The sequence below is a fragment of the Thalassobaculum sp. genome, from assembly GCF_040219615.1.
GTDB lineage: Bacteria > Pseudomonadota > Alphaproteobacteria > Thalassobaculales > Thalassobaculaceae > Thalassobaculum_A.
The window spans coordinates 280397-395739 of record NZ_JAVJSE010000038.1; the positions used below are offsets into that span (position 1 = coordinate 280397).

Annotated in this window: 99 protein-coding genes (3 of these 99 only partly in view); 63 read left to right on the top strand and 36 right to left on the bottom strand. The window is 69.9% G+C overall.

Translation table 11 applies throughout. The features are described from left to right. The 3 genes in view from RIC31_RS20155 to RIC31_RS20165 are tightly spaced (each overlapping or abutting the next) and all read left to right on the top strand, a layout consistent with a single transcriptional unit that may run on beyond the window. Positions 1-380, top strand: partial view of a VOC family protein gene (locus RIC31_RS20155; RefSeq protein WP_350111920.1) — the final stretch only. The gene continues 457 nt to the left of window position 1, outside the view; only the last 380 of its 837 coding nucleotides appear in the window; its start codon lies off the left edge, out of view; the stop codon is at positions 378-380. Further along, positions 377-1648, top strand: coding sequence for an MFS transporter (locus RIC31_RS20160; protein WP_350111922.1), 1272 nt, complete (start codon positions 377-379; stop codon positions 1646-1648). The genes RIC31_RS20155 and RIC31_RS20160 overlap by 4 nt, the downstream gene beginning before the upstream one ends. Continuing rightward, positions 1645-1965, top strand: a complete 321-nt coding sequence (locus RIC31_RS20165; protein ID WP_350111924.1) for a hypothetical protein — start codon at positions 1645-1647, stop codon at positions 1963-1965. Before RIC31_RS20160 ends, RIC31_RS20165 begins: the two co-directional genes overlap by 4 nt. A 6-nt stretch (positions 1966-1971) precedes the next feature. Here the strand turns inward: RIC31_RS20165 and RIC31_RS20170 are convergent, their stop codons facing one another. After that, positions 1972-2706 (bottom strand): GNAT family N-acetyltransferase, encoded by a 735-nt coding sequence (locus RIC31_RS20170; RefSeq protein WP_350111926.1) that lies wholly within the window; start codon positions 2704-2706, stop codon positions 1972-1974. Positions 2707-2854: 148 nt separating this feature from the next. On the opposite strand from RIC31_RS20170, the gene RIC31_RS20175 reads away from it, so the two are divergent. The 4 genes from RIC31_RS20175 to RIC31_RS20190 all read left to right on the top strand — a co-directional run bounded on the left by RIC31_RS20175 (position 2855) and on the right by RIC31_RS20190 (position 8552). Further along, positions 2855-4237: an aspartate aminotransferase family protein gene (locus RIC31_RS20175; protein ID WP_350111928.1), complete on the top strand. Its 1383-nt coding sequence runs from the start codon at positions 2855-2857 to the stop codon at positions 4235-4237. Between the two features lie 76 nt (positions 4238-4313). Beyond that, positions 4314-5315, top strand: coding sequence for an amidohydrolase family protein (locus RIC31_RS20180; RefSeq protein WP_350111930.1), 1002 nt, complete (start codon positions 4314-4316; stop codon positions 5313-5315). A gap of 61 nt (positions 5316-5376) precedes the next feature. Further along, complete coding sequence (locus tag RIC31_RS20185; protein ID WP_350111932.1) at positions 5377-6213, top strand: SDR family NAD(P)-dependent oxidoreductase; 837 nt, start codon at positions 5377-5379, stop codon at positions 6211-6213. A gap of 485 nt (positions 6214-6698) precedes the next feature. Next, a complete protein-coding gene (locus RIC31_RS20190; RefSeq protein WP_350111934.1) occupies positions 6699-8552 on the top strand; it encodes an ABC transporter ATP-binding protein in 1854 nt (617 codons plus the stop codon). A 323-nt stretch (positions 8553-8875) separates the two neighbouring features. Here RIC31_RS20190 and ppdK read toward each other — a convergent pair whose 3' ends face one another. From ppdK to RIC31_RS20210, 4 genes are all read right to left on the bottom strand, one after another. After that, on the bottom strand, positions 8876-11560 hold the full coding sequence (gene ppdK, locus RIC31_RS20195; RefSeq protein ID WP_350111936.1) for a pyruvate, phosphate dikinase: 2685 nt from the start codon (positions 11558-11560) through the stop codon (positions 8876-8878). A gap of 38 nt (positions 11561-11598) precedes the next feature. Further along, positions 11599-13737, bottom strand: a complete 2139-nt coding sequence (glyS, locus tag RIC31_RS20200; RefSeq protein ID WP_350111938.1) for a glycine--tRNA ligase subunit beta — start codon at positions 13735-13737, stop codon at positions 11599-11601. Then, a complete protein-coding gene (locus tag RIC31_RS20205) occupies positions 13730-14680 on the bottom strand; it encodes a glycine--tRNA ligase subunit alpha (protein WP_350111940.1) in 951 nt (316 codons plus the stop codon). Before RIC31_RS20205 ends, glyS begins: the two co-directional genes overlap by 8 nt. 350 nt (positions 14681-15030) lie before the next feature. After that, complete coding sequence (locus tag RIC31_RS20210; RefSeq protein WP_350111942.1) at positions 15031-15969, bottom strand: AEC family transporter; 939 nt, start codon at positions 15967-15969, stop codon at positions 15031-15033. Between the two features lie 280 nt (positions 15970-16249). Here RIC31_RS20210 and RIC31_RS20215 point away from each other — a divergent pair, with 280 nt between their 5' ends. Further along, positions 16250-16882 (top strand): trimeric intracellular cation channel family protein, encoded by a 633-nt coding sequence (locus RIC31_RS20215; protein ID WP_350111945.1) that lies wholly within the window; start codon positions 16250-16252, stop codon positions 16880-16882. A gap of 150 nt (positions 16883-17032) precedes the next feature. After that, complete coding sequence (locus RIC31_RS20220) at positions 17033-17308, top strand: hypothetical protein (protein WP_350111947.1); 276 nt, start codon at positions 17033-17035, stop codon at positions 17306-17308. Positions 17309-17374: 66 nt separating this feature from the next. Here the strand turns inward: RIC31_RS20220 and RIC31_RS20225 are convergent, their stop codons facing one another. Beyond that, on the bottom strand, positions 17375-18922 hold the full coding sequence (locus RIC31_RS20225) for a peroxidase family protein (protein ID WP_350111949.1): 1548 nt from the start codon (positions 18920-18922) through the stop codon (positions 17375-17377). A 206-nt stretch (positions 18923-19128) separates the two neighbouring features. Here RIC31_RS20225 and RIC31_RS20230 point away from each other — a divergent pair, with 206 nt between their 5' ends. The 4 genes from RIC31_RS20230 (at position 19129) to RIC31_RS20245 (ending at position 23569) form a co-directional block, all read left to right on the top strand. Next, complete coding sequence (locus RIC31_RS20230) at positions 19129-19899, top strand: SDR family NAD(P)-dependent oxidoreductase (protein WP_350111951.1); 771 nt, start codon at positions 19129-19131, stop codon at positions 19897-19899. A gap of 7 nt (positions 19900-19906) precedes the next feature. After that, positions 19907-21712 (top strand): acyl-CoA dehydrogenase, encoded by a 1806-nt coding sequence (locus tag RIC31_RS20235; protein WP_350111953.1) that lies wholly within the window; start codon positions 19907-19909, stop codon positions 21710-21712. 190 nt (positions 21713-21902) lie between these two features. After that, positions 21903-22778, top strand: a complete 876-nt coding sequence (locus RIC31_RS20240; RefSeq protein WP_350111955.1) for a 3-hydroxyacyl-CoA dehydrogenase family protein — start codon at positions 21903-21905, stop codon at positions 22776-22778. Positions 22779-22963: 185 nt separating this feature from the next. Then, a complete protein-coding gene (locus tag RIC31_RS20245) occupies positions 22964-23569 on the top strand; it encodes a glutathione S-transferase family protein (RefSeq protein ID WP_350111957.1) in 606 nt (201 codons plus the stop codon). 132 nt (positions 23570-23701) lie between these two features. Here the strand turns inward: RIC31_RS20245 and RIC31_RS20250 are convergent, their stop codons facing one another. After that, positions 23702-25438 (bottom strand): IlvD/Edd family dehydratase, encoded by a 1737-nt coding sequence (locus tag RIC31_RS20250; protein WP_350111959.1) that lies wholly within the window; start codon positions 25436-25438, stop codon positions 23702-23704. 315 nt (positions 25439-25753) lie between these two features. Between RIC31_RS20250 and RIC31_RS20255 the strand changes: the two genes are divergently transcribed. Then, a complete protein-coding gene (locus RIC31_RS20255) occupies positions 25754-26689 on the top strand; it encodes a calcium/sodium antiporter (protein WP_350111961.1) in 936 nt (311 codons plus the stop codon). A 151-nt stretch (positions 26690-26840) separates the two neighbouring features. Here RIC31_RS20255 and RIC31_RS20260 read toward each other — a convergent pair whose 3' ends face one another. Continuing rightward, positions 26841-27296, bottom strand: a complete 456-nt coding sequence (locus tag RIC31_RS20260) for a GatB/YqeY domain-containing protein (protein WP_350111963.1) — start codon at positions 27294-27296, stop codon at positions 26841-26843. Positions 27297-27568: 272 nt separating this feature from the next. Between RIC31_RS20260 and carA the strand changes: the two genes are divergently transcribed. The 4 genes from carA to greA all read left to right on the top strand — a co-directional run bounded on the left by carA (position 27569) and on the right by greA (position 33352). Beyond that, positions 27569-28750, top strand: a complete 1182-nt coding sequence (gene carA / locus RIC31_RS20265; RefSeq protein ID WP_350111965.1) for a glutamine-hydrolyzing carbamoyl-phosphate synthase small subunit — start codon at positions 27569-27571, stop codon at positions 28748-28750. Position 28751: 1 nt separating this feature from the next. Next, entirely contained in the window at positions 28752-29498 is a 747-nt protein-coding gene (locus RIC31_RS20270; RefSeq protein WP_350111967.1) for a hypothetical protein, read from the top strand. Beyond that, positions 29498-32767, top strand: a complete 3270-nt coding sequence (carB, locus tag RIC31_RS20275; RefSeq protein WP_350111969.1) for a carbamoyl-phosphate synthase large subunit — start codon at positions 29498-29500, stop codon at positions 32765-32767. The genes RIC31_RS20270 and carB overlap by 1 nt, the downstream gene beginning before the upstream one ends. Before the next feature lie 111 nt (positions 32768-32878). Next, positions 32879-33352: a transcription elongation factor GreA gene (gene greA, locus RIC31_RS20280; protein ID WP_350111971.1), complete on the top strand. Its 474-nt coding sequence runs from the start codon at positions 32879-32881 to the stop codon at positions 33350-33352. A 119-nt stretch (positions 33353-33471) separates the two neighbouring features. Here greA and RIC31_RS20285 read toward each other — a convergent pair whose 3' ends face one another. Further along, entirely contained in the window at positions 33472-33981 is a 510-nt protein-coding gene (locus RIC31_RS20285) for an Lrp/AsnC family transcriptional regulator (RefSeq protein WP_350111973.1), read from the bottom strand. A 152-nt stretch (positions 33982-34133) separates the two neighbouring features. On the opposite strand from RIC31_RS20285, the gene RIC31_RS20290 reads away from it, so the two are divergent. The 10 genes from RIC31_RS20290 to RIC31_RS20335 all read left to right on the top strand — a co-directional run bounded on the left by RIC31_RS20290 (position 34134) and on the right by RIC31_RS20335 (position 45233). Next, positions 34134-35114 carry a mitochondrial fission ELM1 family protein gene (locus RIC31_RS20290; protein WP_350111976.1) on the top strand — a complete coding sequence of 327 codons (981 nt, stop codon included), beginning with the start codon at positions 34134-34136 and terminating at the stop codon, positions 35112-35114. After that, complete coding sequence (locus RIC31_RS20295) at positions 35111-35644, top strand: GNAT family N-acetyltransferase (protein WP_350111978.1); 534 nt, start codon at positions 35111-35113, stop codon at positions 35642-35644. Before RIC31_RS20290 ends, RIC31_RS20295 begins: the two co-directional genes overlap by 4 nt. An 80-nt stretch (positions 35645-35724) precedes the next feature. After that, a complete protein-coding gene (locus RIC31_RS20300) occupies positions 35725-37659 on the top strand; it encodes a hypothetical protein (RefSeq protein WP_350111980.1) in 1935 nt (644 codons plus the stop codon). A gap of 152 nt (positions 37660-37811) precedes the next feature. Further along, a complete protein-coding gene (gene trxB / locus RIC31_RS20305; RefSeq protein ID WP_350111982.1) occupies positions 37812-38783 on the top strand; it encodes a thioredoxin-disulfide reductase in 972 nt (323 codons plus the stop codon). A gap of 121 nt (positions 38784-38904) precedes the next feature. Next, complete coding sequence (locus RIC31_RS20310; RefSeq protein ID WP_350111984.1) at positions 38905-39795, top strand: LysR family transcriptional regulator; 891 nt, start codon at positions 38905-38907, stop codon at positions 39793-39795. A 377-nt stretch (positions 39796-40172) separates the two neighbouring features. After that, a complete protein-coding gene (locus RIC31_RS20315; RefSeq protein ID WP_350111986.1) occupies positions 40173-40976 on the top strand; it encodes a Crp/Fnr family transcriptional regulator in 804 nt (267 codons plus the stop codon). Between the two features lie 181 nt (positions 40977-41157). Further along, positions 41158-41730, top strand: coding sequence for a LemA family protein (locus RIC31_RS20320; RefSeq protein WP_350111988.1), 573 nt, complete (start codon positions 41158-41160; stop codon positions 41728-41730). An 18-nt stretch (positions 41731-41748) separates the two neighbouring features. Further along, positions 41749-43728, top strand: a complete 1980-nt coding sequence (locus tag RIC31_RS20325; RefSeq protein WP_350111990.1) for a DUF2207 domain-containing protein — start codon at positions 41749-41751, stop codon at positions 43726-43728. A 42-nt stretch (positions 43729-43770) separates the two neighbouring features. Further along, positions 43771-44586, top strand: coding sequence for a hypothetical protein (locus RIC31_RS20330; RefSeq protein WP_350111992.1), 816 nt, complete (start codon positions 43771-43773; stop codon positions 44584-44586). 131 nt (positions 44587-44717) lie between these two features. Beyond that, entirely contained in the window at positions 44718-45233 is a 516-nt protein-coding gene (locus RIC31_RS20335; protein ID WP_350111994.1) for a PAS domain-containing protein, read from the top strand. A 64-nt stretch (positions 45234-45297) separates the two neighbouring features. Here RIC31_RS20335 and RIC31_RS20340 read toward each other — a convergent pair whose 3' ends face one another. Next, entirely contained in the window at positions 45298-45972 is a 675-nt protein-coding gene (locus RIC31_RS20340; protein ID WP_350111996.1) for a 5-formyltetrahydrofolate cyclo-ligase, read from the bottom strand. A gap of 232 nt (positions 45973-46204) precedes the next feature. Between RIC31_RS20340 and RIC31_RS20345 the strand changes: the two genes are divergently transcribed. Together RIC31_RS20345 and RIC31_RS20350 are read left to right on the top strand one after the other, a co-directional pair. After that, positions 46205-46429: a hypothetical protein gene (locus RIC31_RS20345; protein ID WP_350111998.1), complete on the top strand. Its 225-nt coding sequence runs from the start codon at positions 46205-46207 to the stop codon at positions 46427-46429. 10 nt (positions 46430-46439) lie between these two features. Beyond that, entirely contained in the window at positions 46440-47153 is a 714-nt protein-coding gene (locus tag RIC31_RS20350; RefSeq protein ID WP_350112000.1) for a hypothetical protein, read from the top strand. Positions 47154-47177: 24 nt separating this feature from the next. On the opposite strand, the gene RIC31_RS20355 is transcribed toward RIC31_RS20350, so the two are convergent. Beyond that, the gene (locus tag RIC31_RS20355) at positions 47178-48311 is read right to left on the bottom strand and encodes a zinc-binding dehydrogenase (protein WP_350112002.1); all 1134 of its coding nucleotides are present in this window, start codon (positions 48309-48311) and stop codon (positions 47178-47180) included. A 216-nt stretch (positions 48312-48527) separates the two neighbouring features. On the opposite strand from RIC31_RS20355, the gene RIC31_RS20360 reads away from it, so the two are divergent. Further along, complete coding sequence (locus RIC31_RS20360; protein ID WP_350112005.1) at positions 48528-49322, top strand: PhzF family phenazine biosynthesis protein; 795 nt, start codon at positions 48528-48530, stop codon at positions 49320-49322. A 9-nt stretch (positions 49323-49331) separates the two neighbouring features. Here the strand turns inward: RIC31_RS20360 and RIC31_RS20365 are convergent, their stop codons facing one another. Then, positions 49332-50159: a metallophosphoesterase family protein gene (locus RIC31_RS20365; RefSeq protein WP_350112007.1), complete on the bottom strand. Its 828-nt coding sequence runs from the start codon at positions 50157-50159 to the stop codon at positions 49332-49334. Positions 50160-50175: 16 nt separating this feature from the next. Continuing rightward, on the bottom strand, positions 50176-50922 hold the full coding sequence (locus RIC31_RS20370; RefSeq protein ID WP_350112009.1) for an SDR family NAD(P)-dependent oxidoreductase: 747 nt from the start codon (positions 50920-50922) through the stop codon (positions 50176-50178). Positions 50923-51098: 176 nt separating this feature from the next. On the opposite strand from RIC31_RS20370, the gene RIC31_RS20375 reads away from it, so the two are divergent. Beyond that, positions 51099-51623, top strand: coding sequence for a PAS domain-containing protein (locus RIC31_RS20375; protein ID WP_350112011.1), 525 nt, complete (start codon positions 51099-51101; stop codon positions 51621-51623). Positions 51624-51629: 6 nt separating this feature from the next. Here RIC31_RS20375 and msrP read toward each other — a convergent pair whose 3' ends face one another. The 4 genes from msrP to RIC31_RS20395 form a co-directional block, all read right to left on the bottom strand. Then, positions 51630-52601 (bottom strand): protein-methionine-sulfoxide reductase catalytic subunit MsrP, encoded by a 972-nt coding sequence (gene msrP, locus RIC31_RS20380; protein ID WP_350112013.1) that lies wholly within the window; start codon positions 52599-52601, stop codon positions 51630-51632. A gap of 162 nt (positions 52602-52763) precedes the next feature. Further along, complete coding sequence (locus RIC31_RS20385) at positions 52764-54800, bottom strand: elongation factor G (protein ID WP_350112015.1); 2037 nt, start codon at positions 54798-54800, stop codon at positions 52764-52766. Positions 54801-55053: 253 nt separating this feature from the next. Then, positions 55054-56256 carry a pyridoxal phosphate-dependent aminotransferase gene (locus RIC31_RS20390; protein ID WP_350112017.1) on the bottom strand — a complete coding sequence of 401 codons (1203 nt, stop codon included), beginning with the start codon at positions 56254-56256 and terminating at the stop codon, positions 55054-55056. Positions 56257-56447: 191 nt separating this feature from the next. Then, entirely contained in the window at positions 56448-57032 is a 585-nt protein-coding gene (locus RIC31_RS20395; protein ID WP_350112018.1) for a hypothetical protein, read from the bottom strand. A 215-nt stretch (positions 57033-57247) separates the two neighbouring features. Here RIC31_RS20395 and RIC31_RS20400 point away from each other — a divergent pair, with 215 nt between their 5' ends. Together RIC31_RS20400 and RIC31_RS20405 are read left to right on the top strand one after the other, a co-directional pair. Further along, a complete protein-coding gene (locus tag RIC31_RS20400) occupies positions 57248-59620 on the top strand; it encodes a methyl-accepting chemotaxis protein (RefSeq protein ID WP_350112019.1) in 2373 nt (790 codons plus the stop codon). Between the two features lie 158 nt (positions 59621-59778). Continuing rightward, the gene (locus RIC31_RS20405; protein ID WP_350112021.1) at positions 59779-62142 is read left to right on the top strand and encodes a methyl-accepting chemotaxis protein; all 2364 of its coding nucleotides are present in this window, start codon (positions 59779-59781) and stop codon (positions 62140-62142) included. Positions 62143-62163: 21 nt separating this feature from the next. Here the strand turns inward: RIC31_RS20405 and RIC31_RS20410 are convergent, their stop codons facing one another. Next, positions 62164-62766, bottom strand: coding sequence for a GNAT family N-acetyltransferase (locus RIC31_RS20410; protein ID WP_350112023.1), 603 nt, complete (start codon positions 62764-62766; stop codon positions 62164-62166). A gap of 148 nt (positions 62767-62914) precedes the next feature. Between RIC31_RS20410 and RIC31_RS20415 the strand changes: the two genes are divergently transcribed. From RIC31_RS20415 to uvrB, 3 genes are all read left to right on the top strand, one after another. Beyond that, positions 62915-63562, top strand: a complete 648-nt coding sequence (locus RIC31_RS20415) for an RraA family protein (protein ID WP_350112025.1) — start codon at positions 62915-62917, stop codon at positions 63560-63562. Between the two features lie 31 nt (positions 63563-63593). Then, complete coding sequence (locus tag RIC31_RS20420; protein WP_350112027.1) at positions 63594-64058, top strand: PilZ domain-containing protein; 465 nt, start codon at positions 63594-63596, stop codon at positions 64056-64058. 76 nt (positions 64059-64134) lie between these two features. Continuing rightward, a complete protein-coding gene (gene uvrB, locus RIC31_RS20425) occupies positions 64135-66342 on the top strand; it encodes an excinuclease ABC subunit UvrB (protein ID WP_350112029.1) in 2208 nt (735 codons plus the stop codon). 37 nt (positions 66343-66379) lie between these two features. Here uvrB and RIC31_RS20430 read toward each other — a convergent pair whose 3' ends face one another. Continuing rightward, complete coding sequence (locus tag RIC31_RS20430) at positions 66380-68485, bottom strand: monovalent cation:proton antiporter-2 (CPA2) family protein (protein ID WP_350112031.1); 2106 nt, start codon at positions 68483-68485, stop codon at positions 66380-66382. Between the two features lie 250 nt (positions 68486-68735). Here RIC31_RS20430 and RIC31_RS20435 point away from each other — a divergent pair, with 250 nt between their 5' ends. The 3 genes from RIC31_RS20435 to uvrC all read left to right on the top strand — a co-directional run bounded on the left by RIC31_RS20435 (position 68736) and on the right by uvrC (position 72919). Then, complete coding sequence (locus tag RIC31_RS20435) at positions 68736-69722, top strand: calcium/sodium antiporter (RefSeq protein WP_350112033.1); 987 nt, start codon at positions 68736-68738, stop codon at positions 69720-69722. Between the two features lie 65 nt (positions 69723-69787). Continuing rightward, positions 69788-70567, top strand: a complete 780-nt coding sequence (locus RIC31_RS20440; protein ID WP_350112035.1) for an SDR family oxidoreductase — start codon at positions 69788-69790, stop codon at positions 70565-70567. Positions 70568-70969: 402 nt separating this feature from the next. After that, positions 70970-72919, top strand: a complete 1950-nt coding sequence (uvrC, locus tag RIC31_RS20445; RefSeq protein WP_350112037.1) for an excinuclease ABC subunit UvrC — start codon at positions 70970-70972, stop codon at positions 72917-72919. Positions 72920-72955: 36 nt separating this feature from the next. Here the strand turns inward: uvrC and pgsA are convergent, their stop codons facing one another. Together pgsA and RIC31_RS20455 are read right to left on the bottom strand one after the other, a co-directional pair. Next, entirely contained in the window at positions 72956-73558 is a 603-nt protein-coding gene (gene pgsA / locus RIC31_RS20450) for a CDP-diacylglycerol--glycerol-3-phosphate 3-phosphatidyltransferase (RefSeq protein ID WP_350112039.1), read from the bottom strand. Between the two features lie 223 nt (positions 73559-73781). After that, positions 73782-74327, bottom strand: coding sequence for a DUF2062 domain-containing protein (locus RIC31_RS20455; protein ID WP_350112041.1), 546 nt, complete (start codon positions 74325-74327; stop codon positions 73782-73784). A 113-nt stretch (positions 74328-74440) separates the two neighbouring features. Here RIC31_RS20455 and mobB point away from each other — a divergent pair, with 113 nt between their 5' ends. From mobB to RIC31_RS20500, 9 genes are all read left to right on the top strand, one after another. Next, complete coding sequence (mobB, locus tag RIC31_RS20460) at positions 74441-74953, top strand: molybdopterin-guanine dinucleotide biosynthesis protein B (protein ID WP_350112043.1); 513 nt, start codon at positions 74441-74443, stop codon at positions 74951-74953. Positions 74954-74957: 4 nt separating this feature from the next. Beyond that, on the top strand, positions 74958-76232 hold the full coding sequence (locus RIC31_RS20465) for a molybdopterin molybdotransferase MoeA (RefSeq protein ID WP_350112045.1): 1275 nt from the start codon (positions 74958-74960) through the stop codon (positions 76230-76232). Beyond that, positions 76229-76480, top strand: a complete 252-nt coding sequence (moaD, locus tag RIC31_RS20470; RefSeq protein WP_350112047.1) for a molybdopterin converting factor subunit 1 — start codon at positions 76229-76231, stop codon at positions 76478-76480. Before RIC31_RS20465 ends, moaD begins: the two co-directional genes overlap by 4 nt. A gap of 3 nt (positions 76481-76483) precedes the next feature. Beyond that, positions 76484-76936, top strand: a complete 453-nt coding sequence (locus RIC31_RS20475) for a molybdenum cofactor biosynthesis protein MoaE (RefSeq protein WP_350112049.1) — start codon at positions 76484-76486, stop codon at positions 76934-76936. 112 nt (positions 76937-77048) lie between these two features. Beyond that, positions 77049-77855 carry an outer membrane protein assembly factor BamD gene (locus tag RIC31_RS20480; RefSeq protein ID WP_350112051.1) on the top strand — a complete coding sequence of 269 codons (807 nt, stop codon included), beginning with the start codon at positions 77049-77051 and terminating at the stop codon, positions 77853-77855. A gap of 3 nt (positions 77856-77858) precedes the next feature. Continuing rightward, on the top strand, positions 77859-79574 hold the full coding sequence (recN, locus tag RIC31_RS20485) for a DNA repair protein RecN (protein WP_350112053.1): 1716 nt from the start codon (positions 77859-77861) through the stop codon (positions 79572-79574). A gap of 31 nt (positions 79575-79605) precedes the next feature. Further along, positions 79606-81696, top strand: a complete 2091-nt coding sequence (gene ligA, locus RIC31_RS20490; RefSeq protein ID WP_350112055.1) for an NAD-dependent DNA ligase LigA — start codon at positions 79606-79608, stop codon at positions 81694-81696. Positions 81697-81910: 214 nt separating this feature from the next. Further along, on the top strand, positions 81911-82249 hold the full coding sequence (locus tag RIC31_RS20495) for a hypothetical protein (RefSeq protein WP_350112057.1): 339 nt from the start codon (positions 81911-81913) through the stop codon (positions 82247-82249). A gap of 280 nt (positions 82250-82529) precedes the next feature. Next, positions 82530-82943 (top strand): YjiS-like domain-containing protein, encoded by a 414-nt coding sequence (locus RIC31_RS20500; protein WP_350112059.1) that lies wholly within the window; start codon positions 82530-82532, stop codon positions 82941-82943. Positions 82944-83049: 106 nt separating this feature from the next. Here RIC31_RS20500 and RIC31_RS20505 read toward each other — a convergent pair whose 3' ends face one another. Continuing rightward, positions 83050-83922: a 50S ribosomal protein L11 methyltransferase gene (locus tag RIC31_RS20505; protein ID WP_350112062.1), complete on the bottom strand. Its 873-nt coding sequence runs from the start codon at positions 83920-83922 to the stop codon at positions 83050-83052. Between the two features lie 25 nt (positions 83923-83947). Then, positions 83948-86389 (bottom strand): ATP-dependent helicase, encoded by a 2442-nt coding sequence (locus RIC31_RS20510; protein WP_350112066.1) that lies wholly within the window; start codon positions 86387-86389, stop codon positions 83948-83950. Positions 86390-86951: 562 nt separating this feature from the next. Between RIC31_RS20510 and RIC31_RS20515 the strand changes: the two genes are divergently transcribed. Then, positions 86952-87374 carry a hypothetical protein gene (locus RIC31_RS20515; RefSeq protein ID WP_350112068.1) on the top strand — a complete coding sequence of 141 codons (423 nt, stop codon included), beginning with the start codon at positions 86952-86954 and terminating at the stop codon, positions 87372-87374. A 205-nt stretch (positions 87375-87579) separates the two neighbouring features. Here RIC31_RS20515 and RIC31_RS20520 read toward each other — a convergent pair whose 3' ends face one another. Then, the gene (locus RIC31_RS20520) at positions 87580-89355 is read right to left on the bottom strand and encodes a chloride channel protein (protein WP_350112071.1); all 1776 of its coding nucleotides are present in this window, start codon (positions 89353-89355) and stop codon (positions 87580-87582) included. Between the two features lie 112 nt (positions 89356-89467). On the opposite strand from RIC31_RS20520, the gene RIC31_RS20525 reads away from it, so the two are divergent. After that, a complete protein-coding gene (locus RIC31_RS20525; RefSeq protein ID WP_350112073.1) occupies positions 89468-89974 on the top strand; it encodes a GNAT family N-acetyltransferase in 507 nt (168 codons plus the stop codon). A 6-nt stretch (positions 89975-89980) separates the two neighbouring features. On the opposite strand, the gene RIC31_RS20530 is transcribed toward RIC31_RS20525, so the two are convergent. Further along, positions 89981-91036: a GGDEF domain-containing protein gene (locus RIC31_RS20530; RefSeq protein ID WP_350112075.1), complete on the bottom strand. Its 1056-nt coding sequence runs from the start codon at positions 91034-91036 to the stop codon at positions 89981-89983. An 85-nt stretch (positions 91037-91121) separates the two neighbouring features. After that, positions 91122-91613, bottom strand: a complete 492-nt coding sequence (locus RIC31_RS20535) for a thioesterase family protein (RefSeq protein WP_350112078.1) — start codon at positions 91611-91613, stop codon at positions 91122-91124. A 54-nt stretch (positions 91614-91667) separates the two neighbouring features. Here RIC31_RS20535 and RIC31_RS20540 point away from each other — a divergent pair, with 54 nt between their 5' ends. The 4 genes from RIC31_RS20540 to RIC31_RS20555 all read left to right on the top strand — a co-directional run bounded on the left by RIC31_RS20540 (position 91668) and on the right by RIC31_RS20555 (position 96118). Beyond that, complete coding sequence (locus RIC31_RS20540; RefSeq protein WP_350112081.1) at positions 91668-92621, top strand: hypothetical protein; 954 nt, start codon at positions 91668-91670, stop codon at positions 92619-92621. Positions 92622-92689: 68 nt separating this feature from the next. Beyond that, complete coding sequence (locus RIC31_RS20545) at positions 92690-94438, top strand: tetratricopeptide repeat protein (RefSeq protein WP_350112084.1); 1749 nt, start codon at positions 92690-92692, stop codon at positions 94436-94438. A 227-nt stretch (positions 94439-94665) separates the two neighbouring features. Then, positions 94666-95478 (top strand): MlaA family lipoprotein, encoded by an 813-nt coding sequence (locus tag RIC31_RS20550; RefSeq protein ID WP_350112087.1) that lies wholly within the window; start codon positions 94666-94668, stop codon positions 95476-95478. Between the two features lie 28 nt (positions 95479-95506). Continuing rightward, positions 95507-96118 carry an MlaC/ttg2D family ABC transporter substrate-binding protein gene (locus tag RIC31_RS20555; RefSeq protein ID WP_350112090.1) on the top strand — a complete coding sequence of 204 codons (612 nt, stop codon included), beginning with the start codon at positions 95507-95509 and terminating at the stop codon, positions 96116-96118. A 110-nt stretch (positions 96119-96228) separates the two neighbouring features. Here the strand turns inward: RIC31_RS20555 and ettA are convergent, their stop codons facing one another. Beyond that, a complete protein-coding gene (ettA, locus tag RIC31_RS20560) occupies positions 96229-97911 on the bottom strand; it encodes an energy-dependent translational throttle protein EttA (protein WP_350112093.1) in 1683 nt (560 codons plus the stop codon). A 192-nt stretch (positions 97912-98103) separates the two neighbouring features. Here ettA and RIC31_RS20565 point away from each other — a divergent pair, with 192 nt between their 5' ends. Continuing rightward, the gene (locus RIC31_RS20565) at positions 98104-100215 is read left to right on the top strand and encodes a DUF294 nucleotidyltransferase-like domain-containing protein (protein WP_350112097.1); all 2112 of its coding nucleotides are present in this window, start codon (positions 98104-98106) and stop codon (positions 100213-100215) included. A gap of 49 nt (positions 100216-100264) precedes the next feature. Here the strand turns inward: RIC31_RS20565 and RIC31_RS20570 are convergent, their stop codons facing one another. The 3 genes from RIC31_RS20570 to RIC31_RS20580 form a co-directional block, all read right to left on the bottom strand. Beyond that, complete coding sequence (locus RIC31_RS20570; protein ID WP_350112100.1) at positions 100265-101017, bottom strand: calcium-binding protein; 753 nt, start codon at positions 101015-101017, stop codon at positions 100265-100267. A gap of 86 nt (positions 101018-101103) precedes the next feature. Beyond that, on the bottom strand, positions 101104-102444 hold the full coding sequence (locus RIC31_RS20575; RefSeq protein WP_350112103.1) for a HAMP domain-containing sensor histidine kinase: 1341 nt from the start codon (positions 102442-102444) through the stop codon (positions 101104-101106). Then, positions 102441-103100, bottom strand: coding sequence for a response regulator (locus tag RIC31_RS20580; RefSeq protein WP_350112106.1), 660 nt, complete (start codon positions 103098-103100; stop codon positions 102441-102443). Before RIC31_RS20580 ends, RIC31_RS20575 begins: the two co-directional genes overlap by 4 nt. A gap of 140 nt (positions 103101-103240) precedes the next feature. Here RIC31_RS20580 and RIC31_RS20585 point away from each other — a divergent pair, with 140 nt between their 5' ends. The 5 genes from RIC31_RS20585 to RIC31_RS20605 all read left to right on the top strand — a co-directional run bounded on the left by RIC31_RS20585 (position 103241) and on the right by RIC31_RS20605 (position 107225). Continuing rightward, complete coding sequence (locus tag RIC31_RS20585; RefSeq protein WP_350112109.1) at positions 103241-103513, top strand: PepSY domain-containing protein; 273 nt, start codon at positions 103241-103243, stop codon at positions 103511-103513. 3 nt (positions 103514-103516) lie between these two features. Then, complete coding sequence (locus RIC31_RS20590; protein ID WP_350112112.1) at positions 103517-104050, top strand: cytochrome b/b6 domain-containing protein; 534 nt, start codon at positions 103517-103519, stop codon at positions 104048-104050. Between the two features lie 611 nt (positions 104051-104661). Further along, positions 104662-104928 carry a DUF4212 domain-containing protein gene (locus tag RIC31_RS20595; RefSeq protein ID WP_350112115.1) on the top strand — a complete coding sequence of 89 codons (267 nt, stop codon included), beginning with the start codon at positions 104662-104664 and terminating at the stop codon, positions 104926-104928. A 16-nt stretch (positions 104929-104944) separates the two neighbouring features. After that, a complete protein-coding gene (locus RIC31_RS20600; protein WP_350112118.1) occupies positions 104945-106774 on the top strand; it encodes a sodium:solute symporter family protein in 1830 nt (609 codons plus the stop codon). A gap of 97 nt (positions 106775-106871) precedes the next feature. Further along, complete coding sequence (locus RIC31_RS20605) at positions 106872-107225, top strand: YggT family protein (protein WP_350112121.1); 354 nt, start codon at positions 106872-106874, stop codon at positions 107223-107225. Positions 107226-107356: 131 nt separating this feature from the next. Here RIC31_RS20605 and RIC31_RS20610 read toward each other — a convergent pair whose 3' ends face one another. From RIC31_RS20610 to RIC31_RS20635, 6 genes are read right to left on the bottom strand one after another with little or no spacing between them, the layout of a single operon-like run. Next, the gene (locus RIC31_RS20610; RefSeq protein WP_350112124.1) at positions 107357-107683 is read right to left on the bottom strand and encodes a Na+/H+ antiporter subunit G; all 327 of its coding nucleotides are present in this window, start codon (positions 107681-107683) and stop codon (positions 107357-107359) included. Between the two features lie 19 nt (positions 107684-107702). After that, positions 107703-107972: a K+/H+ antiporter subunit F gene (locus tag RIC31_RS20615; RefSeq protein WP_350112127.1), complete on the bottom strand. Its 270-nt coding sequence runs from the start codon at positions 107970-107972 to the stop codon at positions 107703-107705. Beyond that, positions 107969-108460: a Na+/H+ antiporter subunit E gene (locus RIC31_RS20620; protein ID WP_350112130.1), complete on the bottom strand. Its 492-nt coding sequence runs from the start codon at positions 108458-108460 to the stop codon at positions 107969-107971. The genes RIC31_RS20615 and RIC31_RS20620 overlap by 4 nt, the downstream gene beginning before the upstream one ends. A 1-nt stretch (position 108461) precedes the next feature. Further along, positions 108462-109985 (bottom strand): monovalent cation/H+ antiporter subunit D, encoded by a 1524-nt coding sequence (locus tag RIC31_RS20625; RefSeq protein ID WP_350112133.1) that lies wholly within the window; start codon positions 109983-109985, stop codon positions 108462-108464. Beyond that, positions 109985-110365, bottom strand: a complete 381-nt coding sequence (locus RIC31_RS20630) for a Na+/H+ antiporter subunit C (RefSeq protein ID WP_350112135.1) — start codon at positions 110363-110365, stop codon at positions 109985-109987. The genes RIC31_RS20625 and RIC31_RS20630 overlap by 1 nt, the downstream gene beginning before the upstream one ends. Continuing rightward, positions 110365-113229 (bottom strand): monovalent cation/H+ antiporter subunit A, encoded by a 2865-nt coding sequence (locus tag RIC31_RS20635; RefSeq protein WP_350112138.1) that lies wholly within the window; start codon positions 113227-113229, stop codon positions 110365-110367. Before RIC31_RS20635 ends, RIC31_RS20630 begins: the two co-directional genes overlap by 1 nt. Before the next feature lie 558 nt (positions 113230-113787). On the opposite strand from RIC31_RS20635, the gene RIC31_RS20640 reads away from it, so the two are divergent. Beyond that, positions 113788-115343: the 5' portion of an ATP-binding protein gene (locus RIC31_RS20640; RefSeq protein WP_350112141.1), read on the top strand. Its footprint extends 16 nt past the window's final position; 1556 of the gene's 1572 nt are visible here — the first part of the coding sequence; its start codon is at positions 113788-113790; its stop codon lies beyond the right edge, outside the window. Beyond that, positions 115337-115343, top strand: partial view of a response regulator transcription factor gene (locus RIC31_RS20645; RefSeq protein WP_350112143.1) — the start only. Its footprint extends 611 nt past the window's final position; 7 of the gene's 618 nt are visible here — the first part of the coding sequence; the start codon lies at positions 115337-115339; the stop codon falls past the right edge of the window. The genes RIC31_RS20640 and RIC31_RS20645 overlap by 23 nt, the downstream gene beginning before the upstream one ends.

The window sequence follows — 115343 nt, forward strand, 5'->3', positions numbered from 1 at the left end:
AGCAGCACACGCCCGAGGCATTCTGGAAGCCCTACTACCAGCGCCACCGCAACGGCGCCCGGCGGATCGCCGCCGTGACCCTGGCGAGCGCCGAGCCGGAGGCGGCCCGACCGTTCCTGGAGGGCTTCTCCGGGGGCGTCGCCGGCCCGGCCGGCGACGACGGCTGCTACGCCGTGGCGCTCGCGCAGGACCGGCTGGACGTGGTGCCCGGCGGGCCGCCGGCGATCCCGGCCATCGAGATCGCGGTCGACGACGTCGAGGCCGCCGCCGCGCTGATCCCCGGCGCCTGGCGCGACGGCCCGGCCATCGTGCTGCCGTCCGAGATCGCCAACGGCGTGTCGATCCGGCTGGTCCCGGCGCAGCCGCAGGCCCGGCGATGAGCGTCACGGCCCGGACGGCGGACGCGCCGGCGCCCGGAATGGCGCGGCTGATCGCGGTGGTGTTCCTGCCGTTCGCCGGCGGCTACTTCCTGTCCTACCTGTTCCGCTCGACCAACGCGGTGATCGCCCCGCAACTGACCGCCCAGATCGGGTTGACCGCCGCCGACCTCGGGCTGCTGACCAGCTGCTACTTCCTGGCCTTCGCCAGCTTCCAGCTGCCGCTCGGCCTGCTGCTCGACCGCTTCGGGCCGCGCCGGGTGCAGTCGGCGCTGCTGCTGTCGGCGGCACTCGGCGCCGGGCTGTTCGCGCTCGGCGACGACATGGTCGACCTGGCGATCGCCCGCGCCCTGATCGGCCTCGGCGTGTCCGGCGGCCTGATGTCGTCGTTCAAGGCGATCACGCTCTGGTTCCCGAAGGACCGCTGGCCGCTGGTGAACGGCTGCTTCCTGGCGATGGGCGGGCTCGGCGCGATCTCCGCGACCGCGCCGCTGGAGGCGGTGCTGGAGTTCACCGACTGGCGCGGCGTGTTCCTGGCGCTCGCCGCGGTCACGGTGGTGGTGGCCGCGATCATCCGGGTGGCGGTGCCGGAGCGTCCGGCGACCGGGGTCGGCCACGGCACCCTGTACGAGCAGATCGCCGGCTACCGGGTGGTGTTCGGCGACCGGCTTTTCTGGCGGGTCGCCCCGCTGACCGTCACCACCATGACCGCCAACCTGGCGATCCAGGGGTTGTGGGCCGGGCCCTGGCTGCGCGACGTCGCCGGCTTCGACCGCCCGGGCGTGGCCGGCTACCTGTTCGCGATCGCCGCGGCGATGACCGTCGGCTTCGTGGCGACCGGCGCGCTGGCCGACTGGTGCGGGCGACGCGGGATCGGGCTGATCCCGGTGATCGGCGGCCTGGCCGCGGCATTCCTGCTGACCCAGGCGGCGATCGCCTTCGAGCTGGCGCCGACCGCGATGCTGCCCTGGCTGGCCTTCGGCCTGATGGCCAACGGCGCCGCCCTGGTCTACCCCCTGCTCAACCGGCACTTCCCGATCGCGCTCGCCGGCCGGGCCGCGACCGGACTCAACACCCTGGCGTTCTTCGGTGCGTTCGCGGGACAATACCTGCTGGGAGAGGCCATCGACCTGTGGCCGCCGGTCGAGGGCGGCGGCTACCGGCCCGAGGCCTATCGCTGGGCGTTCGGCGGGCTGTTGGGGCTGCAGGCGGCCAGCCTGGCGTGGTACCTGCTGCCCGGTGGCACCCGCGAACCGGAGTCCGCTCGTTGAGTCGCGACGTCAAGACCGAGGCCTTCGCCATGGCCTCCTTCGTCCTGCTGGTGAACACCCTGCGCACGCTGGTGCGCAAGGGCCTGCTGGAGCGTTCCGAAGCGGTGGAGATGGTCGACGAGGCGCGCCGCCAGCTCGACCAGCTGATCGCCGCCAACCGGACCGACCGCACGGCGATGCTGGAGCGGGAGCTGCTCGACTACGAGGCGATCTTCCGCGACATCGACGACCGCGCCGCCGAGGACCTGCTGCGCACCCTGCGCGACGCCCTCGACCGGATCATGGGCGACGAGCCGGACGAGCCCATGGACCTGTAGGGCGGCCTACGACGGCCCGACCACCAGCTCGGCGCGCTCGTCGAGCGGCGCGAACCCGACCGCCTCGTAGCTGCGGCAGGCCGCGACGTTCCCGGCGGTGGCGCCGAGCACGGCGAGGCCGATGCCGTCGGCCGCCAGCGACGACAGCACCGTCCCCATGACGACGCGGGCGAGGCCCTGGCCGCGGCGCGCCGGGACCGTCACGAAATTGCCGAGGTTGGCGGTCGAAAGCCCGGCATGGCGCACCACCACGCCGCCGCAGGCGACCAGCTCGCCTGCCTCGAACAGCCCGACCAGGGTCTCGTCCAGCATCCAGCGCGAGAAGATCGTGGCCGGATGGTGGGCCCGGAAGAAGGCGGCGGCCATCGCATAGTCGTCGGCCGCCAGCCGCCGGCAGCGCGGATCGGCCGGCGGCTCGGCGCCGACCGGCCGGCGGTAGTAGCGGATGGTCTGGTCGGCCAGCACCCCGCCGCCGCACAGCCGGAGCACGGTGGCCCGCAGGTCCGGCTCCACATGCAGTTCGGTCCGCCGACGGACGGCGCAGGCGCCCGCCAGCTCGTCGTCGTCCAGCCGGCCGATCACGGTGCGGACCGTCACGTCGTCGAACTCGATCGCCAGCACGACGCCGGCCCCGGCGCCGCCGATCAGGACCGAGCGGCTCCGGTCCCCGTCCGCCGCGGCCGCCAGCCCGGACTCCAGATACAGGCGGAACACCGGGTGCGACCCGACGACCGTGCGCACCCGACGGATTTCGGCGTCGGCCAGCGCCCATAGCGGCCTGAACCTGTCAGCAATGTCCCGCGTCACGCGATCACGCCCCCTTTCGCACGGCAATCGGCGTGATAAGGTCGTCGACAAGTCACATCGTACCCCGTCTCGGGAGAACACCATGAGCTTCCAGCCGAACTCGCCGGCGGCGCGCGACGTCGCCTATTTCCTGCATCCCTACACCAACGCCAAGGCCCATGAAGAGCATGGCCCGATGATCATCGAGCGCGGCGAGGGCGTGTACGTCTACGACGACTCGGGCAAGGCCTATATCGAGGCGATGGCCGGCCTCTGGTGCGCCTCCCTCGGCTTCAACGAGAAGCGCCTGGTGAAGGCCGCGACCGCCCAGATGGAGAAGCTGCCCTACTACCACACCTTCGCCCACAAGGCGCACCTGCCGGGGATCGACCTGGCCGAGAAGCTGGTCAAGCTGGCGCCGGTGCCGATGTCGAAGGTGTTCTTCTGCTCCTCGGGCTCCGAGGCCAACGACACCGTGGTCAAGCTGGTCTGGTACTACAACAACGCCCGCGGCCGTCATGCCAAGAAGAAGTTCATCAGCCGGATCAAGGGCTATCACGGCGTCACCGTGGCGTCGGCCAGCCTGACCGGCACCCCGGTCAACCACCCGGGCTTCGACCTGCCGCTGCCGGGCTTCAAGCACACCTCGAACCCGCACTACTACCGCTTCGGCCAGGCCGGCGAGAGCGAGGAGCAGTTCGCCACCCGGATGGCCGACGACCTGGAGAAGATGATCCTCGAGGAAGGCCCGGAGACGGTCGCGGCGTTCATCGCCGAGCCGATCCAGGGTGCCGGCGGCGTGATCGTGCCGCCGAAGACCTATTTCGAGAAGATCCAGGCGGTCCTGAAGAAGTACGACGTGCTGATGGTCGCCGACGAGGTGATCTGCGGCTTCGGGCGCACCGGCAACTTCTGGGGCTCCCAGACCGTCGGCATCCAGCCCGACATCCTGAGCTGCGCCAAGGCGCTGTCGTCCAGCTACCTGCCGATCTCGGCGGTGCTGATGACCGACGAGGTCTACCAGCCGATCGCCCAGGGCAGCGCCGACCTCGGCGTGCTCGGCCACGGCTACACCTACTCGGCGCACCCGGTCTGTGCCGCGGTCGCGCTCGAGACCCTGAAGATCTACGAGGAGCGCGACATCGTCGGCCATGTCCGGACCGTGGCGCCGCGCTTCCTGGAGCGGCTGCACGCGCTCGGCGACCATCCGCTGGTCGGCGAGACCCGTGGCCGCGGCCTGATGGGTGCGCTCGAGATCGTCGCCGACAAGGCCACCAAGGCACCGTTCGACCCGAAGGCCGGCGCCGGCGCGCTGGCCTACAAGGCGGCGGCCGAGCACGGCCTGATCGTGCGCTCGATCGGCGACACCATCGCCTTCACCCCGCCGTTGATCATCAACAACAGCCAGATCGACGAGATGTTCGACAAGATGGGCAAGGCCCTCGACGACGCCCTCGCCGCACTGAAGAAGGCGCAGGCCGCCTGACCGGCCGACCACCGCTGGAAGCCGGAAAGGGGTCGCTTCGGCGACCCCTTTTCGTTCCCGCCCGGAGACCGCTCCCATGCCGCCCGTCATCGACGCCCACGCCCATTTCCTGCCCGAGAAGATCGTGGCAGCCCTGCGCGCCCGCGCCGAGGCGCCGGACATCCGCGCCGAGCCGGGCGGCGGCGAGAGCTTCGGCATCTACCGCACCCGCATGCCCTACGGCCGCGCCTATGACGACCTCGACGCCCGGCTGGCGCGCATGGAGGCGCTCGGGGTCGACCGCGAGGTCCTTTCGCTGCCGGGCCTGTTCGGCATCGACTCGCGGCCGGCAGACCAGGCCCTGCCGCTGGTCCGCGCCTTCAACGACGGGGTCGCCGACCTGGTTCGCCGGCATCCCGACCGGTTCTCGGGTATCGCCGCCCTGCCGCTCGCCGACCCGGGCGCCGCCGCCGAGGAGTATCGCCGGGCCCGCGGCCTCGGCCTCAGCGGCATGATCCTGCCGGGCGACGCCTTCGTCTGCGTCGCCGCCGCCGAGCGGATGCGCCCGCTGTTCGACCTGGCGGCCGGGATCGGCGGCCTCGTGTTCGTCCACCCCGGGCCGCTGCCGGATGCGGCCGCCGGGGCCGTCGACGCCCCGGCCCCGCACTCCGACAGCATCGTGCACCGCCGGGTCACCGTGGATATCCAGAACCGCATGACCGAGGTGATGGTGACCCTGGCGCTCACCGACTTCCTGGCGCCCTACCCCTCGGTGCCGGTCCAGGTCGCCAACCTCGGCGGCACCCTGCCCTTCGTGATCGAGCGCATGGACCACGTCTACGCGCTGCGCCATCCGGACGCGCCGGTCCCGTCCCGCAGCCTGCGGCCGCTCTATGTCGACGCCGCGTCGCTCGGCCCGCGGGCGATCGCGCTGGCCGCCGAGGTCTACGGCGCGGACCGGGTGCTGTTCGGCAGCGACAGCCCGGTGTTCGACGACGCCCGCTGCCTGGACGCGGTGCGCGAGGCCCGGCTGTCGGCCGCCGAGCGCGGCCAGGTGGCCGGCGGCAACGCGGAACGGATGCTGGCCGCCGCCGGTTGACCGGGCAGGCCGGGCCGCCGACCATCGGGCCCGGGATCCACGCGAGCCTGGAGATCGCATCATGAGCCACCCCGTCCTCGACTCCCGCCGCGCCGCCGTGGTCACCGGGGCGGCCAGCGGCATCGGCCTCGCTGCCTGCCTGCGGTTCGCCGAGCTCGGCATGCCGGTCTGCCTGGTCGACGTCTCCGACGAGGCACTGAAGCCGGCGCTGGACCGGGTCGCCGAGCGGACGACCGCGCACGGGGCCCAGGCCGTGGCGATCGCCGCCGACGTGTCGAACGCCGCCGAGATGGATGCCGCCGCCGCCACCGTCGAGGACCGGCTCGGCCCGGTCGGCGTGCTGATGAACAACGCGGTCACCCGCACCGGCGGCGGCGTATGGGCCAGACCCGAGGACTGGCGACAGGCCCTGGCGGTCAACTTCTGGGGCGTCCTGCACGGCGTGAACGCCTTCGTGCCGCGGATGATCGAGCAAGGCGAGCCGGCCTTGGTGATCAACTGCGGCTCCAAGCAGGGCATCACCAACCCGCCCGGCAACGCCGCCTACAACGTCACCAAGTCGGCGGTGAAGACCTACACCGAGGCGCTGCAGCACGAGCTGCGCAACACCGAGGGCTGCCGGGTCAGCGCGCATCTGCTGGTGCCGGGCTGGACCACCACCGGCGACCGCCCGCACGCGCCGGGCGCCTGGCTGCCCGACCAGGTGGTCGAGCGCATGGAGGCGTCGCTGCGCGCCGGCGACTTCTACATCGTCTGCCCGGACAACGAGGTGACGCCGGAGATGGACCGCGCCCGCATCCTGTGGGGTGCGGGGGACATCACCGAGAACCGCCCGCCGCTGTCACGCTGGCACCCGGACTGGAAGGACGCGTTCGCGGCGTTCGTGCCGCCGGAATAACCACCTTCGAGGGCCGGAGCGGCGGGTGGGTCCCGGGTCGCGCTCCGCTTGCCCGGGATGACGGCGGGGTGGAGAGGTGCGCTACCGCTTCCCTCCTCTGTCGTCATCCCGGACTGGATCGCCATGGGCGAGACAGATCCGGGACCCACACCACGACGGGCGCCCCCACACCCCACTGCGGCATTTCCGCCACACCCCGCGCCGATGTGCGTCATCCGGTCGCGGTTCGAGTCGACGGCCCGCATGGGTTGTGCCAGAAGGATCGTCCCGCCGGATGTGGCCCCGCCGCGCCGGCGACAACCGAAAGGATCCACGATGTCTTACGTCCGGATTCCGTTTCTCGGCCGAATGGCCTGAGGCGCCGGCGCCTGACATGCGACGCGGATCGCGGGACCTGATCCCCGCCTGACCGCTTCGCCCGAGCACGCGACCGGCGATGCCCCGCAAGGGCACTTCCCGTCTTCCTGCGTGCGTGGAGCGAAGCGATGATCCGCTGGATCGAGCGATACATAGACCCCTTCGGTTCGGACCGGCTGGACCAGCCCCCGAACCAACTCGGCGCGTTCTTCCGGCACTACCTGGTGCAGGCCTGGGGTCTGTTCGCCGTCACCCTGGTGACCGCCGCCCTGGTCGCGGTGCTGGGTGCCGCGCTGTACGCCTATGTGGGCGTGCTGATCGACCGGATCGAGACGGCGGCCGACGCGCGCAGCTTCTTCGCCGAGAATCTCTGGCTGCTGATCGGCGTCACCGTGCTGGTGACCGTGCTGACGCCCGGTGTGGACGCGATCCACATCCTGGTGATGAACCAAGGAATCGTGCCGTCCTTCACCAACCTGGTGCGCTGGCAGACCCACCGCTACGTCCTGCGGCAGTCCATGGGATTCTTCCAGGACGACTTCGCCGGCCGGATCGCCAACAAGGTGCTGCAGACCTCGCTCGGCCTGCGCCGGGCAGTCGCCGAGTTCATCAACGCGGTCTGGTACGTCTCGGTGTTCGTGGTCAGCGCGCTGGCGATCCTGGCCGACAACGACTGGCGGCTGGCGATGCCACTGCTGCTGTGGGTCGTGCTGTACGCGGCCGCCCTGCGGCGCTGGGTGCCGGAGATCAAGCAGCGCTCGACAATCTCCTCGGAGGCGTACTCGCGGCTGACCGGCCGGGTGGTGGACAGCTACACCAACATCCTGACGGTGAAGCTGTTCAGCCACGCCAACCGCGAGGACGACTACGCCCGGGCCGGCATCGACGAGCAGAACCGCAAGACCGCCGACCTGCTGCGGTCGCTGAGCGCGATCAACATCGTGGTCGGCGCCCTGCATTCCTTCCTGATCGTCTCGGTCGGCGGCATGGCGCTGTGGCTGTGGTCCGAGCAGCAGCTCAGCGTCGGCGCGGTCGCGGCCAGCCTGGGGCTCGCCATGCGGATCTCGATGATGTCGCACTGGATCATGAACGTCGCCACCGGCATCGCCGAGAACATCGGCGTGGTGCAGGAGGGCATCGGCACGATCTCGCGGCCGCATGCGGTGGTCGACCGGCCGGACGCGCGCCGCCTGCGGGTCGCGCGGGGCGAGGTGCGCTACGAGCGCATCGACTTCCGCTACGGCCAGGCGGCAGCGGTGATCGAGGACCTGTCGCTGACCGTCGCCGCCGGCGAGAAGGTCGGGCTGGTCGGACGCTCCGGTGCCGGCAAGTCGACGCTGGTGCAGCTGCTGCTGCGGTTCCATGACCTGTCGGGCGGCCGCATCACGATCGACGGCCAGGACGTGGCCGGGGTGACCCAGGAAAGCCTGCGCCACGCCATCGGCATGGTGACCCAGGACACCTCGCTGCTGCACCGCTCGGTCGCCGACAACATCCGCTACGGGCATCCCGAGGCGACGATGGAGCAGGTGGTCGAGGCGGCCCGCCAGGCCCACGCCCACGACTTCATCCTCGGGCTCGAGGACCGCAACGGCCGGCGCGGCTACGACGCCCATGTCGGCGAGCGCGGGGTGAAGCTGTCGGGCGGTCAGCGCCAGCGGGTGGCGATCGCGCGGGTTCTGCTGAAGAACGCGCCGATCCTGATCCTGGACGAGGCGACCTCGGCGCTCGACAGCGAGGTCGAGGCGGCGATCCAGGAGCAGCTGTTCAACCTGATGGCCGGCAAGACCGTGATCGCCATCGCCCACCGGCTGTCGACCATCGCGGCCATGGACCGGCTGGTGATCATGGACCGCGGCCGGATCGTCGAGCAGGGCAGCCACGGCGAACTGCTGCGGCGCGGCGGCCTGTACGCCGACATGTGGAGCCGCCAGGCCGGCGGCTTCCTGCCGGACGCCGGCACGGTGACGGCGGCGGAGTGAGGGGGAGCGCGCGGGGCATCGCTCCGGCCCTCCACTCTCCAGACGTCATCCCGGACGGAGGCGCATCTGCGCGGCCGATCCGGGACCCACGAGCCGCTCCGTGGGTCCCGGCTCCGCTCCACCTCCGGCGGACCGGTCCGGGATGACGTCAAGGAGAGGGTGGCCGTTTCGCATCTAGCACGGATCAACCCGGACTGGCGGGACCTCTATCCGGACCTGGGCACGGTTTGACGGGCGCCCACCCCTCAGACGACGTCATCCCGGACGGACGCCTATTCGCGGCCGATCCGGGAACCACGAAGCGACGGGCGGCGCGGCCGCCCCTACTCCGCCGCCGCCCGCTGGGCCTGCTCGGCGATGGTGGCCTGGGCCGCCGCCAGGCGGGCGATCGGCACCCGGAACGGCGAGCAGCTGACGTAGTCCAGGCCGACGCTCTCGCAGAACCCGATCGAGGCCGGGTCGCCGCCGTGCTCGCCGCAGATCCCGAGCTTCAGGCCCGGGCGGGCCGCCCGGCCGCGCTCGACGGCGATGCGGACCAGCTCGCCGACACCCTCCTGGTCGAGGCTGACGAACGGGTCGGTGTCGACGATGCCCTTGTCGACATACTCGCCGAGGAACGAGCCGGCGTCGTCGCGCGACAGCCCGAAGGTGGTCTGGGTCAGGTCGTTGGTGCCGAAGCTGAAGAACTCGGCGACGCCGGCGATCTTGCCGGCCTGCAGGGCGGCCCGCGGCAGCTCGATCATGGTGCCGACCATGTACTCCAGGTCGACGTCGCTGGACGCCTTCACCTCGCCGGCGACCCGGTCGATGATCGCCTTCAGCAGCGCGATCTCCTTGTCGGTCGCTGCCAGCGGGATCATCACCTCCGGCACCGGCGCGTCGCCGCCGGTCTTGGCGACCTCGGCCACCGCCTCGAAGATCGCCCGCGCCTGCATCTCGCAGATCTCCGGGAAGGTGACGGCCAGCCGGCAGCCGCGGTGGCCGAGCATCGGGTTCGACTCCTTCAGCTCGAGCGCACGCCGCCGCACGGTCTCGACCGAGATCCCGGCGGCATCGGCCACCTGCTTCATCTCGTCGTCGGTGTGCGGCAGGAACTCGTGCAGCGGCGGATCCAGCAGGCGGATGGTCACCGGCAGCCCGGCCATGATCCGGAACAGCTCGACGAAGTCCTGGCGCTGATAGGGCAGCAGCTTGGCCAGCGCCGCCCGCCGGCCCTTCTCGTCGGAGGCGACGATCATCTCGCGCATGGCGACGATGCGGTCGCCCTCGAAGAACATGTGCTCGGTCCGGCACAGGCCGATGCCCTCGGCCCCGAACTCGCGCGCCGCCTGGGCGTCGGCCGGGGTCTCGGCGTTGGTGCGCACCCGCATGCGCCGGACCTTGTCGGCCCAGGTCATGATGGTCGCAAAGTTGCCGGACAGCTCCGGCTGCACGGTCGGCACCTCGCCCAGCATCACCTCGCCGGTGCCGCCGTCGATGGTGATGCGGTCGCCGACCTTCACGGTGGTCGCGCCGACGAAGAACGTGCCGTTGGCGTAGTCGACCCGGATCTGCCCGGCACCCGACACGCAGGGCCGGCCCATGCCGCGGGCGACCACCGCCGCGTGGCTGGTCATGCCGCCGCGGGTGGTCAGGATGCCCTCGGCGGCGTGCATGCCGTGGATGTCCTCGGGGCTGGTCTCGACCCGCACCAGGATCACCCGCTCGCCCTTGCGGGCCTCGGCCTCGGCGGCGTCGGCCGAGAACACCACCTTGCCCGAGGCCGCGCCCGGCGACGCCGGCAGGCCCTTGGCGACGACCTTGCGCTCGGCCTTCGGGTCGAGGGTCGGGTGCAGCAGCTGGTCGAGGCCGCGCGGCTCGATCCGGCTGACCGCCTCGTCCTCGCCGATCAGCCCCTCGGAGGCCATGTCGACGGCGATCTTCAGGGCGGCGTGCACGGTGCGCTTCCCGTTGCGGGTCTGCAGCATATAGAGCTTCTGCTGCTGGACCGTGAACTCGATGTCCTGCATGTCGCGGTAGTGCCGCTCCAGCTTCTCGCGGACGTCGCAGAGCTGGCCGAACACCTCCGGCATGACCTCCTCCATGGCCGGCAGGTCCGAGCCCTGGGCGCGCTTGGAGGCGACGGTGAGCTGCTGCGGCGTGCGGATGCCGGCGACCACGTCCTCGCCCTGGGCGTTCACCAGGAACTCGCCGTAGAACACGTTCTCGCCGGTCGACGGGTCGCGGGTGAAGGCGACGCCGGTGGCGCAGTCGCTGCCCATGTTGCCGAACACCATGGCCTGCACGTTGACCGCGGTGCCCCAGCTCTCCGGGATCGAGTTCAGCTTGCGATACACGATGGCGCGCTGGTTCATCCAGGAACCGAATACCGCCCCGACCGCGCCCCACAGCTGGTCGCGCGGATCCTCGGGGAACGGCGTGCCGGTCTCCTCGCGGACCTTGTCCTTGTACTGGGCGGTCAGCGCGGCGAGGTCGTCGGCGTCGAGGTCGGTGTCGAGCTCGACCCCCTTCTCCTGCTTCGCCAGCTCCATCAGCTCCTCGAAGTGGTAGTGGTCGACCCCCAGCACCACGTCGGAATACATCTGGATGAAGCGGCGGTAGCTGTCATAGGCGAAGCGCCGGTCGCCGGACCGCTTGATCAGGCCCACGACCGTGGTGTCGTTCAGGCCGAGGTTCAGCACCGTGTCCATCATGCCCGGCATCGAGGCGCGGGCGCCGGAGCGGACCGACACCAGCAGCGGGTTCTCGGCATCGCCGAACGCCATGCCGACCTCGGCCTCGACCGACCGCAGGGCGGCCTCGACCTGCGCCGTCAGCTCGTCCGGATACTTGCGGCCGTTGGCGTAGTAGTGGGTGCAGACCTCGGTGGTGACGGTGAAGCCCGGCGGGACCGGCAGGCCGATCGAGCTCATCTCGGCCAGGTTGGCACCTTTGCCGCCCAGCAGGTTCTTCATGTCGGCGCGGCCGTCCGCCGACCCGCCGCCGAAGCCGTATACCCACTTGGTCATCGCCTCACTCCTTTCCGGTCGCCACGCGACCGAAACACTCAGCCTTCGACCCGGGCGAAGTCCGCCACCCGGCCCATCTCACCGCGCACCCGGGCCAGCAGCCGCAGGCGGTTGACCCGCAGGTCCGCGTCATCGGCGTTCACCGTGACCTTCTCGAAGAACGCGTCGATCGGTGCGCGCAGGGTCGCCAGCGCCGCCATCGCGCGGGCGAAGTCCTCGACCTTCAGCGCCGACTCGATCTCCGGCTCGACCGCCTCCAGGGCGGCGTTGAGCGCCGACTCCTCGGGCTGAACCAAGCGGTGCGCCTCGGGTTCCGCCACGTGCGACACCCCGTCCTTCTTCTCCTCGGCCCGCAGGATGTTGGAGGCGCGCCGGAATCCGGTCAGCAGGTTGGCGCCGTCCTCGGTGCCGAGGAAGTCGGCCAGCGCATGGACCCGGGCCAGCAGCCGGACCAGATCGTCCTCGCCGCCCCCGGTCGAGCGGTCCAGCTCGAACACCGCGGCGATCAGGTCGTGCCGCACGCCCTGCTCGCGCAGATGCACCTTCAGGCGGTCGGCGAAGAACGCCAGCAGGTCCGCCGCCACCGACAGCTTGCCGGCACTCGCGGCGACCTCGGCGGGCAGCCGGCCGAGCGCCGACTCGAACAGCTCCACCAGCGGCAGCCGCAGGTCGTTCTCGATGATCAGGCGGATCACGCCGAGGGCGGCCCGGCGCAGCGCGAACGGATCCTTGGACCCGGTCGGCTTCTCGTCGATCGCGAAGAACCCGACCAGCGTGTCGATCTTGTCGGCCAGCGACACCGCCACCGAGACCGGCGCGGTCGGGCAGCGGTCGGACGGGCCGAGCGGCGAGTAGTGCTCGGCGATCGCCTCCGCCACCGCGGCGTCCTCGCCGGCATCCAGGGCGTAGTAGCGGCCCATGACGCCCTGCAGCTCCGGGAACTCGCCGACCATGCCGGTGGTCAGGTCCGCCTTGCACAGCGTCGCCGCGCGCCGCACCTGGTCGCCGTCGGCGCCGATCCGGCGGGCGATCTCGACCGCCAGCTGGGCGAAGCGCTGGACCTTGTCGGCCATGCTGCCCAGGCGCTCGTAGAACTTGACGTCGCGCAGGGCCTCGCGGCGGTCCGCCAGCGGGGTGCGCCGGTCCTGGTCCCAGAAGAACTTGGCGTCCGACAGGCGGGCCCGCAGCACCTTCTCGTTGCCGGCCACGATGGTGGCGTCGCGCTTCGGCTCGCTCGCCATGTTGGCGACCACCGCGAACCGGTCGGCCAGCGCACCGTCCGGGGTCTCCAGTGCGAAATACTTCTGGTGGCTGCGCATCGAGGTGACCAGCACCTCCTTCGGCACGCCCATGAACTGGTCGTCGATGCGGCCCAGCATCGGCACCGGCCACTCCACGAGGCCGCACACCTCCTCCAGCAGGCCCGGGTCGCCCTTGAACACCAGCCCGGCCTGCTTCGCCAGCGCGGCGACGCCGTCGGCGATGACCCGCTTGCGCTCATCGCGGTCGAGGATCACGTAGGCGTCCTTCAGTTTCGCCTTGTAGTCGGCGAAGGACTCCACGGCGAAGGCGTCCGGCGCCAGGAAGCGGTGCCCGCGCGTGGTGTTCGACGCGTGGATCGTGCCCTCGGGCGTCGGCGCGTGGACTTCCTCCTTCGTGCGAATCAATTGGAAGTCCAGAGCCAGCGGCTTGCCGTCGACGATCGCGAGAATTCCGTGCAACGGCCGCACCCAGCGGAAGTCGTTGCGCCCCCAGCGCATCGACTTCGGCCACGGCATGTCCGAGATCGCCTCGAACAGCAGGTAGGGCAGATAGGTTTCGAGCGCCGAGCCGGCGACATGACGCACTGCAAAGTAGAAATCGCCCTTGTCGGTCGAGCGGACCTCGGCCTGCTCCACCGAATTCAGCCCGGCGGCGTTCAGGAACCCCTGCACCGCCTTCCCCGGCGAGCCGACCTTCGGTCCCTTGCGCTCCTCCGTCTGGTCCGGCTGGCGGGCCGGCAGGCCGCCGACCGCCAGCGCCAGGCGGCGCGGCGTGACGTGGGCCTCGGCCGACTCGAAACCCAGGCCGCCGGCCTTCAGCTTGGCGGTCACCAGCCCCTTAAGGTCCTCGGCGGCGCGCGCCTGCATGCGCGCCGGGATCTCCTCGGAGAACAGTTCGACGAGCAGGTCAGCCATTGTTGCGGCGCTCCCGCTTCGTCCGTTCCCAGTCGGCCTTCCAGGCCGTGCTGGTCTCCACCCACTTCTCGCAGCACGCCTTGGCCAGCGCCCGCACCCGGCCGATATAGGCCTGGCGCTCGGTCACGCTGATCACGCCGCGGGCGTCCAGCAGGTTGAAGCTGTGGCTGGCCTTCATGCACTGGTCGTAGGCCGGCAGCGGCATCGGCTTGTCGGCCGCCAGCAGCATCTGGCAGGTCCGCTCGGCGTCCTGGAAATGCCGGAACAGGGTCTCGGTGTCGGAGAACTCGAAGTTGAAGGTCGAGAACTCCAGTTCGGCCTGCTTGTAGACGTCGCCGTAGATCTTGCCGCCCTGGTCCTTCGGCACCCCGTCCCAGTCCAGGTCGTAGATGTCGTCGACGCCCTGGATGTACATGGCCAGCCGTTCCAGGCCGTAAGTCAGCTCCAGGCTGACCGGCGCGCAGTCGATGCCGCCGACCTGCTGGAAGTAGGTGTACTGCGACACCTCCATGCCGTCGCACCAGACCTCCCAGCCGAGGCCCCAGGCGCCGAGCGTCGGGCTCTCCCAGTCGTCCTCGACGAACCGGATGTCGTGCTCCATCGGGTCCAGCCCGAGGGCGCGCAGCGAGCCGAGATAGAGCTCCTGGCTGTCGATCGGCGACGGCTTGATGAGCACCTGGAACTGGTAGTAGTGCTGCAGCCGGTTCGGGTTCTCGCCGTAGCGGCCGTCGGTCGGCCGGCGCGACGGCTGAACGTAGGCGGCCTTCCAGATGTCGTCCGGCCCCAGCGACCGCAGGGTGGTCGCCGGATGGAAGGTGCCCGCCCCGACCTCCATGTCGTAGGGCTGCAGGATCACGCAGCCCTTGCTCGCCCAATAGGTCTGGAGCGTCAGGATCAGGTTCTGAAAGGCGAACCGGCTGTCCGGTCTGTCGCCGTCGGGCATGTCACGACTCGCACGTCACGATTCATGGCGCTTTCGCGGGTGCGAGAAACTAGACGCCGGGGTCGCTCGAATCAAGCGGACTCACGGCCGCACGCAGGGCAATCGGGTGAACGGTGTCGAGGTCGGCAGCCCGTCGCTTCGTGGCTCCCGGAGCCGTCCGCTGACGCGGACTCTCCGGGATGACGATGGAAAGGGCGGAGCAAGTCACTGCAGTCGGCGGGTTCGCTCCCACTCTCGTCATTCCGGAGGGAGCGCGACAGCGCCCGGCTCCGGAACCCACCCGCCGCTCCTATGCTTCACCCGATTGCCCTGCGGCCGCACGCCTTGGCCGGTATCCGGCGGGGCCCGGCCTATCCGGCGAGGCTACTGAGCAGCCACACCGTCAGCGGCAGGGTGACGAACGCAACTGCGGTCTGGACGGTGATGATCGTCGCCATCAGCGGGGCGTCGCCACCCATCGCCCGGGCCAGGGTGTAGCCGGACGCCGCCGTCGGCACCGCGCCGAACAGCCCGGCGACCACCGCCGCCATCGGCGACAGCTCCATCCACAGCGCCAGCGCGACCAGCACCGCCGGGAACACCACCATCTTGCCGGCGATCGACAGCAGCGCCGGGCCGACCGAGGCAGTCATCTCGCGCACCCGGATGTTGGCGCCGACGCACAGCAGCACCACCGGCAGCGCCGCCTGGCCGAGGATCTCGGCGACGTCGTGCAGCACCGGGATGGTGCCGACCCCGGACAGGTTCACCGCGATGCCGGCGAACACCGACACCAGCAGCGGGTTGCGCGCCAGGTCGCGGGCGATCGCCCGGGCCAGCCCGATCCCGCCGGCGGCCGGGCCGCGGGTCATGGCGACCATCAGCGAGACCACGACGATGTTGGTCACCGGGATCAGCAGCGCGGTCGCCAGCGCGGCCATCGCCAGCCCCTCGGCGCCGAACAGCCGCTCGGCGGCGGCCAGCGCGATGAAGGTGTTGTGCCGGGCCGCGCCCTGCAGCACCGAGGTCGCGGTCGGCCCGGGCAGCCGGAACACCGCGCTCGACAGCAGCGCGAAGCCGACCGCCGCCGCGAAGCCGCCGAGGATCACCACCGCATAGCCCTCGATCAGGTCGCCCGACAGGGTGATCGTCGAGGTCTTGAAGAACAGCAGGCTCGGGAACAGCACCCAGTAGACCAGCTTGTCGTTCAGGTTCCAGAACTCGACCGACGGGATGCCGCCGCGCCGCAGCCCGTGGCCGAGAACGATCAGCAGGAAGATCGGGGCGATCGACAGCAGGATCGCGACCATGGCGGCTCCGGGATGCGGCGGCGGTCAGCGCGGCCGGTGGCGCTGCAATACCGCCCGAAGCCGGTGCCGGTCGATCCCCGACACGCGCGCCGCGCACTCGATTTCCGGCGGCGGCGGGCCGACCGCGCGGCGCAGGCTGTCGACTATTCCAGCTTCGAGGATGTTGGAAGAGCGTGCCATCATGATGTACCCCCTGGCCGTCAGTTTAGCGCCATCGCCCGGACCGGGCACCTGTCGCTAGTGCCGCCGACGGCATCCGGGACCGATAAGGGAGGCGCGAATGGCCGGGTGGATGGGCTGGCTCGACCTGCTGGGCGTGGCGGTGTTCGCCGCGACCGGCGCCCTGGTGGCGTCCCGCAAGCAGATGGACCTGATCGGTTTCGGCCTGATGGCGACCGCCACCGGAATCGGCGGCGGAACCCTGCGCGACGTGCTGCTGGGCCGCCCGGTGTTCTGGATCGCCGACGGCCGCTACCTGGCGGTCTGCCTCGGCATCGCCGTGCTGGTCTTCGTCGGCGCCCATGTCGTGCAGCGCCGCTTCGTGGTCCTGCTGTGGGCCGACGCCGTCGGCATCGCGGCCTATGCCGTGATGGGGGCCGAGCTCGGCCTGCGGGCCGGTGCGGTCGCCCCGGTCGCAGTGGTGCTGGGCGTCATGACCGCGACCTTCGGCGGGCTGATCCGTGACGTGCTGTGCCAGGAGACCCCGCTGATCCTGCGGCGCGAGGTCTACGCCACGGCGGTCGCCGCCGGCGCCGGCACCTATGTCGCGATGCTCGCCCTCGGCGCCGACAAGCCGGCTGCCGCGGCAGCCGGCTTCCTGGTCGGCTTCGCGATCCGGGCCGGCGGCATCGCCCGCGGCTGGTCGCTCCCGACCTACCGGCCCAGGCCGGGGCGGGACTACCCGGTCGAGTAGCGGGTGGCGCACGACCGCGTGAGCCGGTGCTGCCAGGCGCCCGCACCGCCACCATATATCTCCGAGAGCCGGAGCCGCCCGGACGCGTAGATCCGGATCCGTAGGGCACCGAGAGCGGCTTCAGGCATTGGTCTCAGGAGAGGCCATGCGATGACGACCGTGCTGATATTCCTGACCCTGCTCGGCTGCGACGACGCCATCCGGGCCTGCGACGTGCTCGCGATGCCGTCGGAGCACTGGGAGTCCCGCGCCGACTGCCAGCAGGCCGCCGAAGCGCTGCTCGAACGGTCCCTGGACCGGCCCTATCCCAGCCTGGTCACGCAGTGCGGGACGGTCGAGGAGACCGTATCGTTCCTGGAGTCCGTCAGCCCGCCCGAGCACCGTGCGACGGCGGTCCGGGCGTTCCTGTCTTCGGCCGGGCAATAGGCCGGGCAGTCCGGCGCGGGGTGCCGGGACCGCCGCTCCCACGGCGGCCCCGACGGCCGATCTCCGCTACTTCCGGACATCGGCGAACCGGATGATGTCGGCCAGCGACGACACCACGGCCGTGCTGTCGCCGGCGGTGATGGCGATGCCGATGCCGGTCACCGCCGGGTGGTGCTGGTTGCGCAGGTAGCTGTTCGGATCGGCCTTCAGCAGGCCGACGACGGTCTCTGCGACCAGGCGGCTGCCGACTGCGCCGAGCGTCCTGCCGCCAGCCTGCACCTTGGCTTCCTGCAGGATGTAGTACCAGAGCGGCGTCCGCTTCTCGAAGCCCCCGGTACGGATCGCCTGGGCGATGTTGTCGTCGTCGCCGAGCACCTCCGGCTCGGACAGCGGCTGGATGCCCATCTGCTCGGCGACCGCCTGCCCGGTCGGAATGCTGAACAGGTGGCCGCGCAGAAGGTTTCGCTGGGTCAGGTGCGACATCATCGCGGTGTCCGGCAGGCCGTCGAAGCCGAGCCGGAACAGCCCGAGTGCCAGCCGCGGGTCGATCAGCCGGGTGGACTGCGGCCCCCCGAACACGTCGGCGCGCAGGTCGACGAAGTTCCGCCAGGCGACCACGTTCTTCGGCTTCAGCCGGCGGTCGACCCCGAGCAGGCTGTCGTCGCCGCGGTCGCGCCTCGGCTCCAGGATGTCGTTGATGTCGCGGGTGACGTCGTCGTTCAACTTGTAGAACGGCCGGATCATGGAGTGCGCGAAGCGGAAGCCCGCCACCGAGAACTCCAGCGGCATGAACACCGCGCCGCCGTTGGCCGCCGGGCTGTAGAACCGCGGCCCGTTCATGACCGTGTCTTCGACGATCGAGGGATCGCAGACCCGCATCAGGAAGTCGTTGACCACGGCATACTGGTAGGCCCAGCGCACCAGACGTCGGGCCTGGCTGTAGCGGCCCTGGACGGTGCTGCCGTGCAGGCCGTCGAACACCCTGTTGTTGAACGCCAGCATGGTGGCGTGCAGTTGGCTGACGATCAGGTTCTCGTCGTTGCGCTCGTCGGCGATCTGGGCGACGCCGTCCCGCCGCGGCAGGTCCAGGTAGCGCCCGGGGCCGCGCTCCACCAGCAGCCGCAGGTCCTTGTAGAAATGGTCGGAGCGGGTGACCACGCCGTCCTGCGCCGCGCCGGCGTCGATCAGGCTCGGCCCGTCGCCGTAGACGCTGTCCAGGTCGAGTTGCGGGCGGCGGGCGTTGAACACCCTGGTCACCACCTCGGCCGGCGGCAGCGGCGCGAGGCCGGGGTTGATGTTGCCACGGCCGTCGGAGATCGACAGCCCGCCGTCGCCGGCCTCGCGGTCGGTCCGGGCGGTCAGGTCGTGGTCGATGAACTGCCCGAAATAGGTGAACCCGGCCGGGATATCGGAGTCGAACTCGGTCGTCGGGTGATCCTGGGTGCCCGGATCCGCCATCGCGGTGCCGAGCGCCAGCAGCCCGTCGATCGTCCGCTGGGTCGCCGGCAGCAGGCATCCGGGCGAACCGGCCGCATCTCGGAACATGTAGCCGAAGGGTGTGCAGAACAGCACCTGGCCCTCGCCGGTCACCCCGGTCGCGTGGCTGGTCTTCATGGCTCTCGCCTCCTCGCTCGGGTGAGCCCGCCATCGGCGCGCCGCCCACCGCCGTTAACCATGTTCGGACGGTGCGGCCCGGTTCGTGATTCCAGCGTGAGCGCAGCGTTGCCGGGCGGCGGTTCCCGGCGCGGCGACCACGGTTTGCGCGGGCCACCGCACCCGGCTATGACTCGCCGCACGCTGCGACCGATGGAGACCGCGCCATGACCGACGCCCCCGCCCGCTTCGGCGACCTCACCGGCAAGACGGTTTTGGTGACCGGCGCCAGCCAGGGGCTCGGCGCCGGGTTCGCGACGACATTGGCCGCGGCCGGGGCGAAGGTCGCCCTGGCGGCCCGCCAGACCGGCAAGCTGGCCGACCTGCAGACACGCATCGAGAACGCCGGCGGCACCGCCCACGCGGTCGCCATGGACGTCACCGACGCCGGCTCGGTCCGCGCCGGCTTCGACGCCGCCGAGGCCGCGCTCGGCCCGGTCGACGTGCTGGTCAACAACGCCGGGATCGCGATCCCGAAGCCGTTCCTGGAGGTCACCGAGGCCGACTGGGACGCGGTGCTGGACACCAACCTGAAGGGCTGCTTCCTGGCCGGCCAGGAGGCGGCGCGGCGCATGGCCAAGAGGGACGGCGGCTCGATCATCAACATCGCCAGCGTGCTGGGCCAGCAGGTGATCGGCCAGCTCGCCAGCTACTGCGCGTCCAAGGCCGGGCTGATCCACCTGACCAAGGCGATGGGGCTGGAGCTGGCGCGGGTCGGGGTACGGGTGAACGCCATCGCCCCCGGCTACATCGAGACGCCGATCAACGCCGAGTTCTTCCACAGCCCGGCCGGCGAGAAGCTGGTCAAGGGCATTCCGCAGCGGCGGCTCGGCCGGGAGAACGACCTGGACGGCGCCCTGCTGCTGCTGGCGTCCGACGCCTCGCGCTACATGACCGGGACGGTGGTAACCGTCGACGGCGGCTTCCTGCTGGGGTGACACAACGATGGCCGTGCCGCTGATCGACCGCGACGACCTCGCCTTCACCCTGTGGCGTGTGCTCGACGCCGCGGCGCTGACCCGCTACCCGCGCTTCGCCGACCACGACCGCGGCACCTTCGAGCAGGTCATCGAGACCGCCCGGCAGATCGCCGAGGACAGGTTCCGCCCGCACGCCGCCAAGTCGGACGCCAACGAGCCGCGCATCGAGAACGGCAAGGTGGTGCTGATCCCGGAGATCGGCGAGGCGCTGGCGGCGTTCGCCGAGGCCGGCTTCCTGGCCGCCCACCACGACGCCGAGCTCGGCGGGCTGCAGCTGCCCTGGACCATCCAGCAGGCCGCCTTCGCGCACTTCAAGGCGGCCAACACCCCGACCGTCGGCTACGCGTTCCTGACGATCGCCGCCGCCAACCTGATCCACGCCCACGGCTCGGCCGAGCAGAAGCGGCTGTGGATGGAGCCGATGCTGGACGGCCGCTACTTCGGGACCATGGCGCTGTCCGAACCCCATGCCGGCTCGTCGCTGTCGGACGTGCGCACCGCCGCCCGGCACATCGACGGCGACCGCTATGCCGTCAAGGGGTCCAAGATGTGGACCTCGGCCGGCGAGCACGAGCTGACCCGCAACATCGTGCACATGACGCTGGCGCGCATCGAAGGCGCGCCGCCCGGCGTGAAGGGCCTGTCGCTGTTCGTCGTGCCGCGCTACCGCCTGGACGCGGCCGGCGAGCCGACGGTGCCGAACGACGTCACCCTGGTCGGCCTGAACCACAAGATGGGCTATCGCGGCACCGTCAACACCGCTTTGAACTTCGGCGACGGCGGCGACTGCGTCGGATACCTGGTCGGCGAGCCGGGCCGCGGCCTCGCCAACATGTTCCACATGATGAACGAGGCCCGGGTCGGCGTCGCCTTCGGCGCCATCATGCTGGCCTATGCCGGCTTCCAGGAGAGCCTGGAATACGCCCGCACCCGCGCCCAGGGCCGGCATCCCGGCGACAAGGACCCGGCGACCCCGCAGCTGGCGCTGGTCGAGCACGCCGACATCCGCCGCATGCTGCTGCAGCAGAAGGCGGTGGCCGAGGGCGGACTGATGCTGGCGCTCGACCTCGCCATCCGCATCGACCGCCAGAAGCAGGACCCGGACCCCGATGTGCGCCGGCACGAGGCGCTGCTGCTCGACTTCCTGACGCCGATCATCAAGGCCTGGTTCTCGGACCGGGCGCTGGAGGCCAACCACAACGCCATCCAGATCCTCGGCGGCTACGGCTACACCCGCGACTACCCGGTGGAACGGATCTACCGCGACAACCGGCTGAACCCGATCCACGAGGGCACCAACGCGATTCAGGCGATCGACCTGCTGGGCCGCAAGGCCGGGATCGCCGACGGGGCTGCCTTCGCCGCCGTGGTCGACGAGATCCGCGCGACCCTGGCGGCGGCCGAGGGCAGGAGCGAGCTCGACGCCATCCGGCACGAGACCGCCGCCGCCCTCGACCGGCTGGTCGCGACGACGGCAACGCTGCTGACGGCCGCACCCGACATCGGCGCGGTCCGCCTGCTGGCCAACGCGGCCGCCTACATGGACCTGGCGGGCCTCGTGGTGTTCGGCTGGGTGTGGCTGCGCCAGGGGCTGGCGGCGCTCGACGAACTGCCGGACGCGGCCGAGGGAAGGCCGCGCGATTTCCTGCTGGGCAAGCTGCAGACGGCGCGCTACGTCGCCGCCTGGGAGCTGCCGCGCACTGCCCAGCATGCGGCGTTGCTGGGCAGCCTCGACGACACGCTGACGACCATGGAGGGCGACTGGCTGTGAGCGCCCGTCGCTTCGTGGGTCCCGGATGCGTTCCGCCTGCGGCGGCCCGCGCCGGGATGACGAGGAGGGAAGCGGAAGGTCCGGCGCCAGCCTTTCCCTCTTCGTCATACCGGAGACGCGAAGCGGGCTCCGGGATCCACCCACCGCCTGAGCGGCACTTACTACGACACGACCAACACGGAGAACCATAATGACCATCCAGAAGATCGGCGTGTGCGGCGCCGGCATGATGGGCTCGGAGATCGCGCTGGTGTTCGCGCTCGCCGACCACAAGGTACGCCTGATGGACATGGACAAGGCGTTCGTCGACAAGGCGATGAAGAAGCTCGAGGCGACCCTCGACGCCGGCATCGGCCGCGGCTTCTTCGCCGAGGCGGACAAGCCGCGCGCGCTCGCCAACATCGAGCCCGCGACCGACGTGTCGGCCTATGGCGACGTCGACCTGGTGATCGAGGCGATCACCGAGGACCAGGAGGCCAAGGGCGCGCTATACAAGCAACTGGACGCGGTGCTGAAGCCGGGCGCCATCGTCGCGTCCAACACCTCGTCGATCTCGATCTCGGTGCTGGCCTCCTACCTGTCCGAGCCACGTCAGAAGAACTTTCTCGGCCTGCACTTCTTCTCGCCGGTCAGCCGCATGAAGCTGGTCGAGGTGATCTCCGGCTTCGACAGCGACCCCGAGGTCGTCAAGGCCGCCACCGCCGCCTGCGAGGCGATCGGCAAGAGCCCGATCCAGGTCAAGGACGTGGTCGGCTTCGCGGTCAACCGCATCCTGTTCGCCATGTGGGACGAGGCGATCCGGCTGGTTGAGGAAGGCGCCTGCACGCCCGAGGACATCGACACCGGCTGCCGGCTCGGCCTCGGCCATCCGGTCGGGCCGTTCGAGTTGATGGACAACATCACCATCGACCTGGCGCTGAAGGTCTCGAACATCCTGGAGGACGCCTACGGCGACCGCATGCATGTCCGCCCGACCATCAAGCAGCTGCACGCCGCCGGCCGCCTCGGGCGGCGCTACGGCCGCGGCTGGTACCGCTACGACGAGAAGGGCAAGCGGGTCGGCTGACGGCCGTCGCTCCGTGGGTCCCGGAGCAGGCCGTCGCCGACGGAACGCATCCGGGATTCAGGAGCGGCTTGCGCCGACCCCCTACACGCCGACACCGGCTTCGCGGTAGTGTGCGGCGCCGGATCCAGGGCGGCCGTCCGGCCCGCCCGTCCCCGGCACCTCAGTCAACCCGGAGTTCCGCTCCCATGATCGACTTCTACACCGCCGGCACCGGCAACGGCCGCCGCCCGGCCCTCATGCTCGAGGAATGCGGTCTCGCCTACACCACCCACAAGCTCGACCTGATGAAGGGCGAGGGCAAGAGCCCGGAGTTTCTCAAGATCAACCCGGTCGGGGCGATCCCGGCGATCGTCGACCGCGACGGCCCGGGCGGCAAGACCGTCACCCTGGCGCAGTCCGGCGCGATCCTGCTGTACCTGGCCGAGAAGACCGGCCGGTTCTGGCCGGCCGACCCGGTCGAGCGGGCCACCCAGCTGCAGTGGCTGATGTACGCGCTGACCGATGCGGCGCCGACCAGCAGCGCCGTGTTCTACAGCTCGCGGCTGGAGGACAAGGCCGCCCAGGGGATGTTCGAGGACCGGCTGGTCGCCATGTTCGGCCATGTCGACAAGCGGCTGGCGGACACCGAATACCTGGCCGGCGGCTTCGGCCTCGCCGACATGGCGCTGTACCCGGTCTACGACGCCCGCAAGACGCTGCTCGAGGCCAAGGGCAACCTGCCGAACGTGGCCCGCTGGGCCGCCTCGGTCGGCGGCCGCCCGGCCGTGCAGAAGGGCATGGCGGTGGCGTGACGCACGTCGCGCCGTGGGTCCCGGAGCCGTCCGCTCGCGCGGACTCTCCGGGATGACGATCCATTGAACTCGTCATCCCGGAGGGGGCGTGTCAGCGCCCGGCTCCGGGACCCACCCGCTGTCTCGGCGCCTTCAATGGCTCTCGCGCATCACCGGGGTGCCGGACTTGCCGACCAGGAAGTCGAGGTCGGCGCCCTTGTCGGCCTGGTTGACGGTCTCGACGTACAGCTTGGTGTAGCCTCGGTCGTAGGGGCTCGCGAACGCCGCGCGGGCGGCCCGGCGGCGGTCCAGCTCGGCGTCGGAGACGTCGAGATGGATGCGCCGGCCCGGCACGTCGACCTCGATGATGTCGCCGCTCTCGACCAGTGCCAGCGGCCCGCCGGCCGCCGCCTCGGGCGCGCCGTGCAGGATCACCGTGCCGTAGGCGGTACCGGACATGCGGGCGTCGGACACCCGGATCATGTCGGTGATGCCCTTGCGCAGCACCTTCGGCGGCAGGCCCATGTTGCCGACCTCGGCCATCCCCGGATAGCCCTTCGGGCCGCAGTTCTTCAGGACCATGATGCAGGTCTCGTCGACGTCGAGGCTCTCGTCGTCGATCCGCGCCTTGTAGTCGTCGATGTCCTCGAACACGACCGCCCGGCCGGTGTGCACCATCAGCTCCGGGGTCGCTGCCGACGGCTTCACCACCGCGCCGTCCGGGAACAGGTTGCCGCGCAGCACCGCGATGCCGCCGTTCGGCTTGAACGGCTTGTTCATCTCGAAGATGACGTCGCGGTTCCAGCACGGCGCGTCCTTGACGTTCTCCCAGATGGTCTTGCCGTTGGCGGTGATGGCGTCCTTGTGCAGGTGATCGCCGATCTCGCGCAGGATCGCCGGCAGCCCGCCGGCGTAGAAGAAGTCCTCCATAAGATGCTCGCCCGAGGGCATCAGGTTCAGCAGGCAGGGGATCTCGCGGCCCAGCCGGTCCCAGTCGTTCAGGTCGAGTTCGACCCCGACCCGCCCGGCCATCGCCTGCAGGTGCACCACCGCGTTGGTCGAGCCGCCGATCGCGCCGTTGGTGACGATGGCGTTCTCGAAGGCCTGCTTGGTCAGGATCTTCGACAGCCGCAGGTCCTCGATCACCATCTCGACGATGCGCTTGCCGGACATGTGCGCCAGCACGTAGCGCCGGCTGTCGACCGCCGGGATCGCGGCGTTCGCCGGCAGCGACACCCCCAGGGACTCGACCATCGACGCCATCGTCGAGGCGGTACCCATGGTCATGCAGTGGCCGGCCGAACGGGCGTTGTCGGCCTCGGCGCTCATGAACGCCTCGATCGACATCTCGCCGGCCCGCACCGCCTCGGAGAACTTCCAGACATGGGTGCCGGAGCCGATCTTCTCGCCCTTGTAGTAGCCGTTCAGCATCGGCCCGCCGGACACGCAGATCGCCGGCAGGTCGGTGCTGGCCGCGCCCATCAGCAGCGCCGGCGTGGTCTTGTCGCAGCCGACCAGCAGCACCACCCCGTCCATCGGCAGGCCGCGGATCGACTCCTCGACATCCATCGACGCGAGGTTGCGGTACAGCATCGAGGTCGGCCGCAGCTGGCTCTCGGAGTTCGAGAACACCGGGAACTCGAGCGGGAAGCCGCCGGCCTCCCATACCCCGCGCTTCACGTGGTCGCAGATCTTGCGAAAATGCGTGTGGCAGGGATTGAACTCGCTGAAGGTATTGGCGATGCCGATCACCGGGCGGCCGTCGAACACCTCGGCCGGAAAGCCCTGGTTCTTCATCCAGGAGCGGTGCGCGTAGCCGTCCTTGTCTACCTTGCCCCACCACTGCGAGGAGCGGCGCTTGCCCTTCATGGGATCGTGGCGGTCGGTCATCGGTGTGTCTCCTCCGGGAAGCGGTGGCCGTCGAGGCTTCGTGGCTTGGGGCGCGCGAGAGATAGTATGAATCGCAGCCCGCAGCCTGCCCCCGCCGCCGCACGCCGGTCAAGGCACCGTGGCGTCCGGGACCGGCCGGCGAAGCGTTTCGCCGCCGTCGGATGGCAGCCATGCGCCGCACGCAGGTGCGGGTATGCTGGATCGCCCGTGGCGGACGGCCGTGCGAACCCCATCTACAGCCGCTGACCCCCGAACTCGTGGCCCCGCAATCGGCGGGCGGCGCGGCCGCCCGTCCCCCTTGGAGTGGATCGACCCATGACGACGCTGATGCTGCTGGCCGGCCTCGTACTCCTGTTGCTCGGCGGCGAGGTGCTGGTGCGCGGGGCCGCCGCGTTGGCCGAGCGCTTCGGCGTGCCGTCCTTCGTGATCGGCGTGGTGGTCGTGGGCTTCGGCACCTCGGCACCCGAGCTGGTGACCAGCGTCGAGGCGGCGTTGATCGGCGCGCCCGGCATCGCGGTCGGCAACATCGTCGGTTCCAACATCGCCAACATCCTGCTGATCCTCGGCCTGACCGCCGCGCTGATGCCGATCGCGGTCGACCGCGCGGTGCTCCGGCGCGACGGCTCGGTGGCGCTGGCGGTCGCGGTCGCCTGCCTGGGCCTGGCGATGCTCGACATCGTCGACCGGCTGACCGGCGCGCTGCTGGTGGCCGGGCTGGTCGCCTATGTCTACGTCACGATCCGGCATCCGACCTGCCCCGACTGCCCGGCCCCGCAGGACGCCGGGGCCGGCGCCGCGCCGACCCGGCTGCCGGTGGCGGTGCTGCTGTCGCTGGCCGGGCTGGTGATGGTGGTGTTCGGCGCCGACCTGCTGGTGTCGGCGGCGGTGATCCTGGCCCGCAGCACCGGGATCTCGGAGTCGGTCATCGGGCTGACCGTGGTGGCGGTCGGCACCTCGCTGCCGGAACTCGCCACCTCGCTGGTCGCGGCGATGCGGCGCCAGGCCGACATCGCGCTCGGCAACATCCTCGGCAGCAACATCTACAACGTGCTGGGGATTCTCGGCGTCACGGCCATCGTGGAGCCGATCGACATCCCGGACGACATCGCCGGGACGGACATCTGGGTGATGGTCGCGGCGACCCTGCTGCTGATGGTGTTCGCCGCCACCGGGCGGCGGATCTGCCGGCTGGAGGGATTCGGTTTCCTGGCGCTGTACGGCGGCTATATCGGCTGGCTGACGGTCGGCTGAGAAGCGGTCGGCACCGTAGCGGCGGGTGGGTTCCGGGTCGCGCTGCGCTTGCCCGGAATGACGACCTCAGCAATTCGTCATTCCGGAGCGGATCGCCGCAGGCGGGACGCATCCGGAACCCACGAAGCGACGGGCGCCCGGCGCCCCGCCGTCAGACCAGCGAGGCGCGCACGATGCCCGAGACCTTCGAGAAGTCCATGCGGCCCGGATAGCGTTCCTTCAGGGCGGCCATGGTGCGGCCCATGTCCTTCAGGTTGGAGGCGCCGATCTCCTTGATCGTCGTCTTGACCGCGGTCTCCATCTCGTCGCCCTCGATGGGCGTCGGCATGAAGCGCCGGATGACGTCGATCTCCTCCTGCTCCTGCTCGGCCAGCTCGCAGCGCCCGCCCTGCTCGTAGAGCCGGATCGACTCCTGGCGCTGCTTGATCATGGTCTGCAGCATGGCGAGGACCTCGTCCTCGCCGACGCCGTCCATGACGCCCTTCTCGCGCACGGCGATGTCGCGGTCCTTCAGGGCCGCGAGAATCAACCGAACGGTGGCGACGGCGCGGGTGTCCTTCGCGCGCATCGCATCCTTCAAGGCTGTAGTCAGTTGTTCGCGCAACATTGTCGGTTCTCCCCAAGGACCGAGACCGTCGCCCGTCGTCCGCCGGCGAAAAGGCGGAAGCCGGACATTACAGGATCGGCCCGCACCATGCAAACGGGGCCCGGAATTGCAAGACATTGATTTTACTGCATTCTCGCAGATTCTTCCGGCTTGACGCCGGGCGGCCTTTCGCCTATCAACCCGCCAATTTGCCCGTTCGCAACCGGTTTTCAACCCCAGCGCCGTCGCTGGGTTCCCGGGCGCGCGGGCACCCGCCCGACCGGAGCCCGCCCATGTCCGACCCCACCGCGCCCGCCCCTCCCCCGCCCGGCGCCACCGGCGCCCTCGTGCTCGCCGACGGCACGGTGTTCTGGGGGCGAGGGCTCGGCGCCGCGGTCTCGAAGGTCGGCGAGGTCTGCTTCAACACCTCGATGAGCGGCTACCAGGAGATCCTCACGGACCCCTCCTACGCCGGCCAGATCATCACCTTCACCTTCCCGCATATCGGCAATGTCGGGGCCAACCCGAACGACCTGGAGAGCACCACGCCGGCCTCGCTCGGCTGCGTGCTGCGGGCCGACGTCACCGACCCGTCGAACTACCGGGCCACCCGGCACCTGGACGACTGGCTGAAGTCGGTCGACCTGCCCGGCCTCGCCGGCGTCGACACCCGCCGCCTGACCCGCCGGATCCGCGACCTGGGGGCGCCGCACGGCGTGCTGTGCCATGCCCCCGACGGCGACATCGACGTGGCGGCGCTGCGCAAGCTGGCGGCCGAATGGCCGGGCCTGGAGGGCATGGACCTGGCGAAGCAGGTGTCGTGCACCCAGACCTACGGCTGGACCGAGACGCTCTGGGGCTTCGCCGACGACGGCCGCGGCGACGCCTTCGGCACGCTCGCCGAGCCGCGCTTCCACGTGGTCGCGGTCGACTACGGTGCGAAGCGCAACATCCTGCGCAACCTGGCCTCCCAGGGCTGCCGGGTGACCGTGGTGCCGGCCGGCACCACCGCCGACGAGATCCTCGGCCACGCGCCGGACGGGGTGTTCCTGGCGAACGGCCCGGGCGACCCGGCGGCGACCGGGATCTACGCGGTGCCGGAGCTGCGCCGGCTGATCGACAGCGGCAAGCCGGTGTTCGGCATCTGCCTCGGCCACCAGATGCTGGCCCTGGCGCTGGGGGCCAGGACCGAGAAGATGCACATGGGCCACCGGGGTGCGAACCACCCGGTCAAGGACCTGGAGACCGGCAAGGTCGAGATCACCAGCCAGAACCACGGCTTCGTCGTCGCCGAGGGCTCGCTGCCCGACGGGGTGACGGTCACCCACCGCTCGCTGTTCGACGGCACCATCGAGGGCCTGAAGGTCGACGGCCGGCCGGTGTTCTCCGTGCAGTATCACCCGGAGGCCTCGCCGGGGCCGATGGACAGCCACTACCTGTTCGCCCGTTTCCGGGAGTTGATGGAGAACGCGTAAGATGGCGAAGCGATTTCCATTTCGGGTTGACGTCGAAGCTTATATTTTGAGTCAACTGTACGAAGATACCCACCTTTCTCAGAATTCATTTATGGTCGAGCCATCCGATGAGCCGCTCAATTATCTATTCGCCGAGAAATTCTCCGATGAAATCGGACGTGAATTTTGCGCAATTTGTATTCAAGGATTGTTTTCCAGAGGTTATGTCCGGAAGATTAACTTGGTTTCAGGGCCAGAACCAGATGCCGATATAGTTAGATATATTTTTCAGATAACAGAAAAAGGAATATCATTCATTGAAAATAAACTGAAAGACAACAAAGAACCATACACGTCGGCAGTTGATAATATTGAAAAATTCAAAGCGGATAACGGAATATCATCAACTGAGTCTACGGTGCATGAATACCAAGCACCACCGGGCGTCGGACACAACAGTGGAACTATTCTAGACCTGGATGACAGGCCAGAAGATGTGGCCCGCGGAATTGAGAAGATTGAGTTGGCGATCGAGACTATTCGATCAGACAATAAACTCGATACCTCCGTTCGCGACGTATCAATAGCTGCCCTGGATGTTGGAAAACAAACATTCTTAAGAAAAGGCAAAGTTCTTATGGGCGCATTGCTGGATCCAATATTCCTAGGAATCAAAATAGCAATCGAAAAAACAACGACGGAAATTGTAAAAGTGAAACTCGCAGATATCTGGGATTGGTTCTCAAAGCTGTTTGACGGTGGTTCCTAATGCCTAAGCGCACCGACATCCAGAGCATCCTGATCGTCGGCGCCGGGCCGATCGTCATCGGCCAGGCCTGCGAGTTCGACTACTCCGGGACCCAGGCCTGCAAGGCGCTGCGCGAGGAGGGCTACCGGGTGATCCTGGTGAACTCCAACCCGGCGACCATCATGACCGACCCGGGCACCGCCGACGCCACCTACATCGAGCCGATCACGCCGGAGATGGTCCGCAAGGTGATCGAGCGCGAGCGCCCGGACGCCATGCTGCCGACCATGGGCGGGCAGACCGCGCTGAACATCGCCCGCTCGCTGGCGCGCGACGGCACCCTCGCCGAGTTCGGAGTCGAGCTGATCGGCGCCGACCTGGAGGCCATCGAGAAGGCCGAGGACCGCCAGCAGTTCCAGGCGGCGATGACGGCGATCGGCCTCGACACCCCGCGCTCGCGCCAGATCGGCAAGTTCGAGGATGCCGCCGACGCGCTCGAGCATGTCGGGTTGCCGGCGATCATCCGCCCCAGCTACACGCTCGGCGGCCAGGGCGGCGGCATCGCCTACAACCGCGAGGAATACGAGCAGATCGTCCAGAACGGCCTGCGGCTGTCGCCCTCCCACGAGGTGCTGATCGAGGAATCGGTGCTCGGCTGGAAGGAATACGAGATGGAGGTGATCCGCGACCGCGCGGACAACTGCATCATCGTCTGCTCGATCGAGAACGTCGACCCGATGGGGGTGCACACCGGCGACTCGATCACCGTGGCGCCGGCGCTGACCCTGACCGACAAGGAATACCAGCGCATGCGGAACGCCTCGATCGCGGTGCTGCGCGAGATCGGGGTGGATACCGGCGGCTCGAACGTGCAGTTCGCCCTCGACCCGGCGACCGGCCGGCAGATCGTCATCGAGATGAACCCGCGGGTGTCGCGGTCGTCGGCGCTGGCCTCCAAGGCGACCGGCTTCCCGATCGCCAAGATCGCCGCCAAGCTGGCGGTCGGCTACACCCTGGACGAGCTCGACAACGACATCACCAAGGTGACGCCGGCCAGCTTCGAGCCGACCATAGACTACGTGGTCACCAAGATCCCGCGCTTCACCTTCGAGAAGTTCCCGGGCGCCGACGCCCGGCTGACCACCTCGATGAAGTCGGTCGGCGAGGTCATGGCGATCGGCCGGACCTTCGCGGAGTCGCTGCAGAAGGCGCTGCGCGGCCTGGAGACCGGGCTGTGCGGCCTGGACCCGGTCGAGCTGCCGGGCACCGAGGGCGGCGAGATCGACCGCCAGCAGGTGACCGCGGCACTCAGCGTGCCGACCTCCGAGCGGCTGCTGAACGTCGCCCAGGCGCTCCGCGCCGGCATGACGGTCGAGGAGGTGCACGCCGCCTGCCACATCGATCCGTGGTTCCTGGCCCGCATCAAGGAGATCGTCGAGGCCGAGGCGAAGCTGGCGGCCGACGGCCTGCCGGACGACTCGGCCGGCTGGGTGCAGGTCAAGGCCATGGGCTTCTCCGACGCCCGGCTCGGCCAGCTCACCGCCCATGAGGAAGAGGTGGTGGCGGCCCGCCGCCGCTCCGCCGGGGTGCGGCCGGTGTTCAAGCGCATCGACACCTGCGCCGGCGAGATCCCGTCGGACACGCCCTACATGTACTCGACCTACGAGACCGGCATGGTCGGTCCGGACGGCGCGCTGGCGGCCGAGAACGAGGCCGACCCGACCGACCGCCGCAAGATCGTGATCCTGGGCGGCGGCCCGAACCGGATCGGCCAGGGCATCGAGTTCGACTACTGCTGCGTCCACGCCGCCTACGCGCTGTCGGAGGCCGGGTTCGAGACCATCATGGTCAACTGCAACCCGGAGACCGTCTCGACCGACTACGACACCTCGGACCGGCTGTATTTCGAGCCGCTGACCGCCGAGGACGTGACCGAGATCGTCGAGATCGAGCGCTCCAGGGGCGAGGTGCTGGGCGTCATCGTGCAGTTCGGCGGCCAGACCCCGCTGAAGCTCGCCGCCGCGCTTGAGAAGGCGCAGATCCCGATCCTCGGGACCTCGCCCGACGCCATCGACCTGGCCGAGGACCGCGAGCGCTTCCAGAAGCTGCTGCACAAGCTCGAGCTGCGCCAGCCGGAGAACGGGACGGCGACGTCCACCGAGCAGGCCGAGAAGGTCGCCGAGACCATCGGCTACCCGGTGGTGATCCGCCCGTCCTACGTGCTCGGCGGCCGGGCCATGGAGATCGTGCACGACGTCGAGGGCCTGCGCCGCTACATGCGCACCGCCGTCGTGGTGTCGGGCAGGAACCCGGTGCTGATCGACAGCTTCCTGCGCAACGCCACCGAGATCGACGTCGACGCGGTGGCCGACGGCACCGACGTGTTCATCGCCGGCGTGATGGAGCACATCGAGGAGGCCGGCATCCACTCCGGCGACAGCGCCTGCTCGCTGCCGCCGGTATCGCTCTCGGCGGCGATCGTCGACGAGGTCAAGCGCCAGACCGGCATGCTGGCCCGCGGCCTGGGCGTGGTCGGCCTGATGAACGTGCAGTTCGCGGTCAAGGACGACGAGGTGTTCATCCTCGAGGTCAACCCGCGCGCCAGCCGGACCGTGCCGTTCGTCGCCAAGGCGACCGGCGTGCCGATCGCCAAGATCGCCTCGCGGGTGATGGCCGGCGAGAAGCTGGCCGGCTTCGCGCTGTCGGAGCGTCCGCTCGGCCACATCGCGGTCAAGGAGGCGGTGTTCCCGTTCGCCCGCTTCCCCGGCACCGACATCATCCTCGGCCCGGAGATGCGCTCGACCGGCGAGGTCATGGGCATCGACCGCAGCTTCGACCGGGCGTTCGCCAAGTCGCAGCTCGGGGCCGGGGTGGTGCTGCCGGAGACCGGCACGGTGTTCGTGTCGGTGCGCGACGCCGACAAGGCGGCCCTGGTGAGGATCGCCGGCGACCTGCATCGCCTGGGCTTCCAGCTGATGGCGACGGCCGGCACGGCGGATGCTCTGGAGGCCGAGGATATTCCCGCGCACCGTGTGAAGAAGGTGCTGGAGGGGCGGCCGCACATCGTCGACAACATGCTGTCCGGACACGTCGACCTGGTGATCAATACCACCGAGGGAGCCCAGGCCATCCGGGACAGTTTCAGCTTGCGCCACACCGCCCTCACCCACAATATTCCCTATTACACGACCGTCGAGGGCGCCCGCGCGGCGGTTCGAGCGATCGCGGCGATGAAGGCCGGGCGCCTTGAAGTGGCTCCCCTGCAGTCCTACTTGACCGGGTCGTTCTGACGGTCGCGGCGTGCGCGGGGGGCCGGTCCGGTAACCCGACATCGCCGGGACACGACAACGGCGCCTCCGACGGGCGGCATGGATATGTAGGGCAACGGACAGCGTGGGCCGATGGACAAGGTTCCGATCACAGCAAGTGGCTTTCAGCGGCTGCAGGAAGAACTGAGGCAGCTGAAGACCGTCGAGCGTCCCGCGGTGATCAAGGCGATCGCCGAGGCACGCGAGCATGGCGACCTTTCGGAGAACGCCGAGTACCACGCTGCGCGTGAACGCCAGTCCTTCATCGAGGGCCGGGTCGCCGAGCTCGAGGACGTCACCAGCCGGTGCGAGGTGATCGACGTCAAGAAACTGTCGGGCGACACCGTGACCTTCGGCGTCACCGTCGAGGTCGCGGACGAGGATACCGACGAGGAAACCAAGTACACGATCGTCGGGCCCTACGAGGCCGACCTGTCCAAGGGCATGATCTCCACCGCCTCGCCGATCGCCCGCGCGCTGATCGGCAAGCGGGTCGGCGATTCCGTCGAGGTCGCCACACCGCGCGGCGCCAAGAGCCTGGAAATCCTGTCGATCGCGATCCAGTAGCCCTTCGAGGCGCGCCGCCACACGGCGCGCTCCTCAGGATGAGGAGGCTAACGGTGAGGCTCCCGTGCGCGGGCGCCTCGTCCTGAGGTGCCCTCCGCGGAGCGGAGGGCCACGAAGGGTTACGCCCCCTCGTGCTCCTCGTCGTGATCCTCGGGCTCTTCCTCGATCGGCACCCCCGGCAGGCGCTTGCGGGTGCGGATCACCAGGGCGGTCTTGACGTTGGAGACCAGCGGCGCCGGCGTCACCTTTGACGTCAGGAACTTCTGGAACGCGTCCCAGTCCTTGGCGACGATCTTGAGCAGGAAGTCCGCCTCGCCCATCAGCATGTGGCACTCGCGGACCTCGGGCCACTCGCCGACCATCTGCTCGAACCGGGCGAGGTCGGCCTCGGCCTGGCTGGTCAGGCCGACATGGGCGTAGATGGTGACCGTGAAGCCGAGCATTTCGGGCGAGACGTCGGCATGGTAACCCCTGATGTACCCGGCCTCCTCCAGGGCGCGCACGCGCCGCAGGCAGGGCGGGGCGGATATCCCGGCCCGGCTCGCCAGGTCCACATTGGTCATGCGGCCGTCGTCCTGGAGATCGCGCAGAATGCGGCGATCGATCCGGTCAAGTTTCACGCGACGCATCGCGCGGCTCCCATTTGAGTGAAGATGTCGGAGTGAACGAAGGAGATCGGCGCCGGAAGCGCCACAGCAATCAACATAGGCATACCCGTCATGTCGCGCAAGATTATTACACAAACGTGATATAAATGTCCAAGAATCCCGCCGAATCACCGATGCCCAACGCTCAGCAGCCGCTGACCTGGATTCTGACCGACGGCACTGTCGGCATGCGGATCCAGTGCCTGGGCCTCGCCAAGGCGGCCGGCCTGACGCCAATCGTCAAGCGCATCCACCCCAGCCTGCTGCTGCGCGCGCTGCCGGTGCTCGGCCGGGTTCCCGGCGTGCCGGCCACGGCCGGCGGCGACCCGCTGGTCGCGCCCTGGCCCGACGTGGTGATCTCCTGCGGCCGGCGCACCGCCGGGGCGGCGCTGGCGGTCAAGCGGCTGTCGGGCGGCCGGGCCTTCGTGGCGCATATCCAGGACCCGCGCCTGAACCCCCGGCACTTCGACCTGCTGGTGGTGCCCGAGCACGACCCGACCCGCGGCCGCAACGTGGTCACCACCCTCGGCGCCCTCAACCCGCACGATCCCGAAATCCTGGCGCAGGCCGCCCGGCAGTGGGAGGTCGAGGCCGAGGGCCTGCGGCGCCCGCTGGTGGCGGTCATGGTCGGCGGCAGCAACAAGCGCTACGACTTCTCGCCCGACGCGGTCGCCCGGTTCGTCGCCCAGTTGCGGGACGTCGCCGACGCCGGCGCCGGGCTGCTGGTCGCGACCTCGCGCCGCACCGACGAGGCGACCCGGGCGGCGTTGCGCGACGGCTTGGCCGGTCGCGCCGCGATCGTGTGGACCGGCGACGGCGAGAACCCGTATCTCGGCTTCCTGGCGCTCGCCGACGCGCTGGTGGTCACCTCGGACTCGGTGAACATGGCGTCCGAGGCCTGCGCCACCGGCAAACCGGTCCACATCGCCTCGGTCGAGCCGGAGAGCGGACGGCTCGCGGCCTTCCACGAGCGGCTGCGGGCCGCCGGCCACAGCCGGCCGTTCGCCGGCCGCATCGAGACCTGGTCGCACCCGCCGCTCGACGAGACCCCGCGGGTCGGCGAGATCCTGCGCCGTCGGCTGGCGGACGCCGGCCTGCTGCCCGGCCGGGAATGATCGAGACGCCGCGCCTCCGGCTCCGGCCCTGGCGGGACGCCGATCGCACGGCCTTCGCCGCGATGCTCGCCGACCCTGCGGTCATGCAGGACCTGGGCGGGACGGTCGACCGGGCGGCCGCCGACGCCAAGCTGGACCGCTACGTCGCGACCCTGGCGCAGGCCGGCACCGCCCGGCTGGCGGTGACCGGCCACGACGACGGGTTCCTCGGCTATGCCGGCGTCATGCCGCTCGAGCCCGGCCATCCTGCCGGCGCCGCCTTCGACGTCGGCTGGCGACTGGTTCGCGCCGCCTGGGGCTGGGGCTTCGCGACCGAGGCCGCGGCGGCGGCATTGCACGATGCCTTCGACCGGCTGGGCCTGCCGGAAGTCGTCGCCTTCACCGCGCCGGACAACTTGCGCTCGCAGGCGGTGATGCAGCGGCTGGGCATGCACAGGGATCCGGGCCGCGACTTCACGGCCGCATGGGGCGGCGGCGACTGGCACGGGCTGGTCTGGACGGCTCGCCCGACCCCGGCGACCGGCGCCTGAGCCATCCGGCCGCGTTGCCCGAAGCGTCCCGGTCGGGTATGCATCCGGGCGACTTCGCACCGACCGCACCCGGACGTGCCATGGCCCTCAAGATCGATACCTTCTCGAACCAGGTCGGCGGCTTCAGCTTCTTCAAGGCCGTCGGCCACCCGCTGACCGCCGACGCGCTGGACAACCTGCTGTCCCGCCTCGCCGACGCCGGCCCGGTGGCGCTGTACGACCCGATGGGCCATCTCGGCACCCTGGCGGAGCTGCACGACCTCACCCGCCTGACGGTCGCCGGCGTGTTCGTCCAGGCGGTGGAGCGGATCGGCGAGGACGTCCTGGGTCATGCCGCGCAACCGGTGACCGCGCTGCCGGACTGCGCGGCGCGGACCGTGCTGATCGCCGGCTTCGATGCCGCGCGGGCCGCCGACCACATCCGGCACCTGCTGCCGGCCGGCGCCGAGCTGGTCACCCTGGACGCGGCGCGCCTGCCGGACGGCATGCTGAGCAACCCGCGCAAATACCTGGACCCGCTGAACTTCGCCACCAACCTCGGCTTCCTGCGCGACGAGGCCGGCCGCCACACCCGGCTGGTCACCGCCAACTACTGGACCGGCTACGGCGCCCGCGACCTGCGGCTGTGGCTGCGGCTGTTCGACGCCGACGGCGGCGTGCTCGCGACCTGGGAGCAGCCGCTCGCGGACGGCGTCTCCGGCATCGTGATCGACAGCGCCGAGGTGCGCCGGCGCTTCGGCCTCGGCAACTTCGCCGGCACCCTGTTCATCCACGCCATCGGCGCCCGCGGCCACGACGTCGTCAAATACGCCGTCGACACCTATGGCGACGCCGACGACGAGTTGTCCTGCACCCACGACGCCAACGCATGGCCGGCCGACCTCTATGCCGGGCTGCCGGCCCCGAAGGACGGCGAGCGCGTCACCCTGTGGCTGCAGAACGCCCATCCGACGCCGGTCCCGGCCGGGGCCATCGGCCTCAACCTGATGGGCCGCCACGACATCCGCGCCTTCGACCAGGCGATCCCGGGCTTCGGCTGCCGGCCACTCGACCCGGCGGCGCTGTTCCCGGAGCAGCGCTGGCCGGCCCAGTTCGAGCTGCAGGCCGGCAAGCACGTGGTGCGACCGCGCTACGAGATCCGCGCCGGCAACCGCCGCAACCGCATCGCCCACGTCAACGTCGAGCGGGTCGACCTGAAGCCGGACCCGCGGATCGCCGAGGCCGCCCGGTATCTCGGCAAGGGCTGGATCCTGCCGGCGCCGGTCCTGCCGCTCGACCGCTACCGGTCGTTCGCGCTGCCGACCCCGATGTCGACCGCGCAGGACCGGCTGCCGATCCAGGCGGTGCTGTACGACGCCGACGGCAGCGAGGCGGCGCGCCACCGCTTCGGGATGCTGTCGCGCTCCGACAGCGTGGCGATCGAGGCCGGCGAACTGCTGAACGGCGGCGGCCTGGACTCCGGTTACGGTCACATCGAGCTGATCTACGACTTCGAGGCCGGCGCCCCCGGCGATGCCCCTGGGGACGCTCCCGACGGCTGGCTGCACGGCCTGTTCCGCTATGAGGACCGGCAGACCGGCCATGCCGCCGACACCAGCTTCGGCGCCCATGTCTTCAACGGCGTGCTGACCTTCAAGGGCGAGCCGCAGAGCTATGGCGGGCCGCCGCCGGGGCTCTCGACCCGGCTGTTCCTGCGGCTCGGCCACGACCTGGACCGGGTCGACACGCTGTGCCACCTGATCTACCCGGCCTCCACGCCCTGGCACGAGGCGTCGGCGACCGAGCTGGTGCTGACCGCGGCCGACGGCGCCGAGATCGCCCGCGCGCCGCTGGCCATCGCCTGTGGCGGCTCGCGGCTGTGGCGGGCCTCGGAGATGTTCGGGCCGGCCGACCTCGCGAAGGCGGCCGGCGGCGGCTACGTGCTGATCCGCGACACCACCTGCCGGCTGTTCGGCTATCACGGCCTGATCCGCGACGGCGCGGCGTTCTCGCTGGACCACATGTTCGGGTTCTGAGCCGAGTCGCCGGCCGCGGACCCGGCGAACCGGCCTCCCCCGCGGCCGGCGACTCGGCGCGGTTGCGGCACGGATGAATGTCACGGGAAGCCCGGTTGAGAGCGCCCGGCGGCGCCACTATGTTGGGCGGGTTCCCACGGACGGAGGAGTCGATGGCCGAGCATCGCGTGAAGGTTCTGATCATCGGCGCAGGAGCCGCCGGCCTGACCGCCGGCATCTACACGGCGCGCGCCAACCTCTCGCCGATGCTGGTGGCCGGGCTGCAGCCGGGCGGCCAGATGACCATCACCTCCGAGGTCGAGAACTACCCGGGCTTCGCCGACGTGATCCAGGGCCCCTGGCTCATGGAGCAGATGCAGAAGCAGGCCGAGCATGTCGGCACCACCATCGTCAGCGACGTGATCGTCGAGGTCGACTTCTCGACCCGGCCGCTGCGCTGCATCGGCGACAACGGTGACGTCTACCTCGCCGACTCGGTGATCGTGGCGACCGGCGCCCAGGCGCGCTGGCTCGGGCTGCCGAGCGAGCGGCACTTCAACGGCCGCGGCGTCTCGGCCTGCGCGACCTGCGACGGCTTCTTCTACCGCGACAAGGACGTGGTGGTGGTCGGCGGCGGCAACACCGCCGTCGAGGAGGCGCTGTATCTCGCCAACATCTGCAACTCGGTGACGCTGGTGCATCGGCGCGACAGCCTGCGCGCCGAGAAGATCATGCAGGACCGGCTGTTCCGGAACCCCAAGGCGCGGGTGATCTGGGACCACGTGGTCGACGAGGTGATCGGCGGCGACGGCCCGTTCGCCGGCGTCGAGGCGGTGCGCATCAAGAACGTGAACAGCGGCGACACCACCGTGATCCCGGCCGAGGGGCTGTTCGTGGCGATCGGCCACGACCCGGCGACCAAGCCGTTCCGCGGCCACCTGCCGGTCGACGAAGAAGGCTACCTGATCGCCGAGCCGGGCTCGACCCGCACCACGGTGCCGGGCGTCTTCGCAGCCGGCGACTGCGTCGACAAGGTGTTCCGCCAAGCGGTTACCGCCGCCGGCATGGGCTGCATGGCGGCGCTCGAGTCCGAGCGCTATCTGTCCGAACTGGAGGACTCCACCCAGGCCGCCGCCGCCGAGTAACCGCCCCGCACGCGCGGACGTGCGGAATCGGGTCGCCGGACGAAGGGGTTAACCCGACGACCGGTCTCGTGTAGAGATAGAGGAGCGCGGTCGTGGCCGCGCCACTGTCGGCGGGCGGGTCATGGACTGGGACAAGCTGCGTGTCTTTCATGCGGTCGCGGAGGCCGGCAGCTTCACCCATGCCGGTGACACGCTGAACCTCAGCCAGTCCGCGGTCAGCCGCCAGATCAGCCATCTCGAGGAGAGCCTGCGGGTGCCGCTGTTCCACCGGCACGCCCGCGGCCTGATCCTGACCGAGCAGGGCGAGATCCTGTACCAGACGGCCCGCGACGTGTTCGCCAAGCTGGCGACCACCGAGGCGATCCTCTCGGAGGGCAAGGACCGCCCGAAGGGTCCGCTGCGCCTCACCACCACCGTGGCGCTCGGCTCGAACTGGCTGACCCCGCGCATCGGGGCGTTCCTGGAGCTGTATCCGGAGATCAGCCTGACGCTGATCCTGAACGACAGCGAGCTCGACCTGTCGATGCGCCAGGCCGACGTGGCGCTGCGCCTGACCCCGCCGCGCCAGCCCGACCTGATCCAGCGCCACCTGAAGACCATCAAGTTCCACCTGTACGCCGCGCCGTCCTACCTGAAGGCCGCCGGCGTGCCGCGCACCCCGGCCGACCTCGCCGACCACCGGCTGGTGATCTACGGCGAGACCGCGCATCCGCCGTTCCCGAACGTGAACTGGCTGCTGGACGTGGCGTCCGGGCCGCGCGGCCGGCCGACCTCGGTGCTCCGGGTCAACAACTACTTCGCCATGTACCGCGCCGTGCAGACCGGCATCGGCATCGCCGCCCTGCCCGACTACATGGCGCGCGAGGACGTCAACCTGATCCGCGTGGTGCCCGACCTTGAAGGCCCGCAGGTCCCGGCCTATTTCGTGTACCCGGAGGAGCTCAGGCATTCCAAGCGCATCACGGTGCTGCGGGACTTCCTGATCCAGGAGGTCGCGAAGTCGCAGTTCTGAGCCGAACCGGCGCCCTGCGTGGATGAACGATTCGGCATCGCCAGCCATGCACGCAGCGCATAGCGGAACTGTTGTTTTGCGAATGGTCGTTAAGCGTTCGGCAACCTATTTCTCATACTGTGTGGATGTTGCGTTGCAACATCCCCTCTGAGCCCCCCGCTCAGAGCAGGGCCCTTCGGGGTCCTACGTCTCCCAGACGTGAAGCCTCCCTGTTCAACTTGCCCGGCAGCCCCCGCTGCCGGGCATTTTTCTTTCCCCGGTCACGCCGCCGGCACCGCCTGGGTGCAAGACGTGTCATGTCTGTGCTCTGAGGAACACATCGAACCGCCAGGTGTTCCGCCACTCCGAAGACAAATGTCAGACGGAGCGCCCGAGCGATGAATGACCAGCTGGCCGACACCAACAGAGATATCCGCGATCGTCAGGACGCCAGCAATCTTCTTCAGGCCCTGACCGGGGATGATATGGCGATACTGGCGCGCATCCTGAGCCGCTGGGACGGCGACAGCAACGAAGTGCTGTACGACCCGGGCGACGAGGTCGATCACGTCTATTTTCCTTGTGGACCCAGCATGGTGTCGTTCCGGGTCGCGCTGGCCGACGGCCCCGACGTCGAGACCGTGCTCGTCGGACGCGAGGGCGCGGTCGGCGGGATCGTCAGCCAGGGCCGCCTGCCGGCCTATGCGCGGGCCGTCGTGCAGTACCCCGGGCCGTTCCTACGCGCCGAGACCGCCGCGCTGGAGGCGGCCAAGCACCAGTCCGCGACCCTGCGCCACTTCTTCGCCCGCTACGCCGACTGCCTGCTGGCGCAGGTCTTCCAGTCGGTGGCCTGCAACGCCGCGCATTCGATCGAGCAGCGCACCGCCAAATGGCTGCTCTATGCGGTCGAGCGGACCGGCGACGACCTGATCGCCCTGACCCAGGAGCAGCTCGCCGGCATGCTGGGGGTGGGCCGGACCTACGTGAACCGCGTCATCCAGTCGATGAAGGCGCGCGGCATGCTGCAGACCGGGCGCGGGCGCATGCGGATCCTGGACCGCCCCCGGCTCGACCGGATCGCCTGCCGCTGCGAGCACGACGTCAGGCGGCACTTCGAGGAGGTACTGCGCGGGGTCTACCCCGGCGATCGGGCCGGCCCGACTCTCGACGTCGAAGTCGGCCCCCAGCCCGAACCCGCCTGACCGCCCGGTCGCGCCGCGGCTCTGCTGCAGCCGGCGTCGAAGGATCGAAACGGAAAAATCGATTCCAGTATGTGATTGGAAAACGCTACCCTCGTATCGCCTGTCGAGCGTAACGGACATTGCGGGATTCGGCACGGACGGCGCCCGGCTGAGGGCGCCCGGCCGCGAGGGGAAATGAAACATGGCGGACCTGTCGACGAGCTCCTGGGTGCTGCTGGCCGCCGCGGCCGCGATCCTGGGCTGGGGTGTCGTGATCTACAACCGGCTGGTCGCGCTGCGGCAGCGCTGCCGCGAGGGCTGGAGCGGCATCGACGTTCAGCTCAAGCGCCGCAGCAACCTGATCCCGAACCTGATCAATACGGTGAAGGGCTACGTCCAGCACGAGCGCGGGACACTGGAAGCGGTCACCGAGATGCGGGCCCGCGTGCAGGCCGCCGGCGGCGCCGGCCCGGCCGAGCGTCAGCAGGCGGAGGGCGAACTGTCGACCGCGCTGATGCGGCTGTTCGCGGTCGCCGAGAACTATCCCGAGCTCAGGGCCGACGGGAACTTCGTCGAGCTGCAGACCACGCTCGGGGAACTCGAGAACCAGATCCAGATGGCGCGCCGGTACTACAACGGCACGGTGCGCGACCTGAACACGCTGATCGAATCGTTTCCGAGCAACCTGATCGCCGGCTGGTTCCGATTCCAGCCGCAGGAGTACTACGAGGTCGAGCATGCCGCCGACCGGGCGCTGCCCCAGGTGGCGTTCTAGCCGGCCGGGGCGACCGTCGTGCTTCCGCTCCATCGCCTCTGGCCGGCGCTGCTCGCCGGTATCGCGCTGCTGCTGGCCGCCATGCCCCCGGCGGCAGCCCAGCGCGAGCGCATCCTGTCCTTCGACTCCGCGATCACCGTGCAGTCCGACGGCCGGCTGCGGGTGGTGGAGATCATCGAGGTCGAGGCGGCGGGCCTGGAGATCAGGCGCGGGATCTTCCGGGACTTCCCGACCCGCAGCCTCACCGGATGGGGCTTCAACCGCATCGCCGGCTTCGAGGTCCTCGGGATCGAGCGCGACGGCAAGCCCGAGCCGTATTTCATCCAGGAACTGAACGCCGGCCAGCGGATCTACATCGGCGACCGCAACGTGATGCTGCCCTACGGCCGGCACCGCTACGCCATCACCTACGAGACCAGCCGCCAGCTGTTCCACCGACCGGAGCAGGACGAGCTGTACTGGAACGTCACCGGCGACGCCTGGGCGTTCCCAATCGACCGCGCCTCGGTCACCGTGCGGCTGCCGGACGGCGCGGCCCTCGCGGGAATCGACGCCTATACCGGCCCCCGCGGCGCGCAGGGCGACGACTTCGAGATCCTGTCGCGATCCCCGGACCGCCTGGCGATCGCCACCACCCGGCCGCTCGCTCCCGGCGAGGGGTTCACCATCGCCGCGTCATGGCCGGCCGGCCTGGTCGACCGGGAGAGTCCATGGCAGGAATTCCGGTACTGGGCCGCAGACAACACCGGCGTGGCCCTCGGCGGCGTCCTGCTCCTGGCCCTGATCGGATATTTCGGGGTCGCCTGGTTCCGGGTCGGCCGCGATCCCGCCAAGGGCACGATCGTGCCGCTGTTCGAGGCCCCGAACGGCCTGTCGCCGGTCGCCGTCGGCTACATCTGGAACGCCGGCTTCGGGAGCGGGTTCGAAACCGGCAAGGCGCTGTCGGTCGCCCTGACCAGCCTCGCCACCAAGCGGGTGATCCTCCTCGGGGACGAGGGTGGCGGCAAGTTCTCGGCATGGAAGCAGCAGGCCCCGGAACACCCGCTGCCGCCCGGCGAGCAGGCGGTGTTCGACGCGATGTTCGGCGGCGGCGAGGACGACATCACCTTCGGGGGCAAGTTCTCGGAGCGCATGGGCAAGGCGAAGGAAGGCCTGCTGCAGGCCTTCGGCAGCGAATACGGGCTCGCCTACTTCCGCGGAAACCGCGGGCTGTGGGCACTGGGGGCGCTGCTCGCCCTGGCGACCGTGCTGGTCAGCGTGAGCGCCGACGCGATGGGCGAGGACGCGACCGTCGAGGCCGCCGTCCTGGCGGTGTTCGCCGCCGCCTTCGCGACGCCTGCCCTCGCCGTGGCCGGCAACCTGGCGTCACGTTGGCTCGGCTCGGCTCCCGCGCCGTTCGCCTCGATATTCGGCGGCGGCATCTCCCTGCTGATCATCGGGGTCTGCGCACTGCCGGCGGTCGGTGTCGGACTGCTGATCGGCCAGATGGTTCCACCCGCGGCACTGGTGATCGCCGGTGCCGCGATCGTCGTGACCGTGATGTTCTGGCACCTGCTGACCGCCCCGACCCGGCTCGGCCAGGAGACGCGGGACGGAATCGAGGGCTACCGGCTCTACCTCTCGGTCGCCGAGGGCGACCGGCTGAACACGGCCGGGCGCGAGCCGGAGATCACCGAAGCGCTGTATGAGGCGCACCTGCCCTATGCGATGGCGCTCGGCGTCGAGCGCCAGTGGACCGACCGGCTGATGGCCCGGCTGGCGGTGCGGGATGCCGCGACCGGCGGGTCTGTCCGATACGCACCGGCATGGCTGGTGACCGGCGACGGCCAGCCGGCCCCATTGGACGGCCTGTCGAAGACCCTGGGGCGAAGCCTCGGCGGCGCTGCGGTGCATGCCGCGACCCGACCGTCCAGCAGCGGGGGCTCCTCCGGTGGATTTTCGTCCGGCGGCGGCTCGTCCGGCGGCGGGGGCGGCGGTGGTGGCGGCGGGGGCTGGTAGATGGCCACCGGCTGGGCAACGCAACGGCTGCGGAGGGACGCGGTGACCCTGCTGTACATCACCGTGCCGTTCGTCGCCCTGGCGCTCGCCTTCCTGGCGATCGGCAAGCTGTCCAGCGGTGGCTGGGACGCCCTCGACTATCTGGTCTACGCCATGGCGACCGGCGTGCTGTGGGCCGTGGTCGTGGTCTGCTATCTGGTCTGGGTGGTGCTGCGCGACGGCTGGCAGCCCTCCAGCTTCCCGGCCATCGCGGTACTGGTGCTTCTGGCGGCGGTCGCGGCCGGCTGGGGGTACCGGGAATTTGCCCGGGACGCCGGCTGCCGGGCCGCACAGGCGTTCTTCGTCGGGCTGCCCGCCATGCCGGCGGCCGAGCGGGCGGCCGCGATCCGGCAGGGTGGCGCGCATGTCCGCAGCGGCAGCGACTGTGCGATCGACGGGCTCCGGCTGGCCCTCGGCCGGCACGTCCTGGATCCCGAGCCGTCGACGCCGGCCCAGGACGCGAAGCGACGCGCGATTCTGGAGGAGCTGCTGGAAGCCGGCCTGCCGCCGACCCACCGCGTGCTTTACGAGTTCGCGGCGTCCGACGCCGACCCGGTGGCGACCCGGATGCTGCTGCGCCGGCGCAAGCTGCTGGCCGCCGGTACCGGCGAGTCCTGGGACCTGTTTCCCGACGACATCGTGCGGACCCTGATCACCTACTCCCGCACCGCCCCGGGCGACACGCCGGACCCGAACGCCGAGCGCTACCGTGCCACGCTGGCGGTGTTCGTCGACGAAGGCCTGGCCGATCCCGGGGCCCTGCCGCCGTGGCTCCGGGAGACGCTCATCGCGCTCGGTCTGCTGGCGAAGGGCGACTGAGCCGACAGCCCGTTCTGCGAAGTTTCTGGACGACCTTCGCCGCCTCGGCTCTGATACGGCCCGCATTGCTGTGGGAACGCCAGACGGCCGGGGACGCCTTGCTCAACCGGGGACTCAACACGGACCGGCGGTTGCAGGTCGGCCAGACCGTCGTCCAGGCCGTGTCGCGCGTCGTCGACGGGGCCGATGCCCTGACGTCGCAGATCTGCCGCGACGGGCTGGCCTACTGGCAGGGCCTGCGCGGCGACGCCCCGCTGCCCTGGCGCGAAGCGATCGATCCGGCGGCGATCCGGAGCCTCCTGCCCTACACCTTCCTGGTCGACGTCGTGGACCGGGGTCGCGACTTCCGGTATCGCCTGGTCGGGACCGACATCGTCGCGCACACCCCGCACGACAATACCGGCCTGCTGCTGTCCGAGATCGACGCCCAGGGCACCCAGAGCCAGCTGGCCGCGCTCTACGCCGCGGTGACCGCCGACCCGTCGCCACGGTTCCAGCGCATCGCCTACCGCACCCGGCTCGGCCTGCGATCCTGGTACGAGACCGTGGTCTGTCCGATGTCCGCGCCGGATTCGACGGGCACGGTCACGACGCTCGTCGGATGGGCGGAGCATTTCCACCAGCCGATCGGCAGCGCCGACGAGTGACGGCCGGCCGAACGCGCCGGCCGAGCCCGTGACCGACGACCCGCCACGGCACCCGGCCCTGCGCCTACCGCCAGGGACCGGGGTCGGCCGGATCGAGCTCCGCCAGCAGGCATGCCGGCGAGGCGAAGCCAGCGGTCGGCGCGTCGGATCCAGGCTCGCCCCGCGGATGGCGGGTCGCGCCGCTCTCGGTGACGATCCCGTCCATCGGGATGTCGTGGTCGAACGGGTGGATGCTGTCGAGCCGCCCGAGGTCGAAGCCGAGCCCGATCGCCCAGGGGTGGGGCCGCCGCGCCGCCAGCGTACGGTCGTAATAGCCGCCACCGTAGCCGAGGCGGTAGCCGCGTGCGTCGAAGCCCACCAACGGCACCACCAGAGCGGCCGGATGCACGACCGGCGTGCCGTCCGGGATCGGGATGTTCCAGACCCCGCGCGTCATCGGCGCATCCGGGTGCCACTCCCGGAACTCGACCGGCGCGTCCTTGGCCACCACCACCGGCAGCCCGATCCGGGTGCCGGTGTCGATCAGCCTGCGGGCCAGCGGCCGCAGGTCGATCTCGCCGCGGAACGGCCAGTACAGGCCGAGCACGGCAAATCGCGACAGGTCGGCGGCGGCTTCCAGGGCGGCGACCGCCCGTTCGGCCAGCCGGTCCCGCTCGGCGACCGGCAGCGCCAGCCGGGCATCGATCAGCCGGCGCCGGGTTTCCCGCCGCCACGCCATGACATCGGCTCGTCCCTGCATTCGACCGGTCTCCCGCAGTGATCGCCGCACCCTGCCATGTGGGGACCGGTGTTCGACACCCCCGAAACGTCGCCCGATGTCGCAGCCCCGACCGTCCCGACCCATCGAACGCCGCCGCCACCGATGCCGGCTTGCAACGGTCGGCCGGGAACCGACGCGGAACGCGCGCTGCCCGATGAAACCGCCTCGCGCCCCTGCTACTGTGGCGCTCTCCGATTCCGGGAGGCGGGAAATGAAGCTGGTTTGGATGCTGGTGACGATCATCGGCAACCAGGTGATCGAGAGCGGGGTGACATTCACCACCGCCAAGGCCTGCTTTGAGCAGGCCGCGAGCCTGCAGGTCGAGGCCTTCAAGGCCGTCGACCTCGCGTTCATCCTGAACCATCAGCAGAATCTGTCGGCCGAGCCGGTCCGGCCGATGTTCTCCTGCATCGTCGCCGAATCGATCGGCGAGTAGGGCGCGGGCGATGCGACACCTCCACCGGCTGACGCTCGGCGTCCTGGCGGTCGGCGGTGCATTGGCGGCCCTGGGACCGGCGCCGGCGGTGGCCCGTGAGCAGCGGATCGTCGCGATCGGCGGTCACGAGCTGACGATCGCGCTGGCCGACGGCGACTGCTTCTTCGATGCCGACCAGCCGGCCGACCGTCGCCTGATCGACGAGCTGTCGGTCGCGACCGGCGAGGCGTTCATTCCCCTGCTCGCCTTCGGCGGCTGCGACACCATCGCGGGCTGGCGGGCCGGCAAGCCGCCGACCCTGCCGCGCTTCGGCTACGTCATGATCGCCGAGAAGCACCTGGAGCCGGTGTTCGCGTTCGACCAGCCGGCCTTCGCCACCGCGATCGCCCAGGCGCTGGCGGACAGCGGCACGGCCGACTACCGCGCCGACATCGCCAGGCTCGCGGCCGAGATCGACCGGGTCTGGCCGACCTTGCCGGCAGGCGGCAGGCAGGAGATCGGCATCGTCCACCGCGACCGCTACGGGCCGGTGCTGGCGACCGTGCTGAGCGTCCCCGGCGGCGCCAGGCCCGCCCCCCGGGTGATGCTGCACCAGTCGATCCTGGTCGCCGGAAAGGTGCTGAGCGTGGTCGCGGCCCGCGACTACCGCGACTCCGAGAGCATCTTCGAAGCCTATGGCGACCTGTCGGCGGTGGTCGAGGCGACCGCGGCGCGCAACCCGTAGCGAAACCAGGGCCGCCGCGCCGGATCAGCCGTGCGGCACCAGGATCTGCCGCACCACCTCGCCGTCGGCCAGCCGGTCGAAGCCCCGGTTCATGTCGTCGAAGCCGATATGCTCGCCGATCAGCCGGTCGATCGGCAGCTTGCCCTGGCGGTACGCCTCGATGAAGCGCGGGATGTCGCGCACCGGCACGCAGGACCCCATGTAGCTGCCCTTCACGGTGATCTCCCGGGTCACCAGGTCGGCGGCGTGAATCGGGAATGCCGCCCCGGCCGGCGACAGGCCGGCGGTCACAAGGGTGCCGCCGGTGCGCAGGATGCCGTAGCCGGTCTCGAGCGCCTTGATGCTGCCCGCCAGCTCGACCGCCACGTCGACGCCGCCGCCGGTCAGGTCCCTGATCTGCTCGAGATGGTCGGGCTCGCGCGCGTCGATGGCATGGTCGGCGCCGAGCTGGCGGGCCAGCCCGAGCTTGGCCGGGTTGACGTCGACCGCGATCAGCACCGACGGACCGGCCATCTTGGCGCCCAGCAGGCCGGACAGCCCGACGCCGCCGAGACCGATGATCGCCACCTTCTGCCCCGGCCGGATATTGGCGGTGTTCAGGGCCGCGCCGACCCCGGTCATCACCGCGCAGCCGAACACCGCCGCCATCGCCAGCGGCACATCCTTGTCGACCCGCACCACCGAGCCGCGGTCCACCACCGCGTACTCGGCAAAGCACGAAACCCCGGACTGGTGGTTGACCGGCTCGCCCTTGGTGTCGCGCAGCCGCTTGCCGCCGCCCATCAGCTCGCCCTTGGCGCGGGCGGCGCCGTGGGCGATGCAGATCTGCGGCCGGCCCTCCAGGCAGCGCTCGCAGCGCCCGCAGCTGGCCGAGAACTGGAACACCACCGGATCGCCCGCCGCGATGTCGCGCACGCCGACCCCGACCTCGACGACCGTGCCGGCCCCCTCGTGGCCGAGCGCCACCGGCAGCGGGCGCGGCCGCGAGCCGTCGATCACCGACAGGTCGGAATGGCAGAGCCCGGCGCCGGCGATCTTGACCAGTACCTCGCCGGCCTGCGGCGCCTGCAGCTCGACCTCCTCGATCCGGATCGGCCGGCTGGTCGCATAGGGTCGGTCGGGGGCGATAGTCCTCAGGACCGCGGCGCGCATCTTCATCGGCTTCCTCCTGCTTTGGCGCGAGCTTAGCGCGCTTGCCGCAGCCGCCGACACCCCGCGAAACGCGCCGACATTGCGGACCGACGGGAAGCACCGCGGCCGGGCTTCGCCTCGTCGCCGCCCGCCGGAATCTTGTATCAGGCACAATGTCCGGCTTGCGGTTCCCCGGGTCCGCTCGACAATTCAAGAACTCGTCGCCGTCTTTCGAGAGTCCCCATGCGCGTTCCCATCTATCAGGTCGACGCCTTCACGGACCGTCTTTTTGCGGGAAACCCGGCCGCCGTTGTAGTTCTCGATACCTATCCCGACGATGCCCGGCTGCAGGACATCGCGGCCGAGAACAACCTGGCCGAGACCGCATTCCTGTGCCCGGACGGTGACGACTGGTCGATCCGCTGGTTCACGCCCACAATCGAGGTGCCGCTCTGTGGACACGCGACCCTCGCAAGTTCGTGGGTGGTCCTGACGGTCCTGCAACCGGACCGGCCGGATGTGCGCTTCCGGACCCGACAGAGCGGCGACCTGGTGGTCCGGCGTGACGGCGCCGGCTTCGTCATGGACTTTCCGGCGAACCCGCCGGTGCCGGCCGAAGCGCCGAGCGGCCTGGCGCGGGCTCTCGGGATCGACCCGGTCGCGGTGCTGGCGACGCCGCGGCAGTACATAGCCGTACTCGAATCGGCCGGGCAGGTTCGGTCGCTCCGTCCCGACCCGGAGGCGATCGCCGAGCTGGACCGGCGGGGCGTAGTCGTTACCGCGCCCGGCGACCGCGGCTACGACTGCGTCAGCCGCTACTTCGCGCCGCGCGACGGCATCCCGGAGGATCCGGTGACCGGTGGCGTGCATTGCGCCCTCGCGCCGTACTGGTGTGACCGTCTCGGCAAGACCGAGATCCTGGCAAATCAGGCCTCGGCGCGCGGCGGCGAGATCCTGTGCCGCCTGCGGGACGGCCGGGTCGAACTGCAGGGGCGTTGCACGCCGTATCTGGAGGGTCGGATCGAGATCGACCGATAGCGCCGGCGGTCAGAGGATCGTCCTGAGATAGCCCGCACAGCCGCGCGAATGGTCCCACTGCCGCGGGTAGCCGAGCGACACCTCCTCGAAGCGGGTGCCGTCCACCAGGTCGGTGCGCCGGGTATGGAGATGGCCGCTGACCACCGCATGGGCCCGGTAGCGACGGTGCCAGTCCTCGGTCTCGGTGGTCCCGCACCACGGGGTGAAGCGCGGCACCCGCGGGATCCGCACCAGGTCGCGGCGCAGCGGCCAGTGGTTCACCAGGACGGTGTGGGCGTCGGCCGGCAATTCGCGCGCCAGCCGATGCCGGGTCTCGTCCAGCCGGGCCCGGCACCAGTCCGGCCGGCTGCTGAACGGGTCCGGCAGCAGGTGCAGCTCGTCGGCACAGACGTTGTGGGCCTCGTCGGCCCAGGCGACCACGTCGGCCAGCGCCACGTCGGCCGGCCGGAAGCTGTAGTCGTAGAGCAGGAACAGCGGCACGATCAGCAACCGCGAGACCCCCGCCGGCATCGGGCCCGGCCACTCCGGATAGCCGTCCTCGGGCGAGACCACGCCGTGCGACCGGGCGATCGCGGTCAGCCGGTCGTAACGCGCCATCCCGCGCGCCGCGTCCGGGCCTTCCCGCGCCACCGTCCAGAGCTCGTGGTTGCCCGGGACCCAGAACACCCGCTCGAAACGCGCCGCCAGCAGGCCGAGCGCCCAGTCCACCAGGTCGAGGCGCTCGGCGACGTCGCCGGCGACGATCAGCCAGTCACCCGGATGGGCCGGCAGCGCCTCCAGCGCCTCGCGGTTCTGGGCGGCCGCGAGGTGCAGGTCCGAGATCGCGAGCAGGCGCATCCCCGGGCCCCGGGCCTCAGAACGCGCTGGCGCCGCTTTCCGCCGGCAGGATCGCGCCGGTGATCCGCCGCGACTCGTCGGACGCCAGGTAGAGCGCCAGGTAGGCGATGTCGTCCGGTTCCAGGACGCCCATCAGCGACTTGGCGACCAGCGGGTCGTCCGGCTTCAGCATCGCCTTCACCCGCTCGGTGGCGACCACGCCCGGGCCGATGGCGTTCACCCGGATCTTCGCGGTGTGCCACTGCATGGCCAGCGACTTGGTCAGGGTCAGCACGCCGCCCTTGGCCGCCGAGTAGGCATCGGCCCCGGCGGTGCCGATCAGCGCCCGGATCGACGTGGTGTTGATGATCGACCCGCCGCCGCCGGCCGCCATGTGCGGAATCGCGAAACGGCAGCCCAGGAAGGTGCCGAACAGGTCGACCGACATGGTGCGCCAGAACTCGTCCAGCGGCATGTCGGTGACCTTGCCGTCCTTGCCGGTGGCGCCGCCGGCATTGTTGTACAGCACATCCAGCCGGCCGTGGCGCTGCACGGCCCCGTCGATCAGCGCCCGGACGTCCTCCTCCTTGGAGACGTCGGCGGTCACGAATTCCACCCGGCCGCCGGCGGCGACGATCTCGGCGGCGGCGGCGTCGCCCGCCTCGCGCTTGACGTCGGCCATCACCACCACCGCGCCCTCGCGCGCGAACAGCGCCGACGACGCCCGCCCGATGCCCGATGCGGCGCCCGTGATCACCGCGACCTTGTCCTGCAGCCTTGCCATGCCGTTCCTCCCGAACCGAACCGGATCCTGTTGCTGACGGGGACTCTAACGGACCGCCCGGGTGGGCGCACCCGGGCCGTACCGCGGCAACGGATAATGAGCAGTGACAGATTGTTAACGGTGGCCGGCAAGAATGGCGCGTGCCCGCCGGGCCGGACAACGACGAGAGAGTTCGATTGGCTCCGCCATCCCCGCTGCACGGCGACCTCGAGCAGGAACTGGGTGCACCGGCAGAGACGCTGCTGGACCGTCCGCTGCATCCGAAGGTCCGCCGGCTGACCGAGTACTGGATCGCGATCCGACCGCCCGGCAGGTTGCCGGGCCGCGACCATTTCGAGCCGATGGACGTCCCGACGCTGCTGCCCAATCTCTGGCTGGTCGACGTCCACCGCGCGCCCGCGCTCCGGTTCCGCTACCGGCTGGTCGGGACCAGCATCGCCCGCGCCTTCGACGGCGACCCGACCGGGACCTATCTCGACGAGTTGAAGCCCGGCTCGCGCGACGACCGGGTCGAGAGCTCGCTCGGCTCGGTGGTGCGGACCGGCGAGGCATCCTGGCGCGCCGGCCGTCCCAGGTTGTGGCGCCTGCACGACTACGTCAGGGTCGAGCGGATCTACCTGCCGCTCGCCCGCGACGGCTCCACCGTCGACATGATCCTCGCGGCGACCCTGTTCCTGGACCGCTTCGGCCAGGAGCTCTGACGCCGGTCACATGAACAGCCGCTCGCCGTTCATGCCCTTGTAGAGGTCGGCCACATACTCGCCATAGCCGTTGTAGAGCAGGGTCGGGATGCGGTCGGATTCGCCGAGTGGCTGCTCGGTCGCCTGCGACCAGCGCGGATGCGAGACCTCCGGGTTCACATTCGCCCAGAAGCCGTACTCGCTGCCCTGGATGCGCTCCCAGAACGACACCGGCCGCTCTTCGGAGAAGGTGAAGCGGACGATCGACTTGATGCACTTGAAGCCGTATTTCCACGGCGTCACCAACCGGATCGGCGCGCCGTTCTGCGGCGGCATCGGCTTGCCGTAGATGCCGGTCGCCATGAACGCCAGCTCGTTGGTCGCCTCGGCGATCGTCAGCCCCTCGACATAGGGCCAGGGATACCAGTGCTGCTTCTGGCCCGAAGCGATCTCCGGGTTCTGGAAGGTCTGCATGGTCACGTATTTCGCCGAGCCGAGCGGCTTGGCGTACTCGACCAGCCGCTTCATCGGGAAGCCGGCCCACGGCACGGTCATCGACCACGCCTCGACGCAGCGATGGCGATACACCCGCTGCTCCAGCGGCCCCATGGCGGTCAGCAGGTCGTCGATCGCCACCGAGCCGGGCTTCTCGACCATGCCGTCGAAGGTGACGGTCCAGGGCCGGATCGGCAGGACCTGGGCGGCCCGCCAGATGTTCTTGTGGCTGCCGAACTCATAGAAGTTGTTGTAGGTGGTGGCGAGGTCCTCCGGCGTCATCGAGCGCTCGCCGCGGAACCGCATGTTGGTCTTCGGCGGGTACAGGCCGGCCGACGGATCGGTCGTCTCGGCCGCGGCGGCACCGGCGGACAGGGCGGCGGCGCCGGTCAGCATCGAGCCGGCCGCCAGCCCCTTGAGCAGGCGGCGCCTGTCGAGCCATACGCCTTCCGGCGTCGCCCGGTTGTCGGGAATCTCCCACCCCCGGGTGCGCTTGATCAGCATGGCGGATCTCCTCGCTTGGCATTCACCGTTCCGAGCTAGGCCGTTCCGCGCGATACGCCAAATCAACTCGGGGTGAGGAACGGCCGGCCCCGGACGAACAATGCCGCCCGGGAGCCTTCCGTTACTGTACGGACACCGGTCGGATCCGGATGCCCGTCCCCGTCAGCGGGCATCCACCTCCTCGCGGTGCTGCACGACCTGGTCGGCCAGCCGTCCGGTCAGCTCGGACAGATGGTCGAACCGCCACTCGAAGCTGGCGAGGCCCTGGCTCTGCGCCCGCAGCTCCAGGATCAGGTCGTGGATCTCGGCCTCCGGCAGGTAGGCCGTCACCGCGTCCCAGCCGGGCCAGCCGTCCTTGGCGTCGAATCCGAGGATCTGCCCGCGGCGGCTCGACAGGATTCCATGCACCCGGCTGGTGGCGTCCGACGGCACCGAGATGGTGACCTCGTGGATCGGCTCCAGCAGGACCGGATCGCATTTCGGCATGGCCTCGGAAAGCGCCAGCCGCGCGGCGATCTTGAAGGCCATGTCCGAGCTGTCGACCGAGTGGAAGCCGCCGTCGTACAGCGTGACCTTGATGTCGACCACCGGGAAGCCCAGCGGCCCGCGCTTGACGTAGTCGCGGGCCCCCTCCTCGACCGCCGGGATGTACTGCTTCGGCACCGACCCGCCGACGATCTTCTCCTCGAACTGGAAGCCGCTGCCGCGCGGCACCGCCTCGACCTTGACCTTGATGTCGGCGTACTGGCCGTGGCCGCCGGACTGCTTCTTGTGACGGGCATGCTGGTCGGCCGAGCGGCGGATGGTCTCGCGGTAGGCGACCGCCGGCCGGCCGGTCTCGACCGCCAGCTTGAAGCGGTTGCGCAGCCGCTCGACCACCACCTTCAGGTGGGTATCGCCCTGGCCCCACAGCACCAGTTCGCCGAGCTCGGCATCCTGCCGGACCAGCAGGGCGGTATCCTCCTCGCACAGCTTGGCCAGCGCCCCCGACACCTTGACCTCGTCGTTGCGGTCCGGCACCCGGACGGCCAGCGCATAGACCGGCTGCGGCGGCGCCGGCCAGGCCAGGCCGGGCTCCGGCACGCCACCCGACGGGGTCAGCACGTCGCCGGTCTGGATCGGGTCCATGCGGCCGAACGCGACCACCTCGCCCTCGGCGGCGGCAGCCACCTTGTCGAGCTTGCCGCCCAGGACGCGGTAGACGCCGGAGACCTTGGCGCCGTTCAGCACGTCGCCGTCCTTGATGGTTCCGCGCCACATGCGGACGTAGGACAGCTTGCCCATATGCGCGGCGTGGACGGTGCGGAACACCTGCGCCAGCGGCTCGCCCTCGACTGCGATCCCGCGGCGCGCCACCGAGGCGGTATGGCTCGGCCCCTCGTGGCGGATCAGCTTCAGCAGGCGCTGCACGCCGTTGTCGCGCTCGGCCGCGCCCAGCACCACCGGCACCAGCAGATCGGCCTGCATGGTCTCGGTCAGATGCGCATAGACCTGCTTCTTGTCGGGATCGATCTCCTCCAGCAACTGCTCGAGCAGGCCGTCGTCATAGTCGGCCAGGGTCTCCAGCAGCTGGGTGCGGGCCTCGACCTCGCGGTCGGCGACGTCGCCCGGCAGTTCGATCAGCGCCGACGGCTCGCCGTTGCGGTAGCGGTAGGCGCGCTCGCTGACCAGGTCGACATAGCCGGTCACCGTCTCGTCGTCGCGGATCGGGATCTGCCGCAGCACCAGCGGCCGCGTCGAGTAGCTCTGCAGCGCCGCCAGGACGTCCCGCACCCGCTCGTTGTCGCTGTCCATCTTGTTGACCATGACGACATGCGGCACGTCGTGGTCGTCGAGGAACTTCAGGATCGGCCCGGCCGCCGCGGCCTTGCCGGCCTCGGGCTCGACCACCACGATCGCCAGGTCGGCGATCATGCAGGCACTGCGGGACTCCGGCGCGAACTCGATGCTGCCGGGGGTGTCGATGAAGGTCCAGGAGTCGCCGAGAAACTGTCCGTAGCCCACCGTCAGCTCGGTGCTGGCACTCCGGGCGCGCGCCTCCGGCGCCGTGTCGCCGACCGTGGTTCCGTCCTTGACCGAGCCCTTGCGCGGGATGGTCCCGCAGGCCGCGAGCAGCGCTTCGAACAGGCTGGTCTTGCCGGACTGATACGGTCCAACGATCACGGCGCAACGTGTGGCGCCGTTGGGTTCTCCTGCCATGTGGCTCTCCCTCGGTTCGCCCGGGTGCAGCCACCCGTGTCGAGGTTCGAGCGGGGGCGTCCCGGGTCGCATGATCCCGTGGTCGCCCCTGGTCCGAGGGCCTTGATCGTCGGAACGCCGGGACGACCGGCGTCGGTACCGTCATCTTCGACCGGTCCGAACGGCCGGCGCAAGCCGATTCGGTGGGCGTCGCGCGCAACCAAAAAGGGCGCCGCGTCGGCGGCGCCCTTCGTGGTCCCGATCCTCGGAACGCTCAGCGCAGCGAACCGCAGAAGCGCTGGATGCGGGTGCAGGCCTCCTCCAGCAGTTCCGTCGCCGTGGCGTAGGAGATCCGGAAATGCGGCGACAGGCCGAACGCCTCGCCCTGCACCGCCGCCACGCCCTCGGCCTCGAGCAGCGCCGCGACGAAGTCGCTGTCGCTCTCGATCACCTTGCCGTCCGGGGTCTTCTTGCCGATCACGCCCTTGCAGGACGGATAGACGTAGAACGCCCCCTCCGGTGTCGGGCAGTTCAGGCCGTTGGCCTGGTTCAGCATCGACACGACCAGGTCGCGGCGCTGCTTGAACACCTCGTTGTTGGCCTTGATGAAGTCGTGCGGTCCGTTCAGCGCCGCCACCGACGCCGCCTGGCTGATCGACGACGGGTTCGAGGTCGACTGCGACTGGATGTCGGTCATCGCCTTGATCAGGTGCGCCGGGCCGCCGGCGAAGCCGATGCGCCAGCCGGTCATGCAGTACGCCTTGGACACGCCGTTGACGGTCAGCGTGCGGTCGTACAGGCCGGGCTCGACCTCGGCCGGGGTGCAGAACTCGAAGTCGTCGTAGACCAGGTGCTCGTACATGTCGTCGGTCATCACCCAGACATGCGGATGCTTCATCAGCACGTCGGTGATCTTCTTCATGTCGGCACGGGTGTAGCCGGCCCCGGTCGGGTTCGACGGCGAGTTCAGGATCAGCCACTTGGTCTTCGGCGTGATCGCCTTCTCCAGGTCGGCCGGCTGCAGCTTGAAGCCGGTCTCCTGCGGGCAGTCGACGAACACCGGCTTGCCCTCGGCCAGGATCGCCATGTCCGGGTAGCTGACCCAGTACGGCGCCGGGACGATGACCTCGTCGCCCGGGTCCAGGGTCGCCATGAACGCGTTGTACAGCACCTGCTTGCCGCCGGTGCCGACGATGATCTGGTTCGGCTTGTAGTCGAGGTTGTTGTCGCGCTTGAACTTGGCGCAGATCGCGTCCTTCAGTTCCGGCGTGCCGCCGACCGCGGTGTACTTGGTCTCGCCGCGGTCGATCGCGGACTTGGCGGCGTCCTTGATGTGCTGCGGCGTGTCGAAGTCCGGTTCGCCGGCACCGAGGCCGATCACGTCATGACCGGCGGCCTTCAGCTCGCGGGCCTTGTTGGTGACGGCGATGGTGGGCGACGGCTTCACGCGGCTGAGCCGTTCGGCAAGTATGCCCATGACGTGGATCCCCGTGGACTGGCGGATTGCAGACGGGCTGCAAACTACGCCCGCCCCAGGGCCTGTGCAAGGCTGCGGGCGCCCCGGCCGGCGGCTATTTCTCCCGATGTTCCGGCGCACCGGAGGGACAGTCCACGACGCGCCGGCGCGGGGGCGACCGCCACGGTCACCCCCGCTCGCTTCCGGCCGCGTCAGAGCTTCTCGACGTTGATGCCGATGGTGATGGCGCCGATCGGCTTGCCGGTCGCCGGATCGACGACCGTGGCGCTGACCTGTGACTGGAAGGCCTTGCTGGACTCGTCGAACTCGACATCGTCGATGAACACGGCGTCCGGGCCGACCGGGTAGGTCTTCTGCCACTTGCCTTCGTCGCCCTGCATGTAGTCCGAGGTGACGTCGCTGGTGCCGACGTTCAGGCCCTTGGCGTCCATCACGAAGATCTCGGAATACAGGCCGCCCGAGGCCTCCTTCTTGCCCTTCAGGAAGCTCGACAGGGCGTTGCCGGTGACCTCGTTGACCAGCGGCCCGCCGCCGCCCTTCGCCTCGGCCCGCCACTGCTTGTCGAGCTTGTCGATGTCGGCGTCGCTGAGACCGCCGGTCTTGGCGTTCTGCGCCTTGACCGCGTCGACCACGGCCGGGTCGCTCAGCCACGGCCTGATCTTCTCCGCGACCTCCTTGCTGATCTGCGGCGCGAAGTCGTTGGCCAGAGCCGCCGTCGTCAGTGCGCCGAGAACGATCAGGGTCGTCGACGCCGTCCTGAGTACACTTCGGATCATTCCGCTCTCCTTGTGGTGTGTTTCTTCGAGCACCCCGCCTCGCGGGCCGGGCTCCAACTGCACCAACAGGATTTCCGACAAATACTTAAGGAATGGTTGCTGACAAACATTCTAATTGTGATTGAATTACCGAAATATGGCTTTTGATAGGAATTTGTTAACTCTGCCTTGTGTCAAATCCCTGAAATTCGAACGGTGTTCCATTGGGGGAAACGATGCGGATCGGCACCAAGATCAGCGCCGGCTTTGCGGCAATGGTCGCCCTGACGATCGTTCTGGGCGTGGCCGGATGGATGGGCCTGGATCGCTATGCCGGGTCGGTGGAGGGAGCGGACGGCGTCGCCGCGATCGCCGAGAAGGTCGCCGCCGCCAACGTCGACGCCCTGCGGTTCCGCGTCAGCGGCGACCAGGAAGCCGTCTCGCGTGCCAATACAGACCTGGGCGCTGCCGGTCAGGCCGCAGGAGAGATCGGGGCGGAAGAGCTGTCCGCGGCGATCCGGCGTTTCGAAACGGCGTTCGCCGACCTGGTGCGCCTCAGTGCGGAAGCCGACACCCTCACCGTGGAGATGCGCGCCAACACCGAAGGGCTGGAGCGCTTCGCCGGCATGATCCAGAAGCTCGAGCGCGCCCGCCACGCCCGGGTCGCCCAGGAGCGACAGGACGCGCTCGCCGAGCAGGAGAACAAGCTGAAGGGCGCCCAGGGCGCCGAGAAGCTGATGCGCGTCACCCTCACCGCCAGCCGGGAGCTCGCGCGATTTCGCCTCACGGGCGACGAAACCGCCGCCGACGCCACGAAGGACGCCATCAGGAGCATGTTCCTGTCCGCGCTGTCGCTGAAGAAGGTGGCCGGCGACGGCTCGGGTGCGGCGTTGGCCGGCAAGCTGGCGTCGGCGGTCAATGATTACCGGCAGGCGTTCGACACGATGAGCAAGGCGGAGGCGAATACCGCTGCAGCCGACGCGGCAGCCGCCGACCTCGACGCCGTCTCGACCGAGATCGGCAAGCTCGCCGCCGAGCTCGCCGCTATCGAGATCGACAGCTACAACGCCGCCCGGACCGTCGCCGACGCCGCGAACGAAGCCACGGAAAAAGCGGTCGCCGCCATGACCGGGGCGCTCGAAATGGTGGTCGACGTGCAGCGCGTCTCACTGGCCCGGGACGAGTTCGCGCGCAGCAGGAAGGAAGAGGCGGTCGCCGCCGTGCAATCGGCGATCGACAAGCTGGCCGTCGCGATCGACAAGCTGGCCGCCGAAGCCACGGAGAAGGCGACCCAGTCGGCGCTGGTGGCCGCGAAGCAGGAGGTCGCGACCTACCGTGCGTCGTTCGAGGCGATGGTCGCCGCATTCGGACAGCAGGCAGAAGCCGCCGCCGTCATGACCGCGGCCGCCCAGGAGGTGAACGCCACGGTCGAAAGTTCGATCGGGTCGTTCGCGGCGGCCCGCGACGCCGACGGCACGCTTGCCCGCACCGTCATCGCCATCAGTACGGGCGGCGGCGCGATCCTGGCGATCCTGGTGGCGCTGGCCCTGGTCCGGGGAATCACCCGGCCGATCCGATCGATGACCGAAGCGATGGACCGGCTGGCCGCCGACGACCTCGACGTCGAGGTGCCGGGTCGCGACCGCAGGGACGAAATCGCCGACATGGCCAAGGCCGTGCAGGTGTTCAAGGACAACGCCGAGCGCATGCGCAGGCTGGAGGCCGAGAAGACCGAGGCCGACCGCCGGGCCGCCGACGAGAAACGGCGGACCATGGAGGAACTGGCCGGCAGCTTCGAGCGCTCGGTCGGTGGGGTCGTGCAGAGCCTCTCTGGGTTCGTGGGCGACGTGCGCGAGCGGGCCGAGGCCATGACCGAGACCTCGGAACAGGCCCGGCAGCGGGCGACCAGCGTGGCCAGCTCGTCCGAGGAAGCGAGCGCCAACGTCCAGGCGGTCTCGGCCGCCGCCGAGGAACTGGCGGCTTCGGTGACCGAGATCGGCAGCCAGGTGGCGCGCGCCGCGGAAATGGCCCGGCGGGCCAGCGAGGAGGCCCGCCGCGGCGACGCGCGCGTGCAGGCCCTCGCCGAGACCGCCACCCGGATCGGCGACGTGATAACCCTGATCCAGGACATCGCCGAGCAGACCAACCTGCTGGCCCTGAACGCGACAATCGAGGCCGCCCGGGCGGGCGATGCCGGCAAGGGCTTCGCGGTCGTGGCCTCGGAGGTGAAGTCACTGGCCGGCCAGACCGCCAAGGCGACCGAGAACATCCGCGCCCAGATCGAGGAGATCCAGGGAAGCAGCCGCGACGCGGTCGCCGCGATCCAGTCGATCGGCGAAGCGGTCAGCGAACTCGACGCCATGAATGGCGCCGTCGCGGCGGCAGTGGAGGAGCAGAGCGCGACCACCAACGAGATCGCCCGAAACACCCAGGAAGCCGCCGCCGGCAGCAGCCTGGTGTCGAACGCGATCATCGACGTGTCGAGCGCCTCCGAGCGCACCGGCGAGAGCGCCACCGCCGTGCTCAACATGTGCGGTGAGCTTTCCGGCGCCGCCGACACCCTGAGCCGCGAGGTGCACGACTTCCTCGACCGCATCCGCAGCGGATGACCGCGGAACAGGTGATCATATCGCCGGATTTTCTGCAGTTTTGAGATAATGTTGCACCGCAAAACAAATTGACCTCGGGCGACCGGAAATTAACCGATCGTTAACCGCCGGCTTCTCCAATTCCCGCATTGGGTGATGGAGACCGGAGGATTTCGGATATGCGGATCGCCACCAGGATCGGTATCGGCTTCGCCGCGGTGGTCGTCGTCACCGGGGTGCTCGGCACCGCCGGCTGGGTCGAGCTTCAGCGCTATTCCGCATCCGTCGACGACGCCGACCGGATGGCGGCGATCGCCGACGCCGCCCGGTCCGCGGGCAACGACATCGACGCCTATCAGAGCAGCCGGGCCCCGGACCGGATCGCAGCCGCCCGCGGCAAGCTGGCAGCCGCGCGCGAGACGGCCGCGAACGAAGAGCTCGGGCAGGTGGTCGCCGGGGTCGAACGGGTGGAAGCGGCATTCGACCGGCTGGTCGGCCTGACCGAGACTTCCGCGGCGAGCCTGAGCGACCTGTCCGATCGGGTGACCGCGATGGCGGCGGTGGCCGAGGCGATCGAGCGCCACGAGGACAAGCACTTCGCCGACCTGACCGCGAGGCGCGACGAGGCGACCGCGGAGCAGCTGCGCCGCGTCGGTGCTGCCAGCCTGGCCGACGAACTCGGCCGGGCCACCCTGGAGGCGCAGTTCGCCACCTACAAGCTGCGCGCCGGCGAGGCCGACGCCGGCGCGAACGTCCGCAAGGCGCTGGCCACCATGACCAAGGCGGCGGCTGGGCTGCGCGAGCTGATCAGCACCGGCGCCGAGGCGCCGATCCTGGTCCAGCTCGGCCAGATCGTCGACGACTACCGGAAGGCCTTCGACAGCTGGAGCGAAGGCGGCGGCGCCGATGCGGATGTCGGCAAGACGCTCGACAAGGCGTCGCGCCGGATCAGCATGACCTCCGCCATCACCGCCCGCGCCCAGACGGACCACCGGCGGACCGCACAGGCCAGCCTGGCCGACGTGTCCTCGCAGCTGACCAGCGCCTCCGGGACCATCGCCTCGGCCACCCGGACCACGGCCGACATCCGGCAGCTGCGCCAGTCGGTCAACGCGGTGTTCGAGACCGGCGGCAGTGCCGCGGCGGTCGCCGACGCCCGCCATGGGATCGAGGAGGTGCGGGCCGACCTCACCAGGCTCGGCGCCTCGGCCACCGAGCCGTCGACCCACGAGTCCCTGGCCAAGCTCGGCGGGCTGCTGGAGGAATACCGCGCCGGCCTCGACGCGGCGCTGGAGACCCTGACCGGCCGGGCCACCGCCGTCGAGACGATCAGGCTGGCCACCGCCGAGGTGCTGGCGGCCGTGCACGCCGCGGTCGAGCAGGTCGCCGCGGCGCGCAGCGCCGAGGGCGAGTTCGCGCGGACGGTTATCCTCGGGGCCACCGGCGGTGCCGTCGTGCTGGCGCTGATCGTCGCCATCGTGCTCGGGCGCGGGCTCACCGGGCCGATCCGGGAGATGACCGGGTCGATGCGCCGGCTGGCCGACAACGACCTCGAGGTCGAGGTTCCCGGTCTGCGGCGCCGCGACGAGATCGCCGACATCGCCCAGGCGGTGCAGGTCTTCAAGGACAATGCGCTGCGCATGCGCGAGATGGAGTCCCGGCAGGCCGAGGCCGGCCGCCGGGCCGAGGATGAGAAACGCCGGCTGATGGACGAGCTGGCCGGCAGCTTCGAGGCGACGGTCGGCGCCATCGTCCAGGGCCTGGCCGGCTACGTCTCCGACGTGCGGGCCCGGGCCGAGGCCATGAGCCAGGCGACCGACGAGGCCCGGTCGCAGGCGACCGTGGTGGCCGGCTCGTCGGAACGGTCCAGCACGAACGTGCAGGCGGTGTCGGCGGCGGCCGAGCAACTGGCCGCGACCGTCACCGAGATCGGTCAGCAGGTCGGGCGCGCCGCGGCGATGTCGCGGCAGGCGACCGAGGAAGCCAGGCGCGGCGACGGCCGGGTGCAGGCGCTGGCGGCGACGGCCCAGCAGATCGGCGAGGTTCTGACCCTGATCACCGACATCGCCGAGCAGACCAACCTGCTGGCGCTCAACGCCACCATCGAGGCGGCCCGTGCGGGCGAAGCCGGCCGGGGCTTCGCGGTCGTGGCCTCGGAAGTGAAGTCGCTGGCCGGCCAGACCGCCAAGGCGACCGAGAACATCCGCGCCCAGATCGAGGAGATCCAGGCGGCCAGCCGCGATGCCGTCGACACCATCAAGTCGATCGCCGAAGTGGTTCAGTCGCTGGAGCAGATGAACTCCGCGGTCGCCTCGGCAGTCGAGCAACAGGGCGCCACCACCCAGGAGATCGCCCGCAACACCCAGGAAGCCGCGTCCGGCGCCAGCCTGGTCTCGTCGGGGATCGCCGACGTGTCGGCGGCATCCGAGCGCACCGGCGAGGGTGCCGCCGAGGTGCTGCACATGTGCGGCGAACTGGCGGCCTCCACCGGCACCCTGGAGCGCGAGGTCGGCGAGTTCGTCCGGCGGATCCGGACCGGCTGACCGGGCCCGGGTGGCGGTGCCTCAGGGCCGCTCGATGATCGGCACCTGGGGTGCCGCGTCCCTGGGCAGGGCCCCGGTCAGGCGCGGGTCGTCGGCGATCTCGATCTGCTGGCGGAACGGCACGAAGCCGGAGCGCCGGTAGAACGACAGCGCCGCCGGATGGTCGAAGGTGCAGGTATGCACCCACAGCCGCGTGATCGGATGCGCCCATGCCCGTTCGAGCGCCCGGTTCATCAGCCAGCGCCCCGCCCCAGTCCCCTGCGCCGCCGCCGTCAGCCCGAAGAACGCCAGTTCGCATTCCCCCGGCTCGCGGAAATCGAGCTCCAGCAGTCCCTCCGGCATTCCGTCGACCTCGAGCGCGTACACCTCTACCGCCGGGGCGTGCAGGATCGCGGCGAGCGCGTCGTCGGGCATCGACATCCGCGAGAACCACAGCCAGTCCTGGCCGACCCGGCGATACAGGTCGCGGTACCAGTCCAGGTCGGGCCGCTCGACCCGGCGCAGCGTCCAGCCGTCCGCCGGTCGCTCGGGCCGGGCCTCGGGCCGTGCCGTCATCTGCAGCGAGGTCACCACCGCGGCCTGCTTGCCGGGCGGCACGTCGATATACCCGTCGGGAAGGTTCATGGGGGGTCCTGCATCGGTCCTGTCATTGCCGGGCGAGCTATAGACCGCCTCGCGGTCCCGGAAAACCGGGATCGCGCCCGGCGCGCCGTGCTGGACGCAGCCCCCCTGCCGCGAGCTATGCTCCGGCAGACCCTGGAGGAGACGACCCTTGGACCTGAACAGCCTGCGCCGCGGCTTTGCCGACATCGCCACCAGCACCATCGCCAACGCCCTCGACGACCTGGGCGTCCACGGCGTCATCGTCGGCCTGCGGGCCGTGGTGCCGGGCACCAAGGCGATCGGCCCGGCGGTCACCGTGCGCGAGCAGACCGCGGCCTACGGCACCTTCCCGGTCGAGGACTTCAAGGTCGGCCACATGATCGAGGCGGCCGCCCCCGGCTCGGTCATCGTGGTCGACAACGGCGGCAACCCGGTCTCGACCTGGGGCGGGATGGCCAGCCGGGCGGCCCAGGTCAAGGGCGTGGCCGGCCTGATCGTCGAGGGCGGCGTGCGCGACTGGGAGGAGCAGCAGCAGTTCCGATTCCCGCTGTTCGCCCGCCACGTCGTGCCGACCCCCGGCAAGACCCGCATCAAGGTCGAGGCGATCGGCGAGCCCGTCACCATCGAGGGCGTGCTGATCCGGCCGGGCGACCTGATCGTCGCCGACGGCTCCGGCATCTGCGTGCTGCCGATCGAGAAGGCCGAGACGATCCTGCAGCTGGCGTCGAAGTTCGCCGCCGACGACCGGCAGGCCGAGGACGAGATCGCCAAGGGGCTGTCCTTCCGCGAAGCGCTCGCCAAGTTCGCGAAGATCTGAGAAGAAGGCGCGTCACTGGGTGGAGGGCAGCATGACCGAGGACGTCGCCGAGCAGTCGCTGTCGGACCGGCTCGCCCGGGTGCAGGAGAACCTGCGCGGCCTCCTCGACCGTGCGGCCGACCCGGCCGCCGTGGACGCGCTGGAAGCCGCCGCCCACGAGATCGGCCTGGTCCGCCTGATCCTCGACACCCCGCGCCCCGGTTCCCGCCGCGTCCACATGCGGGTGCCCGAGACCATCGGGACCGCCCTGCTGGTCGGCGGGCGCGAGGTCGATGCGGCGATCGTCGACATCTCGGTCGGCGGCGTCGGGCTTGTCACCGACGAACGGCTGCCCACCGGGACCCGGCTGAAGGTGGCGGTCCCGCCGGTCGGCTGGATCGAGGCCGAGGTGGTCGCCGGCGAAGGCGACCGGCTGCACCTGCGGTTTCACGCCGGCCTGGCCGACACCGACCAGCAGCGCGCCCTGCTCGACCTGGTGCTGCGGCACTACGAGTAGCCGGACCGCGGGCGAATTTCCGGCGTCGCCCGCTCGGGGCTTCCACCGCCGCTCCGTTCGCCCTATGTTCCCGTCCATGAGCAGTCAGATCGCCGAGCGTGAACGGCCGGGGCCGCTGCATGGCGCGGTCGCCCCGGACCTCAAGTCCGACGTGGCGCGCCAGGATGCCGGCGTGCCGTTCCAGGTGGTGTCCGAGTTCGCGCCGGCCGGCGACCAGCCGCAGGCCATCGAGGCGCTGATCGCCGGCGTGCGGGCGAACGAGCTCGACCAGGTTCTGCTCGGGGTCACCGGCTCCGGCAAGACCTTCACCATTGCCCACGTGATCCAGGAGATCAAACGGCCGACCCTGATCCTGGCCCCCAACAAGACCCTGGCGGCCCAGCTCTACGGCGAGATGAAGAGCTTCTTCCCGCACAACGCGGTGGAGTATTTCGTCTCCTACTACGACTACTACCAGCCGGAAGCCTACGTCCCGCGCACCGACACTTTCGTCGAGAAGGAGGCGTCGGTGAACGAGCAGATCGACCGGATGCGGCACTCGGCGACCCGCGCGCTGCTGGAGCGCGACGACGTCATCATCGTCGCCTCGGTGTCCTGCATCTACGGCATCGGCGCGGTCGAGACCTACGGCAACATGATCGTCACCCTCAAGGTCGGCGCGACGGTCGACCGCAACCAGGTGATGCGCCGGCTGGTCGAGCTGCAGTACAAGCGCAACGACGCCAGCTTCCACCGCGGCACCTTCCGGGTGCGCGGCGACAGCCTGGAGATCTTCCCGGCCCACCTGGAAGACCGCGCCTGGCGGCTGTCGCTGTTCGGCGACGAACTCGAGGCGATCCACGAGTTCGACCCGCTGACCGGCGAGAAGACCGCCAGCCTGGAGCAGGTCCGGGTGTTCGCGAACTCGCACTACGTCACCCCGAAGCCGACGCTGCAGCAGGCCGCCCGGTCGATCAAGGAGGAGCTCAAGCAGCGCCTCGACGAGATGCACCGGGCCGGCAAGCTGCTGGAGGCGCAGCGCCTGGAGCAGCGCACCACCTTCGACATGGAGATGATCGAGGCCACCGGCTCCTGCGCCGGCATCGAGAACTACTCGCGCTACCTCTCCGGCCGCGCGCCGGGCGAGCCGCCGCCGACCCTGTTCGAGTACCTGCCGCGGAACGCCATGCTGATCGTCGACGAGAGCCACGTGACGGTTCCGCAGATCGGCGGCATGTACAAGGGCGACTACGCCCGCAAGTACACGCTGTCGGAATACGGCTTCCGGCTGCCGTCCTGCATGGACAACCGACCGCTCAAGTTCGAGGAGTGGGAGGACATGCGGCCGCAGACCGTGTTCGTGTCGGCGACCCCGGGACCTTGGGAGATGGAGCGCACCGGCGGCGTATTCGTCGAGCAGGTGGTGCGGCCGACCGGGCTGATCGACCCGGTCTGCGAGATCCGGCCGACCAAGAACCAGGTCGACGACGTGATCGCCGAGTGCCAGGACGCGGCGGCGCGCGGCCACCGGGTGCTGATCACGGTGCTGACCAAGAAGATGGCCGAGGCGCTGACCGAGTACATGAACGAGGCCGGCATCAAGGTCCGCTACATCCACTCCGACGTGGAGACCCTGGAGCGCATCGAGATCATCCGGGATCTCAGGCTCGGGATCTTCGACGTGCTGATCGGCATCAACCTGCTGCGCGAGGGCCTGGACATCCCGGAATGCGCGCTGGTCTGCATCCTGGACGCCGACAAGGAGGGCTACCTGCGCTCCAAGACCTCGCTGGTGCAGACCATCGGCCGGGCGGCCCGCAACATCGACGGCCGGGTGCTGCTGTACGCCGACCAGATGACCGCCAGCCTGGACTACGCGCTCGGCGAGACCCAGCGCCGGCGCGAGCGGCAGATGGAGTACAACGCGAAACACGGCATCACGCCGGAGAGCGTGAAGAAGAACATCGGCGACATCCTCTCCAGCGTCTACGAGCGCGGCGACCACGTCACCGTCGACACCGGCTCCGAGGAAGGCGATCTGGTCGACAAGCCGATCCGCCAGATCATCGAGGAGCTGGAGGTCCGCATGAAGGCGGCCGCCGCCGACCTGGAGTTCGAGGAGGCGGCCCGCATCCGCGACGAGCTGAAGCGCCTGGAGGCGGCCGAGCTCGGCATGACCCTGGAGGGCAAGCCGCTGCCGAAGGGCGCTGTCGTCAGGCTGAAGGTGCCGATCCAGCCGCCCAGCGGCCGCCCGCCCGAGAAGGGTCGCGGCAGCGGCCGGCGGCCGCCGCGCCGGGGGCGGTAGGCGGGCCAGGCCGGCGGGGCAGACGCCAGGCGGCCCTTCAGCCCGAGCCGGACGAAGCCGTCCGCGACGTATCGCCTTCGCCGGGATCGCCGGCGTCCGGCTCCGGCCGGTCGCCGCCGGGCGCGGCCTCACCCGGATCCTTCGACCCGGCCGCGGGTTCTTCCCGGGCCGTGTCGGCGGGCGGCGCCGGCTCGGCGGGGACCGGTCGAGCATCCCGTATCGCCCCGGCCTTCTCCCCGACGGCCGCCGAGACTTCCGCCTCCGCCTCCGCCTCTGCCCCCTCTTCCGCTCCCGCCCGCTCCGCCTCCTCGGCCCGTTCGGCCAGCTCCAGGCGTTCCGCCTCCTCGCCGATCATGGCCGCCGCCAGGAGCTTGTCGGTCGGCTCGCCGGCCGCCTCGGATTCTCCGGCAGGCCGCACGCCGATCGGGTCGGTGATGCCGTCGACGAAGCGCAGCTGGCGGATCAGTTCCTCGATGTCCCGCCAGTCGGTGCCGGCCCGTCGCAGCACCTCGCCGCCGAGCTGCAGGCTGGCCTCCAGGGTCTCCAGCACCGTGCCCTCGACCCCAAGTTCCTCCAGCCGGCGGGCGTGAATCGGGTCGCGGGCCCGGGCGTAGATGGGCAGCGCCGGGAAGTTGGCGCGCAGATGCGAGACCGTGCGGTCGACCGCCGGCCCGGCAGTGGTCAGGGTGACAACCACCGCCCGGGCCCGCTCGCCGCCCAGGCGGCGCAGCACCTCGTGCCGGCTGGCGTCGCCGTAGAATGCCGGCTGGCCGGCCCGACGGGCCTCGCGCACCCGGTGGGCGTCGGTGTCGAGCGCCACATAGGGCACCAGCTTGGCGTCGAGCAGCCGGGCCACGGTCCGCCCGACCCGGCCGAAGCCGGCGATGATGATGTGGTCCTCGAACCCGTCGGCGCCGTGGTCGCCGGCCCCCAGGGTCTGGTTCTGGCGATGCTCGAGCAGGTTGCCGATCCGCCCCGCCACCGCGACCAGCAGCGGGGTGGTCGCCATGCTGATGGCGATCACCAGGAAAAGCAGGTCGCTCAGCCCGTCGGTGATGAGCGTGTGCGAGTCGGCGAGACCGAGGATGACGAAGGCGAACTCGCCGCCCTGGGCCAGCAGCGCGCCGGTCCGCAGTGCCGCTGCGAACGGCATCCGGAATGCCAGGGTCAGCGCGACCACCACGACCAGCTTGAGCGCGACGAACCCGGCCAGGAAGGCCAGCACCGTGAGCGACTCGCGGAACGCCAGGCCGAGGTCGACGGTCATCCCGACGGTCATGAAGAACAGGCCGAGCAGGATCCCGCGGAACGGCTCGATGTCCGCCTCGACCTGGTGGCGGAACTCGCTCTCCGACAGCAGCAGGCCGGCCAGGAACGCCCCCAGCGCCATCGACAGCCCGACCAGCTGGGTCGCCCAGCCGATCCCGAGAACCACCAGCAGGGTCATCGCCGTGAACACCTCCGGCGCCTTCGCCGCGGCGATCACGTGGTACAGCGGCCGCAGCAGCTGGCGGCCGGCGATCACGATCACCGCGAGCGCGGCGAGCGCCTTCAGCAGCGCCACCGCGAGCGCCAGCGCGATCGACTCGCCGTCGCCGCCGCCGGCGATCAGCGGCACCACCACCAGGATCGGCACCACCGCCAGGTCCTGGAACAGCAGGATCGCGAAGGCCGCCCGGCCGTGCCGGGTGGCCATCTCGCCACTTTCGTTCATCAGCTGCAGCACGAAGGCGGTCGACGACAACGCCAGCGCGGCGCCGACCACCGCGCTGGTCGCCGGGCCGTAGCCGAGGGCGATCACGGCGCCGGCGACCAGCAGGCCGGTGACCACGACCTGGGCGGCCCCCAGCCCGAACACCAGCCTGCGCATCACCTTGAGGCGCTCGAACGACAGCTCCAGGCCGATCGAGAACAGCAGGAACACGACGCCGATATCGGCGAGTTCGCGGGTCTCCTCGACGTCGTCGACCATGCCCAGCGCATGCGGGCCGATCACCGCGCCGGCGGCCAGATAGCCGAGCACCAGACTGAACTTGAGGCGGCGCAGCAGGGGTGCCACCAGGACGGCGGCGGCCAGGAACACCAGCGCGTCGCCGATGGTGCCGCCATGACCGTCGGCCGGCATGCCCCCGAACGCGCTCAACAGGGTTTCCAAGACCTTCCTCCGGTCACCGCGCGACTCCGGGACGGTAGCCCGCGTACCGCCCGGCGGCCAGACATCAGACAAATATCCAGGACTGGCGCATTGAAATATGGCAAAGAATCACCACAACTTGAGCCATGCGGCGCCGGCTGGGGCCGCCCCTCCGACAGCGGCCCGTGATGATCCTCGAGAACCGACGCCATGTGACGAAGTTCTGGAGCGCTCGGGGTGCCGGGGACCGGCCGCAGCGATGATCTCAGCAGCCTGGATATTCGCCGGCCTGGTACTCCTGCTCCTCGGGGCGGAAGTGATGATCCGCGGCGCCGTCGCCATGGCGCGGCGGGCCCGCATCAGCCCGCATGTCATCGGGCTCACGGTGATCGCGTTCGGGACCTCTGCGCCGGAGCTGTTCGTCAGCCTGAAGGCCGCCCTGCACGGGTCGCCAGGCATCGCCATCGGCAACGTCGTCGGCTCGAACATCGCGAACATCCTGCTGATGATCGGGACGGTCGGCGTGGTCACGCCGTTCGTCTGCCGGGGCGCGCCCCTGAAGCGCGACGGCCTGGTCCTGATACTCGCCACCGTGCTGTTCGTGGCCGCCGGCCTCAACGGCATCATCGAGCGCTGGCATGCCGGGCTCATGCTGGCGCTGCTGATCGGCTACCTGATCTACTGCTACCGCGAGGAACGCCGGGCCGGGGCCGAGAGCCTGCACGCCAAGGAGGTGGCCGAGTTCGACCAGCTGCCGACCAGCATGTGGCGCAGCGTCCTGTACACGATCGGCGGGCTGATCGCCGTGCTGGCCGGGGCCCGGCTGCTGGTCGACGGCGCGATCGCCGTGGCCCAGGTGGCCGGCATCTCCGAGACCGTCATCGGCGTCACCGTGGTAGCCGTCGGCACCTCGCTGCCGGAGCTGGCGACCACCGTGGTGGCCGCGATGCGGCGGCATTCGGACGTCGCGCTGGGCAATATCATCGGCTCCAACATCTTCAACACGCTCGGCATCCTGGGCGTCGTATCGCTGGTGCACCCGCTCGAGATTCCGGCCGAGGTGCTGTCCGCCGACCTGTGGATCATGGCGGCGATCACGGTCGCGTTCGTCGCCCTGGCGATTCGCCTGCCGGCGTTCAACCGGCCCTGGGCGATCCTGTTCTTCCTGGGCTATGCCCTGTTCATCACCGAGCAGTTCCTGCCGGCGGGCGCCTGGGCCTCGGCCTTCGAGATTGCCGCCAACTGACATGCGCCGGCATGCCGGCCCGCGCGCACGCTTGACGTCGCGCGCGCGTTCGACAGGCTAGAGCCATGACGCAGCGCGCGCCCTGCCCGATCCCCCGTTCCGCCCTGATCACCGGCGCCGGCAAGCGCGTCGGCCGGGCGATCGCCCTGCGGCTCGCCGAGGCCGGCTGGAACATCGCCGTACACTACGGCCGCTCGCGCGACGATGCCGAGGCGACCGTGGCGGCGATCCGCGAGCACGGGGTCGAAGCGGCGGCGCTGGACGCCGATCTCGCCGTCGAGCAACAGGTCGACGGGCTGGTCGGCCGGGCGGCGGCGGCGCTCGGTCCGATCGGGCTGCTGGTGAACAACGCCTCGGTGTTCGAACCCGACCGGCTGGCGACCGTGACCCGGGCCGGCTGGGACCGCCACATGGCGACCAACCTGCGGGCTCCGGTGGTGCTGATGCAGCAGTTCGCGGCCCGGCTGCCCGCCCGCAACGACGGTGTGATCGTGAACATCCTGGACCAGCGGGTCCTCAATCCGACCGAGGAGTTCCTGTCCTACACGGTCACCAAGATGGCGCTGCACGGCCTGACCCGGACGCTGGCGCTGGACCTGGCGCCGCGCATCCGGGTCTGCGGCGTCGGTCCCGGCCCGACCATGGCGAACACCCGCCAGCAGTCCGACACCTTCGATGCGCAGGCGGAATCGGTACCGCTGCAGCGCGCGGTGGACCCGTCGGAGATCGCCGAGGCGGTCGCCTACCTGGCCGGAGCCCGCTCGATCACCGGACAGATGATCGCCGTGGATGGCGGCCAGCATCTGTGGTGGGCGCCGCCGTCGGACAGCACGCCGCGCGACTGAGGCGCCACCGGTGCCACATCCTGCAGGCGACCTGGACCCTGGAATTCTGCCAGGATTCCGGAGGCTTGAACGGACCGGGAAGGCCGCGGCGCGCCCGCGCGGAGGCCGAGTTGTTCACACCCCACCCGGGATCGCGATACCGCAACGCCTCTGTCAAGGAATTATCGTTTTGTAAAAGTATCTTAACATTGAACACAAAGCATTTTCTTGAATATCAACACGTTACAGAAAATGCTCAAAAATTAGGCAATGTCATGAATCCCCATGGAGTCCTAGGCCTCTGCGATTGCCTCCAAGGGTTATCCACACGGTTTTCCACGATTCCCGTGGATTACCCTTGCAACCGACAGGCCGCGCCAGACGGCGCTTGACGCCAGGGCGGCGGATGCCCATCACGGAACCATGAGCGACAGCGCCTTCGCCGACCCGCCGACCGGAACCGAGCGTGCACGACGACGCCGGCGGACCGTACCCGACATCGAGCGCGGTGTCGCGGCGATCCGCGAACACCTGCGGACCATGCCGGCCGGCCCGGGCGTGTACCGCATGCTCGACGACGACGGCGACGTGCTCTACGTCGGCAAGGCGCGCAGCCTGAAGAAGCGGGTGGTCAACTACACCCACGCCGCCAAGCTGCCGCACCGGATCTTCCGGATGGTGAGCGAGACCGCCCGGATGGAGGTGGTCACGACCCACACCGAGGTCGAGGCCCTGCTGCTCGAAAGCAACCTCATCAAGCGCCTCAAGCCGCGCTACAACGTGCTGCTGCGCGACGACAAGTCGTTCCCGCACATCCTGATGACCGGCGACGGCGCCTACCCGCAGATCACCAAGCACCGCGGCGCCCGCACCCGCAAGGGCGACTATTTCGGTCCGTTCGCCTCGGCCGGCGCGGTCAACCGCACGATCGCCGCGCTACAGCGCGCCTTCCTGCTGCGCAACTGCAGCGACTCGATGTTCTCGGCGCGGACCAGACCCTGCCTGCAGTACCAGATCAAGCGCTGCAGCGCGCCCTGCGTGGGGTTCGTCTCCGAGGCCGAATACGCCGAACTGGTGGACGAGGCGCGGCGCTTCCTGACCGGCCGCAGTCACGACGTGCAGCAGGAACTCGCGACCCACATGCAGGAGGCGTCCGACGCCCTGGAGTTCGAGACCGCGGCGATCTACCGCAACCGCATCCGGGCGCTGACCGCCATCCAGGCGCACCAGGACATCAACGTCGAGGGCATCGAGGAAGCCGACGTGATCGCGATGCATGCCGAGGGCGGGCATTCCTGCATCCAGGTGTTCTTCTTCCGGGCCGGCAGCAACTTCGGCAACCGTGCCTATTTCCCGAGCCACGACAAGGACACCGAGGATGCCGACGTGCTGGCCGCGTTCATCGGCCAGTTCTACGACGACAAGCCGCCGCCCCGGCTGATCCTGCTGTCGCATGCGGTGCCCGAGGCCGCGCTGATCGCCGAGGCGCTGTCGACCCGGGCCGACCGCAAGGTCGAGCTGCTGGTCCCGCAACGCGGCTCCAAGCGCAAGCTGGTCGAGCACGCCACCCTGAACGCGCGCGAGGCGCTCGGGCGCCGGATGGCGGAGAGCGCATCGCAGCGCCGGCTGCTGGACGGCGTGGCGCAGGCGTTCGGGCTGGACACCACCCTGGAGCGGGTCGAGGTCTACGACAACTCGCACACCCGCGGCACCAACTCGGTCGGCGGCATGATCGTCGCCGGGCCCGAGGGCTTCGTGAAGAGCGCCTACCGCAAGTTCAACATCCGCAACGTCGCCGACGGCGAGCGCGACGAGCGGGTCGACGAACTGGAGGCCGGCGACGACTACGCGATGATGCGGCAGGTCCTGACCCGCCGGTTCGCGCGCGCCCTGAAGGAGGACCCGGAGCGGACCGCCGGCACATGGCCGGACCTGGTGCTGATCGACGGCGGCGCCAACCACCTGACCGTCGCGGTCGAGGTGTTCGCCGAACTCGGCATCGCCGACATTCCCGTGGTGTCGATCGCCAAGGGCCCCGACCGCGACGCCGGGCGCGAGCGGTTCTTCATCCCCGGCCGCGAGCCGTTCGTGCTGGAGCGCCGCGACCCGGTCCTGTACTTCCTGCAACGGCTGCGCGACGAGGCCCACCGGTTCGCGATCGAGACCCACCGGGCCCGCCGCACCAAGGCGCTGGGCAGCAACCCGCTCGACGAGATTTCCGGCATCGGCGCGCGTCGCAAGAAGGCGCTGCTGCACCATTTCGGCTCGGCCCGCGGGGTCGCGCGCGCCGGCCTGGCCGACCTGGAGGCCGTGGACGGGATCAGCAGCACTGTTGCGAAGCGGCTCTACGACTTCTTCCACGAGGACGGCTGAGGGAGGACGGCTGAGGCCGGCCCTGCCGCCCTTCGGCTACGACGCGGTACCGGCCGGCTTGGCGCCCGACTTCACGCGTCGCTCTTCGCCCGCCAGATGGCTGAGGCCCGATCGCACGTAGTCCCAGCCGGTGACAAGGGTGAACCCCGCCGCCACCCAGAGCCCGACCTCACCGACCTGCTGGGAATGCGTCCAGGCCGGGGCGGACTCGCCGATGATCAGGAACCCGATCGCCACCAGTTGCACAGTGGTCTTCCACTTGGCGAGCCGGCTCGACGGGAGGCCGATACGCAGTTCCGCCAGAAACTCCCGGAGCCCGGACACCAGGATCTCGCGCAGCAAGATCACCAGCGCCGCCAGCACCGTCCATCCGGACACATAGTCCTTCGAACAGAGAATCAGAAGACAGGCGCCGACCAGGAGCTTGTCGGCAATCGGATCCAGCAGTCGGCCAAGCGCCGACTGGGCTTCCAGGACGCGCGCCAGGTATCCGTCGAGATAGTCGGTGATGCTGGCAAGCGCGTACAGCCCCAGCGCGACCCAGCGCAGGGTGTCGCCGCCGATCCACAGGCACGCGATGAGCGGCGGCAGGACCAGGATCCGCGAAAGCGTCAGCAGGTTCGGAAGCTGGGCGAGCATCGCGCTCGTTTCTCCGTGGCCGGATCCGAATTGACGCGAACCATATTGCAATTACGCCCGGGTGCGAAACCGGTCGAGAGCGGGTTGCGCGGGTTTGCCGCGACGGCGCGCGAAACCGGCATTTTCCGATCCGGCCGCCTGTCCCCGCTTCGACCCGGCGCCGCGCCGCGCCGCCGCGACTCGCGGGCCGTCCCGGCGGCCCGCCGTCGCGTTGCCGGCTGCCTCAACCGTTCTCGTGGACGACCTGCGGGCGGGCTTCCCGGCGACGCCGGGCCATCGCGACCTGACGCGCCTGGCGCCGCGCCACCCGGCGCTCCAGGAACCGCTCGATCAGCACGCCGAGCCAGTAGCCCAGCGGCCACCCGACCAGCATGAACGGCAGGCTGCCGACGACGATGGCCACGGCGCCGTCGCCGAGCGTGGTGAGCATCTGGTGAACCTGATGCTCGGACTCGAACTCGACCGCCGCAGCGCACGACAGCGCCCGGCAGCCGATCAGGTAGTAGAGGGTATAGGTCGGAACCATGGTCAGCGGATTGACCACCAGGGTCCCCACCACGGCAATCACCATGTCGAACAGGTAGCGCCCGGCGAGCCGGTTCACGATCAGGACGATGATCAGGCAGATGACCATCTGCAGGCCGACGGTCGGCGAGAAGCCGACGACCATCCCCATCGCCATGGAACGCGCGATGACTCCCTTCGACAGGGCCATCCGCCTGCCCTGGCGCATGATTTTGGTAACGATCCGCTTCAGCAGTGCCTTCAACTAACGCTCCGGGGTTTCGGGCTCGGGCCCGAGCGTATATTTGCGCTAGATACGGAACAACCGTATCCGGTAGCGCCGATGAATATGGCGTAAAGATGGGTCGAGGAAATGCCATGCGCGTGTTCGGACTTGCGGGTTGGTCGGGGAGCGGCAAGACGACGCTGATGTGCCGGCTGATCCCGGCCCTGGTCGGGCGCGGCCACCGGGTGTCGACGATCAAGCACGCCCACCATGCATTCGACGTCGACCAGCCGGGCAAGGACAGCTACGAGCACCGGGCCGCCGGGGCGACCGAGGTGCTGATCGGATCGGCCGCGCGGTTCGCGCTGATGCATGAACTCCGGGGCGCCCCGGAGCCGGAGCTCGGCGACCTCCTGGCCCGCATGGCGCCGGTCGACTTCGTTCTCATCGAGGGCTTCAAGCGGACCCATCATCCGAAGCTGGAGGTTTATCGCAGCGTGGTCGGCAAACCCCCGCTATGGCCATCCGACGAGGCGGTGGTGGCGGTCGCCAGCGATGAGACCCAGCCCGACTGTCCGCGCCCGGTCCTGGCCCTGGACGACATCGAGGCGATCGCCGATCTGATCGAGGCGCGTGCCGTCGACCCGGCCACGCTGCTACGGTGAGCCGATGGTGCAGCTGACAGACGACTGTTTCGCGTTCGACGGCGGGCTGATGCCGGTCGACCAGGCGCTCGCGCGGGTGCGGGAACGCCTGGTGCCGGTCACCGCGGTCGAGACGGCGCCGCTGGACGCGACGCTCGGGCGCATCCTGGCAGCCGACGTCACGGCCGACATGGACGTGCCGCCGCACGACAACTCCGCGGTCGACGGCTGGGCGGTCTACGCCGCCGACCTCGCCGCCGACGGCGAGACCCGCCTGCCGGCCGGCGGGCGGGTGGCGGCCGGCGAGCGCCTGGACCGCCCCCAGCGACGCGGCGAGACGGTCCGGATCTTCACCGGTGCCCCGATGCCGCTCGGCCCCGACGGTGCCCCGGGTCCGGACACCGTGTTCATGCAGGAGGACTGCCGGCTCGACGGTGCGACCGTGGTGTTCCCGGCCGGAATCAGGCGCGGCGCCAACCGGCGGTTCGCCGGCGAGGACGTCAGGACCGGGACCACCGTGCTGCGTGCCGGCCGCCGGCTCGGCCCTCCGGACATCGGCCTGGCGGCGTCGATCGGACTGCGCGCGCTGCCGGTGCGGACCGGGCTGCGGGTCGCGGTGTTCTCGACCGGCGACGAGGTCCGCGAGCCGGGCTCGGAGCGCGGCGCCGCAACGATCTACGACTCCAACCGCTACACCCTGAAGGCGCTGCTGCGGGCGCTCGGCTGCGCGGTCACCGACCTCGGCATCCTGGCCGACGACCGCGAGACCATCCGCGCCGCCCTGGTCGACGCCGCGGCCGGGCACGACGTCCTGATCACCTCGGGCGGGGTGTCGACCGGCGAGGAGGACCACGTGCGCGCCGCGGTCGAGGCCGAAGGCCGGCTCGATGCCTGGCGGCTGGCGATCAAGCCGGGCCGGCCGGTCGCGCTCGGCGTGGTGCGCGGCAAGGCCTTCCTCGGCCTGCCGGGCAACCCGGTGGCGGTCGTGGTCACCTTCCTGCACGTCGCCCGGCCGGTGCTGCTGGCGCTCGCCGGCGCCGAGGTGCGCGACCCGCCGCGGTTCCCGGTGCGGGCCGCCTTCGACTACCGCAAGAAGCCCGGGCGCCGGGAGTACGTCCGGGTTCGGCTCGAGCCGGTCCCGGGCGGCCTGCCGGTCGCGCGACGCGCCGGCAGCGAGGGTGCCGGCGTGCTGTCGTCGCTGGTCGCCGCCGACGGGCTGGTGGAGCTGGCCGACGACGCCCTGGGCCTTTCGGAGGGCGACACCGCCGCCTATCTGCCGTTCAGCGAGGTGATGCGATGAAGGTTCTGTATTTCGCCTGGGTCCGGCAGCGGATCGGGTTCGGCCACGAGACGGTGAGCCCGCCGGACGGGGTGGCGACCGTCGCCGGGCTGGTCGACTGGCTGCGGACCCGCGGGCCCGGCTACGCCGAGGCGTTCAAGGACACCCGTGCGATTCGCTGCGCGGTGAACCAGGAATACGTCGAGCCGGACCATCCGATTGCAGACGGCGACGAGGTCGCGTTCTTCCCGCCGGTCACCGGAGGCTGAGCCATGACGGTCCGGGTCCAGGAGGCGGATTTCGACCTCGGCGCCGAGTTGGCGGCGCTGACCGCCGGGAACCGCCGGATCGGCGGGCTCGGCGTATTCGTCGGGCTGGTGCGCGACGTCGCCGGCGATGCCGCGGTCGCCGGCATGACGCTCGAGCACTATCCCGGCATGACCGAGCGCCAGCTCGAAGCGATCGAAGCCGAGGCGCGGTCGCGCTGGCCGCTGGAGGCCAGCCTGATTGTGCACCGGGTCGGACGGCTGGAGCCCGGCGACAATATCGTGCTGGTGGCGTGCGCCTCGGCCCATCGCCAGGCGGCGCTGGACGCCACGGCCTTCCTGATCGACTGGCTGAAGACCAAGGCGCCGTTCTGGAAGCTGGAAGAGACCCCGGACGGCGCGAACTGGGTCGACGCCCGCGAATCCGACGATGCCGCCGCCGCCCGCTGGAACCGCTGACACGCGTGTCGCGCCGAGGCCCGGGGCCTGCGCCCGGCTCTTCCCTCGGGCGGCCGCTGGCCGTATGTTCCGGTCAGCCGCTCGTCCCGACCGGAACACCGCCCGGATGCCGATGCCCAGGTTACGTCTTTCCGCCCTCGTCCTGACCCTCGTCGCGCTTGCCGGCTGCGGCTCGACCGACGAGACGCCCTATGTGGAGCGTCCGGTCGAGGAGATCTACAACGAGGCCTACGACGCCGCGCTGACCGGCGACTTCAAGAAGGCGGCGCCGCTGTTCGACGAGGTCGAACGGCAGCACCCCTATTCGGTCTGGGCGACCCAGGCGCAGCTGATGGCGGCCTATGCGCTGTACCAGGCCAACAACTACACCGAGTCGGTGAACGCGCTGGACCGCTTCATCCAGCTGAACCCGTCCAATCCCAACGTCGACTACGCCTACTACCTCAAGGGCCTCTGCTACTACGAGCAGATCGTGGACGTCGGCCGCGACCAGAAGCTGACCCGCCGGTCCCTGGACAGTTTCGAGGAGGTGGTCAAGCGCTTCCCGACCTCGAAATACGCGCGCGACGCCCGCCTGAAGATCGACCTGACCCGCAACCACCTGGCCGGCAAGGAGATGTCGATCGGCCGCTGGTACCTGACCCGGGGCCAGTATCTGGCGGCGATCAACCGGTTCCAGCGGGTCGTCGAGCAGTACGACACCACCGAACAGGTGCCGGAGGCGCTGCTGCGCCTGACCGAGGCCTATGTCGCCCTCGGCCTCCAGGACGAGGCCAAACGGACCGCGTCCGTCCTCGGCTACAACTACCCCGGCACGGACTGGTACGAGGATGCCTACGCGCTGGCCACCACCGGTGAGGCCCGCTCCCAGGCCGAAGGCGACACCGGCTGGTTCGGCTGGGGCCTCGGCCCGTTCTGATCAATGCTCGCCGCGCTCGCGATCCGGGACGTGGTGCTGATCGACCGGCTCGATCTCGCCTTCGCGCCGGCGCTCTCCGTCCTCACCGGCGAAACCGGGGCCGGAAAGTCGATCCTGCTCGACGCGCTCGGTCTCGCCCTCGGCGCGCGGGCTGATTCCGGCCTGGTCCGGCACGGCCGCGAGCAGGCCAGCGTCACCGCCGAGTTCGACCCGCCGCCCGGGCACGCGGTCGACGCCATACTCGCGGAGGCCGATCTCGAACCACGCGACGGCCCGCTGATCCTGCGCCGGGTGGTCACCGCCGACGGGCGGTCGCGCGCCTATGTCAACGACCAGCCGACCAGCGTCGCCCTGCTGCGCCGGCTGGGCGACGCCCTGGTCGAGATCCAGGGTCAGTTCGATCAGCGCGGCCTGATGGATCCCGCGACCCACCGCGAGACCCTGGATGCCTTCGCCGGACTCGGGACCCAGGCCGGGACGGTCCGGACCGCCTGGGGCGCCTGGCGGGACGCGGTGTCGCGGCACGCCGAGGCGCGCGCCGCCCTCGAGAAGGCCCGGGCCGACGAGGACTGGCTGCGCCACGCCGTGGACGAGTTGGACCGTCTGGCGCCGAGCGAGGGCGAGGAGCAGCGGCTGAGCGACACCCGCGCGGTGCTGGCGAATGCCGAGGCCGTGCTGTCGGCCATGAACGCCGCGGCCGACGCGCTGGCCGGCGAGGACGCCGGAGCCGACAGCGCCGTGGCCCAGGCCCAGCGGGCCCTGGACCGGGTCGCCGACCGGGCCGGCGGCCGGCTGGCGGCGGCCGCCGCCGCCCTCGACCGGGCCGCCGCCGAGATCCAGGAAGCGGTCGCCGAACTGCAGTCGGCCGCCGACGACATCGAGGCGGACTCCGGCCGGCTGGTCGAGATCGACGATCGCCTGCATGCGCTCCGCGACCTGGCCCGCAAGCACGGGATCGAGCCGGACGACCTGCCGGCGCTGCACCGGGCCCTGGTCGACCGCCTCGCCTCGCTCGATGCCGAGGGTGGCGGCCTGTCGGCCCTGGCCGAGGCCGAGCGGCGTTCCCGCGCCGCCTACCTGGCGGCCGCCGAGGCGCTGTCGGCAGGCCGCGGCAAGGCGGCCGGCCGGCTCGACAAGGCGATCGCCGTCGAACTGCCGCCGCTCAAGCTGGAGAAGGCCCGCTTCGAGACCGCCGTCGAGCGTCTCGACGAGGCGCGCTGGGGGCCGGACGGCCTGGACGCGGTCGGGTTCCGGGTCGCGACCAATCCCGGGACTCCGCCGGGCGCGCTGAACCGGATCGCCTCGGGCGGCGAGCTGTCGCGCTTCCTGCTGGCCCTGAAGGTGGTGCTGGCGGAGTCCAGCACGGTCCCGACATTGGTGTTCGACGAGGTCGACTCCGGGGTCGGCGGTGCGGTCGCGGCGGCGGTCGGCGACCGCCTGGCGCGGCTCGCCGGCCGCCTGCAGGTCCTGGTCGTCACGCACTCCCCGCAGGTCGCGGCGCAGGGCGTGCACCACTGGCATGTCGAGAAGCGGGTCGCCGGCGAGGCCGTGACCACCTCGGTGGCGGCGCTCGACAGCGCCGCCCGTCGCGAGGAGATCGCCCGCATGCTGTCGGGGGCGGCGGTCACCGCCGAGGCGCGCGCCGCCGCCGACAGCCTGCTGGCGCAATCGAGCGGAAGCCGGGCCGGCGGCGACCGCGCGGTCGGGGCCGGGCCGTGAAGCGGATCCGGGTGGAGACGGGAAGCCGACGATGACCACCGATGCCGACATCGCCGACAAGCCGGTCGAGGCCCTGGGCGATGCCGAGGCCAAGGCCGAACTGCGCCGCCTCGCCGACGCCATCGCCGACGCCGACCGGCAATACCACGTCGAGGACGCCCCGGTCCTGACCGACGCCGAATACGACGCCCTGCGGCGGCGCAACGAGGCGATCGAGGCCCGGTTCCCCGACCTCAAGCTGGAGGACAGCCCGAGCGAGCGGGTGGCGCCCGGTCCGGCCGAGGGCTTCGCCAAGGTCCGCCACGCCAGGCCGATGCTGTCGCTGTCGAATGCCTTCGACGACGAGGACGTGCGCGAGTTCGAGCGCCGCGTGCGCCGGTTCCTGAGCCTCGGCGAAGCCGACGAGGTGGCGCTGGTCGCCGAGCCCAAGATCGACGGGCTGTCGGCGTCGATCCGCTATGTCGACGGCAGGCTGGCCGTCGGCGCCACCCGCGGCGACGGCACCGAGGGCGAGAACATCACCCGCAACCTGGAGACCCTCGACGACGTCCCGACCGAACTGCCGGCCGGGGTGCCGGCGGTGCTGGAGGTCCGCGGCGAGGTCTACATGACCAAGGACGACTTCGTCGCCCTCAACGACCGCCAGGCCAAGGCCGGCAGCAAGATCTTCGCGAACCCGCGCAATGCCGCCGCCGGCTCGCTGCGCCAGCTCGACCCGGCGATCACCGCATCCCGCCCGTTGCGGTTCTTCGCCTATTCCTGGGGCGAGGTCAGCGAGGATTTCGCCGACACCCACTGGGGGTTCCTGCAGAGGCTGGAGGCCTGGGGCTTCACCACCAACCCGCTGTCGAAGCTCTGCGGTTCGGTCGACGAGGCGCTGGCGGTGTATGCCGACATCGGCGCCCGCCGGTCGGCCCTGCCCTATGACATCGACGGCGTGGTCTACAAGGTCAACCGGCTCGACTGGCAGCAACGGCTCGGCATGGTCAGCCGGGCGCCGCGCTGGGCGATCGCCCACAAGTTCAAGGCCGAGCAGGCCGAGACCGAGTTGAAGGCCATCGAGATCCAGGTCGGCCGCACCGGCGCCCTGACCCCGGTCGCCCGGCTGGAGCCGGTCAAGGTCGGCGGCGTGACCGTGTCGAACGCGACGCTGCACAACGAGGACGAGATCCGGCGCAAGGACATCCGGGTCGGCGACACCGTGGTGATCCAGCGCGCCGGCGACGTCATCCCGCAGGTCGTGCGGGTCCTGACCGAGAAGCGTCCCGCCGGCAGCGTCGAGTATGTGTTCCCCGAGACCTGCCCGGAATGCGGTTCCGACGCCGTGCGCCCCGAGGGCGAGGCGATCCGGCGCTGCACAGGCGGGCTGATCTGCCCGGCCCAGGCGGTCGAACGGCTGAAGCACTTCGTCAGCCGCGACGCCTTCGACATCGAGGGCCTGGGCTCGAAGCAGATCGAGGCGTTCTGGCGCGACGGCCTGATCAGGCGGCCCGGCGACATCTTCCGCCTGAAGGCCCACCGGAACCTGCTGATCGGCGAGAAGGGGACGAAGACCCTCTCCACCGACAACCTGCTGGCGGCGATCGAGAACCGCCGGGTCATCGGGCTCGATCGCTTCGTCTACGCCCTCGGCATCCGCCAGGTCGGGCAGGCGACCGCCCGGCTGCTGGCCATCAACTACGGGACGCTCGACGCCCTGCGCGCCGCGCTCGCCGCGGCGCACGACCCGGAGAGCGAGGCCTACGCCGACCTGGTCAACATCGACCAGATCGGCTCGGCGGTCGCCAAGGATCTCACCGACTTCTTCGCCGAGGCGCACAACCGGGAGGTTCTCGACGACCTGGCCGGCGAGCTGACCATCGAGCCGTTCGCGGCCCCGGTCGCCGCCGACTCGCCGGTCGCCGGCAAGACCGTGGTGTTCACCGGCACCCTGGCCCGGGTCGGCCGCAACGAGGCCAAGGCGCGGGCCGAAAGCCTGGGCGCCAAGGTCGCAGGTTCGGTCTCGAAGAAGACCGACTATGTGGTGGTCGGCGCCGACGCCGGCTCGAAGGCCGCCAAGGCCGAGGCGCTGGGGGTCCGGACGCTGACCGAGGACGACTGGTTCGCGCTGATCGGCGAATAGCTCGTCCCGACGAGTATCGTCGAAATATCAACCACCTAACCAAAGGCTAGGCGCAGCCCCGCGCGCAGCGTCGCAGAGCCATGCAAAAACGTCATACGCCACGGCCGCATTTGCTCTTTCCAGGCGCGATAGGCGCTCTTATGTGGGGTTTCGTAGTGACATCAATGGTGCCCGGCGAAGGAACTGCGACGGCGCCCGCGATACGGAGCAGGCCATGATGAACCCGACGACCAGCGGCTGGCTCGATCGCTACGTCGCCTCCCGCGAGGCCTCCCTGGAATCCGTGACCGACCTCGACCGCGCCGGACAGGGCGTGGTCGACCGTGACGTCCGGTTGGGAACCCTGACCCGCGCCATTCGTTCCTTCTTCGCTGTCCACCGTCCGCGCCGGCGTTCCCTGGTCGACGTGGACGACCGCGTGCTCGCCGATCTCGGCATCGCGCGTCGGCAGGTCGTGGAACTGGCCGCCCGTGCCACCGAGGCGCGCTGGTCCGCCCACGATCCATCCCTGCCGTCGGTCGCGAACGCCAATTCGAGGTTCCGGGCCGCCTGAGGCGGTTCGGTTCAGCCGGATCCTCCCGCCAGACGGACCGGCTTCATTCCCTAGACTCCTACCTACGGATGCGCCCCTCCCCGGAGGGGCGCATCTTTTCGGGGCAAGCGTCCCGCCAGACACATGGCAGGGGACGCTATCCATGCATCGGGCGCAATGCTGCGCTGCAAAACCGCTGCTGGGCGCGCGCGCCGGCAGGTCCCAATTATCCCGTCAACATGACGGACCCTAGACGACAGACTTCGCCCAAGGTCCGAGACCCATTCTCGGAGAGACTGAAATGACGACCGACACTTTCCTGACCGACAGAGCGCTGAACGGCGCCCCGGTCGATGCGCTGGCCCTCTTCATCGAGGCGCGCCGCGCCCGTGACGCCTACGTCGCCCGGGCCCTGTCCCGCGGCACGCGCAGCGTGACGTCCCGCCTGTTCGCCGGCCTCGGCGCCTGGCTGCGCAAGCGCCGGGCCCTGGCCGAGCTGAGCGAGCTCGACGCGCGGCTGATGGCCGACATCGGCCTCGACCGCGCCGCCTTCGCCGCCGGCATCATCCGCCGGATCGATACCGACCGGGCGCAGGCGATCGCGACCACTTCACTGGCACTGGGGGATCGCCCGACGACCCGTCATGCCGCGGAACCGCATCTGGCCCCGGCCGTTGTGCCGGCAGCCGCCAACGACTCGCGCTGGGCCGCCTGACCTCCTCCCCTCCCCCCAGTTAGGTATTCCGGCGCGTGGAACGGCCGGCGACCGCAAGGTCGCCGGCCGATTTCTTTCGGGGACGACTTCCTTCGAGGATGGGGCGCTATCCGAGAACCAGCGCGCTCCAGCCGTCCCGGCGGTACCGCCGTATCAGCCGCAGGCCCTGGGCCCGGTGCGCGGCGATCACCCGGGCCTCCTGGTCGGTCATGAGCCCCGACAGGATCGCCCGCCCGCCCGCCGCCAGCCCGCGGGCGAGTTCGGGCGCCATGGCGCACAGCGGTCCTGCCAGTATGTTGGCCAGCACCAGGTCGTAGGGTGCGGCGCCCTGCACCAGCCGCGAGCGCCAGCCGCGCGAGGTGCCGGTGCGGATGCGGGTGGCGGTGCGGTTCAGCCTGGCGTTCTCCGCCGCCGTGGCCACCGAAACCGGATCCAGGTCGACCGCCACCACGCGCGCCGTCGGCAGCAGCTTGGCGGCCGCCATCGCCAGGATTCCGGAGCCGCAGCCCAGGTCCAGGATCCGCCGCGGCCGGCTGCGGCGAAGCTCGTCCTGCAGCGCGCGCAGGCACAGCGCCGTGGTCGCGTGGCTGCCGGAGCCGAAGGCGCGCGCCGCGTCGACGACCAGCTCGATCGACGCCGCCGGCCGCTTCTCGCTCACATGGCTGCCGCGCACCCAGACCCGGCCCTCGCGGATCGGCGGGAAGGACTGCCGGTTCAGGGCCAGCCAGTCGACCTCGGGCAGCGGCTCGATCACCGTGTCCGGCGGCGGCGTGCCGACGGTGGCGGCGGCGATCGCCAGGGCCGCGACGATCGCCGGCCGCTCCGGCTCGCCCTCGCTCAACCCCTCGATCGACCAGGTGCCGCCGGGCGCATCCTCCATGGCGGTCAGCGCGCTCACATAAGGCTCGAGCGCGGCCGAAAGCGCATCGGCGGCGCGGGCGGGCGCGGTCAGGGCGATCCGCCACAGCGGCGTGGTCATGCGCAGGGTCTCCGCGTTGCCGGCATCACGGGGTCGACACGAAGGTCTCGACCACCTTCTTCACCCCGGCGTGGTCGAACTCGATCTCCAGCTTGTCGCCGTCAACGGCCTTGACCGTGCCCATGCCGAATTTCTGGTGGAACACCCGGTCGTCGACGGCGTAGCGCGACGGCTTCGAGCGGTCGACGGTGTAGCCCTCGCCGTCGATGGTCGGCGCGCGGCTGCGGATGCTGCCGCCGCCGCGCCGCATGTAGCCGGGCCCGCGGCCGGCGACCCCGCCGGCGGAATCCCACCGGCTGCCGCGCGCCGCCCCGAAGCTGCCGGCGCCCTCGTCGCGGTCGAAGGTCAAGCCGTCGCGCCGCCCGCCATAGCTGCCACCCCCGTAGCCACCCGAGCCGTAGCCGCCGCCCCCATAGGCTCCCGAGCCGTGACCGCCGGTGGCGCCGTACAGGCCGGCCTCGGAGATGATCTCCACATGCTCGCCCGGCAGCTCGGAGACGAAGCGCGACGGAATCGCGCTCTGCCACAGCCCGTGCACCCGGCGGTTGGCGGCGAACACGATCTCCACCGACCTGCGGGCCCGGGTCAGTCCGACATAGGCCAGCCGCCGCTCCTCCTCCAGGCCGGCGGCGCCGTTCTCGTCGAGCGCGCGCTGGTTCGGGAACAGCCCCTCCTCCCAGCCCGGCAGGAACACCACGTCGAACTCCAGCCCCTTGGCGGCGTGCAGGGTCATCAGGCTGATCTTGGCCTCGGCCGGGTCGTCGGCGTTCTCCATCACCAGGCTGATGTGCTCCAGGAAGCCGCCCAGGGTCTCGTACTCCTCGAGCGCGGTGACCAGTTCCTTGAGGTTCTCCAGCCGGCCCGGCGCCTCCGGCGAGCGGTCCCTCTGCAGCGCCTCGGTGTAGCCCGACTCGTCCAGCACCATGCGCACCAGGTCGGGCAGCGCCTCGACCTGCGCCGCCTCGCGCCAGCGCCCGAACGCCTCCATCAGCGCCCGGATATTGCGGCGCGCCGCCGCCGGCAGCTCGTCGGTCTGCACCAGGGCGTCGACCGCCCGGGTCAGCGACAGGCCCTGGGCCCGGGCATAGCCGTGCACGGCCCGGATCGTGGTGTCGCCGATGCCGCGGCGCGGGGTGTTGACGATGCGCTCGAACGCCATGTCGTCGTCCGGCTGGTGGATGACCCGCAGATAGGCGACCGCGTCGCGGATCTCCTTGCGCTCGTAGAACCGGGCGCCGCCGACCACCCGGTACGGGATGCCCAGCGTGATCAGCCGCTCCTCGAACTCGCGGGTCTGGAAGCCCGCCCGCACCAGCACCGCCATCTGGTTCAGCACCACGCCCCTGCGCTGGAAGTCCTCGACCCGGTCGCAGACGACGCGGGCCTCCTCCTCGCCGTCCCAGACGCCGCGGACCACCACCTTGTCGCCGTGGTCGCCCTCGGTCCACAGGGTCTTGCCGAGCCGGCCCTCGTTGTTGGCGATCACGCCGGAGGCGGCGGCCAGGATGCGCGAGGTCGAGCGGTAGTTCTGCTCGAGCCGGACCACGGTGGCGCCCGGGAAGTCGGTCTCGAACTTCAGGATGTTGCCGACCTCGGCGCCGCGCCAGCCGTAGATCGACTGGTCGTCGTCGCCGACGCAGCAGATGTTGCGGTGGCCCTGGGCCAGCAGCCGCAGCCACAGGTACTGGCAGACGTTGGTGTCCTGGTATTCGTCGACCAGCAGGTAGCGGAACCGCTCCTGGTAGTCCTTGAGGATCTCCGGCCGGGTCTGGAACAGGGTCAGGTTGTGCAGCATCAGGTCGCCGAAATCGGCGGCGTTTTGCGTGATCAGCCGCTCCTGGTACTGCCGGTAGACCTCCTGCAGCCGGCCGCCGGCCATGTCGCCGGCCTCGGCGACGCCGACCTTGTCGGGCCCCTGGCCGCGATCCTTCCAGCGCTGGATGACGCCCATCACCACGCGGGCCGGCCAGCGCTTGTCGTCGATGCTCTCGGCCTGCAGCACCTGCTTGAGCAGGCGGACCTGGTCGTCGGCGTCGAGGATGGTGAAGTTTGAGCGCAGGCCGACCACTTCGGCGTGCCGGCGCAGGATGCGGGCGGCCAGCGCGTGGAAGGTGCCGAGCCAGACCTGCTCGGCGGCCGGTCCGACGATCCGGGCGACCCGCTCCTTCATCTCGCGCGAGGCCTTGTTGGTGAAGGTCACCGCGAGCACGTTCCACGGTCGCGCCTTGCCCATGGCCAGCAGGTGGGCGAGCCGGGTGGTCAGCACCCGGGTCTTGCCGGTGCCGGCGCCGGCCAGCACCAGCACCGGCCCGTCGAGCGCCTCGACCGCCTTGCGCTGGGCCGGGTTGAGCCCGGAGAGGTAGCTGTCGGGCCGCGGCGCGTGGATCGGCGGTGCCGGCGGCAGCGCCGCGGGATCGCGGGGATCCGGGTCGCGCGGGTCGGAACGATTGGAGAACAGATCGGCCATGCCCCGGATATAACATGCGGGCGGCGACGGCCCAGGGGCAAAATCGGCCTGCATCCCGCATCGCCGCCAGCCGCGACGCGCGGCCGGCCGGGTGACGGACGCCGTTACGTGCCGCGCTGCATAGCGGGGCATCCACCCCAACCGGCCGACGGCATGACAGAGACTAGTAATGCTACAGAAACAATATAGTCAATCGTACTTTTCATGAGCATTATACGTGGCAAATATTTGCGATATCGTCATTTGAAATGTGGCAGCAATGTGTTTTAAACATCACATTGTCACCCCGTTTATTATATCCCCTGTACTCATAAGAGCTGAAATCTGATCAGCCAGGGACGGCAGACAGCAAGGACGGCCGGCATTGCCGAAACAGGGGTGCTCCTGGAAACGCTCAGAAGCACTTGCCTGCTGCAACGACCTAAGCCGGGCCTGAGCAGCGATGACAGGGCGCGCGCCGGTGGTATTCCCGCCTCCGGACCGAGTGGCACCTACGTGTCGCGATTGGGGTGCTCGATCAGCTGCCGGGGTGACAACAAGGACAAAAGCCAGGAGGCATACGATGGCGGACAACAACATCACCACTCGCTGGAGCAACTTCCAGCCTTCGAAAGCCCTGTGGTTCTGGTCGTGCGCCGGCACCGCCGTGGTCGTCATGATTCTCGGCTTTACCGCCGGCGGCTGGGTCACCGGCGGTTCCGCTCGGCAGATGGCGGAGACCGCCGCGGAAGAGGCACGGACGGAGCTGGCCGCCTCCGTATGCGTCGAGAAGTTCATGAGCGGCCCGAATGCGGGCGCCCAACTGGCCGAGCTCAAGGAGGCCGATTCCTGGAGCCGGGACGACTTCGTCGCCGACGGCGGCTGGGTGACGTTGGCCGGCATGGAAGAACCCGTGGACGGCTCTGCCGAGCTCTGCGCCGACAAGCTCGCCGAGATGGAGGCGCCGACAACGACTGCCGATGGCTCAGGCACGGCGGGAGGCTGACCGCGCCGCAGGTGCGGCGGTCCAACATCGGCGGTCGGGCATGGCCCGCGGTGGCGCGGCGGATGTCGCTTCAGCCCCGGACACATCCGGCTCATCGACTGCCGAGCTGTCGCTCCGGATCGATTGGAGCCATGTCCATCCGCCACCGGAAACGTCGCGCCTGCGGCCCTCGCCGCCTCCGCGCTCAGGGCGGGGCGCCGCCCCCTCACATCGTCTCCCCGTGCTCCTCCTTCCGCAGGTTCACCAGCGCCGTGTTGTAGGCCCGCATCACGTCGCGCTCGTGCAGGCAGCCCATCAGGCGGGAGCCGTCGCCGTCGTCGACCACGCCGAGCAGGCCCTCGTCGACCTCGGCGAACCGGCGGATCGCCTTCTGCAGGTCGTCGGACATCGCCAGCACCGGCGGCGAGCGGCGGGCCAGATTGTCGGCGCACAGTTCGCGGTCGTGGCTGACGTCGAACGCCACCTCGCCGAGCTCGGCGAGCGTGATGGTCCCGACCAGCCGGTCGTCGCCGTCGACCACGAACAGCTCGTTCAGCGGCGCCTGGCGCAGCCGGTCGCGCAGGGTGTCGAGAGTGGCCTCGGGCGACACCGTGACGTGGTCCTGGCGCATCAGGTCGTGCACCTTCAAGCTGCGCAGCGCCGCCATGTCGTGGCCGCCCTGCAGATCGAGCCCGCGGCGCTTGAGCTGGTCGGCGAAGAACGACGGGCCGTGCCAGACCCGGGTGATCAGCGACGCGATCACCACCGCGACCATCACCGCGATGGTCAGGCGGTAGTCGTTGGTCAGCTCGAAGACGATCAGGATTGTGGAGATCGGCGCGCCCAGCACGGCGCCGGCGACCGCCCCCATGCCGATCATCGTGTAGGCGCCGTGGCCGGACGACAGCTCCGGAAACGGGTGGGTGGCGACCACGCCGAAGGCGCCGCCGACCATCGCACCGATGAACAGCGACGGCGAGAACACGCCGCCGCCGAAGCCGGCCCCCAGGCACAGCGCCGTCATCAGGATCTTCAGCACCGCCAGGGTGACCAGCAGCTGGAAGCCGTACTGCTCCTTCAGCGCGGTATCCATGGCCTCGTAGCCGACCCCCAGGATCTCCGGGTACCACAGCGCCACGATGCCGACGACCACGCCGGCGGCGGCGGGATGCAGCCAGCGCGGGCCCGGCAGCTCGACCGACTGGCGCTCGACCATGGCGGTCAGCCGCATCAGCGCAATCGCCGCGACCGCGCAGACCACGCCGAGCAACGCGAAGGCCGGGAACTGCAGGAACGAGACGATCTCGTGATGCCCGAGCCGGAACGCCGGGAAGTCGCCGAACCACATGCGCGACACGATGGTGCCGGTCACCGAGGCGATGACGATCGGCGCGAAGGCCGACAGGGCGTAGTGGCCGATCACCACCTCGAGCGCGAAAAACGCCCCGGCGATCGGGGCGTTGAACGAGGCCGCGACCGCGCTCGCCACCCCGCAGCCCAGCAGGGTGCGCGACTGCGAGCGGGTCAGGTGCAGGGGACGGCCGATGAAGCTGGCCATCGCCGCGCCCAGATGCACGGCCGGGCCCTCGCGGCCGACCGAGGCGCCGGATCCGATCGACACGGCACTCATGGCGGCTGCCCCGGCCGCCTGCCGGCCCGACATCCGGCCGGCGCGCAGGGCGCTCGCCTCGATCACATTGGCCACGCCCTGCGGTCGCCCGCCGGGCATGAACCACCGCATGATCAGCCCGACCACCAGACCGCCCGCCACCGGCGCCAGCAGGATCCGCCAGCGATCGGTCTCGCGGGCACCGCTGGCGACCAGCTCGTGCTCGAAGCCGAGGAACAGCCACTGCACCAGGGCGATCGACTCGCGGAATCCGACCGCGCCGGCGGCGGCCGCGAGCCCGACCACCAGCGCAGCCACGCTGATGACGAGCTGGTCGTTGCGGACCAGCCGCTTCAATCCCGCGATGGGACGGCCGACAAGTGACTTCAGCATGGCGGTCGGAGGCTCCGGACCGGCGAGGTAAGCCATTGCAGCATAACGACTCTTCTTGAGGGTTGAAAGCGGCCTTGCAGGCCAAGGCAGCAACTCTCTACCGTGCGCCGCCATGACCATCGAACTGCGGCCGGCCGAAGCCGGCGACGTCGCCACTCTGCTGGACCTGATCCGGCGTCTCGCCGAGGTGCAGGACGCCGCCGGATATGTGCGGTCGAGCCCGGAGGACCTGCTGCGGGACGGCTTCGGCCCGGCCCCGCGCTTCCACGCGCTGCTGGCCGAGTCGGTCGACCCGGCGTCGCACCGCCGCGAGGCGGTCGGGCTGGCGCTGTACTACTTCACCTATTCGACCTGGGCCGGCCGCCCGAACCTGTATATCGAGGATCTCTACGTGGATCCCGACCGCCAGGGCGCCGGCATCGGCCGGCGGCTGATGGCGGCGCTGGCCGGCAAGGCGGTCGAGGCCGGCTGCTCCCGGCTCGAGCTGGCGGTCAAGACCGACAACCGGGCGCGCGCGTTCTACGAGCGGCTCGGCCTGGTCCGCAAGGGAAGCTGGCTGCCCTACGCGGTCGAGGGCGAAGGGCTGCGGATGCTCGCCGACGCCGCCGGCCGGCCCTAGCCGAGCTCAGTTTCCGGCGGCCGCCGTCGGCGGATCGTCGATCGCGACCACCCGGTTGCGCCCGCCCTGCTTGGCCCGGTAGAGGGCGGTGTCGGCCCGCTCGACCGCCTGGGCGATCGGCTCCCCGAAGCGGTAGGCGGCGACCCCGAGCGACAGCGTGACCGCCCCCAAGTCGGCGCCGCTGCTGCGCCGGACCACATGCTTGTGGCCGATCCGATCGCGGATCCGCTCGGCGATCCGGCCGGCCTCCTCCAGCTCGCAATCCGGCAGGACCACCGCGAACTCCTCGCCGCCGTAGCGCGCCACCAGGTCGCCGGGGCGCACGGCATCGCTCAGCACCCGGGCGACCAGCCGCAGCACCTGGTCGCCGACCGCGTGGCCGTGGGTGTCGTTGAAGACCTTGAAGTGGTCGATGTCGGCCATCAGCACGCACAGCGTGGCGCCGCGCTCCATGGCGGCCGCGGCGGCCGTCCGCAGCTCGCGCTCGAAGCGCATCCGGTTGGCGATCCCGGTGAGACCGTCGGTTGACGCCTCGCGGCGGGTCTCCTCGAGGGTCTCGCGCAGGTGCGCGATCTCGCTCGACGACTGCTCGAGACGTTCGCGCAGCTGCGCGTTGCTGGCCTCCATGACCCGGGTTTCCTGCATCAGGCCGCTGACCAGCGTGCGGACCTCCAGGTCCTCGGCCTCCGACCGGACCAGCGCGTCGGAGGCGTCGGACAGGGCGTCACCGTAGCGCCGGGCGCCGGCACCGGCATGCCCGACCGTGTGCGAGAGCCGTCCGGCCACGGCGTGCAGGTCGTCGGCCACTGTGTCGACCGCGCTGGTGCGGTAGGTCGGCAGCACGAAGCGGGCGTGCAGTTCGGCGTTGCGGATCTCGTCGAACTCCTGGCCGTTGTCCATCAGGATGTCGATGGTCCGCCGGAGATGCGGGTCGCCGCCGCCGGCATAGGCGAACCAGACCGCGAAGTTGTCGGGCGTGGGCGGGATCCCCAGAACAGCCATGTGGCGAAGCGCGCTCTCGGCCTTCTCTCGCGCGTCGTCGAGCTCTGGACCGGACTCCATGCAGGCGCCTCCGTGGACGCCTCGCCCCACCGACTCCGCCGGGCGTCCCGTTCAGGGGAACCTTAACCGAAATCCGACCGCGCGGTCATCGCCGGCGTATGCCGATGGCGCGGCCGACCCCGCCGGTCGGCGCGAACCGGGCATGGTCCTCGCCGAGTTGGCGGACCTTCGCCATCGCATCGTCGGGAAACGGCGCCGACCGGCGCTGCCCGAGATCGACATGCAGGCACATCAGCTCGTTGGTCGCGGCCAGGAAGCCCTGGTCGGCGTGGAACATGCGGTGCAGCAGGTGGAACCGCTTGGCGTCGAAGTCGACGATCCTCGACCGGAACGCCAGCGGCGCGCCCTCCACCACCTCGCGATCGTAGGTCAGATGGGCCTCCACGACGAACATCGACGCGTCCGCCCGGCGCCGATAGTCTTCGCCCACGCCGAGACGGACGCACACCGCCTCGGTCGCCAGATCGAACGCCACGAGGTAGTAACCGACGTTCATGTGGCCGTTGTAGTCGATCCAGTCCGGCCGAACGACCGCCCGCCCCGAGTCGAACCAGCCCTCGTCGTCGATGCCCGCCACGCCGCCACCTCCCGTCCTGGCCATTCCGCGCCCGCCCTCCGCGGAGCGCCGCCCATGATGGCCATCCTGTCCTGGTTCGGCAAACGCGGGACCGAGTGCCTGGCGGCCGGCGTGTTCCTCGGTCTCGCCATACCGGACATGGCGGCCGCCGCGCGACCGCTGCTGGTGCCGGCGATCGCCGCGATGCTGACGCTGTCGCTGCTGCGACTCGACCCGGCCGGCGTCGTCGGCGCCCTGCGCAGACCGCAGCTTGTGGTGCCGGCGGTCGGCTTCGTGCTGCTGGCGTCGCCGCTGCTCGGATTCACCGCCGCGTCGATGCTCGACCTGGCGCCCGGCATCGCGGTCGCGCTCGTGGTGTGGTCGGCGTCGCCGCCGCTGATCTCGGTGCCGGCGATCGCCACGCTGGTGGGTCTGGACGGCGCCCTCGCCCTGACGGTCACCACGGCGGCCGGCCTGCTGGTGCCGGTGACGTTGCCGCCGCTGGTGTTCGCGCTGCTCGGCCTGGAACTCGACATCGGCCCGACCGCCCTGATGATCCGGCTCGCCCTGTTGCTGGCCGGCACGGGCGCGGCGGCGGCCGCGATCCGCCGGCTGGCCGGACCGGCGCGCCTGCAGCGTCACGCCCCGGCGATCGACGGCGGATTCGTGCTGGTCATGCTGCTGTTCGCGGTCGCCGTGCTGGACGGCGTCACCGCGGCTGCGCTCACCGAACCGGTCCGCGTGGCCGGACTGCTGGCCCTGGTGTTCGGTGCCAGCCTCGGCATGCAGGCCCTGGGATGGCTGGTGTTCAACCTTGCCGGCGCGCGCGCCGCGACCACGCTGGCGCTGGCCTGCGGCAACCGGAACATGGCGTTGGTCCTGGGTTCGGCGCCAGCGGCTTTCGACCCGGACAGCTTCCTTTTCCTGGCGCTGCTGCAGTTTCCGATCTATCTGCTACCCGTACTGCTGCGACCGATCTACCGTCGCGCGAGCGGCCAGGGTTGGAGCCCCCCGGCAAATCGCGGATAATCCCGCAGTGCCGACCGAGTCGGGGCGATTTCCCCGAAGGCGACGAAAATCACGTTAGGGCGCGAATCGTGAAAGCGATCCGGAGTGCACGGCGACGGGGCCGCCTCGGGACCTGGCAGCGCCGCTTCACGATTCTGCTGCTGACGGCGGCCGCGGTGGGGGTGAGCTACATCTTCTCGATCGGCAAACCGGCGAACTACCAGGCGCTGCTGGCCGGTGTCGTCGGGATCGTCGGCCTCTGCGCCCTGATTCTGGACTGGTGGATCAGCCGGGGGATCAAGCGCAGCGGCGGCGTCCAGGCCATGCGGTCCGGCGGCATCCTGTCGACCGGTCCCGCGGCCATGGCCGGTCGGCTGTGGGCGCAGGGCGAGGGCTTCCGGATCTGCGGCCTGCCCGACGATGCCCGCAAGAACTTCGGCGAGGCGGCATCGCTCGCCCGCGAGGCCAAGCAGGAACTGCTCGAGGCGACCGTGAAACTCAGCCAGGGCAATCTGGCGGCCGAGCGCGGCGAGTTCGACGATGCCGCCCGGCTCTACGAGGAGTCGCTGAGCCGCTTCACGTCCGGCAAGGACAACCGCGGCGCGGCGAACGCGACCCTGGCGCTCGGCCATCTGGCGCTTTCGCGCCGCGGTTACGAGGCCGCGCGGCAGGCTTTCGAGGAATCCCGCGGCATGTTCGGCCGCGAGAACGACCGATTCGGCGAAGGCTCGGCCTATCTCGGGCTCGGCGAGGCCAGCGCCCGGCTCAGCCGGAACGAGGACGCGGCGGGCAATTTCGACCAGGCACGGTTCCTGCTGACCCAGGTCGGCGACCGGATCGGCGAGGCGCATGCGCTGTACGGCCGCGGCGAGATGTACCGGCTGGAACGCAATGCGGCCGAGGCCCAGAACCGGTTCGAGCGTTCCCTGACCCTGTACCGCCGGACCGGCGACTACGTCGGCGAGGGTCTGGTGCGCCTGGTGATGTCGGACGGGTACCGCAAGATGCAGCGTCCGACCGAGGCTCGCGAAATGGCGTTGGAGGCCGCCCAGCGCTTCAAGCAGGCCGGCCGGCGGGTCGGCAGCAGCGGGCTGATCGCCGGCCGCGGCGATTCGCGGCGCTGCCATATCCGCTTCGATTGGGGCCGGGCCAACGGCAACACCGCGCGCAATCTGTTCGTGGAGTCCGGCGACAAGGACAACGAATCGCGGCTGATGATCGGCCTCGGCGAGATGGAGCGGATCGCCGGGAACATCGAGGAGGCGCGCCTGGTGTTCGACCGGGTGATCGCCCAGAGCAAGAGTTCGGAGGATCTGCTGATCACCGCCGACGCCCAGAAGGGCCGGGGCCATGTCGATATCGCCCGCGGCCAGAAACGCAGCGCCCGCGAGATCCTGAAGGAGGCCTACGGCCACTATCAGAACGCCGGCGGCGCCCGCGACGCCGCCCAGGCCCTGATGGACCTCGGCCAGGTCGACATGCTGATGGAGAACCACGACCGGGCCCGGGTGAACTTCGCCCAGGTGCGCAGCATGTACCAGACGCTGAAGGACGCGCACGGCGAAGCCTCGGCCCTGCGGGCCATCGGCGACCTGGAATCGTCGCTCGGGCGGCTGCCCCAGGCCCAGCAGGCCTATGCCGAGGCGCGCATCCAGTTCCAGAGCGTCGGCGACCGGCTCTCCGAGGCCGACGCGGCCCTGCTGATCGGCCTGCTGGCGGTCAACGTCGACAATGCCACGGCGACCGCCCTGCTGGTCCAGGCCGGCCGGCTCTATCGCGCCGTCGGGGCCGTCGAATGGCAGCGCAAGGCGCACGCCATGGCGCAGCGGGTCCGCTGATCCCGCAACGCCCGAAACCGCGGCAAATCGCGATATTTTTGCAACACCCGCGCCGAAGCACGACCCCGTGGCGTGGCGTCGACTGGCATCCGCGGCGGCACTGTGCTACCTCAAATCGGCGCCTGAGGTGATCAGCAGCAAGCGGAAATCTGTGCTCTGCTGATCTCCGCCTCTGGCGTCAGAGCGTAGAAACGCGGCTCGCGCAGGCGAAAATGGGGCTTTGTCGGATGCGTCGTTCGGTCACGGCAGCGGTAGTCGCGACGGGTCTGCTTGCCGGCTGTGCCGGTCAGGGCGAACTTGAGCCGGGGGAGGTCTACGACCCTATCGAGCCGGCGAACCGGATGGTGTTCGCGGTCAACGATACCGTCGACATCTTCGTCCTGCAGCCTACCGCTTACCTCTACAAGGAGGCGGTGCCGGATCCCGTGCGGGACATGGTGCGCAGCTTCCTGGATTGGCTGAAGACCCCGGTGATCCTGGCCAACGACATGTTCCAGGGCGATTGGGACGCAGCCGGCGTGACGGCTTCCCGTTTCGTCGCGAATTCTCCCTTCTTCGGCTTCGTCGACAATGCCACCGGGCTCGGGCTCGAGCACCGCGACGAGGATTTCGGGCAGACCCTGGCGGTCTACGGGGCCGGCGACGGCCCGTATATCGTCCTGCCGCTGCTCGGGCCGTCCAACGCGCGCGACACCGTCGGCCTGGTGGTCGACCACTTCCTCGACCCGATCAACTACATCGGCGACGGCCCGCTCGACCGCGACTCCGACAAGACCAGGATCCAGGTCTCCCGGCGTGTCGCCGGTGCGGTCGATTTCAGGGCGCGGAATTTCGCGGCCATCAACGAGATCAAGCAGACGTCGGTGGACTACTACGCCCGCGTCCGCACGATATACAAGCAGCGCCGCGACGCGCTGATCAGCAATGGGACTCCGCCGCTCGGCGCGGGACGGCCGAACGGCACGTCCGGGGAGTTCGAGCAGTACGTCCCGGGCGGTCAGCCGGCTGAGAACGCGCGGCCGAAGTCGCCGTCGAGCTGAGCAGGGCATCACGAACGGGGGTTGTCACATGGCGTTCGCGCGTATTCTCGCGATCGTGCTGGTGGTGGTGACCGTGCCCGTGTTCGCACGGGCCGAGGCGCCGGCACCTGAGAAGTTCATCCACACGCTGGCGGATCGGGCCCTCGGCTTGGTCACCGACAAGTCCAGCGACGCGAGCTCGAAGCGGGCCCGGTTCGACGAGTTGCTGAGCGAGACCTTCGACATGGAGGGGATCGGTCGGTTCCTGCTCGGGCGCTACTGGCCGCTGGCCACGCCGGAGGAGCGCGAGGCCTACCTGACGGCCTTCAGGGAAAGCATCGTCTACACCTACACGGCGCGTTTCGACGATTATTCCGGCCAGAAGCTGGTGGTCGACGGCAGCCGCGAGGACGGCCAGTTCATCCTGGTCCCCAGCCGCATCGTCGACCCGCAGGGCGGCCCCGATGTGAAGGTCGAATGGCGGCTGATCCGCCAGGGCGACACCTTCAAGGTCGTCGACGTGGTGATCGAGGGGGTGAGCATGAGCGTCACCCAGCGCCAGGAATACGCCTCGGTCATCCAAAGCAACGGCGGCAAGGTCAAGGCGCTGATCAAGGCGCTGAACGAGCGCATGGCGCGGCTGAAGTCGTCGGAGTCCTGATCCTTCGAGGCCCGTCGCCTTGCGACGGGCACCTCAGGATGACAGAACAACAATCGTTTCCGACATTTAGTTCATCATCCTGAGGGGCTCGCGCAGCGAGCCACGAAGGGCTAGCTGCGGCGGATCGGCTTGTACTTGATGCGGTGCGGCTGCGACGCCTCCTCGCCCAGGCGCCGCTTGCGGTCGGCCTCGTAGGCCTCGTAGTTGCCCTCGAACCATTCCACGTGGCTGTCGCCCTCGAACGACAGGATATGGGTCGCCACACGGTCCAGGAACCAGCGGTCGTGGCTGATCACCACCGCGCAGCCGGCGAACTCCAGCAGCCCCTCCTCCAGCGCCCGCAGGGTGTCGACGTCGAGGTCGTTGGTCGGCTCGTCGAGCATCAGCAGGTTGGCGCCGGACTTCAGCATCTTCGCGAGGTGCACCCGGTTGCGCTCGCCGCCGGACAGCTGGCCGACCTTCTTCTGCTGATCGCTGCCCTTGAAGTTGAACAGCCCGACATAGGCCCGGCTGGCCATCTTGCGGCGGCCGAGGTCGATCTCGTCCTGACCGTCCGAGATCTCCTCGAACACGGTCTTGTTGGCCCGCAGGGTGTCACGACTCTGGTCGACATAGCCGAGCTTCACGGTCTCGCCGACCCGGAAGCTGCCGCCGTCCGGCTTCTCCTGGCCGGTGATGATCCGGAACAGCGTGGTCTTGCCGGCTCCGTTCGGGCCGATGACGCCGACGATGCCGCCCGGCGGCAGCTTGAACGAAAGGTCGTCGATCAGCAGCCGGTCGCCGAAGGCCTTGGACAGGTGGTCGGCCTCCAGCACCACGTCGCCCAGCCGCGGACCGGCCGGGATGACGATCTGGGCGGTGTCCGACGCCTTCTCCTGGTTCTGCGCCAGCAGATCCTCGTAGGCGTTGATACGGGCCTTCGACTTCGCCTGGCGGGCCCGCGGGCTCTGCCGGATCCACTCCAGTTCCTGGTTCAGGGTGCGCATGCGCGCGACCTCGGTGCGGCCCTCCTGCTCGAGCCGCTTCTGCTTCTGCACCAGCCATCCGGAGTAGTTGCCCTCGTACGGGATGCCGCGGCCGCGGTCGATCTCGAGGATCCAGCCGGCGACCTCGTCCAGGAAGTAGCGGTCGTGGGTCACGGTCACCACGGTGCCGGCATAGTCCGCCAGGGTGCGCTGCAGCCAGGCCACCGAGTCGGCGTCCAGGTGGTTGGTCGGTTCGTCGAGCAGCAGCAGGTCGGGCTGCGACAGCAGCAGCTTGGCCAGCGCCACCCGGCGCCGCTCGCCGCCCGACAGCTTGGTGACGTCGGCATCGCCGGGCGGGCAGCGCAGCGCGTCCATGGCGATCTCGACCTTGCGGTCGATGTCCCAGCCGTCGACGTGGTCGATCTTCTCCTGCAGCTCGCCCTGCTCGGCCAGCAGGTCGTTCATCTCGTCGTCGGTCAGTTCCTCGCCGAACCGGGCGCTGACCTCGTTGAAGCGGTCCATCAGCGCCTTGATCGGGCCCAGCCCCTCGACGACGTTGCCCTGCACGTCCTTGGTCGGATCGAGCTCCGGCTCCTGCGACAGGTAGCCGACGGTGGCGCCCTCGGCGGCCCAGGCCTCGCCGACATACTCCTTGTCGACCCCGGCCATGATCCGCAGGATCGTCGACTTGCCGGCGCCGTTCACGCCGAGCACGCCGATCTTGGCGCCCGGCAGGAACGACAGGCGGATGTCCTTCAGCACCTCGCGGCCGCCGGGATAGGTCTTGGACAGACCGTTCATCACGTAGATGTACTGGTAGGAGGCCATCGGGCGGCTCGCCGTCGGTTGCGATTGACGGCGGGTTCTACCGCAGCCGTCGGCGCCACCGCAACGCCCGTGGCCCGATTCGGCCGAACGCTTGACCAGGATCATTGCCGGCCGGCGGGCCGCCGCCCAGAATTGTGCGATCGGCGGCAGTATCGGGTGCCCGGGCCCCGCGTCGCCGCGAGGAGGCAGGCCGTGACCGCCAACACCGGTGCTACCCCGCTGTTCGCCCTGGAGGCGATCGCCATCGATCTCGAGACGACCGGGCTGGACGCCGCCCGGGCCCACATCGTCCAGATCGGCACGGTCGCGATCTCACGGTCGCGGCTGCGCGAGGATCAGGCCCGGGAGTGCCTGGTCGACCCCGGACTGCCGATCCCGGCCGACTCGACCGCCATACACGGGATCGACGACGCGGCGGTCGCCGGTGCGCCGGCCCTGACGGCAGTGTGGGACGACCTGATCCGAGAGCTGGACGGCCGGGTGTTGATCGGTCACACGGTCGGCTTCGACCTGAGCGTGCTCGCCAACGAGGCGCGGCGTCGCCAGTTGCCATGGGACAAGCCCCGCGCGCTGTGCGTCAGGATGCTGGCCGCGGTGGCGGCCCCGTCGCTGGCCAGTCACTCGCTCGACGCCCTGGCGTCCTGGCTCGGCCTGGAGACCCGCAACCGTCATCGCGCCCTCGGCGACGCCGAGGCCGCCGGGCTGATCTTCATCGCCCTGCTGCCGCATCTCGAGGCCCGCGGCATCCGCACCCTCGCCGAGGCCGAGCGCGCCTGCCGGCGGCTCGGCGGCGAACTCGAACGCCAGCAGAGCGCCGGCTGGGAGACCCCGGTCGGGGAGCCGCGCGACGAGGTCCTGGGGAGCTTCGACACCTACCCGTACCGGCACCGCGTCGGCGACATCATGGGGCATCCGCCGGTGGTGGTGCCGCCGGACACCACCCTGAAGGCGGCGATCGACCTCATGGTCGCGCGCACGATCTCGTCGGTGTTCGTCACCGCCACCGGGCAGCCCGGCCTCGACGTCGCCGAATACGCCATCGTCACCGAGCGCGACGCCATGCGCCGCATCGCCGCCGGCGGGGCGGCAGCCCTCGATGAGACCGTCGGAGCGATCGGGTCCAGGCCCCTGGTCACGATCCGCGAGAACGCCTTCCTGTACCGTGCGGTCGGGCGGATGGGGCGGGTCGGGTCGCGGCACCTCGGGGTCCGCTCCGACAGCGACGCCCTGGTCGGCGTCGTCTCGGCGCGCGATCTGCTCAAGCTGCGGGCCGGGCCGGCGATCGCCCTCGCCGACGCGATCGAGCAGGCCGGCACCACGACCGACCTGGCGCTCGCCTGGTCGACCCTGCCGGTGGTCGTGCGCTCGCTGCTGGCCGAGGCCGTCGACGCCCACCTGGTCTGCCAGATCGTCAGCGAGGAAATCCGCTCGATGACCCGGCGTGCGACCGTGCTGGCGGCCGACGCCATGCGGGCCGCCGGCCGCGGCGAGGCCCCCTGTCGCTACGCGGTTCTGGTGCTCGGCTCCGGCGGCCGGGGCGAGAGCCTGCTGGTGCCGGACCAGGACAACGCCATCGTGTTCGAGGGCGGCGAGCCGGACGGCCCGGAGGACCGCTGGTTCGCCGAGCTCGGCGAGCGGCTGGCGACGATCCTCGACGGGGCCGGCATCCCGTATTGCGACGGCGGGGTGATGGCGAGCAATGCCGAGTGGCGCGGCTCGCTGGCGGTGTGGACCGACCGGGTCGACCGCTGGGTCCGGCAGTCGCGGCCACAGGATCTGCTGAACGTCGACATCTTCTTCGACGCGGCACCGGTCTGCGGCGCGCTCGGTCTCGGTCACAACCTTTTCGTGCACGCCTACGCCGGCGGCCGCGAGAGCCCGACCTTCGCCAAGCTGCTGGGCGAGCGGCTCGCCTCCCCTGCCTACCCGGTCACCATGTTCGGCGCCATCAAGACCCGGGACGGCCGTCTCGACCTCAAGCAGCACATCCTGTTCCCGGTGGCATCGGCGGCCCGCGTGCTGGCGATCCGGCACGGCGTCGTCGAGCGTTCGACCGGCAGGCGGATCGGCGGCCTAGTCGCCCGCGGCATCGGCAGCGAAGGCGACCTGACGGCCCTGCTGGAGGCGCATGCGCTCGCGGTATCCCTCACCCTCGGCCAGCAGAGCCGCGACATCGCGGCCGGCCTCAAGCCCAGTCGGATGGTCGACCTCGCCCCGCTGTCCCGCAAGCAGCGATCGGACCTGAAACGGGCGCTCGGCCGGATCCAGGACATCCCCACCCTGCTCCGCGACCTGATGTTCTGAAGCCCCTGAACGGCCGTCCCCGTCGCGGCCGTCCAGGCGCCGATGCCCGTCAGAGAAGCTGGAAGCTGGCGGCGGACAGCTCGCCCGGCGCGACGCCGATCAGCGTGACCGTCTGCCCGGCCCCGAAATCGACGACCGCGTCTCCCGATGCGTCGGTCGTGACGGCCGCCAGGAGGTCGGCGACCGATGCGGGGCCCACCCCCGCGAGCGCTGCCCGGACGATCAGGTCGCCCGCCGTCACATCGAAGTCGGCGATCGTGTCGCTCCCCGACAGGCCGCCGAACACGAACCGGTCGGCGCCGGCCCCGCCGTCGAGCAGATCGTTGCCGAGGCCGCCGTTCAGAACGTCGTCGCCGTTGCCGCCCGAGACCGTGTCGTCGCCCTGGCCGCCATGCAGCCAGTCGGTGCCGTCGCTGCCGTCCAGGGTGTCGTCGCCCAGGTTCCCGTAAAGCCGGTCGTCGCCGCCCCCGCCCTCGACGCGGTCCGTGTGCTGGCCGCCGTAGAGCACGTCGGCCCCGTCGTCACCGTACAGGAAGTCGGAGCCGAGGTTGCCGTAGATGACGTCGTCGTCGAAGCCGCCGTGCAGATCGTCGTCGCCGTCGCGGCCGCGGATGTCGTCACGGCCCACCCCACCGTCCAGGTGGTCGTCCGCGTCGTCGCCGGTCATGACGTCGTCGTCGCTGTCGTCGAAGCCGTCGTCTTCGCGGTCGTGGTCGTTCTCGCCGTCGTCGTCCCGGCGGCCGTGGACGTCGTCGTCCCGCTCGTCGTGGTTCTCGAAATCGTCGTGCCGGTCGCTCGACATCGGATCGCTCCTCGCTCGTTGCTCCGGCCGTCCGGCCGGTACGAGCGAACAGTGCCCGGGAAAGCTGAGCTGAACCTGAAGCCGGATCAGGACGATCCGGGAAGCCGGATGACGGCCTCGAAGCCGGAGTCCCGGGCGGGTGCCGGCGACCGCAGCTCGAGGCTGCCGCCGGCCTGGCGCACGATGCTGTCGACGATCGCCAGGCCGAGCCCCGAGCCCGACGCTTTGCCTGCCCCCCGCTCGAACCGGCCGGTCAGAACCGCGAGCCGCTCGGGCGGGACGGCCGGCCCGGCATTCACCACCCGGATCGAGCGGTCGGGGGCCACGCTCACGATCACCGGTTCCCGGGCACTGCCATGGACCAGGGCGTTCTCGATCAGGTTGCGGACCGCGATCGCGATCGCATCGATGTCGGTCAGGACGAGCACGTCCTGGTCGGTCCGGACGTCGAGGCGGACGCGGTCGGCGTATCGCCGGTCGCGCCGGAACTCCTCGACCAGGAGTTCGGCGACCTGTACCAGGTCGACAGGCTCCCGCCGCAGGGCGATGCCGGCCTCCGCCCGCGCGAGCTGCAGCAGCTTCTCGACGGTTCGGGCGAGCCCGCGCAGGATGTCGGCGATCCGGTCCACCCGCGCGGCACCGGGCGAGCCCCTGGTCTCCTCCGCCAGCCGCGACAGCTGCGCCAGGGCGGCCGCAACCGGCGTTCGCAGTTCGTGCGCGCTGTTGGCGGCGAAAGACCGCTCGCTTTCGAGCGCTTTCGACAGACGCTGCATGAGCCGGTTCACGTCGTCGACGATCGGGGCGAGTTCCATCGGCATCCCGTCGCCCGGTATCGGCGCGAGATCGGACCCGCCGCGCTCGCGGATCGCCTCCCGGACGCCGGCGATCGGCGCCAGCACGCGGCGGACCGCCAGCACGATGATCAGCCCGGCCAGCGGGATCAGCAGCGCCAGCGGCGCCACCAGCCAGACCACGAACTCCAGCAGGGTCTCGCTACGGTGCGTCTGGCGGTCCAGCACCTGGATGTAGAGCCGGCCGTCCGCGGTGCGTTCGGTGTAGGCCCGCCAGCCTTCGGCATCCGTGAAACCCGGGCGCAGCGGCACCGGGAAAGGCTCCGGCGGCGCGTCGTGCGACCGGAGCAGGACCCGCCCCGTGGCGTCACGAAGCTGATACACGAGGTATTCCTCGTGCTCCGGCACGGCCGCCGCGTGATCGATCTCCCGGCCATCGTCGTCGTCATCCCGCAGATCGTCGATCGCCAGCGGCAGCAGCCGCTGCGCCATCTCCTGCAGGGCGCTGTCGAACACCTCGTTGGTCTCGTGCCGGACCACCACGACCGCGGCCAGCACGGCGGCGATCCACAGCACGGCGATTCCCAGGATCAGCGCTCCGGAGAGCCGCCGCGCCAGGCTCCAGTCGCCGCTCACGACGGGTCGACCCGATATCCGACCCCGCGAAGCGTGCGGATCGTGTCGCGGCCGAGCTTCTTGCGCAGCCGGCTGACGTGAACCTCGACCGTGTTGCTCTCGACTTCCGCCTCGAAGTCGTAGAGCGCCTCCTCGAGCCGGCCCTTCGAGACGACCGCCCCGGGGCGCTGCATCAACAGGTCCAGGACCGCCCATTCCCGTCGCGTCAGCTCGATGGTCTCGTCGCCGCGCCGGATCCGCCGCGACGCCTTGTCGATCTCGAGGTCGCCGAGCCAGAGCGTCGGGTTGGGATTGCCGGCATAGCGGCGCGAGACCGCCGCGACGCGCGCCCGGAGCTCGTCGAGATCGAACGGCTTGACCAGATAGTCGTCGGCCCCGGCGTTCAGCCCGGCGATCCGGTCGCTGATCTGGTCGCGCGCGGTGACGATGATCACCGGGCTGGCGTTGGCGGCCGCCCGTATCGCTTTCAACAGATCGAGCCCGCGACCGTCCGGCAGGTGCAGGTCGAGCAGCACGAGGCCGTAGTCGACCGCGCGCAGCGAGGCATCGGCGTCGTCGACCCGCATGACCCAGTCGACGGCGTGGCCGTCGGCCGCCAGATGCTCGCGGACCGCCGCCCCGAGATCGGGCTCGTCCTCGACCAGCAGGATGCGCATCCCGGTCTCCCCCTCCGTGCCGCCGGATCGTCGGGCTTCAACCTGACGTCAGGCTGAACGTCCGCCGTCCCGGCGGTCAGGTCCACGTCAGCTTCGTGGACTACGAACGGGCATCGTCAACGAAACCCGAGGAGGTTTCCATGAAGCGCTTTCTCCTGACCGTTCCCGTCGTCATGTTGCTCGGCACGGGCACCGCCTATGCCGACGCCCTCCGGTGCCCGGCCGATGCCGGCCAGCGTCAGCCGGAATCCGCCCTGCGCCAGAAGCTGGAGGCCGAGGGCTGGCAGATCCGCCGCGTGAAGATCGAGCACGGCTGCTACGAGATCTACGCCATCGACGCCCAGGGGCACCGCAGGGAACGCAATTTCGATCCGGTGACCCTGGCACCGGTCGGCTCCGACAAGGACGACTGAGCCATGTCCGCCTCGGTGCGCGTCTGGGATCCGCTGGTCCGGATCGCCCACTGGACCCTGGTCGCGAGCGTCGCCGTGGCCTGGGTCACCGGCGACGACTGGCAGGCTCCGCACGAGCTCGCCGGCTATCTCGCGGCCGGGGTCGTCGCGACCCGGATCCTGTGGGGCTTCGTCGGTCCGGTCCATGCCCGGTTCACCGACTTCGTGCGCGGCCCGGCGGCCATCCTGGCCTACCTGCGGGACGTGCTGGCCGGGCGCGAGCGACGGCACCTCGGGCACAACCCGGCCGGCGGCGCCATGATCCTGGCCCTTCTGGCCACGGTGCTCGGCCTGGGCCTGACCGGCTGGATGGCCACCACCGATCGGTTCTGGGGCGCCGAGTGGCTGGAGGAACTGCACGAGATCCTGGCCAACGGCCTGCTGCTGCTGATCGCCCTGCATGTCGGCGGCGTCATGCTGGCCAGCCTGCGCGAGGGCGACAACCTGGTTCGCGCCATGATCACCGGGCGCAAGCGCATCGACGCGGCGCGCCCCTGACCGCGCGCCCACGGCTCGCCGCATCATGGACCGGGCCCGGCACCGACGCCTCGATCGCGGTGCCGGTGCCGAAGGGCCAGTCAAAAATTGACAAGACGCTCGACACCGTTGGCGCTGAATTGACAAATTGCTGTAGCCCCTTGAACGGCTTATTGACTGCGCGCCGGCACCGGATAGCGTGACGCGGGGCGCTACGCGAACAAGGCACTCTGCGGACGACCGGGTACGGCTTCGTCCCGGCCGGGGCAACGACCCGCACCGAGCCCATCGACTTGCGATCAACATTCGCGAGACGAAACCACCCGTTCCCGCTCGGCGGAACCGGCGAATCGCCACTCCCCCTCAAGTTCTCGACACTGACGACGCAAGAAAACAATTGCTCTTGACGTACTAGTCACCCCCGATTCGCGACCAGACCGCGCAGAGTGTGCCGTTTGGCCTTTCGGGTGCCGGCCGGCCTCCCCTTCGGCTCTGCTTTCCAAGGACGAAGAGTTGAGTTAGTCTAGCAAGTAGTGTGGGTGGATGGGCCACCCATCCTGGGGGATTGCATAAAAAGTCAGATATCCTGAACTATAAGCACACACCCCCAACCTCAAGGGGAGGAAACGACGTTGACCGATCATACTTCGGACAACCGACAAGACCACTGGAACAGAACCAGGAACCTGATGGTCGTCCATCTGGCCGTGTGGTTCTTTTTCGCCTACCTGCTCCAATGGTTCGCGGCCGACCTCAACAGTATCTCTTTCATCGGCTTCCCGGTCGGCTTCTACATGGCCGCCCAGGGTTCGCTGTTCGCCTTCGTCATCCAGCTGTTCATCTTCGTGAAGCAGCAGGACAGGATCGATCGCGACTGCGGCGTGGCTGAAGACGATTGATGGGGGGTAACGCATCATGAGCTTTTTCCGAATCCAGGGAAGGTTCGTAGACAACCTCCCGAAGATCTACGGCATGTACACGGGCGGCTTTCTGCTGTTCGTGGTTCTCATGGCGTTCTGCGAACAGGCGGGAATGAGCGCCGATACCATCGGCCTGTTCTTCGTCGGCTTCACCATCGTCATCTACGCCCTGATCGGGTGGCTGTCCCGGACCATGCAGGTCGACGCCTACTACGTCGCCGGCCGCGAGGTTCCGCCGGTGTTCAACGGCATGGCGACGGCGGCGGACTGGATGTCCGGCGCCTCGTTCGTGGCGATGGCCGGCGGCATCTACATGGCCGGGCATCCGTATCTGGCGTTCGTCGTCGGATGGACCGGCGGGTATGTGCTGGTTGCGGTACTGATGGCGCCGTATCTGCGCAAGTTCGGCTGCTACACCGTCCCCGACTTCATCGGTACCCGCTACGGCGGCAATACCGCGCGTCTCCTCGCAGTGCTGGTACTGGTGGTGGCGTCCTTCACCTACGTGACGGCGCAGATCAACGCGACCGGCACGATCGCGGCCCGCGCCCTGCAGATCCCGTTCGAGGTCGGCGTCTGGTTCGGCCTGCTCGGCATCCTGCTGTGCTCGATGCTCGGCGGCATGCGGGCGGTGACCTGGACCCAGGTGGCCCAGTACATCGTGCTGATCATCGCCTACCTGGTGCCGGTGTTCTGGATGTCCATCAAGCAGGACTTCGGCTGGTTCCCGCAGTTCGCCTACGGTGATGCGGTCGCCCGCATCAACGAGCTGGAACCGATGCTGGGCGTGGGCCAGCTCAAGCCGACCGAGAAGGTCGCCGGCATGAGCGCTCTCACGAACTTGCATGCCACGCCGGCAAACACCGCGCTGGCGTCCTGGCAGTTCGTCACCCTGACGGCCTGCATGATGATGGGCACGGCGTCGCTGCCGCACATCCTGATGCGCTACTTCACCACGCCGTCGGTCCGCGCTGCTCGCAGCTCGGTGGCGTGGTCGCTGTTCTTCATCACCCTGCTGTACTTCACGGCTCCGGCCCTCGCCACGCTGACCAAGCTGCAGGTTCTCGATCCGAACCTGGCCACCAGCATCATCGGCAAGGCGGTCGCGGACGTGAACGCGCTCGACTGGATCACCAAGTGGAGCGCGGTCGACATGCTGAAGATCGTCGACTCCAACGGCGACGGCATCCTGCAGATCAACGAGTTCTTCATGCGCGCCGACATCGTCGTGCTGGCGACTCCGGAAATCGCAGGGCTGCCCTATGTCATCTCCGGCCTGGTGGCCGCGGGCGGCATGGCGGCGGCGATGTCGACGGCCGACGGCCTGCTGCTGGCGATCGCCAACGCGCTGTCGCATGATCTGTACTACAAGATCATCGACCCGAAGGCGGAGACCCGGAAGCGGCTGCTGGTCGCCCGCACCCTGCTGTTCGCGATCGGTGCGGCCGGTGCCTATGTCGCCGCCCAGCGGTTGACCGGTATTCTCGGAGCGGTGGCCTGGGCCTTCGACTTCGCGATGTCCGGGCTGTTCTTCCCGCTGGTTCTCGGTGTCTGGTGGAAGCGGGCGAACCGGCAGGGAGCGATCGCCGGCATGGCGATCGGTCTCGCCGCCGGCTCCTGGTACCTCTACATGGTGAAGTGGGGCGGGATGGACCTCTGGTTCGGCCTGAACGACCTCCGCTTCGGCATCATCGGTGCCGTAGCCAGCCTGGTCGCCATGGTCGTGGTGACCCTCATGACCGAGGCGCCCGACAAGGAGACCCAGGACATGGTCGACGAGATCCGGATCCCATCCGGCCAGACCATCCTCGGCTCGACGCACTGACACAACGCCAACGGAAGCCGGGGGGAGCAAGCCTCTCCCCGGCTTCTGCTTTTCCGGCTATTGCTTCCGGCAGCCATTGGTTGGGGGATCTGCGACGATGGACTTCGTCCCGCTGTGGGCAGTTGTGATCGACTACATCCTGGGCGTCGTCATGTGGACGCTGATCGGCCGGTTCGGGATGGGGCTGTTCCTCCCGGAGAACACCTCGTTCTTCTTCATGCGTTTCTTCGTGCAGGCCACCGACCCGCTGATCCGGCTGTTCCGCCCGATCACCCCCGGGTTCCTGGACGCGCGCTTCGTGCCGCTCTTCGTCGCCTGGTTCTTCTACATGGCGCGCTTCTACCTGATGCCATGGCTGCTCGGCTATTCGGTCATGGGCATGCTGTCGTTCCCGCTGGAGGGCGAGATCGCCCGCGGCCTCGCCAACATCCTGTACAAGTTCCAGAACTGACCCGGACATCTCGCTCGGCCATCCGGACAGGCCGGTCGTCGTGCCGTACCGGTGACCGGGCGCTGGAGATCGTCAAGCGATCCGACGCGCCGGCCGGTAGGCCGCACTCACTTCGATTCTTGCACGGACACTCAGCCTGGCAATTGATCCGTTGGGTTGGATTTCGGCGCTCTGTTTCGCATATGGGCCTTGGCGACGAGGTTGGCCGCGACCGGGGCGGTCAGGAACAGGAACAACGTGATCAACAATTCATGAATCGACGTCGTTCCTTCGGCGAACAGGAAATAGAGCATCGACGCGATCAGGACACTGCCGACCCCCAATGTCGTCGATTTGGTGGGCCCGTGCAGGCGCTGCAGGGTGTCCGGCAGCTTGACCAGCGCATAGGATCCGATCAGCAGGAAGGTGCCGCCCGCCACGAGCAGGGCACTGACCGCCAGTTCGGCCAGCGGATTCATCTCTCCCGGGCTCATAGCCTCACTCCATCACATTGCCGCGCATCAGGTACTTGCAGAACGCCACGGTGGTCAGGAAACCGACCATGGCGAACAGCATCGCCGCCTCGAAGTAGAGCGGCGTCGTCCACACGATGCCAGCCAGCACGATCACGGCGATGGCGTTGATCGCCAGCGTGTCGAGCGCCAGGATCCGGTCGACCGCCCCTGGGCCGACGACCAGCCGCCAGAGGGTCAGCAGGGTTGCAGCGGATACCGCCGCGAATGCGAAGGCGGAAGCGTAGGCGATCATCGGAAGATGCTCCGCAGGCGGGATTCGTAGCGCGCGATGATGCTCGCCACCACCTCGTCCGGGTCGGGGGCGTGGAGGCAGTGCACTAGCAACGTCCGGCGGACCGGGTCGTGGTCGACGGTCAGGGTTCCCGGCGTCATGGTGATGGTCCCCGCCAGCACCGTCACGGCTTCCGGCGATTCCAGCTCGATCGGGACGACGACGAAGCAGGACTGCAAGTCCTCCGGCCGCCGGAACAGCACCAGGCGGGCGACCTGGACATTGGATACGACGATGTCCCAGAGCACGACCAGCAGGTACTCGGCGATCATGCGCGGGTTCCGCACGCGCGGCCGGTCGGGCCAGTAGACGCTGGTGAACTTCGGCACCGCGACGCCGACGATCATGGCAAGCACGATCGCACCCGGCGTCGGCTCGTTGGCCAGCAGAATCCAGACGACCGCGATGGTGGCGCTCAGCAGTGGGTGCGGAAAAAGGGCGGCGGTCACGTCACGACTCCGGGGACGACGCGGCAGGGGCGACGGCGCGGATGTAGAGCTCGCGGTCGAGAAGCTCGGCGGCGGTGGCGTCGGTCGCCTCCAGCACCGCGCCGCCCAGGGCGCTCAGGACGGCGGTTCCAGCGACCAGCGCCGCAACCACCAGGCCGGCGCGCCGCGCCGCCGGCCGCGCCGTATCGGATCGCGAGACCGCGCTCCCCGCCTTCCAGAACACCGTGCTGCCGGCGCGCACGAAGCCGACGAGGAGCAGCACGCCGGTACCGAGGATGACGGCCCAGGCGAGGACCGCGTCATCGGTGCCGCGCAACCCGTCCAGTATCGCGACCTTGCCGACGAAGCCGGACAGCGGCGGCATCCCGACCATTGCCATGCCGCACAGGAAGAACAGGCCGCCGAGCATCAGCGCCTGCGGCACCGGCGCCTCCGGCAGCAACCGATCGGCGACGCGACCGCGACCGGCAGCCACGAGGTCCACCAGCAGGAACAGGGCAGCGCCGATCAGGCAACTGTGCAGCAGGTAGTAGAGCGCGGCCGAGATCTGCTCGGCACCGAGGCCGGCGGCAGCGAGGAGCAGCGTCCCCATCGAGGCCACGGTCGAGTACGAGGCGAGCTGCAGCATGCTGCGGCTGCCCAGCACGCCGATCGCGCCGGCCACAAGCGTCACGGCCGCCGCCGGGACGAGGAGGTCCTGCAACGTGCCGGAGATCCCGGCGGCGTCCCCGGCGAACACCAGGGTGTGCATGCGGATGATCGCGTAGGCGCCAACCTTCGTCAGCACGGCGAACAACGCGGTCGCCGGGGCGGCGCCTGCCGAATAGGCGCTGGGCAGCCACCAGTGGAACGGCACCAGGGCGCATTTCACCGCGAAGACCACGAACAGCAGCAGCGCGCCGACGCGCAGGAGCGCGTGATCCTGCGCCGGCAGCGCCGCCACCCGGACGGCAAGGTCGGCCATGTTGAGGGTGCCGGTGATGCCGTACAGCAGGCCGACGGCGAACAGGAAGATCGTCGAGGCGATCAGGTTGACCGCCGCATACTGGAAGCCGCTCTTCAGCCGCCAGGCGCCGCCGCCGTGCAGCACGAGGCCGTAAGAGGCGATCAGCAGCACTTCGAAGAACACGAAGAGGTTGAAGATGTCGCCGGTCAGGAAGGCGCCATTGATACCCAGCAGCTGGAAATGGAACAGCGTATGGAAATGTGCGCCGCGGCGGTCCCAGCCGATGATGGCGTACAGCACCGCAGCGAGCGCAATCGCCGAAGCCGCAAGCAGCATCAGGGCGGACAGCCGGTCGAGCACCACGACGATGCCGAAGGGTGCAGGCCAATCACCGACGGCATAGGCCTGCGGCCCCTGCTGAGCCATGCCCCACAGGGCGACGCTGATACCAGCGAGCGCCAGCACCGAGGCGACCGAGACCACCCGCCGCGACACGACCGATTCGCGCGGCAGGAACAGCAGCAGAACCGCAGTCAGGGCCGGCAGCACGACCGGCACGATGATCCAGTGGTTGACCATCAGTCCTTCCGCGCCTCCGTACCGAGGTGCCGCGGACCGAAGCCGCGGACCATGTCGGCCTCGCGGATTGCGGAATCGTCGGTGCCGGTATCGAGGAATCCGCGCAGCGCCAGCACCACGACAAGGGCGGTCATCCCAAAGGAGATGACGATCGCGGTCAGCACCAGGGCCTGCGGCAGCGGATCCGAATACGGCGCCCCGCCGTCGGTCAGGACCGGCGGACGGTCGATCGTCAGCCGGCCCATCGCGAACAGGAACAGGTTGACGCCGTAGGACAGCAGGGTCAGGCCGACGACCACCGTCAGCGTGCGCCGCCGCAGCACCAGGTAGACGCCGGCACCGGTGAGAATCCCGATTGCGGAGGCGACGAGCATTTCCATCAGACGCGCTCCTCCTCCTCGATCCTGACAGGCCGGGCCGGAATCGGCCTGCGCTCGCCCGCCGCAGGGCGGTCATCCGCCGGTCTGCGGTCGCCGATGCTCTCGACGGCCGCGATGGTCGCCAGCGCCAGCAGGACCGTCCCTACCACGACCAGGAACACCCCGAGGTCGAAGAGCAGCACCGACGCGAGCTCGACGTCACCGATCAGCGGAATGTGGACATGTCCGTGCGTGCTGGTCAGGAACGGATGGCCGAACGCCCAGGAACCGACCCCGGTCAGGCCGGCAAGCAGCACGCCGGCGGCAATCATGCGTTGCGGGTCGAAGTGGAAGCGCTCGTCCGCCCAGGCATAGCCGCTGGCGACGTACTGCATGATGAAGGCGATGCCGACGACGATGCCCGCAATGAAGCCGCCACCCGGCAAATTGTGGCCACGCAGGAAGATGTACACGCCGGCCGTCAGCACCAACGGCAGCAGCAGCCGGGTCGTGACCACCAGCATGATCGGATGGGCGGATCCGGTGCGGTAGCTCGGCGCCCGCGCCGCCCAGCCCGCCGCCCGGCGAGCCTTGGCACTCAGTTCCAGCAGCGCGAAGATCACCAGGGCGGCAATCCCGAGCACGATGATCTCGCCGAAGGTGTCGTAGCCGCGGAAGTCGACCAGGATCACGTTCACGACATTGGTGCCGCCGCCGCCCGGCCTGGCCTGTGCGAGGTGGTAGTCGGAGATCGGCACGTAGTCCCGCGTCAGCACCGCAAAGGCCAGCAGCCCGGCGCCGAGCCCCGATGCTCCCGCGAGGCCGGCATGCGCCATACGCAGCGGCGCGCCGGTCTCGCGCGGCGTCGTCTTGGGCAGCAGGTTCAGAGCCAACAGCAGCAGGATGGTGGTCACGACCTCGACCGAGATCTGTGTCAGCGCCAGGTCGGGCGCGGAGAAGTGCAGGAATGTCAGCGAGACCACAAGTCCGGCAACGGCGGTGACCAGCAGCAGCAGCAACCGGTCCCGATGCCGAACGACGGCAATGCCGCAGGCCACCGCCAGGACGCCCCAACCGACGACGGCAGGAAGGCTGGGCTCGAGCATCGCTCGCGTACCGGCGCCGTGCGGACCGGTGAGGAAGCCGAAGACGCCGAGAGCGACGGTGGCGAGCATGATGACGAGCGCGTAGCGCGTGAGGTCCTCATTCTGCAGCGTCCGCACGAGCGCCTGCGACGCGGCGGCCCCGCCGCGCACGCTGGCGTCGAATATCGCCTTGGCCTCGGGCCGGGGCAGTGCGATGCGGATCCGGTCGATCGGTGAGTACACGACGAGGATGGCCACGCCGCCGAGCAGGGCAGCAACGCTCATGCCGAGCGCGGGCGTGAGGCCGTGCCAGAGCGCCAGCTGGAACTCCGGAAGGTCGCCGCCAACCACCGCCGCCGCCACGACTTCCACCAGCGGCTGCGCCAGTGCAGGCCAGAGGCCAAGGACGATCGCCGGTACGACCAGGACCGCGACCGGCAGCCACATGCCGGCCGGCGGGTCATGCGGATGTGCGTCGACCGGATGCCGCTCCTCGCCGAAGAACACCATCCCCGCCAGCCGGGCCGAGTAGGCCACCGAGAACAGGGCACCCAGGGTGGCAAGCAGCGGCACCAGCCAGGCTTGCCCGGCGTAGACCGCGTGAGATGCCGATTCGAGCATCATCTCCTTGGAGACGAAGCCGTTCAGCAACGGCACCCCGGCCATCGCGGCCGCGGCCGTGACCGCCAGCGCCGCGGTCACCGGCATGGCCCGCCGCAGGCCGCCGAGCCGCGCCATGCTGCGGGTGCCGGTCTCGTGGTCGACGATACCGGCGCTCATGAACAGGGCGGCCTTGAACAATGCGTGGTTCAGGATGTGCAGGACGGCGGCCACGGCCGCCATCTTGGTGCCGAACCCGAGCAGCATGGTGATCAGCCCGAGATGGCTGACCGTGGAGTAGGCGAGCACCGCCTTCAGGTCGTCCTTGAAGATCGCGATCCAGGCGCCGACGAGCATGGTCGCCAGGCCGATCGGCGCGACTGTCAGGAACCATGCCTCGGTCTCGCCGAACACCGGCCACAGCCGCGCCAGCAGGAAGATCCCGGCCTTCACCATGGTAGCGGAGTGCAGGTAGGCAGACACCGGCGTCGGCGCCGCCATGGCGTGCGGCAGCCAGAAGTGAAACGGGAACTGCGCCGACTTGGTGAAGGCGCCGAGCAGGATCAGCGCCAGTGCCGGGCCGAACAGCGGCGACGACTGCACCGCGTCGGCACGGCCGATGATCTCGCTGAGCTCGTAGGTGCCGGCGATGCCGCCCAGCAGCAGCACGCCCGCGAACAAGGCGAGGCCGCCGCCGCCGGTGATGGCCAGCGCCATCCGCGCGCCCTGCCGCGACTCCGCCAGATGGTTCCAGTAGCCGATCAGCAGGAAGGAGGAGAGGCTCGTCAGTTCCCAGAACACCAGCATCAGAATGATGTTGTCGCTCAGCACGATGCCGAGCATCGCCCCCTGGAACAGCAGCAGGGAGGCGAAGAACCGTCCGGGCGGATCGGACGGGGCGAGGTAGTACCGGCCATAAACGATGACCAGCACGCCCATGATGAGGATCAGCGCCGCGAAGAACAGGCCGAGCCCGTCGACGAAGAACGACAGTGCGAGACCGATCTGCGGGATCCATGGCACATGGAAGCCCACCGGCTCGCCGCGCATCACCGCCGGGGCGACCGACAGCAGCACCGTCAGCGCCGCGAGGCTCGCGGTCGCGGCGACCGCCGCGCACCCTGCCCGGCCCTGGCGGCCGGCGAGCGCCGGAAGCACCGCCCCGAGTGTCGGGATCAACACGACCAGAGGCACGTACATTCGTTTTGTTGCTCGCCTTGCCGAAGTCGACGGTGACCAGGGACCCTTGCGCGCCCGCGTCCTTGGAGCGCGCCCGATTGCCCCCGGCGCCAGTTGCCGGTGGGATCCAGGCTTATTGGAGGACAGAGATCAGGAGGATGGCCCCCAGTATGAGTGCCGCCGGAATCGTCCAGTTGCGCTCGATGTCATTGATAATCGATAGAACAACCGGCCTGCGCTCACTCGATCTCCCGTCATCCTTCGCAAAACCCCCGTCGGACTCCGCAGGTACCTGCTGTTCTTGATCGGGGTTCGACGCGTACTTCCATTGATCAGCCATTCCAGATCATCCGCCGGCATGTCGCGATGACCGCTCGGTTTTGCGATCGTCATTGAAAGTCAGTTGGAAGGTGGTGGTCGGCAAGCTGTGGCTGTCACCCTGGCGAGAGTCCGTCCGTGCACAACCGCCGGCGCTACTCCCTCCGTAGAAGCCCTCTAGTGCATTACCGTCGGGATGAACCGATATGCGGGGTAAGCGCGGTGCTGGATGGGAATCGAGACAACAGGGGCTGGACCTTCGTGCGGATCGCCATTGCCTGGCCACTCTGGATCGCGGCGTATGTGGCGCTCGACTACGTGAGCTTCATCGACTCGTACCGCGGCCTGGCGATCACCCCCTGGAACCCCTCGGCCGGCCTGGCCGTGGCCCTGGTGCTGCTGCGCGGACTGCCGAGTGCGCCGGTGGCGCTCGTGGCGCCTGTTCTGGCCGGGATACTGGTGCGCGGCGGCATGGTGCCGGCCTCGGTGCATCTCGTGGAGGGCTTGCTGTTCGGCGGCAGCTACCTGATCGCAGGCCTTCTCGGGCGGCGCAGCGCCGCGCTCGACACGCGCCTCCAGACGCCGCGCCACACGCTGCTGCTGATGGCGACGGCGCTCGGCGCCAGTGCGATGGCGGCGTTCAGTTACGACGCGGTGCTGATCCTGGCCGGCATACTGGAGCCGGACGAGATCCCCGACGCCTTCCTGCGCTTCTTCGTCGGCGACCTGATCGGTATGCTCATCGTCACGCCGGCGTTGCTGCTGCTGTTCCACAGGCGGCTGCCGACGCCGGGCTGGGAGGTGGTCGCGCCGATCGCAACGATGGTGCTGGCCTTCGGCGCGATCTTCGCTGTCCCGCATGCTCGCGAGTTTCAGCTGTTCTACCTGCTGTTCGTGCCGCTGCTGTGGTTCTCGTTCCGGGATGGCATTGCGGGGGCTGCGATCGCGCTGTGCCTGATCCAGGTCGGCCTGATCGTCGCTGTCTCCCTGCGCCGGGACGCCCTGGCCGACCTCGTCTCCTTCCAGATGCTGATGATCTCGCTCGCCGCGACCGGGCTGGTCTTCGGCAGCCTCATCGATCAGCAGCGGGCTGCGGCGCTGCGGTTGCGCCAGCAGCAAATGGCTCTCGGCCGGGCGCTGCGCCTGCGGTCAATGGGTGAGGTCGCGACCTCGATCGCGCATCAGATCAACCAGCCGATCACCTCGATCAGGACTTATGCCGGCCTCGCCCGCGAGGCGCTGCAGGCCGGCAAGTTGGACGACGCCGCCGACACGATCGCCCGCATCCGCGCCGAGTGCGATCGTGCGGGATCAATCGTCCATTCGACCAGGAACCTGGTTCGACGGGAGACGGTTCAGCCGCGACTGGTACGGGTGGATGAACTGCTGGCGGACGTGCGCGGCCTGCTGGTCGACCGGCTCGGCAGCGTGCACTTGGCGGTCGACCTGTCGCCGGAAGCCAGGACGGTGTTCTGCGATCCGGTCCAGGTCGAGCAGGCGCTGTACAACATCCTGGACAACGCCATCGACGCGGTCGAGACCACCGGTCTCCATGGAGAGGTATCGGTCACGGTGGACTCGGACGGGCAGACCGTCGAATTCACGGTGGCCGACTCCGGCCCCGGCTTCGCTCCGGGGATCCTGGACTACGGGGTGACGCCGCTTGTCACGACGAAGGCCAATGGAACCGGCATAGGCCTGTCGGTCGCGCGCTCGGTAGCCGAGGTTCACGGCGGGTCCCTGGCGATAACCAGCGGTGCCACAGGAACGATCGTAAGATTGCGCATAGCCCAGATCGGATTGAAGACAGATGAGCA

What these genes read in the sequence shown, in the direction of transcription:
- RIC31_RS20160 (WP_350111922.1), top strand. Translation starts at nt 377, where the DNA reads ATGAGCGTCACGGCCCGGACGGCGGACGCGCCGGCGCCCGGAATGGCG.
- RIC31_RS20175 (WP_350111928.1), top strand. Translation starts at nt 2,855, where the DNA reads ATGAGCTTCCAGCCGAACTCGCCGGCGGCGCGCGACGTCGCCTATTTC.
- RIC31_RS20180 (WP_350111930.1), top strand. Translation starts at nt 4,314, where the DNA reads ATGCCGCCCGTCATCGACGCCCACGCCCATTTCCTGCCCGAGAAGATC.
- RIC31_RS20185 (WP_350111932.1), top strand. Translation starts at nt 5,377, where the DNA reads ATGAGCCACCCCGTCCTCGACTCCCGCCGCGCCGCCGTGGTCACCGGG.
- RIC31_RS20190 (WP_350111934.1), top strand. Translation starts at nt 6,699, where the DNA reads ATGATCCGCTGGATCGAGCGATACATAGACCCCTTCGGTTCGGACCGG.
- ppdK (WP_350111936.1), bottom strand. Translation starts at nt 11,560, where the DNA reads ATGACCAAGTGGGTATACGGCTTCGGCGGCGGGTCGGCGGACGGCCGC.
- glyS (WP_350111938.1), bottom strand. Translation starts at nt 13,737, where the DNA reads ATGGCTGACCTGCTCGTCGAACTGTTCTCCGAGGAGATCCCGGCGCGC.
- RIC31_RS20205 (WP_350111940.1), bottom strand. Translation starts at nt 14,680, where the DNA reads ATGCCCGACGGCGACAGACCGGACAGCCGGTTCGCCTTTCAGAACCTG.
- RIC31_RS20210 (WP_350111942.1), bottom strand. Translation starts at nt 15,969, where the DNA reads ATGGTCGCGATCCTGCTGTCGATCGCCCCGATCTTCCTGCTGATCGTT.
- RIC31_RS20215 (WP_350111945.1), top strand. Translation starts at nt 16,250, where the DNA reads ATGGCCGGGTGGATGGGCTGGCTCGACCTGCTGGGCGTGGCGGTGTTC.
- RIC31_RS20220 (WP_350111947.1), top strand. Translation starts at nt 17,033, where the DNA reads ATGACGACCGTGCTGATATTCCTGACCCTGCTCGGCTGCGACGACGCC.
- RIC31_RS20225 (WP_350111949.1), bottom strand. Translation starts at nt 18,922, where the DNA reads ATGAAGACCAGCCACGCGACCGGGGTGACCGGCGAGGGCCAGGTGCTG.
- RIC31_RS20230 (WP_350111951.1), top strand. Translation starts at nt 19,129, where the DNA reads ATGACCGACGCCCCCGCCCGCTTCGGCGACCTCACCGGCAAGACGGTT.
- RIC31_RS20235 (WP_350111953.1), top strand. Translation starts at nt 19,907, where the DNA reads ATGGCCGTGCCGCTGATCGACCGCGACGACCTCGCCTTCACCCTGTGG.
- RIC31_RS20240 (WP_350111955.1), top strand. Translation starts at nt 21,903, where the DNA reads ATGACCATCCAGAAGATCGGCGTGTGCGGCGCCGGCATGATGGGCTCG.
- RIC31_RS20245 (WP_350111957.1), top strand. Translation starts at nt 22,964, where the DNA reads ATGATCGACTTCTACACCGCCGGCACCGGCAACGGCCGCCGCCCGGCC.
- RIC31_RS20250 (WP_350111959.1), bottom strand. Translation starts at nt 25,438, where the DNA reads ATGACCGACCGCCACGATCCCATGAAGGGCAAGCGCCGCTCCTCGCAG.
- RIC31_RS20255 (WP_350111961.1), top strand. Translation starts at nt 25,754, where the DNA reads ATGACGACGCTGATGCTGCTGGCCGGCCTCGTACTCCTGTTGCTCGGC.
- RIC31_RS20260 (WP_350111963.1), bottom strand. Translation starts at nt 27,296, where the DNA reads ATGTTGCGCGAACAACTGACTACAGCCTTGAAGGATGCGATGCGCGCG.
- carA (WP_350111965.1), top strand. Translation starts at nt 27,569, where the DNA reads ATGTCCGACCCCACCGCGCCCGCCCCTCCCCCGCCCGGCGCCACCGGC.
- RIC31_RS20270 (WP_350111967.1), top strand. Translation starts at nt 28,752, where the DNA reads ATGGCGAAGCGATTTCCATTTCGGGTTGACGTCGAAGCTTATATTTTG.
- carB (WP_350111969.1), top strand. Translation starts at nt 29,498, where the DNA reads ATGCCTAAGCGCACCGACATCCAGAGCATCCTGATCGTCGGCGCCGGG.
- greA (WP_350111971.1), top strand. Translation starts at nt 32,879, where the DNA reads ATGGACAAGGTTCCGATCACAGCAAGTGGCTTTCAGCGGCTGCAGGAA.
- RIC31_RS20285 (WP_350111973.1), bottom strand. Translation starts at nt 33,981, where the DNA reads ATGCGTCGCGTGAAACTTGACCGGATCGATCGCCGCATTCTGCGCGAT.
- RIC31_RS20290 (WP_350111976.1), top strand. Translation starts at nt 34,134, where the DNA reads ATGCCCAACGCTCAGCAGCCGCTGACCTGGATTCTGACCGACGGCACT.
- RIC31_RS20295 (WP_350111978.1), top strand. Translation starts at nt 35,111, where the DNA reads ATGATCGAGACGCCGCGCCTCCGGCTCCGGCCCTGGCGGGACGCCGAT.
- RIC31_RS20300 (WP_350111980.1), top strand. Translation starts at nt 35,725, where the DNA reads ATGGCCCTCAAGATCGATACCTTCTCGAACCAGGTCGGCGGCTTCAGC.
- trxB (WP_350111982.1), top strand. Translation starts at nt 37,812, where the DNA reads ATGGCCGAGCATCGCGTGAAGGTTCTGATCATCGGCGCAGGAGCCGCC.
- RIC31_RS20310 (WP_350111984.1), top strand. Translation starts at nt 38,905, where the DNA reads ATGGACTGGGACAAGCTGCGTGTCTTTCATGCGGTCGCGGAGGCCGGC.
- RIC31_RS20315 (WP_350111986.1), top strand. Translation starts at nt 40,173, where the DNA reads ATGAATGACCAGCTGGCCGACACCAACAGAGATATCCGCGATCGTCAG.
- RIC31_RS20320 (WP_350111988.1), top strand. Translation starts at nt 41,158, where the DNA reads ATGGCGGACCTGTCGACGAGCTCCTGGGTGCTGCTGGCCGCCGCGGCC.
- RIC31_RS20340 (WP_350111996.1), bottom strand. Translation starts at nt 45,972, where the DNA reads ATGCAGGGACGAGCCGATGTCATGGCGTGGCGGCGGGAAACCCGGCGC.
- RIC31_RS20345 (WP_350111998.1), top strand. Translation starts at nt 46,205, where the DNA reads ATGAAGCTGGTTTGGATGCTGGTGACGATCATCGGCAACCAGGTGATC.
- RIC31_RS20350 (WP_350112000.1), top strand. Translation starts at nt 46,440, where the DNA reads ATGCGACACCTCCACCGGCTGACGCTCGGCGTCCTGGCGGTCGGCGGT.
- RIC31_RS20355 (WP_350112002.1), bottom strand. Translation starts at nt 48,311, where the DNA reads ATGAAGATGCGCGCCGCGGTCCTGAGGACTATCGCCCCCGACCGACCC.
- RIC31_RS20360 (WP_350112005.1), top strand. Translation starts at nt 48,528, where the DNA reads ATGCGCGTTCCCATCTATCAGGTCGACGCCTTCACGGACCGTCTTTTT.
- RIC31_RS20365 (WP_350112007.1), bottom strand. Translation starts at nt 50,159, where the DNA reads ATGCGCCTGCTCGCGATCTCGGACCTGCACCTCGCGGCCGCCCAGAAC.
- RIC31_RS20370 (WP_350112009.1), bottom strand. Translation starts at nt 50,922, where the DNA reads ATGGCAAGGCTGCAGGACAAGGTCGCGGTGATCACGGGCGCCGCATCG.
- msrP (WP_350112013.1), bottom strand. Translation starts at nt 52,601, where the DNA reads ATGCTGATCAAGCGCACCCGGGGGTGGGAGATTCCCGACAACCGGGCG.
- RIC31_RS20385 (WP_350112015.1), bottom strand. Translation starts at nt 54,800, where the DNA reads ATGGCAGGAGAACCCAACGGCGCCACACGTTGCGCCGTGATCGTTGGA.
- RIC31_RS20390 (WP_350112017.1), bottom strand. Translation starts at nt 56,256, where the DNA reads ATGGGCATACTTGCCGAACGGCTCAGCCGCGTGAAGCCGTCGCCCACC.
- RIC31_RS20395 (WP_350112018.1), bottom strand. Translation starts at nt 57,032, where the DNA reads ATGATCCGAAGTGTACTCAGGACGGCGTCGACGACCCTGATCGTTCTC.
- RIC31_RS20400 (WP_350112019.1), top strand. Translation starts at nt 57,248, where the DNA reads ATGCGGATCGGCACCAAGATCAGCGCCGGCTTTGCGGCAATGGTCGCC.
- RIC31_RS20405 (WP_350112021.1), top strand. Translation starts at nt 59,779, where the DNA reads ATGCGGATCGCCACCAGGATCGGTATCGGCTTCGCCGCGGTGGTCGTC.
- RIC31_RS20410 (WP_350112023.1), bottom strand. Translation starts at nt 62,766, where the DNA reads ATGAACCTTCCCGACGGGTATATCGACGTGCCGCCCGGCAAGCAGGCC.
- RIC31_RS20420 (WP_350112027.1), top strand. Translation starts at nt 63,594, where the DNA reads ATGACCGAGGACGTCGCCGAGCAGTCGCTGTCGGACCGGCTCGCCCGG.
- uvrB (WP_350112029.1), top strand. Translation starts at nt 64,135, where the DNA reads ATGAGCAGTCAGATCGCCGAGCGTGAACGGCCGGGGCCGCTGCATGGC.
- RIC31_RS20435 (WP_350112033.1), top strand. Translation starts at nt 68,736, where the DNA reads ATGATCTCAGCAGCCTGGATATTCGCCGGCCTGGTACTCCTGCTCCTC.
- RIC31_RS20440 (WP_350112035.1), top strand. Translation starts at nt 69,788, where the DNA reads ATGACGCAGCGCGCGCCCTGCCCGATCCCCCGTTCCGCCCTGATCACC.
- uvrC (WP_350112037.1), top strand. Translation starts at nt 70,970, where the DNA reads ATGAGCGACAGCGCCTTCGCCGACCCGCCGACCGGAACCGAGCGTGCA.
- pgsA (WP_350112039.1), bottom strand. Translation starts at nt 73,558, where the DNA reads ATGCTCGCCCAGCTTCCGAACCTGCTGACGCTTTCGCGGATCCTGGTC.
- mobB (WP_350112043.1), top strand. Translation starts at nt 74,441, where the DNA reads ATGCGCGTGTTCGGACTTGCGGGTTGGTCGGGGAGCGGCAAGACGACG.
- RIC31_RS20465 (WP_350112045.1), top strand. Translation starts at nt 74,958, where the DNA reads ATGGTGCAGCTGACAGACGACTGTTTCGCGTTCGACGGCGGGCTGATG.
- moaD (WP_350112047.1), top strand. Translation starts at nt 76,229, where the DNA reads ATGAAGGTTCTGTATTTCGCCTGGGTCCGGCAGCGGATCGGGTTCGGC.
- RIC31_RS20475 (WP_350112049.1), top strand. Translation starts at nt 76,484, where the DNA reads ATGACGGTCCGGGTCCAGGAGGCGGATTTCGACCTCGGCGCCGAGTTG.
- RIC31_RS20480 (WP_350112051.1), top strand. Translation starts at nt 77,049, where the DNA reads ATGCCCAGGTTACGTCTTTCCGCCCTCGTCCTGACCCTCGTCGCGCTT.
- recN (WP_350112053.1), top strand. Translation starts at nt 77,859, where the DNA reads ATGCTCGCCGCGCTCGCGATCCGGGACGTGGTGCTGATCGACCGGCTC.
- ligA (WP_350112055.1), top strand. Translation starts at nt 79,606, where the DNA reads ATGACCACCGATGCCGACATCGCCGACAAGCCGGTCGAGGCCCTGGGC.
- RIC31_RS20495 (WP_350112057.1), top strand. Translation starts at nt 81,911, where the DNA reads ATGATGAACCCGACGACCAGCGGCTGGCTCGATCGCTACGTCGCCTCC.
- RIC31_RS20500 (WP_350112059.1), top strand. Translation starts at nt 82,530, where the DNA reads ATGACGACCGACACTTTCCTGACCGACAGAGCGCTGAACGGCGCCCCG.
- RIC31_RS20505 (WP_350112062.1), bottom strand. Translation starts at nt 83,922, where the DNA reads ATGACCACGCCGCTGTGGCGGATCGCCCTGACCGCGCCCGCCCGCGCC.
- RIC31_RS20510 (WP_350112066.1), bottom strand. Translation starts at nt 86,389, where the DNA reads ATGGCCGATCTGTTCTCCAATCGTTCCGACCCGCGCGACCCGGATCCC.
- RIC31_RS20515 (WP_350112068.1), top strand. Translation starts at nt 86,952, where the DNA reads ATGGCGGACAACAACATCACCACTCGCTGGAGCAACTTCCAGCCTTCG.
- RIC31_RS20520 (WP_350112071.1), bottom strand. Translation starts at nt 89,355, where the DNA reads ATGCTGAAGTCACTTGTCGGCCGTCCCATCGCGGGATTGAAGCGGCTG.
- RIC31_RS20525 (WP_350112073.1), top strand. Translation starts at nt 89,468, where the DNA reads ATGACCATCGAACTGCGGCCGGCCGAAGCCGGCGACGTCGCCACTCTG.
- RIC31_RS20530 (WP_350112075.1), bottom strand. Translation starts at nt 91,036, where the DNA reads ATGGAGTCCGGTCCAGAGCTCGACGACGCGCGAGAGAAGGCCGAGAGC.
- RIC31_RS20540 (WP_350112081.1), top strand. Translation starts at nt 91,668, where the DNA reads ATGATGGCCATCCTGTCCTGGTTCGGCAAACGCGGGACCGAGTGCCTG.
- RIC31_RS20550 (WP_350112087.1), top strand. Translation starts at nt 94,666, where the DNA reads ATGCGTCGTTCGGTCACGGCAGCGGTAGTCGCGACGGGTCTGCTTGCC.
- RIC31_RS20555 (WP_350112090.1), top strand. Translation starts at nt 95,507, where the DNA reads ATGGCGTTCGCGCGTATTCTCGCGATCGTGCTGGTGGTGGTGACCGTG.
- ettA (WP_350112093.1), bottom strand. Translation starts at nt 97,911, where the DNA reads ATGGCCTCCTACCAGTACATCTACGTGATGAACGGTCTGTCCAAGACC.
- RIC31_RS20570 (WP_350112100.1), bottom strand. Translation starts at nt 101,017, where the DNA reads ATGTCGAGCGACCGGCACGACGATTTCGAGAACCACGACGAGCGGGAC.
- RIC31_RS20580 (WP_350112106.1), bottom strand. Translation starts at nt 103,100, where the DNA reads ATGCGCATCCTGCTGGTCGAGGACGAGCCCGATCTCGGGGCGGCGGTC.
- RIC31_RS20585 (WP_350112109.1), top strand. Translation starts at nt 103,241, where the DNA reads ATGAAGCGCTTTCTCCTGACCGTTCCCGTCGTCATGTTGCTCGGCACG.
- RIC31_RS20590 (WP_350112112.1), top strand. Translation starts at nt 103,517, where the DNA reads ATGTCCGCCTCGGTGCGCGTCTGGGATCCGCTGGTCCGGATCGCCCAC.
- RIC31_RS20600 (WP_350112118.1), top strand. Translation starts at nt 104,945, where the DNA reads ATGAGCTTTTTCCGAATCCAGGGAAGGTTCGTAGACAACCTCCCGAAG.
- RIC31_RS20605 (WP_350112121.1), top strand. Translation starts at nt 106,872, where the DNA reads ATGGACTTCGTCCCGCTGTGGGCAGTTGTGATCGACTACATCCTGGGC.
- RIC31_RS20610 (WP_350112124.1), bottom strand. Translation starts at nt 107,683, where the DNA reads ATGAATCCGCTGGCCGAACTGGCGGTCAGTGCCCTGCTCGTGGCGGGC.
- RIC31_RS20615 (WP_350112127.1), bottom strand. Translation starts at nt 107,972, where the DNA reads ATGATCGCCTACGCTTCCGCCTTCGCATTCGCGGCGGTATCCGCTGCA.
- RIC31_RS20625 (WP_350112133.1), bottom strand. Translation starts at nt 109,985, where the DNA reads ATGGTCAACCACTGGATCATCGTGCCGGTCGTGCTGCCGGCCCTGACT.
- RIC31_RS20630 (WP_350112135.1), bottom strand. Translation starts at nt 110,365, where the DNA reads ATGGAAATGCTCGTCGCCTCCGCAATCGGGATTCTCACCGGTGCCGGC.
- RIC31_RS20635 (WP_350112138.1), bottom strand. Translation starts at nt 113,229, where the DNA reads ATGTACGTGCCTCTGGTCGTGTTGATCCCGACACTCGGGGCGGTGCTT.